Annotated in this window: 101 protein-coding genes, 3 tRNA genes and 1 riboswitch; of the genes, 56 read left to right on the forward strand and 48 right to left on the reverse strand. The window is 50.5% G+C overall.

From position 1 onward, the window contains the following. Both ACI43T_RS06910 and ACI43T_RS06915 read right to left on the reverse strand, forming a co-directional pair. Positions 1–1,148: Ig-like domain-containing protein (locus ACI43T_RS06910; protein WP_405386109.1), on the reverse strand; the 1,148-nt coding region annotated here is incomplete at its 3' end. 22 nt (positions 1,149–1,170) lie between these two features. Further along, positions 1,171–2,067 (reverse strand): OmpA family protein, encoded by an 897-nt coding sequence (locus ACI43T_RS06915; RefSeq protein WP_293275922.1) that lies wholly within the window; start codon positions 2,065–2,067, stop codon positions 1,171–1,173. A gap of 507 nt (positions 2,068–2,574) precedes the next feature. Between ACI43T_RS06915 and smc the strand changes: the two genes are divergently transcribed. After that, entirely contained in the window at positions 2,575–6,060 is a 3,486-nt protein-coding gene (smc, locus tag ACI43T_RS06920) for a chromosome segregation protein SMC (RefSeq protein ID WP_377079513.1), read from the forward strand. Positions 6,061–6,131: 71 nt separating this feature from the next. Here smc and ACI43T_RS06925 read toward each other — a convergent pair whose 3' ends face one another. Beyond that, a complete protein-coding gene (locus ACI43T_RS06925) occupies positions 6,132–7,601 on the reverse strand; it encodes a protein adenylyltransferase SelO (RefSeq protein WP_377079514.1) in 1,470 nt (489 codons plus the stop codon). A 239-nt stretch (positions 7,602–7,840) separates the two neighbouring features. Between ACI43T_RS06925 and ACI43T_RS06930 the strand changes: the two genes are divergently transcribed. From ACI43T_RS06930 to ACI43T_RS06955, 6 genes are all read left to right on the forward strand, one after another. Continuing rightward, a complete protein-coding gene (locus ACI43T_RS06930) occupies positions 7,841–8,809 on the forward strand; it encodes a siderophore ABC transporter substrate-binding protein (RefSeq protein ID WP_009174802.1) in 969 nt (322 codons plus the stop codon). A gap of 222 nt (positions 8,810–9,031) precedes the next feature. Continuing rightward, the gene (locus ACI43T_RS06935) at positions 9,032–9,229 is read left to right on the forward strand and encodes a DUF1737 domain-containing protein (protein ID WP_003767583.1); all 198 of its coding nucleotides are present in this window, start codon (positions 9,032–9,034) and stop codon (positions 9,227–9,229) included. An 87-nt stretch (positions 9,230–9,316) separates the two neighbouring features. Beyond that, positions 9,317–10,285, forward strand: a complete 969-nt coding sequence (locus ACI43T_RS06940) for an ABC transporter permease (RefSeq protein WP_405386113.1) — start codon at positions 9,317–9,319, stop codon at positions 10,283–10,285. After that, positions 10,275–11,249: an iron chelate uptake ABC transporter family permease subunit gene (locus tag ACI43T_RS06945; protein ID WP_405386115.1), complete on the forward strand. Its 975-nt coding sequence runs from the start codon at positions 10,275–10,277 to the stop codon at positions 11,247–11,249. Before ACI43T_RS06940 ends, ACI43T_RS06945 begins: the two co-directional genes overlap by 11 nt. Before the next feature lie 68 nt (positions 11,250–11,317). Beyond that, complete coding sequence (locus ACI43T_RS06950; RefSeq protein ID WP_377079518.1) at positions 11,318–11,941, forward strand: FmdE family protein; 624 nt, start codon at positions 11,318–11,320, stop codon at positions 11,939–11,941. An 80-nt stretch (positions 11,942–12,021) separates the two neighbouring features. Then, entirely contained in the window at positions 12,022–12,780 is a 759-nt protein-coding gene (locus tag ACI43T_RS06955; RefSeq protein ID WP_377079519.1) for an iron ABC transporter ATP-binding protein, read from the forward strand. 85 nt (positions 12,781–12,865) lie between these two features. Here ACI43T_RS06955 and ACI43T_RS06960 read toward each other — a convergent pair whose 3' ends face one another. The 5 genes from ACI43T_RS06960 to ACI43T_RS06980 form a co-directional block, all read right to left on the reverse strand. Continuing rightward, a complete protein-coding gene (locus ACI43T_RS06960) occupies positions 12,866–14,014 on the reverse strand; it encodes a 5-methyltetrahydropteroyltriglutamate--homocysteine S-methyltransferase (protein WP_405386117.1) in 1,149 nt (382 codons plus the stop codon). Between the two features lie 126 nt (positions 14,015–14,140). After that, the gene (locus tag ACI43T_RS06965; protein ID WP_405386119.1) at positions 14,141–14,779 is read right to left on the reverse strand and encodes a 7-carboxy-7-deazaguanine synthase QueE; all 639 of its coding nucleotides are present in this window, start codon (positions 14,777–14,779) and stop codon (positions 14,141–14,143) included. Then, positions 14,776–15,147 carry a DUF1304 domain-containing protein gene (locus ACI43T_RS06970; RefSeq protein WP_405386121.1) on the reverse strand — a complete coding sequence of 124 codons (372 nt, stop codon included), beginning with the start codon at positions 15,145–15,147 and terminating at the stop codon, positions 14,776–14,778. The genes ACI43T_RS06965 and ACI43T_RS06970 overlap by 4 nt, the downstream gene beginning before the upstream one ends. 265 nt (positions 15,148–15,412) lie before the next feature. Further along, positions 15,413–15,835 carry a 6-carboxytetrahydropterin synthase QueD gene (gene queD / locus ACI43T_RS06975; RefSeq protein ID WP_405386123.1) on the reverse strand — a complete coding sequence of 141 codons (423 nt, stop codon included), beginning with the start codon at positions 15,833–15,835 and terminating at the stop codon, positions 15,413–15,415. Positions 15,836–15,895: 60 nt separating this feature from the next. Beyond that, complete coding sequence (locus tag ACI43T_RS06980; RefSeq protein WP_377079523.1) at positions 15,896–16,648, reverse strand: DUF4336 domain-containing protein; 753 nt, start codon at positions 16,646–16,648, stop codon at positions 15,896–15,898. A 302-nt stretch (positions 16,649–16,950) separates the two neighbouring features. On the opposite strand from ACI43T_RS06980, the gene ACI43T_RS06985 reads away from it, so the two are divergent. After that, on the forward strand, positions 16,951–17,067 hold the full coding sequence (locus tag ACI43T_RS06985) for a class IIb bacteriocin, lactobin A/cerein 7B family (RefSeq protein ID WP_377079524.1): 117 nt from the start codon (positions 16,951–16,953) through the stop codon (positions 17,065–17,067). Positions 17,068–17,107: 40 nt separating this feature from the next. Here ACI43T_RS06985 and queC read toward each other — a convergent pair whose 3' ends face one another. Next, positions 17,108–17,767, reverse strand: coding sequence for a 7-cyano-7-deazaguanine synthase QueC (queC, locus tag ACI43T_RS06990; protein WP_377079525.1), 660 nt, complete (start codon positions 17,765–17,767; stop codon positions 17,108–17,110). 118 nt (positions 17,768–17,885) lie between these two features. Here queC and ACI43T_RS06995 point away from each other — a divergent pair, with 118 nt between their 5' ends. The 3 genes from ACI43T_RS06995 to ACI43T_RS07005 all read left to right on the forward strand — a co-directional run bounded on the left by ACI43T_RS06995 (position 17,886) and on the right by ACI43T_RS07005 (position 21,061). Further along, positions 17,886–18,485 (forward strand): CDP-alcohol phosphatidyltransferase family protein, encoded by a 600-nt coding sequence (locus ACI43T_RS06995; RefSeq protein ID WP_377079539.1) that lies wholly within the window; start codon positions 17,886–17,888, stop codon positions 18,483–18,485. Between the two features lie 46 nt (positions 18,486–18,531). Then, positions 18,532–19,152: a DUF2238 domain-containing protein gene (locus ACI43T_RS07000; protein WP_405386126.1), complete on the forward strand. Its 621-nt coding sequence runs from the start codon at positions 18,532–18,534 to the stop codon at positions 19,150–19,152. 166 nt (positions 19,153–19,318) lie between these two features. Further along, a complete protein-coding gene (locus tag ACI43T_RS07005) occupies positions 19,319–21,061 on the forward strand; it encodes a bifunctional alpha/beta hydrolase/class I SAM-dependent methyltransferase (protein WP_405386128.1) in 1,743 nt (580 codons plus the stop codon). A 59-nt stretch (positions 21,062–21,120) separates the two neighbouring features. Here the strand turns inward: ACI43T_RS07005 and ACI43T_RS07010 are convergent, their stop codons facing one another. After that, positions 21,121–21,483: an ACP-like domain-containing protein gene (locus ACI43T_RS07010; RefSeq protein ID WP_009174817.1), complete on the reverse strand. Its 363-nt coding sequence runs from the start codon at positions 21,481–21,483 to the stop codon at positions 21,121–21,123. Between the two features lie 239 nt (positions 21,484–21,722). On the opposite strand from ACI43T_RS07010, the gene ACI43T_RS07015 reads away from it, so the two are divergent. The 5 genes from ACI43T_RS07015 (at position 21,723) to ACI43T_RS07035 (ending at position 26,423) form a co-directional block, all read left to right on the forward strand. Continuing rightward, positions 21,723–23,333, forward strand: coding sequence for a phosphatase PAP2/dual specificity phosphatase family protein (locus ACI43T_RS07015; protein ID WP_405386131.1), 1,611 nt, complete (start codon positions 21,723–21,725; stop codon positions 23,331–23,333). Between the two features lie 125 nt (positions 23,334–23,458). Next, positions 23,459–24,280: a CPBP family intramembrane glutamic endopeptidase gene (locus ACI43T_RS07020; protein ID WP_405386133.1), complete on the forward strand. Its 822-nt coding sequence runs from the start codon at positions 23,459–23,461 to the stop codon at positions 24,278–24,280. Positions 24,281–24,347: 67 nt separating this feature from the next. Beyond that, positions 24,348–24,722 (forward strand): hypothetical protein, encoded by a 375-nt coding sequence (locus ACI43T_RS07025; RefSeq protein WP_405386135.1) that lies wholly within the window; start codon positions 24,348–24,350, stop codon positions 24,720–24,722. 4 nt (positions 24,723–24,726) lie between these two features. Beyond that, positions 24,727–25,437, forward strand: coding sequence for a lysophospholipid acyltransferase family protein (locus tag ACI43T_RS07030; RefSeq protein ID WP_377079531.1), 711 nt, complete (start codon positions 24,727–24,729; stop codon positions 25,435–25,437). Continuing rightward, entirely contained in the window at positions 25,434–26,423 is a 990-nt protein-coding gene (locus ACI43T_RS07035) for a phosphatidate cytidylyltransferase (RefSeq protein ID WP_377079532.1), read from the forward strand. The genes ACI43T_RS07030 and ACI43T_RS07035 overlap by 4 nt, the downstream gene beginning before the upstream one ends. 190 nt (positions 26,424–26,613) lie before the next feature. On the opposite strand, the gene ccoP is transcribed toward ACI43T_RS07035, so the two are convergent. Genes ccoP through ccoN form a run of 4 tightly spaced genes read right to left on the reverse strand, consistent with a single transcriptional unit; the run spans position 26,614 to position 30,251 of the window. Then, positions 26,614–27,975, reverse strand: coding sequence for a cytochrome-c oxidase, cbb3-type subunit III (gene ccoP / locus ACI43T_RS07040; protein ID WP_405386137.1), 1,362 nt, complete (start codon positions 27,973–27,975; stop codon positions 26,614–26,616). 30 nt (positions 27,976–28,005) lie between these two features. Continuing rightward, a complete protein-coding gene (locus ACI43T_RS07045; RefSeq protein WP_009174824.1) occupies positions 28,006–28,173 on the reverse strand; it encodes a cbb3-type cytochrome oxidase subunit 3 in 168 nt (55 codons plus the stop codon). Positions 28,174–28,177: 4 nt separating this feature from the next. Next, the gene (gene ccoO / locus ACI43T_RS07050; protein WP_009174825.1) at positions 28,178–28,789 is read right to left on the reverse strand and encodes a cytochrome-c oxidase, cbb3-type subunit II; all 612 of its coding nucleotides are present in this window, start codon (positions 28,787–28,789) and stop codon (positions 28,178–28,180) included. 25 nt (positions 28,790–28,814) lie between these two features. After that, positions 28,815–30,251, reverse strand: a complete 1,437-nt coding sequence (ccoN, locus tag ACI43T_RS07055; RefSeq protein ID WP_377079534.1) for a cytochrome-c oxidase, cbb3-type subunit I — start codon at positions 30,249–30,251, stop codon at positions 28,815–28,817. A gap of 324 nt (positions 30,252–30,575) precedes the next feature. On the opposite strand from ccoN, the gene ACI43T_RS07060 reads away from it, so the two are divergent. Continuing rightward, the gene (locus ACI43T_RS07060) at positions 30,576–32,333 is read left to right on the forward strand and encodes a M61 family metallopeptidase (protein WP_405386140.1); all 1,758 of its coding nucleotides are present in this window, start codon (positions 30,576–30,578) and stop codon (positions 32,331–32,333) included. Between the two features lie 46 nt (positions 32,334–32,379). Beyond that, a complete protein-coding gene (locus ACI43T_RS07065; RefSeq protein WP_405386142.1) occupies positions 32,380–32,814 on the forward strand; it encodes a TIGR01244 family sulfur transferase in 435 nt (144 codons plus the stop codon). Between the two features lie 95 nt (positions 32,815–32,909). Here the strand turns inward: ACI43T_RS07065 and ACI43T_RS07070 are convergent, their stop codons facing one another. The 5 genes from ACI43T_RS07070 to ACI43T_RS07090 all read right to left on the reverse strand — a co-directional run bounded on the left by ACI43T_RS07070 (position 32,910) and on the right by ACI43T_RS07090 (position 36,183). Then, on the reverse strand, positions 32,910–33,032 hold the full coding sequence (locus ACI43T_RS07070) for a hypothetical protein (protein WP_256359126.1): 123 nt from the start codon (positions 33,030–33,032) through the stop codon (positions 32,910–32,912). Positions 33,033–33,263: 231 nt separating this feature from the next. Further along, positions 33,264–33,704, reverse strand: coding sequence for an ExbD/TolR family protein (locus ACI43T_RS07075; RefSeq protein ID WP_308025205.1), 441 nt, complete (start codon positions 33,702–33,704; stop codon positions 33,264–33,266). 3 nt (positions 33,705–33,707) lie between these two features. Beyond that, positions 33,708–34,367, reverse strand: a complete 660-nt coding sequence (locus tag ACI43T_RS07080; protein ID WP_314106814.1) for a MotA/TolQ/ExbB proton channel family protein — start codon at positions 34,365–34,367, stop codon at positions 33,708–33,710. A gap of 83 nt (positions 34,368–34,450) precedes the next feature. Then, complete coding sequence (locus ACI43T_RS07085) at positions 34,451–35,392, reverse strand: energy transducer TonB (protein ID WP_405386145.1); 942 nt, start codon at positions 35,390–35,392, stop codon at positions 34,451–34,453. A gap of 338 nt (positions 35,393–35,730) precedes the next feature. After that, complete coding sequence (locus ACI43T_RS07090; protein WP_009174833.1) at positions 35,731–36,183, reverse strand: RrF2 family transcriptional regulator; 453 nt, start codon at positions 36,181–36,183, stop codon at positions 35,731–35,733. A gap of 179 nt (positions 36,184–36,362) precedes the next feature. Here ACI43T_RS07090 and ACI43T_RS07095 point away from each other — a divergent pair, with 179 nt between their 5' ends. Together ACI43T_RS07095 and ACI43T_RS07100 are read left to right on the forward strand one after the other, a co-directional pair. Continuing rightward, entirely contained in the window at positions 36,363–36,737 is a 375-nt protein-coding gene (locus tag ACI43T_RS07095; protein ID WP_405386148.1) for a hemerythrin domain-containing protein, read from the forward strand. 119 nt (positions 36,738–36,856) lie between these two features. After that, positions 36,857–38,014: an NnrS family protein gene (locus tag ACI43T_RS07100; protein WP_405386150.1), complete on the forward strand. Its 1,158-nt coding sequence runs from the start codon at positions 36,857–36,859 to the stop codon at positions 38,012–38,014. Positions 38,015–38,090: 76 nt separating this feature from the next. Here ACI43T_RS07100 and galE read toward each other — a convergent pair whose 3' ends face one another. Further along, a complete protein-coding gene (gene galE, locus ACI43T_RS07105) occupies positions 38,091–39,107 on the reverse strand; it encodes a UDP-glucose 4-epimerase GalE (RefSeq protein ID WP_405386152.1) in 1,017 nt (338 codons plus the stop codon). A 135-nt stretch (positions 39,108–39,242) separates the two neighbouring features. Between galE and ACI43T_RS07110 the strand changes: the two genes are divergently transcribed. From ACI43T_RS07110 to ACI43T_RS07120, 3 genes are read left to right on the forward strand one after another with little or no spacing between them, the layout of a single operon-like run. Continuing rightward, the gene (locus tag ACI43T_RS07110) at positions 39,243–39,473 is read left to right on the forward strand and encodes an acyl carrier protein (protein ID WP_009174837.1); all 231 of its coding nucleotides are present in this window, start codon (positions 39,243–39,245) and stop codon (positions 39,471–39,473) included. Between the two features lie 7 nt (positions 39,474–39,480). Continuing rightward, positions 39,481–40,920: an AMP-binding protein gene (locus ACI43T_RS07115; RefSeq protein WP_405386154.1), complete on the forward strand. Its 1,440-nt coding sequence runs from the start codon at positions 39,481–39,483 to the stop codon at positions 40,918–40,920. A gap of 2 nt (positions 40,921–40,922) precedes the next feature. Beyond that, positions 40,923–42,293 (forward strand): XcbB/CpsF family capsular polysaccharide biosynthesis protein, encoded by a 1,371-nt coding sequence (locus tag ACI43T_RS07120; protein WP_009174839.1) that lies wholly within the window; start codon positions 40,923–40,925, stop codon positions 42,291–42,293. Positions 42,294–42,470: 177 nt separating this feature from the next. On the opposite strand, the gene ACI43T_RS07125 is transcribed toward ACI43T_RS07120, so the two are convergent. Then, positions 42,471–46,100 carry a CDP-glycerol glycerophosphotransferase family protein gene (locus ACI43T_RS07125; protein WP_405386156.1) on the reverse strand — a complete coding sequence of 1,210 codons (3,630 nt, stop codon included), beginning with the start codon at positions 46,098–46,100 and terminating at the stop codon, positions 42,471–42,473. 857 nt (positions 46,101–46,957) lie between these two features. On the opposite strand from ACI43T_RS07125, the gene ACI43T_RS07130 reads away from it, so the two are divergent. From ACI43T_RS07130 to ACI43T_RS07145, 4 genes are read left to right on the forward strand one after another with little or no spacing between them, the layout of a single operon-like run. After that, the gene (locus tag ACI43T_RS07130; protein WP_405386158.1) at positions 46,958–48,136 is read left to right on the forward strand and encodes a polysaccharide biosynthesis/export family protein; all 1,179 of its coding nucleotides are present in this window, start codon (positions 46,958–46,960) and stop codon (positions 48,134–48,136) included. Positions 48,137–48,159: 23 nt separating this feature from the next. Continuing rightward, positions 48,160–49,335, forward strand: coding sequence for a capsule biosynthesis protein (locus ACI43T_RS07135; RefSeq protein ID WP_308023207.1), 1,176 nt, complete (start codon positions 48,160–48,162; stop codon positions 49,333–49,335). Further along, positions 49,335–50,132, forward strand: a complete 798-nt coding sequence (locus ACI43T_RS07140; RefSeq protein ID WP_405386161.1) for an ABC transporter permease — start codon at positions 49,335–49,337, stop codon at positions 50,130–50,132. Before ACI43T_RS07135 ends, ACI43T_RS07140 begins: the two co-directional genes overlap by 1 nt. Next, positions 50,129–50,779, forward strand: a complete 651-nt coding sequence (locus ACI43T_RS07145; protein WP_009174844.1) for an ABC transporter ATP-binding protein — start codon at positions 50,129–50,131, stop codon at positions 50,777–50,779. The genes ACI43T_RS07140 and ACI43T_RS07145 overlap by 4 nt, the downstream gene beginning before the upstream one ends. 64 nt (positions 50,780–50,843) lie before the next feature. On the opposite strand, the gene ACI43T_RS07150 is transcribed toward ACI43T_RS07145, so the two are convergent. The 7 genes from ACI43T_RS07150 to ACI43T_RS07180 all read right to left on the reverse strand — a co-directional run bounded on the left by ACI43T_RS07150 (position 50,844) and on the right by ACI43T_RS07180 (position 57,255). Beyond that, the gene (locus tag ACI43T_RS07150) at positions 50,844–51,299 is read right to left on the reverse strand and encodes a type IV pilin protein (protein ID WP_405386163.1); all 456 of its coding nucleotides are present in this window, start codon (positions 51,297–51,299) and stop codon (positions 50,844–50,846) included. Between the two features lie 127 nt (positions 51,300–51,426). Further along, positions 51,427–53,529: a peptidase domain-containing ABC transporter gene (locus tag ACI43T_RS07155; protein WP_405386165.1), complete on the reverse strand. Its 2,103-nt coding sequence runs from the start codon at positions 53,527–53,529 to the stop codon at positions 51,427–51,429. Then, on the reverse strand, positions 53,526–54,821 hold the full coding sequence (locus ACI43T_RS07160; protein ID WP_293275958.1) for an HlyD family secretion protein: 1,296 nt from the start codon (positions 54,819–54,821) through the stop codon (positions 53,526–53,528). Before ACI43T_RS07160 ends, ACI43T_RS07155 begins: the two co-directional genes overlap by 4 nt. Positions 54,822–55,400: 579 nt before the next feature. Beyond that, positions 55,401–55,547 (reverse strand): class IIb bacteriocin, lactobin A/cerein 7B family, encoded by a 147-nt coding sequence (locus ACI43T_RS07165; protein WP_405386167.1) that lies wholly within the window; start codon positions 55,545–55,547, stop codon positions 55,401–55,403. Between the two features lie 106 nt (positions 55,548–55,653). After that, complete coding sequence (locus tag ACI43T_RS07170) at positions 55,654–55,809, reverse strand: hypothetical protein (RefSeq protein WP_405386169.1); 156 nt, start codon at positions 55,807–55,809, stop codon at positions 55,654–55,656. 450 nt (positions 55,810–56,259) lie between these two features. Continuing rightward, entirely contained in the window at positions 56,260–56,451 is a 192-nt protein-coding gene (locus ACI43T_RS07175) for a hypothetical protein (RefSeq protein WP_405386171.1), read from the reverse strand. Between the two features lie 627 nt (positions 56,452–57,078). Then, the gene (locus ACI43T_RS07180) at positions 57,079–57,255 is read right to left on the reverse strand and encodes a bacteriocin (protein ID WP_293275961.1); all 177 of its coding nucleotides are present in this window, start codon (positions 57,253–57,255) and stop codon (positions 57,079–57,081) included. A 410-nt stretch (positions 57,256–57,665) separates the two neighbouring features. Between ACI43T_RS07180 and ACI43T_RS07185 the strand changes: the two genes are divergently transcribed. The 7 genes from ACI43T_RS07185 to ACI43T_RS07215 all read left to right on the forward strand — a co-directional run bounded on the left by ACI43T_RS07185 (position 57,666) and on the right by ACI43T_RS07215 (position 67,066). Further along, on the forward strand, positions 57,666–58,988 hold the full coding sequence (locus ACI43T_RS07185; RefSeq protein WP_405386173.1) for a TolC family outer membrane protein: 1,323 nt from the start codon (positions 57,666–57,668) through the stop codon (positions 58,986–58,988). A 206-nt stretch (positions 58,989–59,194) separates the two neighbouring features. Further along, the gene (gene rfbB, locus ACI43T_RS07190; RefSeq protein ID WP_405386175.1) at positions 59,195–60,262 is read left to right on the forward strand and encodes a dTDP-glucose 4,6-dehydratase; all 1,068 of its coding nucleotides are present in this window, start codon (positions 59,195–59,197) and stop codon (positions 60,260–60,262) included. 269 nt (positions 60,263–60,531) lie between these two features. Further along, the gene (rfbA, locus tag ACI43T_RS07195) at positions 60,532–61,431 is read left to right on the forward strand and encodes a glucose-1-phosphate thymidylyltransferase RfbA (protein WP_405386177.1); all 900 of its coding nucleotides are present in this window, start codon (positions 60,532–60,534) and stop codon (positions 61,429–61,431) included. Between the two features lie 209 nt (positions 61,432–61,640). Continuing rightward, entirely contained in the window at positions 61,641–62,180 is a 540-nt protein-coding gene (rfbC, locus tag ACI43T_RS07200; protein WP_308023252.1) for a dTDP-4-dehydrorhamnose 3,5-epimerase, read from the forward strand. A 121-nt stretch (positions 62,181–62,301) separates the two neighbouring features. After that, positions 62,302–63,447, forward strand: a complete 1,146-nt coding sequence (locus ACI43T_RS07205) for a stealth family protein (protein ID WP_377081675.1) — start codon at positions 62,302–62,304, stop codon at positions 63,445–63,447. Positions 63,448–63,464: 17 nt separating this feature from the next. Further along, a complete protein-coding gene (locus ACI43T_RS07210; RefSeq protein WP_405386180.1) occupies positions 63,465–65,489 on the forward strand; it encodes a capsular polysaccharide biosynthesis protein in 2,025 nt (674 codons plus the stop codon). 212 nt (positions 65,490–65,701) lie between these two features. Continuing rightward, a complete protein-coding gene (locus tag ACI43T_RS07215; RefSeq protein WP_405386182.1) occupies positions 65,702–67,066 on the forward strand; it encodes a capsule biosynthesis protein in 1,365 nt (454 codons plus the stop codon). A 113-nt stretch (positions 67,067–67,179) separates the two neighbouring features. On the opposite strand, the gene tldD is transcribed toward ACI43T_RS07215, so the two are convergent. From tldD to ACI43T_RS07250, 7 genes are all read right to left on the reverse strand, one after another. Further along, positions 67,180–68,622 (reverse strand): metalloprotease TldD, encoded by a 1,443-nt coding sequence (gene tldD, locus ACI43T_RS07220; RefSeq protein WP_405386184.1) that lies wholly within the window; start codon positions 68,620–68,622, stop codon positions 67,180–67,182. 438 nt (positions 68,623–69,060) lie between these two features. Continuing rightward, the gene (locus tag ACI43T_RS07225) at positions 69,061–69,996 is read right to left on the reverse strand and encodes a cell division protein (RefSeq protein WP_405386186.1); all 936 of its coding nucleotides are present in this window, start codon (positions 69,994–69,996) and stop codon (positions 69,061–69,063) included. After that, positions 69,993–71,744 carry a bifunctional biotin--[acetyl-CoA-carboxylase] ligase/type III pantothenate kinase gene (locus ACI43T_RS07230; RefSeq protein ID WP_405386188.1) on the reverse strand — a complete coding sequence of 584 codons (1,752 nt, stop codon included), beginning with the start codon at positions 71,742–71,744 and terminating at the stop codon, positions 69,993–69,995. Before ACI43T_RS07230 ends, ACI43T_RS07225 begins: the two co-directional genes overlap by 4 nt. Further along, positions 71,741–72,247: a D-glycero-beta-D-manno-heptose 1-phosphate adenylyltransferase gene (gene rfaE2, locus ACI43T_RS07235; protein WP_314106759.1), complete on the reverse strand. Its 507-nt coding sequence runs from the start codon at positions 72,245–72,247 to the stop codon at positions 71,741–71,743. Before rfaE2 ends, ACI43T_RS07230 begins: the two co-directional genes overlap by 4 nt. Before the next feature lie 241 nt (positions 72,248–72,488). After that, positions 72,489–72,564 (reverse strand) — tRNA-His (locus tag ACI43T_RS07240). Positions 72,565–72,575: 11 nt separating this feature from the next. Next, positions 72,576–72,652 (reverse strand) — tRNA-Arg (locus ACI43T_RS07245). A 32-nt stretch (positions 72,653–72,684) separates the two neighbouring features. Continuing rightward, a tRNA-Pro gene (locus ACI43T_RS07250) sits at positions 72,685–72,762 on the reverse strand. A 271-nt stretch (positions 72,763–73,033) separates the two neighbouring features. On the opposite strand from ACI43T_RS07250, the gene folD reads away from it, so the two are divergent. Then, the gene (gene folD, locus ACI43T_RS07255) at positions 73,034–73,885 is read left to right on the forward strand and encodes a bifunctional methylenetetrahydrofolate dehydrogenase/methenyltetrahydrofolate cyclohydrolase FolD (protein ID WP_405386190.1); all 852 of its coding nucleotides are present in this window, start codon (positions 73,034–73,036) and stop codon (positions 73,883–73,885) included. Positions 73,886–73,965: 80 nt separating this feature from the next. Here the strand turns inward: folD and pilC (ACI43T_RS07260) are convergent, their stop codons facing one another. Beyond that, on the reverse strand, positions 73,966–77,247 hold the full coding sequence (gene pilC, locus ACI43T_RS07260; RefSeq protein ID WP_405386192.1) for a PilC family type IV pilus tip adhesin: 3,282 nt from the start codon (positions 77,245–77,247) through the stop codon (positions 73,966–73,968). Between the two features lie 374 nt (positions 77,248–77,621). Then, entirely contained in the window at positions 77,622–80,660 is a 3,039-nt protein-coding gene (pilC, locus tag ACI43T_RS07265) for a PilC family type IV pilus tip adhesin (RefSeq protein ID WP_405386194.1), read from the reverse strand. A 78-nt stretch (positions 80,661–80,738) separates the two neighbouring features. Here pilC (ACI43T_RS07265) and ACI43T_RS07270 point away from each other — a divergent pair, with 78 nt between their 5' ends. The 8 genes from ACI43T_RS07270 (at position 80,739) to ACI43T_RS07305 (ending at position 90,622) form a co-directional block, all read left to right on the forward strand. After that, positions 80,739–81,185: a hypothetical protein gene (locus tag ACI43T_RS07270; RefSeq protein WP_405386196.1), complete on the forward strand. Its 447-nt coding sequence runs from the start codon at positions 80,739–80,741 to the stop codon at positions 81,183–81,185. 455 nt (positions 81,186–81,640) lie between these two features. Further along, complete coding sequence (gene carA / locus ACI43T_RS07275; protein WP_405386198.1) at positions 81,641–82,771, forward strand: glutamine-hydrolyzing carbamoyl-phosphate synthase small subunit; 1,131 nt, start codon at positions 81,641–81,643, stop codon at positions 82,769–82,771. Positions 82,772–82,926: 155 nt separating this feature from the next. After that, positions 82,927–83,184 carry a SemiSWEET family transporter gene (locus ACI43T_RS07280; RefSeq protein WP_070613328.1) on the forward strand — a complete coding sequence of 86 codons (258 nt, stop codon included), beginning with the start codon at positions 82,927–82,929 and terminating at the stop codon, positions 83,182–83,184. Between the two features lie 166 nt (positions 83,185–83,350). Next, positions 83,351–83,752 (forward strand): endonuclease domain-containing protein, encoded by a 402-nt coding sequence (locus tag ACI43T_RS07285; RefSeq protein WP_405386201.1) that lies wholly within the window; start codon positions 83,351–83,353, stop codon positions 83,750–83,752. A gap of 1,139 nt (positions 83,753–84,891) precedes the next feature. Then, positions 84,892–85,278, forward strand: a complete 387-nt coding sequence (locus ACI43T_RS07290) for a hypothetical protein (RefSeq protein WP_405386203.1) — start codon at positions 84,892–84,894, stop codon at positions 85,276–85,278. A gap of 196 nt (positions 85,279–85,474) precedes the next feature. Continuing rightward, positions 85,475–88,690, forward strand: coding sequence for a carbamoyl-phosphate synthase large subunit (carB, locus tag ACI43T_RS07295; protein WP_405386205.1), 3,216 nt, complete (start codon positions 85,475–85,477; stop codon positions 88,688–88,690). 99 nt (positions 88,691–88,789) lie between these two features. Next, positions 88,790–89,548, forward strand: coding sequence for a nucleotidyltransferase domain-containing protein (locus tag ACI43T_RS07300; protein WP_405386207.1), 759 nt, complete (start codon positions 88,790–88,792; stop codon positions 89,546–89,548). 12 nt (positions 89,549–89,560) lie between these two features. Further along, positions 89,561–90,622: a DNA polymerase beta superfamily protein gene (locus ACI43T_RS07305; RefSeq protein ID WP_405386209.1), complete on the forward strand. Its 1,062-nt coding sequence runs from the start codon at positions 89,561–89,563 to the stop codon at positions 90,620–90,622. 67 nt (positions 90,623–90,689) lie between these two features. Here the strand turns inward: ACI43T_RS07305 and ACI43T_RS07310 are convergent, their stop codons facing one another. Further along, entirely contained in the window at positions 90,690–91,313 is a 624-nt protein-coding gene (locus tag ACI43T_RS07310; protein ID WP_405386211.1) for an inner membrane CreD family protein, read from the reverse strand. 224 nt (positions 91,314–91,537) lie between these two features. Between ACI43T_RS07310 and ACI43T_RS07315 the strand changes: the two genes are divergently transcribed. Then, positions 91,538–92,212 carry a response regulator gene (locus tag ACI43T_RS07315; protein ID WP_405386213.1) on the forward strand — a complete coding sequence of 225 codons (675 nt, stop codon included), beginning with the start codon at positions 91,538–91,540 and terminating at the stop codon, positions 92,210–92,212. A 56-nt stretch (positions 92,213–92,268) separates the two neighbouring features. Beyond that, complete coding sequence (locus tag ACI43T_RS07320; protein ID WP_405386215.1) at positions 92,269–93,018, forward strand: class I SAM-dependent methyltransferase; 750 nt, start codon at positions 92,269–92,271, stop codon at positions 93,016–93,018. 149 nt (positions 93,019–93,167) lie between these two features. On the opposite strand, the gene ACI43T_RS07325 is transcribed toward ACI43T_RS07320, so the two are convergent. After that, positions 93,168–94,313 carry an alpha/beta hydrolase gene (locus tag ACI43T_RS07325; RefSeq protein ID WP_405386217.1) on the reverse strand — a complete coding sequence of 382 codons (1,146 nt, stop codon included), beginning with the start codon at positions 94,311–94,313 and terminating at the stop codon, positions 93,168–93,170. A gap of 264 nt (positions 94,314–94,577) precedes the next feature. Between ACI43T_RS07325 and ACI43T_RS07330 the strand changes: the two genes are divergently transcribed. The 7 genes from ACI43T_RS07330 to ACI43T_RS07360 all read left to right on the forward strand — a co-directional run bounded on the left by ACI43T_RS07330 (position 94,578) and on the right by ACI43T_RS07360 (position 101,576). Next, positions 94,578–95,897: an AAA family ATPase gene (locus ACI43T_RS07330; RefSeq protein WP_039851061.1), complete on the forward strand. Its 1,320-nt coding sequence runs from the start codon at positions 94,578–94,580 to the stop codon at positions 95,895–95,897. 2 nt (positions 95,898–95,899) lie between these two features. After that, entirely contained in the window at positions 95,900–96,538 is a 639-nt protein-coding gene (locus ACI43T_RS07335; protein WP_009174877.1) for an RloB family protein, read from the forward strand. Positions 96,539–96,556: 18 nt separating this feature from the next. Continuing rightward, positions 96,557–97,462 (forward strand): LysR family transcriptional regulator, encoded by a 906-nt coding sequence (locus ACI43T_RS07340; protein ID WP_405386220.1) that lies wholly within the window; start codon positions 96,557–96,559, stop codon positions 97,460–97,462. 188 nt (positions 97,463–97,650) lie between these two features. Continuing rightward, entirely contained in the window at positions 97,651–98,676 is a 1,026-nt protein-coding gene (locus ACI43T_RS07345; RefSeq protein WP_405386222.1) for a histidine kinase dimerization/phospho-acceptor domain-containing protein, read from the forward strand. A 264-nt stretch (positions 98,677–98,940) separates the two neighbouring features. After that, positions 98,941–99,921 (forward strand): SPOR domain-containing protein, encoded by a 981-nt coding sequence (locus ACI43T_RS07350; RefSeq protein ID WP_405386224.1) that lies wholly within the window; start codon positions 98,941–98,943, stop codon positions 99,919–99,921. Positions 99,922–99,930: 9 nt separating this feature from the next. Beyond that, positions 99,931–100,623, forward strand: coding sequence for a thiol:disulfide interchange protein DsbA/DsbL (locus ACI43T_RS07355; RefSeq protein ID WP_405386226.1), 693 nt, complete (start codon positions 99,931–99,933; stop codon positions 100,621–100,623). A 128-nt stretch (positions 100,624–100,751) separates the two neighbouring features. After that, positions 100,752–101,576: an undecaprenyl-diphosphate phosphatase gene (locus tag ACI43T_RS07360; RefSeq protein WP_308024386.1), complete on the forward strand. Its 825-nt coding sequence runs from the start codon at positions 100,752–100,754 to the stop codon at positions 101,574–101,576. A gap of 90 nt (positions 101,577–101,666) precedes the next feature. Here the strand turns inward: ACI43T_RS07360 and ACI43T_RS07365 are convergent, their stop codons facing one another. The 5 genes from ACI43T_RS07365 to tsaE all read right to left on the reverse strand — a co-directional run bounded on the left by ACI43T_RS07365 (position 101,667) and on the right by tsaE (position 105,330). Next, positions 101,667–102,017, reverse strand: a complete 351-nt coding sequence (locus ACI43T_RS07365; RefSeq protein ID WP_009174883.1) for a hypothetical protein — start codon at positions 102,015–102,017, stop codon at positions 101,667–101,669. A 15-nt stretch (positions 102,018–102,032) separates the two neighbouring features. Next, complete coding sequence (locus tag ACI43T_RS07370) at positions 102,033–102,227, reverse strand: zinc-finger domain-containing protein (RefSeq protein ID WP_009174884.1); 195 nt, start codon at positions 102,225–102,227, stop codon at positions 102,033–102,035. 186 nt (positions 102,228–102,413) lie between these two features. After that, entirely contained in the window at positions 102,414–103,343 is a 930-nt protein-coding gene (locus tag ACI43T_RS07375) for a branched-chain amino acid transaminase (protein WP_308024383.1), read from the reverse strand. A 272-nt stretch (positions 103,344–103,615) separates the two neighbouring features. Next, on the reverse strand, positions 103,616–104,872 hold the full coding sequence (locus tag ACI43T_RS07380; RefSeq protein ID WP_377080175.1) for an N-acetylmuramoyl-L-alanine amidase: 1,257 nt from the start codon (positions 104,870–104,872) through the stop codon (positions 103,616–103,618). Beyond that, positions 104,860–105,330 (reverse strand): tRNA (adenosine(37)-N6)-threonylcarbamoyltransferase complex ATPase subunit type 1 TsaE, encoded by a 471-nt coding sequence (gene tsaE / locus ACI43T_RS07385; protein WP_009174887.1) that lies wholly within the window; start codon positions 105,328–105,330, stop codon positions 104,860–104,862. The genes ACI43T_RS07380 and tsaE overlap by 13 nt, the downstream gene beginning before the upstream one ends. Before the next feature lie 249 nt (positions 105,331–105,579). Here tsaE and murI point away from each other — a divergent pair, with 249 nt between their 5' ends. After that, entirely contained in the window at positions 105,580–106,389 is an 810-nt protein-coding gene (gene murI, locus ACI43T_RS07390) for a glutamate racemase (protein ID WP_009174888.1), read from the forward strand. 152 nt (positions 106,390–106,541) lie between these two features. On the opposite strand, the gene dnaK is transcribed toward murI, so the two are convergent. Further along, positions 106,542–108,473 carry a molecular chaperone DnaK gene (gene dnaK / locus ACI43T_RS07395; RefSeq protein ID WP_049231333.1) on the reverse strand — a complete coding sequence of 644 codons (1,932 nt, stop codon included), beginning with the start codon at positions 108,471–108,473 and terminating at the stop codon, positions 106,542–106,544. A 303-nt stretch (positions 108,474–108,776) separates the two neighbouring features. Continuing rightward, positions 108,777–109,319, reverse strand: coding sequence for a nucleotide exchange factor GrpE (gene grpE, locus ACI43T_RS07400; RefSeq protein ID WP_377080172.1), 543 nt, complete (start codon positions 109,317–109,319; stop codon positions 108,777–108,779). Positions 109,320–109,493: 174 nt separating this feature from the next. Between grpE and cysE the strand changes: the two genes are divergently transcribed. Next, the gene (gene cysE, locus ACI43T_RS07405) at positions 109,494–110,312 is read left to right on the forward strand and encodes a serine O-acetyltransferase (RefSeq protein WP_297957104.1); all 819 of its coding nucleotides are present in this window, start codon (positions 109,494–109,496) and stop codon (positions 110,310–110,312) included. An 89-nt stretch (positions 110,313–110,401) separates the two neighbouring features. Here cysE and ACI43T_RS07410 read toward each other — a convergent pair whose 3' ends face one another. Beyond that, a complete protein-coding gene (locus ACI43T_RS07410) occupies positions 110,402–111,280 on the reverse strand; it encodes a lysophospholipid acyltransferase family protein (RefSeq protein WP_405386232.1) in 879 nt (292 codons plus the stop codon). 123 nt (positions 111,281–111,403) lie between these two features. Next, positions 111,404–111,519: riboswitch (SAM-I-IV-variant riboswitch) on the forward strand. 175 nt (positions 111,520–111,694) lie between these two features. On the opposite strand from ACI43T_RS07410, the gene metK reads away from it, so the two are divergent. Together metK and ACI43T_RS07420 are read left to right on the forward strand one after the other, a co-directional pair. After that, positions 111,695–112,864 carry a methionine adenosyltransferase gene (gene metK, locus ACI43T_RS07415; protein WP_405386234.1) on the forward strand — a complete coding sequence of 390 codons (1,170 nt, stop codon included), beginning with the start codon at positions 111,695–111,697 and terminating at the stop codon, positions 112,862–112,864. Between the two features lie 171 nt (positions 112,865–113,035). Further along, positions 113,036–113,329, forward strand: a complete 294-nt coding sequence (locus tag ACI43T_RS07420) for an accessory factor UbiK family protein (RefSeq protein ID WP_293275999.1) — start codon at positions 113,036–113,038, stop codon at positions 113,327–113,329. Between the two features lie 83 nt (positions 113,330–113,412). Here the strand turns inward: ACI43T_RS07420 and ACI43T_RS07425 are convergent, their stop codons facing one another. Next, on the reverse strand, positions 113,413–114,912 hold the full coding sequence (locus tag ACI43T_RS07425) for a YifB family Mg chelatase-like AAA ATPase (protein ID WP_314107256.1): 1,500 nt from the start codon (positions 114,910–114,912) through the stop codon (positions 113,413–113,415). Between the last annotated feature and the right edge of the window lie 431 nt (positions 114,913–115,343).

The following is a 115,343-nucleotide window of genomic DNA, read 5'->3' on the forward strand; positions in this document are numbered from 1 at the left end:
CCTTCTTCCACATCGGTAGTGGTACCGGTGAGGGTCGGCGTGTTGTCGTTGCTCAAATCCGGCGCTTCAACGGTAATAACGGCTGTTGTATCAATTTCACCCGTATCAGAAGCCGTTGCAGTTTTACCTGTAGAATTGGATACTGTTGCAGATACAGTGTATTTGCCATCGGGTAACTGCTCACTCAAATCGACAGCATAGGTTCCTTCTTCAGTGACAGGTACAGTTACGGTATGTGTTGCACCTTTGGAATCAGTAATAACCAGATTAACATTACTACCAATGGCATCAGACGTGCCACTGATATAGGGCGTATTGTCATTGGACACACCATCCGGCGCATTTACGGTAAGTGTAACCACAGCATCAATCATACCTGTATCGGTTGCAGTAGCTGAATTACCGGCTTTATCGGCAACAGTCGCAATAACGGTATATGCGCCGTCCGGCAATTCATTAGGCACTTCCACCCGATAAGTACCGTCTTCCACAACCACTGTACTGACAACCTGAGTCTTACCCTCGCTGTCTTTAACCGTTATTGTAACGATTTGTCCCGCTTCCACATCGGTAGTGGTGCCGGTAATAACCGGCGTCGTATCAACCTGATCATTTGGTGCATCAACTGTTATTGCTGCAAATTTGTCAGAACTATCATGATGGCTGTTTGCTGCAACTGCCGCCGCGGCACCCAACGGAACTAGAGCGGCCAACCACAAAGGATTAAACGCCCACATACTTCCGATAATTTCGCCGCCCAAAGCCTGCCCCGCTACGACTTCTTCAGCCAGCATAGTTACTGCTTCGGAAGGTTCGGCACTTTCGGGAACATAAGGATAAGTTGCACCGTTTTCATGTTGACCGACCAACAGGCTGCTTTTTGACGCATCTGTTGCTTCTGAGTAATAGCCTTCCAAAATCAAATCGGGATTACTGATATCCGAACCTTCGAAAGCAATTTCCAAATTATCGCCCACACGTTTGGTCATGATGTTTTCAGGACCGAATTGTGTAGCTTCATCAATGAATTGGTAGTTCACTTCGGACTGCGCGGGAATACGTAAAACCTCGCCCGAGGCCGTCTGAAATTTAACGGTTTCAACTGTTTCTTTAGCGTTATTGATTTTTAACGTAATGTTTTTAGACATTTTATGTACCTTTTATCGTTTGTTATTTTTCACCGTGCAGAATGATTTCTACACGACGGTTAGGTTGATCGCACTTTTCGCGCGCTTTGGCATTTTTCGGAAAACGTTTGCGGCAATTCGTTACCACCAATTCTCTTTCACCTTTACCTTGCGTACTGATGATATTGCCGTCTAGGCCGCTAGAGGACAGAGCCTGTTTGACGGTTTGCGCACGTTTGACAGAGAGCGCGTCGTTATATTCCGGTTTGCCTTCCGGATCGGTATGGCCGACAACGTTAACACTGGTTACAGCTGCGGGATTTTGTTTGATGTCTTGAGAAATGGTCGAAACTTCGCGCTTGCCCTGTTCCAACATGTCTTGATAGCCCGAACGGTCAAATTTAAACAGTGCCGAGGCTTGCAAATTGTATTTTTTCAATACTTGTGCACATTTATCTTTGCTGACGACGCGCGACAAGGTATGGTTTTGACGTTTTACACCTTTCATTTCCGCTTCGGCTTGTTCAGGGGAAACGCTCTGCAATATAGGGCGGCCACTGCCATCATTGATGACTTTGAAGAAAGACACCGTACCTTCGGGCAGATTGTAGTAATCGCCTGAATGGGCTTTATGCTGGTAGGCAGCATCCTGCTTGGTGAAATCAGCATGGAATTTTTGGTTCTGCGCGCAGATTAATTCCTGACGGTAGGCATTAGGCTGCAATGAACCAAGATATTGGCTGTTGACATAGATATTGACGGTAGAACCTTCAATAGCGTTGGCTTGACGGTAAAATACAACGGACGAACGACCATCCGGCACATCCGTCGTATAGGCCGCATCGGTTGTATCAATCCATGTTTCTTTTTTCTGATGGGCGCAGGCAGACAGCAACACCAGCGGCAGCAAACCCCATAATACGTTACGACACTTCAGCATTTATACGCTCCTGATTATTTGATTAAAAGAAATTTCCGGATATTAAGTTATTAATTTATGAATGACATATAACAGAACAAGGTTTTCAATATTAATTGCATTATCCGGACTGTCGTTATCCATCATTCCTAATATTATGAAAGATGATATAACTTCTATACGTCATTATCCCTTTTGTCATACAAACGGTACTTTAATGTGATAATAGGTAATTGAAAAATAACTATCTATTTATAAAGAAAATCTTTTAAAATCCCGTGTAATTATCCGAAAAATCCCATCAAAGATAGCATATTCCGCAAATTTAAATATCTGAAAGACATAATATTACTGGCGTTACTGATTAAACTGACTCTTTTATGCAACAGCCATAACAATCATATTTCATTCTCTTTTTTCAATACTGCCAATTTCTATATTTATTGAAGAAACTGCTTTCGGAAATTTCTACAAATCCTGAAAACACCGTCTGTTTCCGTTAAAATACGTCTTTTTCCCTTCTCCCCCATGCGCCTGACCCACATCAAACTCTCCGGCTTCAAATCTTTTACCGACCCGACCACGATTCATGTTCCGGGGCAGCTTGTTGCGGTTATCGGGCCGAACGGCTGCGGCAAGTCGAATGTGATTGACGCGGTGCGCTGGGTGTTGGGTGAGGCTTCAGCGAAGCAGCTTCGCGGCGAGAGTATGCAGGACGTGATTTTTAACGGTGCGGCGACGCGCCGTCCTGCGCCGAGGGCTTCGGTGGAGCTGGTGTTTGACAATAGCGACCACAGTTTGCAGGGGGCGTGGGGGCAGTATGCCGAGGTGAGCATCAAGCGGCAGCTGACGCGTCAGGGCGAATCGACTTATTTCATCAACAATCAGACCGTGCGCCGCCGCGACATTACCGATTTGTTTCTGGGGACGGGCGTGGGCGCGCGCGGTTATGCCGTTATCGAACAGGGGATGATTTCGCGCATCATCGAAGCGCGGCCGGAGGAGTTGCGCGCCTATATCGAGGAGGCGGCGGGCGTGTCCAAATATAAGGAACGCCGCAAGGAGACGGAAGGCCGTCTGAAAGACACGCGCGAGCATTTGCAGCGTTTGGGCGATTTGCAGAATGAGTTGGCGCGTCAGGTGGAAAAGCTGGAGAAACAGGCGGAAACCGCCGAACGCTACAAATCCCTGACCGCGCAGTTGAACCAACAACAGGATTTGCTCGATTACGCCCAATGGCAGCAATCGCTTGCCGCCGCCGACAAGGCGACCGCGCAGCATCAGTCTTTGCAGGCGCAGCAGGACGAAACCGCCGCGCAGGTTCAGGCGTTAAACGACGAAGTACACGCCTTGCAGACCGCCGAACAGTCGCAGCAACAGGCGGTGCACGAATTGAGCAACAAACGCGGCGTGTTGCGCGAGCAGATTGCCCGTTTGGAAGAACAAATCCGCCATCAGCAAAACCTGCACCAACGCATCGAACGCGACAAGCAGGCGGCACAGGCGCAGATGCAGCGCATCCATCAGGAGCAGCAGCAAATCCGCGTGCAGCTTGAAGAAAACGAGTTGCAGGCCGAAGAAAAGCAAACCGAATTGGCTGAATGGGCGATGCAGGTTGCCGAACACGAAGAGCGTCTGCCCGAATTGGAAGAAGCTCAAGCCACGCTCAACGCCGCCTTCCAAACCCAGCAGGACGAGGCAAACCGCATCCGCCGCGAACTGGCGTTGAAGCAGCAGCAGCTTGCCCATGCCGAACAAACCGTTGCCAAGCACGAAGAGCGCAAAGGTCTTCTGAAACAGGAAAACCAAGCCCTGAACCTGCCCGACGAGGCCGAAACCGTTGCCGCGCAGGAAGCCGCCGCCTTGTTGCAAAGCCAGCAAGAGCATTACGAAGAACAAATCATTGCCGCCGAAGAAGCCTTACACGCCGCCCGCGAGGCGTTTCAGACGGCCTCAAGCCGCTTCCAAAGCCTGAAGCAGCAACACATTACCTTGCAGGCGCAGCAACAGGCGTTGTCGCAAATCCTGTCGCAACAGCAGGAAGCCGCCGACTTCTGGCAGGCAACCGACCATGCCGCCGCGCCGCAGCTGTGGCAACACATCACCGCGCCCGCCGAGTGGCAGCACGCCTTGTCCGTTATCCTTGCCGAACGCCTGCACGCCCGCGCCGTGCCGCACGGCTTCGTGCCGCCCGCGCCTTTGCCGCAGGGGCAGGCGGCATGGCTTTCAGACGACCTCTCCGGCGGCATCAAAAAATCCCTGCCCGTACAGGCATTGCTGAATCAAATCCAAGCGCAGCCGCCGTTTCAGACGGCATTGCACCACTGGCTCGACGGCGTATTGTGCGCGCCCGATTTGAGCTACGCCCTCGCGCATCAAAACGATTTGGGCACACACCAAATCTGGCTCACGCCCGAAGGCCATCAGGTTGATAAAGTCAGCGTCCTGCTCTATGCCAAACCCGCGCAGGAAAGCCTGATTGCCCAAAAAGCGCGCCTTGACGGCATCGCGTCCGAACTGGAAAACCTCGCCCCCGAACTCTCCGCCGCCGAAGCCGCGTTCAAACAGGCGGAGGCTGCCGTGCGCTCGTCCGAAGTGCAACATAAAAACCTGATGCAGCAGCAACAGCAGCACACGCGCCAATACAGCCAGGCGCAGCAACGCGCCGCCGAACTCTTGGCGCGCACCAACCAAGGGCAAATCCGCCGCGAACACATCGCCCGCGAACTGGCGCAGTTAGCGGAAGAACAGACCGTGTTGCAACACACGTCCGACGGGCTTTCAGACGACATCGCTACTTTGCAGGAAGCCGCCGCCGAACTCGAACACCAACAGCAAACCACCGCACACAGCCGCCAAGAGCAACAAGGCCGTCTGAAACAGGCGCAGCTTGCCCTGCTGGAAGCCAACCGCCAATACGGGCTGGCCGAAGTCGCCGTCCACAAGCTTAACCAGCAAAAACAAAACTACCAGCAGCAAATCTCCCGGCTCGAACAGCAAACCCTGGACTGGCAGGAACGCCAGCAAGAGCTTGCCCTTGCCTATGAAACCGAGTTCCAAAACGACGAGCAGCACATCAAGCTCGACGAGCTGACCGAAGCCGTGCACACGCTGGATGAAGAATACATCGCCGTGCAGGAAAAACTCGCGCAGATTCAGGAGCAGGGCAGGGAGCAATACGCCCGCGTACAAGCCCTGCAAACCAGGCTGCCGCAGCTTCAGGCAGCAACGCAAACCGCCCTGTTGCAGCAGCAGGAAGCCCTGATTAACGCCAAACGCTACCATCAAAACCTGACCGAACGCGCCGCTGATTTGGATGCGCTCGAAGCGTTGGCGCAAGAATCGCCGAAAGTATTGAACAGCAGCATCGGCAGCCTCACCCAGCAAATCGAAGCCCTCGGCGCCGTCAACCTCGCCGCCCTGCAAGAACTCGAAGAAGCGCGCGAACGCGACGGCTACTACCGCAGCCAGAGCGAAGACGTGCAGGCAGCCATCACCCTTTTGGAAGAAGCCATCGCCCAAATCGACGACAAAACCAAAGCGCGCTTCAAAGAAACCTTCGACGCCGTCAACGGCAAAGTCCAAACCTTCTTCCCCACCCTGTTCGGCGGCGGCGAAGCCACCCTCAAAATGATAGGCGACGACCTCCTGACCGCCGGCGTGTCCATCATGGCGCGCCCGCCCGGCAAGAAAAACAGCACCATCCACCTCCTCTCCGGCGGCGAAAAAGCCCTTACCGCCATGAGCCTCGTGTTCGCCCTGTTCAGCCTCAACCCCGCCCCCTTCTGCCTTCTGGACGAAGTCGATGCCCCGCTGGACGATGCCAACACTTCGCGTTTCTGCAACTTGGTCAAAGAAATGTCGGCGCAAACCCAGTTCCTCTACATCTCCCACAACCGCCTGACCATGGAAATGGCAGAACAGCTGGTCGGCGTAACCATGCAGGAAAAAGGCGTATCGCGCGTCGTCGCCGTGGACATCAAACAGGCGTTGGAAATGGCGGAGCCGGCCTGACAGGGTTTTCCGGCACACAAAAGGCCGTCTGAATGTTTCAGACGGCCTTTTTTCCAATATGTCCGTTCCGTTCAACTCGAGCAGCTTACCCGGACAGGCGTACTGCCCGCAGGCGGCGGTTCGGCGAAATCGGCGAACTCCGTACGCTCTTCAAACGGGTTTTCCAAGCAGCGGCGCAGGCGTTCGATTTCGCGGTAGTCGCCGCTTTGCGCCAAAACAATGGCCTGTTCGGCAAGATGGTTACGCAAAACGTACAGCGGGTTGGTGCGGTTCATGCGTTCCGCGCGTTCGGCGGGACGGCTGTTTTCGCCGCGCAGCCGCCGTCGGTATAAACCCAGCCAGAGATTGAACACCGGCGTTACGTTGCCGCCGAACAGGTTTTCCAATTCAAGCGGCAGCGGGTCGCCGTGGACATGGCTGATTTTGGCCAGATGCCTGAAAAACAGGGTGAAATCGACGCTGCCGTCCTGCAAGGCGGCAAACAGGTCGGCAATCAAGGCATCATCGCCGCTTTCGGCGTGTTGCAAACCGAGTTTTCCGCGCATTTTGTGCAGATAGGCCGTCTGAAAAACATCGGGCCACTGTTCGAGCGTTTGATTGATAAACTCTTCGGGCACAAGGCTTTCAAAGCAGTTGGCCAGTGCGGAAAAATTCCAGTGCGCGATATAGGGCTGGGCGTTGTAGGCGTAGCGGCCCTTGCCATCGGAATGATTGCTGACATGATGGCGGTCGTAGGCGTCCATAAAACCGAACGGGCCGTAGTCTATCGTCATCCCCAGCGCGGACATATTGTCGGTATTCAGCACGCCGTGGCAGAAACCGACGCTCTGCCATGCGGCGGCAAGCGAGGCGGTGCGAAGGCCGATTTGGTGCAACAGTTCGGCGTAGGGGTTGGCGGCGGCACGGCAGTCGGGATAATGATGACGGATCAGAAAGTCGGCGAGCAGTTTCAATTCGGCTTCGCGGCCTTGGTAAAACAGGTATTCGAAGTGGCCGAAGCGGATAAAGCTCGGTGCGACGCGCGTCAAAACGGCGGCGGTTTCCTGCCGTTCGCGGTACACGGGGTCTTGGCTGCCGCACAAGGCCAACGCGCGCGTGGTCGGGATGCCCAAACCGTGCATGGCTTCGGAACAGAGGTATTCGCGTATGCTCGAACGCAGCACCGCGCGGCCGTCGGCAAAGCGGGAATACGGCGTTTTGCCCGCGCCTTTGAGCTGCCATTCCCAACGCCGGCCGTGCCTGTCTTCAGAATCGCCCAGCAACAGCGCGCGCCCGTCGCCCAGCCGCGGGGTATACGCGCCGAACTGATGGCCGCTGTACACGGTTGCCAGCGGCTGCGGCCGGTAATGTTCCGCGCTGCCGGAGAGATAGGCGAGGTTGGAGGCCGTCTGAAAATCCTCATCCAAGCCCAATGCTTCCGCCAAACGGGGATTGAAGGCCACCCAATATGGCCGGTTCAAGGGTTCGGGATTGACGCTTGAGTAGAATGTAGCGGGCAACTCGGCAAACTGCGGCGGTTGCAGGGAAAGATTGCGGGACATGGGAAATCCTGACGGGCGGTTGTTTTTGCCGGCACGATAGCACATTCAGCAGGCAATAGAAACCCAGATAATGATTTGAAAAATCTATTCCGCACGATACACCGCTCCCCACCCTTCAGGCCATCCGTTTGGCGCGCTGGCAAATATGATTGGTTTATGTCAAAATAAAAGCGAATAATTCTCATCCTTTCTTACCCGTCGTTTCAGACGGCCTCATCCTGCCTGGAGACACAATCAAAATGTTACGTTTCACCGCTCTTGCCGTATGCTGCGCTTTGGCATTAGGCGCATGTTCGCAGAAAGATTCCGCCCAGCCCGCCGGTTCCGCTTCCGGCGTGATGGCGTCCGCCAAAATCGAAGGACCGAGCGTTACGGTCAAAACCACACGGGGCGAGGCGGCCGTTCCGCAGAATCCGGAGCGCGTCGCCGTGTACGACTTCGGTATGCTTGATACTTTAAACAAGCTGGGCGTGCCGACGGGCATGTCCGTCGACAAAAACCTGCTGCCCTATCTCGACGCCTATTTCAAGCAGACCAAACCGGCGGGAACGCTGTTCGAACCTGACTATGAGGCGTTGAACGCCTACAAGCCGCAGCTTGTCATCATCGGCAGCCGCACGGCCAAAGCGTTCGACCAACTGAGCCGGATTGCCCCCACCATCGAAATGACCGCCGACACCGCGCACCTGAAAGACAGTGCGAAAGAGCGCATCGACGCGCTGGCGCAGATTTTCGGCAAACAGGCGGAAGCGGACAAATTGAAAGCGGAAATCGACGCTTCGTTTGAAGCGGCCAAGGCCGCCGCCCTGGGCAAGGGCAAGGGGCTGGTGATTCTGGTCAACGGCGGCAAGATGTCCGCCTTCGGCACCGGCTCGCGCCTGGGCGGCTGGCTTCACCAAGACATCGGCGTGCCTGCCGCCGATTCCTCCATCAAGGAAAAGGGCAACCACGGCCAGCCCGTTACGTTCGAATACATTAAAAAAACCAATCCCGACTGGTTGTTTGTACTGGACCGTTCTGCCGCCATCGGCGAGGAAGGTAAGGCGGCCAAAGACGTTTTGGACAATCCGCTGGTGGCCGAAACGACGGCTTGGAAAAAGGGACAGGTGGTCTACCTGCCGCCGGAAACCTACCTTGCCGCAGGCGGCGCCCAGGAATTGCTGAATGCGTCCAAACAGGTAACGGAAGCGTTTAACGCCGCCAAATAAACCGACAGCGCGGAATCTGGCATGGCGGCAGTGGGATTTCAGACGGCCTGTGTGCCGCAACGGCAGTCTTGTCCCTTTTCCGCCCCCTTCCCGCCGCTCGGAAAGAGTAGATTACCGAATATGGCCGTTACTGTTTTTTAGATATTTCACTATACTGTTTCAGACGGCCCCGTCCTGCTTTTGAGGCCGTCTGAAAATGTTTTCACACTGGAGAAACTGCTCATGAAACTCTACCGCTACCTCACCGGACCGGACGACGCCTCGTTCTGCCGCCGCGTTACCGAAGCACTGCAAAACGGCTGGGAGCTGTACGGCAACCCCACCCTCACGTTCGACGGCGAACACATTATCTGCGGGCAGGCCGTCGTTAAGGAAAGCGACGGCGGCTACGACCCGGAAAAACCGCTGTCGGAATACTGACCGGACGCGCCGCCGGTTTTCGTTTTTGTTTTTCAGACGGCCACGATGACGGTTTGAGGCCGTCTGAAACCCGTCCCCACCGAACCTATGTCTCCGAAACCTTCTTATTTCAACCTGTCGAACCTGCTGGCGCTGGCGGTACTCTTTATCGTCAGCCTCTCCGTCGGCGTTGCCGATTTCAGCTGGCGGCACGTCCTTTCGCTGTCGGACGACATGCGGCTCATGCTCGTCAGCCGCCTGCCGCGCACGTCGGCCCTCGTGTTGACCGGCGCGTCGATGGCGGTGGCGGGGATGATTATGCAGATTCTGATGCGCAACCGCTTTGTCGAACCTTCGATGGTCGGCGCCAGCCAGAGCGCAGCGCTGGGCCTGCTGCTGATGTCGCTGTTTTTCCCTGCCGCGGCGCTGATGGGGAAAATGGCAGTGGCCGCCGCGGCCGCGCTGACGGGGATGCTGCTGTTCATGGCCTTAATCCGCAGGCTGCCGCCGACGGCGCAGCTGATGGTGCCGCTGGTGGGGATTATCTTCGGCGGCGTGATTGAATCGGCGGCGGTGTTTATCGGTTACGAAACCGATATGCTGCAAATGCTCGGCATCTGGCAACAGGGCGATTTCTCCGGCGTGCTGCTCGGCCGCTACGAACTGCTGTGGTTCACCGGCATACTGGCGCTGGCGGCCTATCTGATTGCCGACCGGCTCACCATCGCTGGCCTGGGCGAAACGGTCAGCGTCAACCTCGGCCTGAACCGCAATACGATATTGTGGTCGGGATTGGTTATCGTCGCGCTGATTACCTCGCTGGTGGTGGTTACCGTCGGCAATATTCCGTTTATCGGGCTGGTCGTGCCCAACATCGTCAGCCGCATCATGGGCGACAGGCTGCGCCGCAGCCTGCCGGCGGTCGCCCTGCTCGGCGCGTCGTCGGTTTTGTTGTGCGACATCATCGGCCGCGTCATCGTGTTTCCGTTTGAAATCCCCGTGTCCGTCGTGTTCGGCGTAGCGGGTACGGTGCTGTTTTTGTGGTTATTGCTGAGGAAGCCCGCCCATGCCGTCTGAAAACCATATCGGATTCATGCAGGGCAGCAGCCGGCCGCTGTGGACGGCGGCCGCCCTGCTGCTGGCTTCGTGCGCCCTGTTCCTTACGCTGGACGCGGGCGGCAACTGGGATTTCGTGCTGCCGCTGCGGCTGGGCAAACTCGCCGCGCTGCTGACGGTGGCCTATGCCGTGGGCGTGTCAACCATGCTTTTCCAGACGCTGACCAACAATCCGATTCTCACTCCCTCCATCCTCGGCTTCGATTCGCTGTACATCTTTTTGCAGACGCTGCTCGTGTTTGCCCTCGGCGGCGCGGGTTATTCGCAGTTGCCGCCGGCGGGCAAGTTCGGCTTCGAACTGGTTGCGATGATGGGCGGCTCGGTGCTGCTGTTTTTCATCCTGATGAAACAGGGCGGGCGCGATTTGGCGCGGATGATACTGATAGGGGTGATTTTCGGTGTTTTGTTCCGCAGCCTTTCGTCGCTGCTGCAACGCATGATAGACCCGGAGGAATTTGCCGTCGCCCAGGCCTATACCTTCGCTTCGTTCAATACCGTCAACCAAAAGCTGCTCGGCATCGGTGCGGCGGTCATCGCCGCCAGCGTGTTCTTCGTCTGGCGCGAACGCCACCGCCTCGACGTCTATATGCTCGGCCGCGACCAAACCGTCAATCTGGGCATAAACTACACGCGCAATACTTTGTGGATATTGCTCTGGATTGCCGCGCTAACCGCCACTTCCACCGCCGTGGTCGGCCCGGTCAGCTTCTTCGGCCTGCTCGTCGCCGCGCTGACCAACCACCTCGCCTCCAGCATGAAACACGCCATGCGCCTGCCGCTGGCCTTCTGCACCGCGGGCATCCTGCTGGTCGGCGGGCAAACCCTGTTCGAACACCTGCTGGGCATGAAGGCCGTATTGAGCGTGGTGGTCGAATTTGCGGGCGGGCTGGTGTTTTTGTATTTGATTTTAAGGAAACGGAAATAAACAGGCCGTCTGAAAACGCGGCACCGCCCGCCCTTTGTGTTTTCAGACGGCCTCATAAGGAGATGGTCATGACCCAGGTAAAATACCCCGAATTTTTCAATCGGGCACCCGTATTGCGGGTGCAGGACAAGCTCGCCGAATTTCTCGGCGCGGCGGAGCACGGCATCATGGAATACCGCTATGCCGACGCCGTGCGCCTGTGCGGGCATTCCTGCCCTACCGTCGCCGGCGCTTATCTGATGGTGCTCAAAGGCTTGCAGGCGCTGTACGGTACCGAGCTGCCGCAGCGCGGCGAAATCGAAGTCGCCATGCAGGGCGCGCGCGACGAGGGAACGGTCGGCGTAACCGCGGCCGTCGCCCAGCTTCTGACCGGCGCCGCGCCGGAAACCGGTTTCGGCGGCATCGGCCCGCGCGGACGGTTTTCCCGCCGCAACCTCTTGAGTTTCGACGCCGGCACCGACGCCGTGCTGACCCTGCGCCGCAAAGACAACGGCAAAACCGTCGCCGTCAGCCTCAACGCAGGCATGTACCCCTTCGCGCCCGAAATGCGCGAACTCATGCCCAAAGCCGTCGGCGGAGCGGCCACGCCGGAAGAACTCAAACGCTTCGGCGAACTCTGGCAGGCGCGGGTGAAGGCGTTTCTGCTGGATTTGGCCGACGACCCGCAATTTGTGGACGTGCGCGAGGTTTAGTCCCGTATTGTTCAGACGGCCCCATCACCCGTTTTAAACAAACATACCGCCTTCATTCCAACACACACCGTTCAGACACCATGATCAGCATCCGCAACGTCAGCCACAAAATCGGCTCCCAACTTATCCTAGACGATGTCAGCCTTGAGATTCCGCAGGGCGGGATTACCGCGCTTATCGGGCCGAACGGCGCGGGCAAATCGACGCTGCTGTCGTTTATGGCGCGCCTGCGCCCGCTGGAACACGGCCGGATCAGTTATGCGGGCAAAGACGTTTCCTCCACGCCGACCGCCGAACTGGCCAAAACGCTGTCGATTCTGACGCAGGAAAACAGCATCATGAGCCGCATCACCGTGCGCGACCTGCTGATGTTCGGACGTTACCCCTACCATCAGGGCAGGCCGTCTGAAACGGACAAGGCGGTTGTCGGAAACGCGCTTGGCGAGTTCCGGCTCGAAAGTTTCGCCGACCGCTACCTGACCGAGCTTTCGGGCGGGCAGCGGCAGCGGGCGATGATTGCAATGGTGTTCTGCCAATGTACTGACTATGTGCTGCTGGACGAACCGCTGAACAATCTGGACATGTACCACGCCCGCGCGCTGATGCGCCTGTTGCAGCGGCTGACGCACGAACACGAGCGCACGACGGTGGTGGTGCTGCACGACATCAATCAGGCGGCGGCGTATGCGGATTTCGTGGTGGCGATGAAAAACGGCCGCGTAGCCCTGACCGGCAGGCCGGAAGAGGTGTTTACGGAAGAAAATATCAGGGATTTGTTTGATATGGATGTGGCGGTGCTGGATTATCAGGGCAAGAAGCTGATTGTGCACCATGTTTGACGGCGGCAAACCGCAAAAGGAAAGGCCGTCTGAAAAGGACGTAATCCGTTTTCAGACGGCCTGACGGCAACTACGGGGACCGGCCTTAAGCGTTGCCCCACACTTCTTCTACGATGCTGCGGATCAGCGCCAGTTTCTTCCACTGCTCTTCCTCGGTCAGCACGTTGCCCTCTTCGGTGGAGGCGAAACCGCATTGCGGGCTGAGGCATAACTGGTTGATGTCCACATACTGCGCGGCTTCCCTGATGCGCCCGATAACGGCGTCGCGGTCTTCCAGTTCGCCCGATTTGGACGTTACCAGCCCCAGCACGACCTGCTGGTTTTTAATGAAGCGCAGCGGTTTGAAGCTGCCGGCGCGGTCGCTGTCGTATTCCAGAAAAAAACCGTCGACGTTGCAGCCGCCGAACAGGATTTCGGCCACCGGTTCGTAATCGCCGCTGGAGAACCATGTCGAACGGAAATTGCCGCGGCAGACATGCATGGTAAGCACCATATCCGCCGGCGCGGCGGCGCGGATGTCGTTCAGCATCTTCACATAGCTGCGGGCGGTCGCATCCACATCCACCCCTTGCGCCTGATACAGCGCGCGTTTTTCTTCCGAACAGAACTCGCCCCACGAAGTGTCGTCAAGCTGGAGGATGCGGCAGCCCGCATCATACAGCGCGTTGACGGCTTTGACATAGGCTGCGGTAATGTCGGCCAGCAGCAGGTCGTTGCGGCCCGCATAGCGTTCGATAAGCTGCGGGTTGGGCGTGCGCACGCAGGTAATCAGGTGCAGCATACTCGGCGACGGGATGGTGAATTTCACCGGATGGCCGCCCGCCTCTTCCTGCAATGCCTTGAAATGCGCCAAAAACGGATGCGCGTTCGGAAATTCGATTTTGCCGGTGATTTTCAGGGTAACGGGGCGGTGCATGTGCGCTTGGAATTTGGTGCTGTATTCTTCCGCCTCCGCCAGCTCCACGCCCAGCAGTTCGAACAGGAAATCCAGATGCCACCATGTGCGGCGGAACTCGCCGTCGGTTACGTTGGGCAGGCCGACCGCTTTTTCTTTGGCAATCAGTGTGGCGATTTCCCTGTCTTCGACGCGGTGCATCTCTTCAAGGCTGCATTCGCCGCAGGCGCAACGGCGGCGCGCCTGCTTCAGGGAGTCGGGACGCAGGAAGCTGCCGACGATGTCGAAACGGTAAGGGGCGCGGGTGCGCATAACGGCATTGGGAAAGAGTTTGCTCATGATGTTCCTTTAATAAGAAAACAAAATCCTATCGGGTTAAGTATAGCAGAAAGCAAAACAGACAGGCCGTCTGAAAAGGGTTTTCAGACGGCCTGTCCGTTATCTTCGCATCAAACGCGGGAAGGCCTACTCTATCCCCGCCCATTTGTGCGTCTGCACGCTCAACTGCCAATGCACGGGCGCGTCGGGACGGCTGTTTAAGATACCGATTTGGCGGATGGTGTCATAGATATTCATCACGCCGTTTTGTTCGCAGGGCGAAAGGTAGTAATGGCGCGCGCGGATTTTGCGTTCCATGTTTTCGCAAAACGCAACGACATCGCCGTCCGCCACGATGCGCACTTCGTCGGCTTCGGCGATGCAGTTTGTTTCGTATTTGTCGGCATAGCAGGCTTTGGGGCTGGTGGCGACGTAGTCGATTTGCGGCGGCGCGGGTTTGAGGCCGTTGGTTTCGATACAGAGGAAATAGCCTTCGGCTTTGAGCGCATCCAGCAGCGTATTGAGATGCGGCTGAATGGTCGGCTCGCCGCCAGTAATGATGATATTGCGGGCGGTGTAGGTTTTCAGACGGCCTAAGATGTCGGACAGGCTCATCATGCCGAATTTCAAATAATCGGTATCACACCAGCCGCACGCCAGATTGCATTTGCCCAAACGGACGAAAACGGCAGGCATTCCTGTATTCCAGCCCTCACCTTGCAGGCTCTCGAAAATTTCAACGATGCGGTATTGCGGATTTTCGGGGGCGACGCTGATTTTTTTCATACCGCCAACACCGCCGCCGCTGCCAGCATCGCGGGCAGACCTTGTTTGACGAGTATGCCTTTGTTGCCGGAAGAGAACGCGCCCCATGCGGCGGCAATCAATACGAAGCCGAGAAACAGAATCGTCGCCCCGTAAACGGCGTTGTCCGGCGCGGCAAACCGCGACCAAATCAGCCCGATGCCGAGAAAGCCGTTATACAGCCCTTGGTTGCTGAACAGAGTCTGCACGCGCTTTTGTTCCATAAATTCATAAGGCAGCTTGAACATTTCCGCCGCTTTTTCGCTGGGAATCTGCGTCATTTCAAGCCAGGCGATGTAGAAATGTTCGGCGGCGACGAGGAGGACTAAGAGGGTGGAGAGGAGTTTCATGGGTGTTCCTTTTAATGGGTGTGTTGGTATGGAAGGCCGTCTGAAAAAACGGGGAATCCGTACAGAAGAAAAAACCATTTTACGGTAAGCAAATAAGGACGCCCCACACCGTCATTCCCGCGCAGGCGGGAATCCAGAGGGTTGGAATTGCTGCAATTTTTAAATATTCCTGAAAAACCAAAGTCTGGATTCCCGCCTGCGCGGGAATGACGCGGTTGGGCATGCCTTATTTGAATTTACTATATCGATACGTGCAAGATATTCCCTACTCCCCTTCATATTCCGCACACGATGTCGGCGTTTCCCACAATTTCACGCTGCACACTTTCAGCCCCGCGTTTTTCAAACGGTCATACATTTCGACCGCCATATTTTCGGCAGTGGTGCGGCAGGGCAGACACAGGGTTTTCATGTTCCAGCCCTCCAAGAGCGCGGCGATTTGGCACTCGCGGCCGTTGCCGCCGTTGTAGATAAACGCGTGGTCGAAGGGGTCGGCAATGTGTTTTTTCACAATGGCTTTGAGGTCGGTGAAATCCATCACCATGCCGTCTTTCGGCCCGCCCCTGACGGGGTCGTCTGAAACGGTGATTTCGAGTTTGTAGGTATGCCCGTGCAGGTTTTGGCATTTGCCGTCATGCCCGTCGAGCATGTGCGAGGAGTCGAAGGTGAATATCTTGGTAATTTTCATGGTTTGTTCTTTGCAAACACAGCGGATAAATTATTTTTCAACAAAACAGCCGCCGCAGGACTAATCCAGCCATCTGAACGCGCGGCGCAGTTCGTCCGTGCCGCCGGTTTCATAGCAGCGGCCGTGCGCCAGTATGATTTTTTCGGGCTGCCAGTCCAGCATCTGCTTCAGGCAGGCGCGGGCGGCGGTTTTGTTTTTGAAGGTGGCGCGCCAGTCGGCGGGGGCTTTGCCGTCGGGGTCGGCGATACCCGTCAGTTTCATCACGCCCGCCCAAAAGCGGTTGGGAAATTTGGCGGTTTCGAAGTTTTCAATCAAATCGGCCAGTATCAGGGTTCGGCTCGCGCGGTGGAAAAACACGGTTTCCTCCATCGCTGCGCTGCCCGCAAACGGCATTTGCGCCAAATCGTCCGCCCATTGCGGCGGCGCGGCGGCACCGAGGTCGGCATCGAAACAAACGGCAATATGCTGCGACGCCGCCCGTTCGCGCACGCCCGAACTTGCCCACGCAAGCGCCTGCGGGTAATGCCGTTTCCACGCGGCGATGTGGGCGTAGTGGATTTTGTTGGGCGAAACCAGATGGCGGACTTCGCCGAGCGCGTCGATTTGCCGCAGCAGTTCGGGCACGGGTTCAATCGGCGAATGGCACCACAACCCGCCGTCGTTCAGGCGCACGACGGTCATGCGGGTGCTGAACGGCACTTTGATACCCAGCGGAAAATTCATGTGTATGACTTTTCCGTCGGCAATCCAGATGCCGTCTGAAAAAGGTTTCAGGGTATGGAGCGGGTGGTAGAAATGGATTTTGTCGGTCATGACGGCCCTTACAGTTGTTCTCGGCTTATTATTCGACCGCCCTCTTGCCTCAGACGTTCCCACTACGGACGGAACACTTTTTTCAGACGGCCTTTTTGCTTCCCAAATATTCCGTCAGCCCGCGCCTTGGTCAGGCACTCCAGCAAAAGCAAAAAATTGTCAGGCTGTCCGTTTTAAAATGAACTTTCCTAACCAACAGCCCACTAAATTCAAGTAAGACAATTCAAAATACAGGTTGAGCGACTGCCAGCATGTGTTTTGAAAACATCTTACGGCGTTTTTTTAAACAAAAGGAGTTAATTATGACTGTTTTAAATTCACATGAATTGGAACAAGTTTCTGGTGGTTTCTTGCCCCTTATAGCCGCTGGTGTTATTGGTATCGGCTTAGTTATCGCAAACTCACCACCTGCATACTAAAAGTATAGCAATACCGCTCAGGCCGTCTGAAAACCGTTTTTCAGACGGCCTTTTTGCCTTCCAAATATTCCGCCAGCCCGCGCTCGCGCAACACGCAGCTTGGGCATTCGTGGCAGCCGCCGACGATGCCGTTGTAGCAGGTGTGGGTCTGCTCGCGGATGTAGTCCAGCGCGCCCAGTTCGTCCGCCAGCGCCCAAGTTTGCGCTTTGGTCAGGTACATCAGCGGGGTGTGGATTTGGAAGGCGTAGTCCATCGCCAGATTGAGGGTGACGTTCATGGATTTGACGAACACGTCGCGGCAGTCGGGATAGCCGGAGAAGTCGGTTTCGCACACGCCCGCGATGATGTGCCTGATGCCTTGTCCTTTGGCGTAGATGGCGGCGTAGAGCAGGAACAGGGCGTTGCGTCCGTCCACGAAGGTATTGGGCAGGCCGTCTGAAGCGGTTTCGATGGCGGCGGTGTCGTCCATCAGGGCGTTGTGCGTAATCTGCTGCATCAGGCTCAAGTCGAGTACGGTTTGTTTGACGCCCAAATCCTGCGCAATCCAGCGGGCGCGATCCAGCTCGACGGCGTGGCGTTGTCCGTATTGGAAGGTGATGGCTTGGACGTTTTCGCGCCCGTAGGTTTGAATCGCCTGAATCAGGCAGGTGGTGGAGTCCTGACCGCCGGAGAAGATGACCAAGGCTTGTTGGTTTTGCATGGTGAATCCTAGTTTTGGTAACGCGGGAGGTTTGCGAACCGCGTGGTGGGAAAGTTGACGGATTATAACGGATTTCGTCTATAATCGCGGCACTTTGTTTTTTTCATACGGCATAATGATGAGCATCTACGCCCTTAAACCCAAATTCCAAAACCTGCTGCGCCCGCTGGTGCGCGCGCTTTATAACCGCGGTGTAACCGCCAATCAGGTTACGCTGGCGGCTTGCGCGGTGTCGGTCGCGGTCGGGCTGCTGCTGTCGCTCGGCGCGCAGGTTCCTGCCTTGTTTTGGCTGTTGCCCGTGTGGCTGTTTGTCCGCATGGCGTTGAACGCGGTGGACGGGATGCTGGCGCGCGAGTTCGGTCAGCAGTCGGCATTGGGCGGCTATCTGAACGAAATCACCGATGTTGCCGCCGATGCCGCGCTGTATCTGCCTTTCGCCTTTATCGCCCCGTTTGACGGCGCGCAAATCGGCCTGTTTGTCTGGCTTGCGGCAATGACCGAATTTTGCGGCGTGTTGGGGCAGGTACACGGCAACGGTCGGCGTTATGACGGGCCGTTCGGCAAGAGCGACCGCGCGTTCTTTATCGGCGTACTGGCGGTGTGGTATGCGGTGGCGGGCAGCTTCCATGCGGTTTTCTACATCGTCATGTGGCTGGCTTGCGCGGCATTGGTTTACACCTGCTATAAGCGCGTCGTCAATGGTTTGAAGGCCGTCTGAAAATCGTTTCTCTCTCTTCCATTCCATTGATAACACGACAAACTTTATGCAAAAAACTTCGCACATCATCCCTTTGCTGCTCACGGTTTTCATTGCCGCACTTATCGTCTGGTCGGGCATCAACCCGTCCGACCGCGCCGTTTGGTACGCCGAAATCCTCCCCGTTTCCACCGTATTTGTCGCGCTTATCGCCACTTACCGCCTGTTCCGGTTCAGCAATCTGGCTTATGTATTCATGAGCTTCTGGCTGATTATGCACACCATCGGCGCGCACTACACCTTCGCCGATGTCCCATTCGATTGGGCAAACCGCCTGCTTGCGCCGTTCTTAGGCGAAGGGCGCAACCATTTCGACCGCGTCGGACACTATATCATCGGTTTCTACGCCTATCCGATGGCGGAATGGCTGTTGCGCCGCAAAATCTGCCGCCCTGCCCTTGCCCTGTTTTTCTCCCTGTTCTTCATCATAAGTGTCGCCGCCATTTACGAAATCATCGAATGGCAGTATGCGGTGATTGAGGGCGGCGAGGCGGGGCTGGAAGTGCTCGGTTCGCAAGGCGATATTTGGGACGCGCAAAAAGACATGCTCGCCGACACGCTGGGCGCACTGACTTCGCTGGCAGTGTTTGTGTTCGCGCGGCCGGACAAGCGGCTCGGCAGCCGTTGAATAAGGCGGAAAACAGCCCAAAATCCTTCAAAGGCCGTCTGAAAATCAGTTTTCAGACGGCCCTATCATTCATTATCCGTTTCAACCGCCTGTCCTACCGATACCCTCTGCGCATTTTTTCATGTCATAATGCGCGCCTCGCAGGATATATCAATCAGGAGCCACCATGCAGGAACAGCAAAAACACTTCGCCACCCAAGACGGCACCGAACTTTTCTACCGCTACCGCCCCGCTGCCGACGGTTCGGCCGATAAAGCCATCGTGCTGTTCCACCGCGGCCACGAGCATTCCGGCCGGATGATGTTTGTTGCCGACGAACTCGGTTTCGACGATTTTGCCTATTTCGCATGGGACGCGCGCGGTCATGGCCACAGCCCCGGCGAACGCGGCGACAGCCCCAGCATCGGGACTTCCGTTGCCGATGTGGACGATTTTATCCGCCACATCCAAAGCGAATACGGCATCAAACCCGAAAACATCTGCGTGATCGCGCAAAGCGTCGGCGCGGTATTGGTGTCCACTTGGCTGCACGACTACGCGCCGAAAATCCGCTGCGCCGTATTGGCATCGCCCGCATTCAAAGTCAAACTCTACGTCCCTTTTGCCCGCACCGGCTTGAAAATCATGCAGAAATGGCGCGGCAATTTCTTTGTCAACAGCTACGTCAAAGCCCATTACCTGACCCACAACCAAGAACGCCAAACCAGCTACGACAACGATTCGCTGATTACCCGCGCCATTTCCGTGCGCATCCTGCTCGGTTTGTACGAAGCCGCCGAACGCGTCGTCGCCGATGCGCAGGCCATTACCACGCCCTTGCAGCTTTTGATTTCCGGCAGCGACTGGGTTGTTCACCACAAACCGCAACACGATTTCTACAACCGTTTGGGCAGCCGCATCAAAGAACGCCATATCCTGCCCGGCTTCTATCACGACACATTGGGCGAACAAAACTGCGAAATCGCCTTTGTCGAAATGCGCCGCTTTATCCGCGAACGTTTCAATCAGCCTTTATATCAAGTTGATTTGACCCAAGCCCACTTGCACGGCGAAAGCCGCCGCGAAGCCGACGAACTGGCCACGCCTTTGCCTATTTGTTCGCCGCGCGGCGCATTCTGGGCGGCTTACCGCGCTTCCCTCGACCTCGGCGCGCGCTGGAGTGAGGGTTTGAAAATCGGCAAGGAAACCGGCTACGACTCCGGCAGCACGCTCGATTATGTGTACCGCAACCAGCCGCAGGGCAGCAACGCCTTTGGTGTGGCGGTGGACAAACACTATCTCAACGCCATCGGCTGGCGCGGCATCCGCCAACGCAAAACCAATATCGGCAAAGCGATTCAGACGGCCTCTGCCAAGCTGCGCGAAGCGGGCAAACCGGTACATGTTCTCGATATTGCCTCGGGACACGGCCGTTATGTGCTCGACGCGCTGACTGCCGACACGCTGCCCGATTCCGTGCGCCTGCGCGATTACAGTCCGATTAACGTTGAAGCCGGCCGCAAACTGATTGCCGAACGCGGTCTGCAAGACACGGTTACCTTCAACGAAGTCAATGCCTACGACCGCGCCAACTATCAGGATTTGCAGCCCCGTCCCACGCTGGGCATCGTTTCCGGCCTGCATGAATTGTTTGCCGACAACGATTTGATTTTGAACTCGCTCTACGGCTTCGGCGATGCGATTGAAACAGGCGGTTACCTGATTTACACCGGCCAGCCGTGGCATCCGCAGCTCGAAATGATTGCGCGCGCACTGACCAGCCACAAAGCGGGCAGCCCCAACTGGGTGATGCGCCGCCGCAGCCAGCAGGAAATGGATCAGTTGGTCGAGAAAGCCGGTTTTGAAAAAATCCATCAGTGGATAGACGAAGACGGCATTTTCACCGTGAGCCTGGCTGTGAAGAAATAAAAAAATAAAGGCCGTCTGAAAACGCAAAACGGTTTCAGACGGCCTTTGATAGAAAAATATTAGTTGCTTACAGGCGAACAGTTTTTCACGATGAAACGGCCGCCCGGAGCGGTCAAGCCCACCACGTCGGAAGTGGTGTGGGTGTTTTTGTCGATATAGCCGGCAGACAAGGAGTAGCCGCGACGGTTGGTAAAGGTGGTACCAGTGCTGTCAGACTGCTTTTTGTTCACAGTAAGATTAGCCTGCGTTCCGGCGGCATTGACCGCAACGTTTACCGCTCTGCCTTGGCGGTCGAATTCATACAGTGCGTTCAACTGTTTGCCGTTGTCGCAAGTATAGGAAACCATGCCTGCAGGCGCAGCCACAGCACTCAGGGAAACGGCAGCCAGCGCCGCCGCAGTAACAACAGATAATAATTTCATAATTGTATGACTCCATATTGAGCATCAGGAAATTTTTCAGGTAGCCTAAGCCGCCCGTGCTGCGCTAAAACAGCAGGCCGTATTGTATCCTTCCGAGAATAATATTCAACTCATGCAACGGTAAAATAATATTATGCTTCCGATATGGCAGATTAACTTAATTTCCGCGACGGTACTGGCCCATCTTGTATCAAAAGCGTGTTAATCCGCTATAAAATTGCATCAAACAACCATAACCCATGAAACCCGCCTTCAAAACCTCCCTGCTGAAACTTGCCCTAATCGGCGCGCTGTTCTACACCAGCTACGGCCTGTCCAACCATTATGCGGCATCGCTGGCCTATGTGCCGGAAGTCGCTTTTGCGTGGGAGCTCGGCATTCCGTTTTGGGCGTGGACGATTGTGCCTTATTGGTCGCTGAATCTGATGTATGCAGCGGCGTTTTTCCTTTGCCGAAATGCGTGTGAACAAAACCGCTACGTCGCACGGCTGGTATCGGCGCAAATCGTCGCTACCATTTGCTTCATGCTGTTTCCGCTGCATTTCGGCTGGCCGAAGCCGCCTACCGACGGGTTGTGGGGTTGGCTTTTTGATTCGTTGGTAGCGTTTGACTTGCCGTACAACCAAGCGCCGTCGCTGCATATCGCGCTATCGATCATTGTCGGCGCGTTTTATTGGACGCGATTTCCCAAAATCCGTTTGCCGATTTTTCTGTGGCAAAGCCTGATTGCCTTGTCGGTGCTGACGACTTACCAACACCATTTTATCGACATGCCGACCGGCGCGCTGCTGGGTTGGCTGGTGTTGTGGGCAATACCGCAACACGGCGTATCGCCTTTCAGACGGCCTTTTGGTACTCAAGGCCGTCTGAAAACGAGCGAAGCGAGTTTCTGCGAAGCTAAAACGAACGTAGTGAGTTTCGCTAGAACGAGCGAAGCAAGTTTCCACGAAGCCAAAACTTCCCCTGCAACACGTTCCCGCGAAATCAAAATCGCCATGCTGTATCTGGCGGGCGCGGTATTGTCGGCACTGCCGTCCTTGTTCGGCGGCGCGTGGTTGTGGATGTTGTGGGTCAGCGTGTCGTTATCGATAGTCGCTTTCGCCTATCTGACCGGCAACGCGGCGGTGTTCCAAAAACAGGCAGACGGCAGCTTGTCGGCGGCGGCAACGGTTTTGCTGCTGCCTTATTTGGCTGGCGTGCGGCTGAACATGGCGTACTGGCTGCGCGGCAAGGCGAAGACGGCGCGGGTTCGTGATGGTGTGTTGATTGGCAGTATCTCAGGGGTTGCGGATATTCAGCATTGTGGCGGAGTTTTTGGGAAAAAAACGGCATCTGCTGCGTTAAAAATGCTCGCAAGGTGTTCAACCTTGCTGCGCTTTTTGCCTTGCATCTACCATTTTTTGCCACAAAAATCCGCTTCACAAGCAAAATCTCCGCAACCCCTGGCAATTTCAGACGATCTCCCCGCCATATTGGACGTATGCGCCGAATATCCCCACCCCCGTTATCGCGGCGCATACCGCACTTTGCCGCTATTGGATATGGTTGCGCCGTCTGAAAACGATTTGATGCAGGCGGCTTCATTGCTGGAAGCATTGCGCCGGCAACGCGGCAAGGTTCTGACCTGTTGCGCGCTGGGCTACGGACGCAGCGCGACGGTGGTGCTTACTTGGCTGCTGGTTTACGGCGGCTGCCGGGATTTGGCGCAGGCAACGGCGGAACTGAAACAGACCCGCCCGCAGATGGTGCTGTCGCCGGAAACGGCAAGGGCGGTAGAAGCGGCGGCAGGCCGTCTGAAAACGAGCGAAGCGAGTTTTTGCGACGCTAATCGAGATAGCGAAGATAAGTAGATGAAAAAATCAAGCTGAGCAAATCATTCTCTATTGAGCTTGTACAAGGCAATGCAGTCCTAGTTTAAAGTAAATTCACGATACGACGACTCATCTGTGCCGAACCAAAGTAAGGAGGGAAACTCATGACTAAAAGCTACCGCCCCGTCGCGTTTTATACTTTATCCCTGCTGATTCCGTGGACGTTATGGTTTGCTGCCGCCTACATCAGCCACCGCCCTGATGCTGTTGAGTACCAGTGGGCACAGGCTGCATTAGGGCTGGCCGGGCTGTTCGCCCCCATGCTCGTGGCGGCATTCATGTTGTACAAACAGCCCAAATTGTGGACGGACGCGAAACACCGCCTGTTCCGCCTGACAGGTTTTCCCAAACGATACCTGCTCGCTGCCGCACTGCTCGGTCCGGTTACCTTGGTGCTGGCGCAACTCATTTCCATCACTTTCGGACACAGTTGGGCGCAGTTTCACATTTCGGGACATCCGTCATTTACGTCTGCCTTGCTGTCGCCATGGTTCATGCTCCTTATTGCGCCTGTTGCCGAAGAATTGGCATGGCATAGCTATGGCACCGACGCGCTCACGGCACGCAGAAGCCTGTTTGTCGCATCCTTGCTATTTGCCGTGTATTGGGCGTTTTGGCACATGCCGCTTGCCTTCGTCAAAGGCTATTACCACAGCCAAATCGTTTCCGAAGGCGCACTCTACACGGTTAATTTCGTGGTCAGCATGTTCGTCTTCGTCCTATTGATGAACTGGTTGTACGCCAAAAGCGGGCGCAGCATCGCCGTGGCGACGATATTCCACCTGTGCGCCAATCTGGGTAACGAGATTTTCGCCACCCACCCCGACAGCAAGGTTATTCAGACGGCCATTTTGTCGTTAGTAGCCATTTATATTTTGATTGCAGAAAAGAATTTGTTTTTAGGTAAGCCTGTGCCATCCCGATAACAAATTCAGACGACCCTTGGACATGATATGCCCCGAATGACGGTTTCCATACCAAAAAGGAAGGTGAATGGACAATTCCACTGACAGCCTGATTACCGCCCGCCTGCTTGCCACCGCCCGCTATCCCGCCGTGCCCAACGTCTTGCTATTCGCTTTGTCCGCGCAACGCGGCGGCGCGTGGTTGGCGGTGCAGCTTGTCTTGGCGGCGGCGCTGTTGTACTACCACATCCGCATCGAATTCGACCGTCGAGTGTTCCAAGATTTTGCCGACGGTCGCTATACGCCCGAAGCCTTCGACCAAACCCTGCGGCAAACCGGCTTGCGCCGCGTTTCAGACGACCCATCCATAACGCAGCGTGTGGCGGGCGCGCTTGCCTTGTGGCGTAAAAGCCTTTACCTGACCGCTGCACAATCGGCAGTTTTCCTTATTCAAATCCTCTGATGTCATGAAAAATTTTCTTAAAAAACAACTTGCATGGCTGACCGACCAAGCATTGTGCCTGTCGGTATCCTTCCTCACCGGCGTCCGTCCCAAAAGCCCGCGCGAACTGGCGTTCAATCCGCAGCAAAAAGTGTATTACGCCAATCACGGCAGCCACGGCGATTTTTTGCTGGTGTGGATTTCCCTGCCGCGCCGCTGGCGGCTTTCCACACGTCCCGTTGCCGGCTCGGATTACTGGCTGACCAACAAACTCAAACGCTTCATCATCCAAAACGTCTTCAACGCGCTCTTGATTCCGCGCCACAGCGACAATCCGCAGTCGATTACCGAACAGATGAACCACGCGCTCCAAGCGGGCGATTCGCTGATTATCTTCCCCGAAGGCACACGCAATACGGACGAAAACGAAATCCTGCTCCCTTTCAAATCGGGCATTTACCATTTGGCGAAGAGTAAGCCTGACACCGAGTTTGTGCCGATATGGATAGACAACATCAACCGCGTCCTGCCCAAAGGCAAAGTGCTGCCCGTGCCGTTGTTGTGTGAAGTCCACATCGGCGAACCGCTGACCCTGCGCGAAGATGAAGACAAAGACACTTTCCTGATACGCACCCGCAAAGCCTTGCTGGCATTGAGGTCGTCTGAAAACGAGTGCAACGAGTTTCGCCAAAACGAGCGCAACGAGTCTCAACAAAACAAAGGAGCTGCATCGTGAGCTTTGTTAACACGTCCAGCCAAATCATTACCGAACAAACCGCCGCACATCTGACCCCGCAGGCAGGCTATATCTTTACCGGCGTATTTGCCATATTGATTTTCGCCAGCGTCGTCGGGCAATGGCTGAAACGCAAAAACGGCGCAGACAATGCCACCATCTCCAACCTCAATGCCCGCATCTACGCTTGGTGGCTGATGACGCTAGTACTGTTGGTCGCATTTTGGTTCAGCAAAACGGGGACGGTGGCGCTGTTTTTCCTGATTTCGTTTGCCGCCCTGCGCGAATTCATGACCCTCGTCTATCGCCGCCGTAGCGATTATTACAGCATGGTGGTGTGTTTCTACCTGCTGCTGCCGGTGCAATATTATTTCGTCTATGACGGCTGGTACGGCATGTTCAGCATTTTCATCCCCGTGTACGGGTTTCTGGTGTTGCCGATTATCGCCAGCCTGAGCGGTCAAACCGCCCATTTCCTCGAACGCGCTGCCAAAACGCAGTGGATGTCGATGATCTGCATCTTCTGCCTTTCACACGTTCCCGCCCTGATGTTCTTGAATTTGGACGGTTTCGACAGCAGTGGCAATATCTTGCTGCTGATGTTCCTGATTTTCGTGGTGCAGGTTTCGGACGTGCTGCAATACGTTTGGGGCAAACTGGTCGGCGGTGCCAAAATCATGCCGTCGCTTTCTCCGTCTAAAACCATATCCGGCACGGTCGGCGGCATTTTGTCCGCTACCGTACTCGCCGCGCTGCTGTCGCCGATTACGCCGTTTAGCCACGGCCAGGCCGCCGCTATCGGTTTTGTCATCTGCCTGATGGGTTTCTTCGGCGGGCTGGTGATGTCCGCCATCAAACGCGACTACGGCGTCAAAGACTGGGGCAACATGATACGCGGCCACGGCGGTATGCTCGACCGCGTGGATTCCATCTGCTTCGCCGCGCCCGTGTTCTTTCACATTGTCCGGTATTACTGGCACGGTTGAATCTGTTCAGTCGGTTAACTGTCTGCTCATTTCCAAAGAGGCCGTCTGAAAATTTCAGACGGCCTCAATTCATTCCGGCTGACACAACATGGTACCCTTAAATACCTGTTTCCCCATTCCTATCCCGCAGCTACAACAAACAAAAAGGCGTATCCTTTCAGATACGCCTTTATCCTGATCCAGTCAGAGACTAAAATTTTGCACCGGATTCATTCGCCATGTAGTCCACGGCAGCCTTCACTTCATCGTCGCTCAGACCGCTGTTGCCGCCTTTGGCCGGCATGGCATTGAACCCTTCAAGGGCATGTTTGTGCAAAGTTTCTTTACCTTGCTTGATACGCAGCGCCCAATCTGCTTTCGTACCGATATGAGGGATTCCGGGAATAGCGTTGCCATGGCAGGATTTGCAGCTTGCCTCATAGACTTTTTTACCATCCGCCTTGGCTACCGGAGCTGCTTCTGCCTTATCGGCTGGCTTGGCTTCAGTAGTAGTAGCGGAACCGGCTTTATTATCGGCCGATGACGCTGCTTTATCTGCCGGAGCGACTGCCTCTTTTTCCGCAGGCGATGCTGTCGGAGCAGGTGCTGCCACCGGTACGGGTTCTGCTTTCTTGGTCGGCGCTTTACCGTCTTTGTTTGACAAACCCCAAACATACGCCGTCATGATGTGCAGCTTGTCTTTATCCAAGAAACCGCCCCATGCGGGCATTTGGCTGTGGCGGCCATTGGTAATGGTCTCAATAATGGCTTTTTGCGTTCCACCCCAAAGCCATATATTATCAGTCAGATTCGGACCCAAGCCCTGAATACCCTGCCCCTTATCTCCATGACAAGTAAAGCAGTTGGCCGGCGGACCGCTGAACAAGGCCTTACCGCGTGCGGCACGCTCTTGGTCATACTGGTCTTTCGGTTTGGACAAAGACATCACATAGTTTGCAACGTCTTTAACGCGTTCTTCACCCAAAGCAGGCCCCCATGCAGCCATAGTCGCTATGCGGCCTTTTTCAATGGTCTCATGGATTTTTTCAGGTTCGCCGCCCCACAGCCAATCATTGTCGGTCAGGTTTGGAAACCCTTTGGAACCTTTCGCATCCGAACCGTGGCATTGGATACAATAAGTATCAAACATATTCTTACCGATTTGGCGTGCTTCAGGATTTTTGGCAACCTGTTCAATCGGCATCTTGGCAAATTTCGCATACAGTTTTCCGTATTGCTCGTTCGCCTTTTGCATTTCCTCTTCGTACTGCCCGTGGCTGCTCCAGCCCCAATAGCCTTTATAGTCGCCGATACCTGGGAACATAATCAAATAACCGATACCGAACAACCAAGTGCAGACGTATAACCAAAACCACCAACGCGGCAGCGGATTATTGTACTCTTCGATACCGTCCCAGTTGTATCCTGTGGTTTTAACCTCTTCGCCTTTTTTCAGCGGCTTCACAACATTTTGCGAAAGCAGCAGCCAAGCCAAGCCGATGAAACTGAACAGGACGATGACGGCAATGTATATATTCCAGAAATTACTGGTAAATTGGGAAGTTGTGTTCATTCTTTTGCTCCGTTATCGCGGATTAACCGGTTATCGCCCGTTTTTATCGGACGTATTATCGTCGTTATTGTCGAAAATACTGTTTGCGGCATCATCATAGTTTTTCTTATTGCGCCGATTAAACACAATATAGATAACCAAAATAAAACTGACGAATACCCAAAGGGTAAAAAGCGAGCGCGCCCAGTTAGCATCCATGATGTTACCTTACGTTTTTCAATGCCAAACCCAACCCTTGCAGGTAAGCGATTACGGCGTCCAGCTCTGATTTGTTTTCCAAAGCTTCCGGAGCTTTTTCAATTTCTTCGTCGCTGTAAGGTGTACCGACAGAGCGCAGAGCCTTCATATGTCTGACAGTGGCTTCCGCATCCACTTTATTACGGGCCAGCCACGGGAATGCAGGCATATTGGATTCGGGGACGACATCGCGCGGGTTGAGCAGATGGATACGGTGCCACTCATCGGAATAACGTCCGCCGACACGGGCCAAATCAGGACCGGTACGTTTCGAACCCCATTGGAACGGACGGTCGTAAACCGACTCCCCCGCTACTGAATAATGGCCGTAACGTTCGGTCTCGGCACGGAAAGGGCGAATCATCTGCGAGTGGCAGTTATAACAACCTTCACGCACATAAATATCCCTTCCCGCCACTTGCAAAGCGTTATACGGTTTAACGCCCGGAGCCGGTTGGGTTACCGCTTTGGTAAAGAACAACGGTACTGCTTCAATAAGCAAGCCGACGCTGATAACCAGAACGGTAAACACTATCAGGAACCCGACTTTTTCTTCGACTAAGTGTTGCAATTTCATTTTGGTAGCCTATCTTTCTTATACGTTAGTGGTGCTGCACTTGGGAAACCGCAGGGATTTCCGCATCCACCGGCCTGCCGCCGACCGCCGTGCGGTAAACGTTGTATGCCATGATGCACATACCGCTCAAATACAGCATGCCGCCCACAAATCGGATTTGATAATAAGGCATAGTGTGTTTCACGGATTCTACAAACGAATAAGTCAGCGTACCGTCTTTATTTAAAGAACCCCACATCAGACCTTGGTACACACCGGCAATCCACATTGCGGCGATGTACAAGACCACGCCGATAGTGGCAATCCAAAAATGCGCTTCAATCAATTTGGTACTGTGCATCTCGTTTTTACCAAAAAGACGCGGAATCATGTAGTACACCGAACCGATTGTCACAAAGCCTACCCAACCCAACGCACCCGCGTGTACGTGTGCGATGGTCCAGTCGGTATAATGGCTCAGGGAATTAACGGTTTTGATGGACATCATCGGGCCTTCGAAAGTCGACATACCGTAGAAAGAGAGGGAAACTATCAGAAATTTCAAAACCGGATCGGTTCGCAGTTTGTCCCACGCACCGGACAAGGTCATGATGCCGTTAATCATACCGCCCCAAGACGGCGCGAACAGAATCAGAGACAGAACCATACCCAAAGACTGGGTCCAGTCGGGCAATGCGGTATAGTGAAGGTGGTGCGAACCCGCCCACATGTAAGTGAAAATCAACGCCCAGAAATGGACGACGGACAAACGATACGAATAAATCGGACGAGCGGCCTGTTTCGGAACGAAGTAATACATCATGCCCAAGAAGCCCGCAGTCAGGAAGAAGCCGACGGCGTTATGGCCGTACCACCATTGCACCATTGCGTCGATGGCACCGGAATAAACGGGGTAGGATTTCATAAAACCGGCTGGAACACTGATATTATTAACGATATGCAGCAAGGCTACAGCCAAGATGAAACCGCCGTAAAACCAGTTGGCTACATAAATATGCTTTACTTTGCGTTTGGCAATGGTACCGAAGAAAACTACGGCGTAAGCAATCCAAACCAATGCGATTAAAATATCAATCGGCCATTCCAGTTCCGCATATTCTTTGGCTTGGGTAAAACCCATAGGCAGTGAAATTGCGGCTGCCACAATAACGGCCTGCCAACCCCAGAACGTAAACGCCGGCAGCCAGTTGCCGCCGAACAAACGCACATTACAAGTACGCTGCACCACATAATAGGACGTCCCCATCAGGCCGCATCCGCCAAAAGCAAAAATCACCGCATTGGTATGCAGCGGACGCAGGCGACCGAAGTGAAACCACGGGCCGACATCGGATAAATCAAGGGAAGGGGCAAACAGTTGTGCGGCAACGATAACACCTACCAACATGCCCACGATGCCCCAAACTACGGTCATGATGGCAAATTGCCTCACCACTTTGTAGTTGTAAGTTTGCGTGTCCATAAAAGTCTCCATTAATCATGGCAATAAGAATTTTTTATTACAGCCGATTTCTGATTTTTGAGTCAAATCAAGCGAAACAATGGGCTATTTTTCTAAATTTAACATAGATACTGGTACGCGCCAAGCGATATTACATTGCTGACAATATGTCAAAAATATTTTTTTGAAAAATAAAAACAATACAAATCAAATTATTAACAAAATACTTACTAAAATTTTGTCATATCCTTCATCCTTTCTTTTCAGACGGCCTTTTTTGATGCAGCCTGTGGGCTGTATTAAAATACCGGCAAATATTAAAATTTAACAAACAGAATAATAGCTATGATTAATTACACTCTTTCGCCAAATTTACTCTCCCGCCAATGGGAAATCACTCTTTCTTTTATTAAAAACAATGAACTGCCGACAGAAATCAGTTTACCGAACTGGGTTCCGGGCAGTTATCTGATTCGTGATTTCTCACGTCATATCACTGAAATCCGGGCTTTTTGCGATGGCATTCCGGCCGAGTTGACCCAAATCGACAAAAATACATGGCATGCCGCCGCTATTGGCGGAGAGTGGCGGATTTGCTACACCGTTTACGCTTTCGATTTGTCCGTCCGCGGCGCATTCCTAACCACGGAGCGGGGCTTCTTTGACGGAGCCTGCATCTTCTTGAAAGTCAAAGGATACGAGCATGAAGCCCACCGTGTGGCCTTGTCGCAGCCCCCTGAACACTGGCGGATAGCGACCACTCTGCCGGCTGTCGGAGAGCACGTTTTTCAGGCGGCTTCTTATATGGATTTGATCGACCATCCCATCGAACTGGGGAATATCGAATTTCTTAGCTTTGAAGCGGCAGGTATTCCGCACCGCATTGCTTTGAGCGGTTTCTATCATCCGTTTGACCGCGACCGCCTGGTATCCGACATCTGCAAAATCTGCGAAACCGAACTGGCGGCTTTCCCTAGCCCTGCACCGTTCGACCAATATCTTTTCTTGCTTCATGTCGGCGACAACATCTACGGCGGCCTCGAACATATCGACAGTACCGCCCTTCTTGCCGACCGCAACAGTCTGCCCCCGTTTGAAATGGGCGCGGCGAACGACGCCTATACACAACTGCTCGGCTTGTTTTCCCACGAATACTTCCACGCATGGAACGTTAAATCCATCAAGCCCGAAGCATTCGTCCCCTACCATCTCGACCGCGAAAACTACACTGAGCAACTTTGGGCTTTCGAAGGGATTACATCCTATTACGACGACCTGTTCCTCGCCCGAAGCGGTTGCATTTCACCCGAAGCCTATCTGAACCTGCTTGCGCAAGGCATTACCCGCGTACAACAAACCAAAGGCCGTCTGAAACAAACCCTTGCCGAATCGAGCTTTACCGCATGGAACAAGTTTTACAGGCAGGATGAAAACAGCCCTAACGCCATTGTCAGCTATTATCAGAAAGGCGCCCTTGCCGCCCTCTGCCTCGACTTGCTCATCCGAAGCAAAAGTGCGGGACGGCATTCGCTCGACAGCGTAATGCGTCAACACTACCGCGACTGGTGTGCAACGCGGCAAGGCATTCCCGAAAAACAATGGCAGGTGCGTTGCCAAGAAATCACCGGCTTGAACTTGGAAGATTTTTTTCAGACGGCCTTATACAGTACCCGCGACCTACCGCTGGCCGAATGTCTCGCCACAGCCGGCGTTGTCCTGACATGGCACTCCCTGCCCCGCAGCCACGGCGGCGGATTGGTGGACGCCAAGACTGACTCTTTCCCGCCGGCACCTGACTTCGGCGCACGCTTCAAACAAAACGGCGACGGCGCCACCCTGACTCATGTCTTCAACGGCGGCAGTGCAGAAAACGCCGCCCTCTGCCCACAAGACAAAATCATCGCCCTCAACGGCTTCGCCTGTACCGACCTTACCTTACAATGGTCGCAGCAACCGGTCGGCAGCCAGGTACATGTTCACTTCTTCCGCACTGGCGTGTTGCGCGAAACCGTTATCACCGTAGAGGAGGCCGGTGCGGAAACCGCCCTGCTGGCGGTAAGCGACAGACAACTGCTGGAACAATGGCTGTTTGACCGTCCGTAACCTTCAGGCATGAAAGGCCGTCTGAAAACAACCGAAAGGAAACATCATGGCAATCTTGAAACTGAGCGAAAATCTTTATATCTCCCCGCAACTGAGCGAAGCCGACGCAGCACAAGCCGCAAAACTCGGCATCAAAAGCGTTATCTGCAACCGGCCCGACGGCGAAGAAGCAGGCCAGCCCGAGGCCGCTCAAGTACGGCAATGGCTGGAACAGGCGGGCATTGCGGCCTTCCGCCACCAGCCCGTTACCGCTCCGGCCATCACCGATGCCGACATCGACACGTTCCACAAGCTGCTGGCGGAACTGCCGCCGCCGGTACTGGCCTATTGCCGAACCGGAACGCGCTGTTCTTTGTTATGGGGTTACCGCCAGATTCAAAACGGCAGCAGCGTGGCCGAAGTAAAAACCGCATCAGCCCGGGCCGGCGTGGATTTGACCAATTTTGAAGCCCGCCTGCAAGCGGCGGCGGATAACCGTTAAACGTTCAAAGGCCGTCTGAAAAAAGATTTGCAATATCTTTTTTCAGACGGCCTCATCGTTTAAACCCGTCAGGATAAACGGCGCCCGGCAAACACCTAAAAATCTTTGTTATACGCCGACATTACGATGAATCGTAAAAATCCGACCACCGCAAATACGCCCAACACTGCCGCCAATCCCGCGGCAATCCACAATACGATACCCAACCATTCAGGCATGTTCTTCTCCAAACGACATCTTTAGGATTATGAACAGCAGATGCGCCACCATCCGCCTTGCCCGCTTTTCCGCGAATTTCTTGTATCGGTTAGACGGCCGAATCAGGTTGGTGTTTCCCCATATCTTTAAAAAAATGTAATGCTTCGGTAAACCGATAAAACGGAGAGGTCGTCTGAATTTCGTTTTTCAGACGGCCTCTCCGTTTTACAGAAGACTGCGTTACTTATTGATTACTTGGCTACCGATTTGGTCTCGGTTACAAAGCCTATCTTACTGATACCCGCCTCACGCGCCGCTTCCAGCGCTTTGTTGACGTAATCGTACTCTACCGATTTATCGGCGGCGATGGCGACAATCAAATCTTCTTTTGCCGCTTTAGCGGTTTTCAGTTTCTCAGCTACCCCCTCGATACTGACTTTGGAAGCCGATTCCGCACCGAAATAATAAGAACCGTCGGCACCGATCGTCAGCCGCAGCGGGTCGGTCGGCTGCTTCTCTTTCTTCGCCGCCTGCTCGGAAGCGGTCGGCAGCTCCAGAGGAATCGAATGCGTCAATACCGGCATGGTAATCATAAACACAATCAACAACACCAGCATCACGTCAACCAACGGCGTAACGTTGATTTCCGACATCGGGGCATCATCACCCGAATTCATCGAACCGAATGCCATAACTTAATCCTTCTGATTCAAAAGACGTACATGCAGGTCGTGAGCGTAGGCGTCCATGTCCTGCGACAGGGTTTTCGTACTGCGGTTGAGGAAATTGTAGGCCAACACCGCAGGAATCGCCACGAACAGGCCGGCGGCTGTCGATACCAAAGCCTCGCCAATCGGACCGGCCACAGCGGCAATACTCATCTGGCCGCTTTGGCTGATATTGATCAAAGCATGATAAATGCCCCATACCGTACCGAACAGGCCGATAAACGGCGCAGTCGCACCGATGGAGGCCAATGAGGTCATACCGCCTTCAAACTGACGCATAATCTGACTCATGCTGTTGCGGATTTGGGTAACGAGGTATTCGTTCAAAGGCAGGGCATTGGCCAAAAGTTTGGCATCGCTCTGACGGTAGTTCTGATGCGCCTTAACCGCCTCCTCAGTCAAACGCCCCATAGGCGAATCGACGCTTTTGGCTTTCTGCACCGCTTCGTTCAGCGTGAACGAAGCCAACACCAATTTTTTAACCGCCGCATTGCCGTTTTTAGCCTTGCGCAATCTGATGGCACGCAGAATGATGATGCTCCAAGTTACGATGCTCATAATAACCAGTATGATGAACACGCTGATCAATACGAAATCGCCCGATTGAAATACTAACGCTAAATTCATGTTTTTTTTCCAAAAATATAAAACTGAGTTTAAAAAATGAAACTTTAAATCATCAAGGTGGCTTTCCGATTTTCAGACGGCCTTTAGTTGGTTATTTTGAAAACAACGGTCCCTCTGAAATTCATCCAACCCTTAGTTTTGTAACTACCTACTCTGGCGGCATTCATCGCGGCCCTATCTAAACGCGGATAGCCGCTCCCCTTGACTTTGGTCACCGACACAATATTCCCGCCGGGAGCCACAAGCACATTCACGACTACCGTACCTTCCTCACCGTTTTCTTCAGAAAGTTGGGGATACGGAGGGGTCGGAATCATGCCGGACGACTGTATCGGATTACCGCGGCTGCTGCCCGGCCCCGTTCCGCCGCCTTCGCCGCCCGTACCGCTGCCGTGGTCGCCGGGTCGGCCGCCGCTGCCCGGGCCGTCGCCCAACCCGCGGCCGGTACCTTCGCCTTTAAAGCCTTTGCCCGAACCGCCGCCTTCGCCGCCCTGGCCTTTGCCGCCTTCCTTACCGCCGGCAGCCCCAGCCCTGCTGCTGCGGACGTAAGTATCGGTTGTCGGACTTTCCGCTGCAGGTTTGAATTCGGGAACCGGTTTTTCAACCGGTTTGGGTGGTTCGACAGGTTTTTCCTCAGGTTGGGGAATCGGTTTTTCAACAGGCTTAGGTTTTTCTTTAGGCTGCTCAATATCGGCATCCGCCTTTTTCGTTACGACAGGTTTGATAACCGGTTTAGGGCGTTCTACCGGCTTGGGTTTCGGCGGCTCTACTTTTTTAGGTTTAGGCTTGGGTTTCGGCGGCTCCGGTTGCGGCTGAGGCGGAGCGGGATTCTCCGCGGGAGCGGGCGAACCCGCTCCTTCGGCATTCCCGTCTCCGCCACCGAAATCGCCCAAATCGACAAACTCGATGTGCTCGACTTCCACGGGCGGCGGCACGTGTGCGCGCCACAACAACAACATCAGGCCGACATGCAGCAGCGCCACAGCGGCAACCACTGTGGGGTTTAAAATTCGTTCTTTATTCATAGTGCCAGCATAGTAATAGCAATTATTTCTGTTTGCAACTTATTTATACAAACGGAGGATTTTGAATACAATCAGTTACTTCATTGATAATCTTCAAAAAAATCGCACCTTCAAGCCATAAGCAAACGGTTTGTTCGATAAGGTTCCCAATATGGTTTTCAGCAGAGAAAGGCCGTCTGAAAACAAAACGGATTATTCAAACCGCATTGTGCATTCTTTAAGTGAAGTATGAAGCCCGAAACAGACGTAAGTTCCCAACTGATATACAATACGTTGCATTCCAAAGAAATTTTTTAAAAATTTTAGGCCGTATCGCTTGATTTACAGAAGTCCCGCGCTCAGTTCGTCCGTTCGACCGAAATATCGACTTTCGGCATGTAGAGTAAATCGTAAGTAGGTTTATTCAGCAAATCCGACAGGGTGAAACCGTCCAGATAATTCAGAAACGCCTTAATCCCCCCGCTCAAAATATCCGCCAGCCTGCATGACGGCGTAATCAGACAGTTGTTGTCCCGCCCCATACATTCGACCAACTGCATCGGTTCCAAATGGCGCACCACCGAACCGATATTGATTTTCTCCGGCGGTTCCGCAAGTTTCAAACCGCCACCCTTCCCCCTGACGCTGGTCAGGAATCCGCCTTTTACCAGCGCGGTAACGACCTTCATCAAGTGGCTCTTGGAAATATTATAAGTCTCGGCAATCGTACTGATATTGACCAACGCATCATCATTTATCGCCGTATAGATCAATACGCGTAAACCGTAATCCGTATGTTGGGTTAAATACATGGTATTCTTCTGGCCTGCGGGTTCATTCCCAAACACATACAGCCGCTTTGGGCAACGGCTGTATGTGTTTGACTTTATATATGTTTAAGTTTCATAATATATGAAACTTAAACATTAATCCAGCCCATCATTAAAATCATACTTTACCGTTCCAATCCGGCATACCGTCAATAAAACCTATGAAACCGCTGAAACGCCACCCCGCACTCATCGAGCTTTCGCGCGACCACCACCGTTCGCTGTCTCTCTGCGTGCGTCTTCTGCGCACTCCCGCCGAAAGCCACCGAGCCGAATTGGAACCGCACTTCCCCGAGCTATTGGAACATTTCCTTGAAGAAGAAACTTTGTTCGCACCGTACTGGCCGCGAATCGACAACGCGTTGCGCGAACGTTTTGAAACGGATCATGCCAAACTACGCGCCATGATTGCCGCGCCCGAACATGCCAGCGAAACGTGGAACAAAGATTTTGCCACCACCTTGCGCGATCATGCCCGTTTTGAAGAACGCGAACTGTTCCCTGCCGTCGAAGCTTATTTGGACACACCGAAATAAAAACCTTACCTTTCTGTTTTATAAACCGATGAGGCCGTCTGAAAAACATGGCCGGCACCTTTTCAGACGACCTGACCTATAAAAACCACCTCCCACAATAAAAAACACAAGGAACCACCATGAGCACCCTGTTCAAACATCCGATTTGGGCAATGGCTTTCCGCCCGTTTTATTCGCTGGCGGCGCTGTACGGCGCGCTGTCCATTCTGCTTTGGGGCTTCGGCTATCAAGGCACGCCCGAACTATCCGGTTTCTATTGGCACGCCCATGAAATGATTTGGGGTTACGCCGGTTTGGTCGTTATCGCTTTCTTGCTGACCGCGGTCGCCACATGGACCGGACAGCCCCCCACCCGCGGCGGCGCATTGGCCGGACTGACCGCGTTTTGGCTGGCCGCCCGTATTGCCGCATTTATTCCCGGCTGGGGGGCTGTTGCCAGCGGTATCGCCGGTACCGTCTTTTTTTGGTATGGCGCAGTCTGCATGGCCATCCCCGTATATCGCAGCCGAAACAAACGCAACTACATCGCCGTGTTCGCCCTCTTCGTATTGGGCGGAACACATGTCGCATTCCACCGCCATCTCAACCCGCTTGACGGTATGGCGCTGCTCAACGGACTCGTCGCCGGCCTGATTATGGTCGCCGCCTTTATCGGCCTCATCGGAACCCGCATCATCTCGTTCTTTACCTCCAAACGCCTGAACATCCCGCAAGTGCCCAGCCCGCAATGGCTGGCACTCTCCGCCTTGGTTCTACCCATGATTGCCGCCATGCTGACCGCACACCAGTTCCTGCTGCCGCTGGCCACCCTCTTCACATTCGCCGCCGGCATCATCAACCTCATACAGGTCTGCCGCTGGTGGAACAACGCCGTCTTGAAAGAACCCATGCTGTGGATTCTGTTTGCGGGTTATTTCTTTACCGCACTCGGCCTCACCGCCATCGGCCTCAGCCATTTCAAGCTGCAACTGCTTAATTTAGGCGTACACCTCATCGGCGTGGGCGGCATCGGCGTACTCACTCTCGGCATGATGGCACGCACCGCACTGGGCCATACCGGACACCCTATCTACCCCGCCCCAAAACCCATCCCCCTTGCCTTCTGGCTGATGATTGCCGCCACCCTCATCCGCATACTCGCCACTTTTGTTTCAGGCACGGCATACACACACAGCATCCGCTGTTCCGCCGCACTGTTCGCCGCTTCGTTGTTGCTATACGCTTGGCGCTATATTCCGTGGTTGATCAAACCGCGGGCCGATGGCAAGGCAGGATAATTCCAGATATTTGCGCACAATAAGTAATGAGGCCGTCTGAAAATACATTTTCAGACGGCCTCATCTTATCTTGCAATCAATCGCCGTATCCGTTCGGATTCCGGCTTACCCAACGCCAGGCGTCTTCCATCATTTGAGGCAAATCACGTTTGGTTTCCCAGCCGGTTTGCTGTTTAGTATAAGTCGGATCGGCATACACGCAGGCCAAGTCGCCTTCGCGGCGCGGTTTGATTTGATAAGGAATGGTTAAGCCTGAAGCAGCTTCAAATGCACGGACAATCTCCAACACCGAATACGCCCGCCCCGAACCCAAATTCAGCAGGTGTACGCCGGGAACATGGCTTTTGGCCTTCATTGCGGCAACATGGCCTTCCGCCAAATCCACCACATGAATATAGTCGCGCATACCCGTACCGTCAGGAGTCGGATAATCATCACCGAATACGGAAAGATACGGTAGTTTCCCGCCGGCCACTTGGCAGATATACGGCAGCAGGTTATTCGGAATCCCGTTTGGGTGCTCGCCGATTAAGCCGCTTTGATGCGCACCGATGGGGTTGAAATAACGCAATAAAATCACGCTCCAGCGAGGGTCGGCTTTCTGAATGTCGGTCAAAACCCGCTCCACCATAGCCTTGGATGTACCGTAGGGATTGTTGGTATCGCCTGGTTTCATGTCTTCTGCATAAGGGACTTTACCCGGATCGCCGTACACCGTGGCCGACGAACTGAACACGATATTGAACACACCCGCCCGCGCCATTTCTTCAGCCAACACCAAGCTACCCGACACATTGTTGTCGTAATACCTCATCGGCTCGGCCACACTCTCGCCTACAGCTTTCAGACCGGCAAAATGAATCACCGAATCAATATCATGTTCCGCAAAAATCCGCCGCAAAACCTCACGATCACGAATATCGCCTTCATAAAACGGCACAGATTTACCCGAAATCTGTTGTAAGCGGGGCAGAATTTTTGCGGACGAATTACATAAATTATCCAAAATTACAACATCAAATCCCGATTGGAGTAAGGAGATAACGGTGTGCGAACCGATAAAGCCGGTACCGCCGGTAACGAATATGGTCATTTTTTACGCTTCCACATTTAGTAAAATTCAAAAAATTTAAAATTAAAATTTGGACAATCCCACTAATTACAATACATTATAGTATAATTCGAAACCCTTACCTAAAATCACAACTTTTTAACAAAAGGAACGACGATGTCCATCACCAACGAAATTTTAACCCTTGTCTCAAAAGCCGCCCAAAAGCAAGTATCCGAACATGAAGAACTACTTGCATCGGGTTTAATTGATTCGATCAGTGCAATGGATTTGATGCTGTCCATCCAAGAAAAATTCAATGTTGAAATTCCATTCGAACAAGTAGTGAATATATTTGCAAATACATCCAACATCATTGAATTTGTAGAGCGAAACTACAAAGGATAAGAAAAATATGAAAAGCATAACAGATTTTTCTTCCTTGGAAGATTATTTAGCATATCTGTTCAACAACACATCAGGTATCGCCATTGCCAACTCCCAAGAAAATTGCTCATGGGAGCAACTACTCAAACGGATGGATGAGTTTCTTAACGAATATAAAAAAATTGCCAACATCAACAAAAATATCCCTTTAATTGTGCACGGCCATAAACAAATAAATTTTGTTATAGCTATATACGCCTGCTTGTTAAATAAAATTCCTTTTATTCCGGTAGACAGTATCTATCCTGAAAAGCGCTTGGAACATATCTGTAATTTATCCAAGGCACAATACGTTTACCGTGCGGAAAATGATTCGTTCGAGAAGAAAAACGACGAAGAACACGAACTGAGCGAACGAGATCTGGCTTACATCATGTTTACTTCAGGCACTACCGGGCAGCCTAAAGGTGTCCAAATCGGCAGGGAAGCAGTATTCAACCTAATGAAATGGATGACAATGCAACTTAATTTGGCAAAACCCAACATCTTTATGAATCAAGCGCCGTTTGCATTCGATTTATCTATGTATGAAGTATTTGGTAATCTTGCTTACGGTGGATGCATAGTATTAAACAGCCGTGAAGACATCGCCAATTCAAGCACTTGGACGGATTTCTTAGCAAAGCAACAGATTTCGACATGGGTTTCAACCCCATCGTTCGCCATGCAGCAATTGCTCAATCCCAAATTGAATCAGCAAAATATTCCAAGTTTGAAAGAATTTCTTTTTTGTGGAGAAAAATTAGGAAAACCGGTTGTCAAAATGATTTTCCAAAAATTCCCTCAAGCAAGAATTATTAATACCTACGGCCCTACTGAAGCAACAGTGGCAACTACTTACATCGATATTACCCGAGAAATGCTGGAGGCTGAAGAAGAATTGCCGGTCGGCTATGCCGTCTTAAATTCAGATTTGAACATTGTCGATGAGGAAATTTGGATTAGCGGTATCCATGTTATGCGCGGTTATTTGAATAATGAAGTCGAAAATACCAAACGCCTTATTATTCACGACGATGAAACCAGAACATACAAAACAGGCGATTATGGCTTTGTAAAAGACAATGTATTTTATGTATTGGGACGCAGGGACGAACAGATTAAATTAAACGGCTACCGGATTGAATTATCTGAAATAGAAGAAAAAATTTTAGATTTAAAACAATTTGGATTTGAAAACGCAGCAGTCATCGCATTAAAACGCGATACCGGCACAGTATTACGGTTGGTGTGTTTTTACACCTCAAAAGAAGCAACCGAATCCACGATTATCAAGGAAGCTTTGGCAAAAAATCTGCCGTCTTATATGATGCCGTCTGAATTTATCAAGATTGATGAAATTCCAGTCAGCACCAACCACAAAACCGACAAAAAAGCATTATTGGAAAAATATCAGCAGGGTTTATAAAAATGGATTTATATCAAATTCAGAAAAATATCTTACAAAAAGCCAAAATTGATTCTAGAAAGGTCTCTGCTTGGATTTATAACGATCAAAGCATTGTATTTGATTTTCTACTGAACGACTATTTCGTCAGCATCAGTTATACAGTATTAGGTCAAACCTTTAACTTTATCGAACGTAATAAGAGCAAGGTTTCTAAAATTTCCAGCTTCCCAAAATTCCTGAAATATATTTCAGAAATCTATGGAAGCTACCCGCAATCGGTTAATCAGGCAAATACTGTATTGTCTTTCAAATTTGCAGAGGCCGATTGGGCAAAAATTGAGGCTAAATTCAGTGAAATTTTGGAAGTTACTTCCATTTATTTTGGCAGCAAACTTTGCTACATCCTTAATGTAGAAAGAGACAACGGCATCAATCTGGCCGAATACTTGGATAAACCAGAAGTCGAATACATTGGCATTCAAGGCAATAGTAATGAGTTTTTCCTGAGCTATGCTCGGAATCATGGTTTAAATGATTATGTTTACGAGTTAAACAGCAAAGGTTTTTTGGCTGTTGAACACAAAATGGGCGTGAGTGTATTCCGTCGCGTAAACAAGCACAGCTATAAAGATCTCTTAGCTTATTTTCCAGACTCTTTCCATGAGCTAGAAAATGTGATTTATACCGTTGAAGCGCCAAAGGTGTTGAATACCAACAAGAAAAACCTGTTGGTGTTGTTCTCTTATACCAATAAGAGCAATGAAAACATGGTTGACCGTTATTACAGCCACCCGTTTCCATTTATAAGCAACAGCATTATGCCAAACACTTACATTATCCGTATGGCTGATGTGTCAGATGCGTTCGGTAGTCATGGTTTAAACACAAAATTTGATGAAAACATCGAAGCTAATATCCAGAATTTCATCAAGAGTTTGATGAATATTTATAGCGTAGATAAGGAAAACGTAGTCATTTGCGGTGCATCATCAGGCGGTACGGGGGCGGTATATCACGGTTTAATAGGCGGGTACAAAACCTTTGCGATTGACCCATTTTTAGGCAATCATAAATATTATGGCGGTAAAGATCCATTGTATCTACACTCTATTCGTACGCCGATTGGGGAAATTTTCAAAAAGCTACCGAATGAAATTGATCATAACCTAGAAAATCAAGTAGTTATTTCATCAGCTAAAGTGTCGGAATTTTATCCTGACATTAAAGAGCTGAAAAAAGCATTGCCTACGATTACATTGTGCGAATTTGACTTTGAAAAAATTCAAAAACACCTTGATTTTTCAGGAAATACCGTATTCTTATCCAATACCATCATCAATAATTTGCTGTTGGGCATCCACATTACTGATTCGGACATTAATCTCAACTAAATGCAAGGTAAAATAGACAGTAAGTTCAAATTTACTGTCTATTTTTTTTAAACATTTAAGTCATATTTGTAATATTCGGGGAATACAATGGAAGTCAAAACGACTGAAGAATTTCAACGTAAGAAGGCCGTCTGAAAACTTATGTTTTCAGACGGCCTTCTTTAAATAAAACAGAATTTACTCTAAACAAGCCAACTGTTTTTGCAGACATTCAGCCTGTAAGGCCTTGTCTTCTTTAGCTTCAGCCACTTCCGCTGCCAGCTTCCAGTAGGCCTTCGTGTTTTGCAGAGCCAGTCCGTCAAAATAACGCTGTGCTACCTTACGGTTTTTCAGACGGCACAAAGCAGTTATATAAAGATACATAGCTTCGGGTGAGGCTTGTGCGAAATCAGCCAATATTTTGACTACTGACTCCCAATCTTGGTTTTTAGAAAGTTTCTCTGCTTCATACAAGGCCAGCGACTGATTTTCAGGGTATTTTTGGCGTAGTTGAGCCAATAGATACGCTTCGCCGTCAGTATTGCCGGTATCGTACATTTTTTTTAGATAATTAACCGTTAAATCCTCAGGAATTAATAGCAGATTTTCTTCAAAAGCGCGGTTGAGCTGGGTAAACAGTTTTTCAGAATCACCACGTAATTTTGCAAGTCTTGCAATCGCAATACGGCAACTTGGGTCGTTTTGCGTGTGTTTTTCAAAAGCAACCAAATACTGATGCGCACCTTGCAGATTGCCAAGTTTCATACAGAGATAGGAAGCCAACAGTTCGGGTTTCAGACGGCTTTTTTCATGATTATCCAAACTATCAATATAAGTTCTTAGCAAAGCCAGGGCCGTAAAATAATTCTGCTCCAACAGCTTTTGTGCTACGGTCAGCAAAGGTTTGTATGAATCGGGCAGGTTTGTACCGATTCGGGCAAACAGTTTTTCAGATAGTGTTTGTTCTTGATTGAATGAGGCTGCAAGCAAGGCGGCTAAAATATCTTCTTGCGTACCAATTTGGTCGTGTACCGCAAAAAATTCTGCACCTTTCACGGCATTGCCGATACACAAATCCATTTTTGCCTGCCAGTAATCCGCAATATCGGGATAGTCAGGTAACAGATTTTGCAATACGTCAAACTGTTTGTTTGCAAATAAGGCATTCAGATAACGCTGGCGATAATCAGCGCTTTCTTCCGCATTCAGACGGCCTGTATCAAGCAGTGCCTGAATACGGCTTGCAGCCAAGCTCCATGCATGATGGTTTTCGGCTTGAGTAATCATATCCTGAAGAATAGGCAGACTATCGGCAGTTTCAGGCTGGTCAAGTGCCATAATAGCCTGATACACGCGTTCGCAGTTACCGCCTTTTTGGAATGGGAAGGTGGCATGAATACGTTCAAGATATTCCGGTTTTAAACCCGTTTTTAGAATATTTTCTAGTTCATCAAATGTTTCTTGTTCAGTCAGCGTAACTGGCCCAAATCCGGAATTTTCATAGTCAAACCACCCTCTTTGAAGTGTATGGGCACCAGAGAAAAACTCTTCTTGGTCGAATTGATAATAGATAATAGATTTATTCAGATAAGCCATATCAAAGGCTACAGAGGAATAATCAGTAATCAAAATTGATGATTGGCTAAATAAGTTTTGTATGCTTTCTGTAGCACTTGCTCCTCTCCAAACCTGAATGTAATCAGGAATATCAAATAAATCTAAATAAGGCTCAATGTTTGGGTGTGGGGCAAATGTTATTTCATAATTAAACTTTTCTGCCAATTGTTTCAAATTTTTAGAGTGTAAAAAATTAAACCAATGCTGTGCATAGGAAGTTTTCATAAAATTGGTATTTATAGCGCGTGTATTGCTACCGCTACCAATATTTTGTCCTACAATATTGTTCCGCCAAGTAGGCATAATCAGAATTTGTTTACTTTGAGCAATATTCTTTGACACCAAATTGTCATAACGCGGAAAGCCTGCTAACACTACCTCTTTTTCTGTGAGTTTATAACGGCTAGGATTAGCTATGATTGTTTGATATTCAGGAGTAGCAGTGGCAATAAAACAATGCAGATTGGTCTTAGTATTGAACCATGCGGAAAGATCGTTTTGGGTCACTCCATGTTGGAGGAAAACAAATTTTTTGCTGTGTTCGTATAAATCACCGAAATAATTATTGATATGTTTTTCCAAATGGCTGGAAATGATTTTTTCGGCTTTACGCAAGTGATGCTCGTATTCACTGCCGCCGAATTCTACCAACTTGAAACCTTCCTGTTTAAGGCGATCCCAGTCTGGCGCGGTTTTGTTCAACACGAAATAGCAGGTCTGTTCAGGGTGGTGCCGCATCATATAACGGTAGAAATGCTCGGCGTTGTCATCTGCTTTGGTTTCTCTATCCATTAATAGCCAGCTACCGTCCGAAAGATATTTTTCAGACGGCATGAATAAGCCTGTCAGCTCGTTCAAAGTGATACCGTGCATAAAGGTTTTGCCTTTAATTGAAATTCGCATCGGTTTTTGGTTGAGCAGGATATTGATTTTGGCATTCTCAGCAACTCCGCCGTAGGGAATCCAAAGGCGTTTTTCGTAAACGAATAATTGCTCGTTCAAATTATTAATGACACTTTTTGCGTAAGCGGGAATAATGTCATCCCCATTAGCCTGCACGGAATAGGGCAGATCGAAATGAGTGAAATAGCTGACAAGAAACTGTTTGCGTTCATGGTCGATGTTTTCAATATAGGCAATTTGGAATGGTGGCTCGCTCTGTTTGAACATGCCAAGCATACCAACCTTATGGAACAGCCATATACCCGCCAAGCCAAACTCCATGATGTTTTTTTCATCAATATAATTAAAAACCTGCTTCATTAAGGCATAAAAGTGTGCTTTTTGTTCAGCATTCAACAATTCCAGACGCTCAGGTCTATTGAGTAATTGTTGGATATACCATGCCATATCGTACAATGCAGTTTTTTGGATTGAAGATGGTACGCTTCCCAAGCGGTTTTTATAGTTTTGGAGCATAGGCAAAAAGCCATACTCAAAAACATTAGAAAACTTTTCCACTTTCTGCCAAGAAGTATCTAAAGTAGATGTACCGCTTTCGCGTTTGCGGTAGAAATAGACAGCATCTTTGTCAAACACTGCTTTTGCGTCCTGCAAACCTAATAGATAGTCGGCAATAAATTTGCCGTCTTCAAAATTTGGTTTAACATTGTGGTTAAACGCCAAGCCCTGTTTTTTAATATGACTGACTTTGAAAAAGGTTGAAGCGGCTGACATATTGATGAATTTGTCGAGCTTAGCAACATCAACAACCTGAGTTTTGTTGAAGCGGAATTTTAAAGGATGACTATCTTTAACAATATTCTGATTTTCAAAGAAAAATTTTATATTAGTAGCTACCGTTACTGCCGACGGATGGTGACTAATTTGGGTATCCACTGATTTGAAGTAATCGGGGTGGAGGTAATCGTCAGGGTCTGTAAATACTACCCATTCAGTTTGCGTATGTTGCAACCCCAGATTGCGTGCCGAAGCCTGACCGCCGTTTTCTTTGTAAAAATAATGAATATTTTTTGGAAATTTAGCTTGCCATTGTTTGATAATTTCTGCCGAACGGTCGGTCGAACCGTCATCCACTAAAATCAGTTGGATATGTTTTTTGAAATTCAGACTTTGCTTCGTCAGGCTAGAGAAGTAGTCGTTTAGATATTTCTCAACATTATACACAGCAGAAACAACTGTATATTGTTGCGTACCGTTGTATTTTACCGGTAAATATTTTTTGATCTGTACACTTCTTTTGTTATACATATCCCTAAAAAATAATTTAGGATCTCGAAGAAGTTTTCTAAATTTCCTGTTCATAATTTTGATAATTCAAACCTATTAAATTAAAGTGAGTAATATTTTTAAGTTATTGTTGGTTATGGGCAATAATCCGGTAATCGCTGCTTGTTGTTAAAGTTATTTGTATAGATAGAATGTGGCGCGAACTCCGTGTTTTTTTTTGTAAGAAATTATGCATTGTGGGAATTTTAGCCGAATCAATTTCCCATGAAGGAACAAATTTACCCTCCAAATACCATCCCGCATCGGCACGGAATTTATTAGGGTGGAATTTGGTAAATTTTTCCCGTATAGGTTCTAGCTATTTGTAAAGCCATTTTGTACAACGATATATAGGTATATACCAACAGCCTATCTCTAGAAATGTTACTGTAACGGCTTAACAACTTAATGCTGTTTAAAGAAGCTTTGAGTGTAGGGGTTACACCCCTTTCGCGCATACTTATTCTTTTTTGCGAAAAGATAGGTTTGATATTTTTCTTGTCACTGCGAATAGGTATTGTCCACCCAAATAAAAATGACATTGACGAACATTACGAACATCCGGCCCAATCTCAATAGTAATCATGTTGATGGGGGGGTGTCCTATCAACACACGCTCATCAAACTCTTTGATGAGTCGTTCGCTATTGATGAATAGGATATCTGAAATAATCCCTAGCAAAAATCCTAGAATTCCTTATAAACGTCTTGATTTTCTTCATGTTTTATACATTTTAAATGCATTTGTAATTTTTAACTATAAATTACATTTTTGCTGCTTGTATTGCTATAATAACAAATTCCAATAGCGAATTTACAGAAATATACAGGTATAAACAATGGCCCCCAAAGAATATTTCTTCAAAAACAGCCTGTTTCTCTTGGCTTACGGCTTGCTAACTGCTTGCAGTTCCATTCCTTCCGCAGGACCCAGCGCAAGAAAAATTGTTGCGCTTAACCAACAAAGCTCAAATGCTCAGGTTCCCGCAGTAGAGTTGATCGAAGTCAACGATGCGGTATCTAAATCTTTGTATCAGGCACAAACCAATCAGTCGTTTGCCCAACTTGGAGACGGCTATGCCTCTGTGGGAGCGATTAATGTCGGCGACATGCTGGATATTACGGTTTGGGAAGCTCCGCCAGCCGTATTGTTTGGCGGTGCCTTATCGTCTGTCGGCTCCGGTAATGCGCAACAAACGAAGTTGCCTGATCAAATGGTTACCTCGGCAGGTATGATTTCCGTTCCCTTTATAGGCGATATTTCCGTAGCCGGAAAAACACCTGTTCAAGTTCAGAATATGATTAAAGGCCGTCTGAAAAAAATGGCAAACCAGCCTCAAGTCATAGTGCGGCTGGTACAGAACAATGCGGCGACGGTATCGGTTATCCGTGCGGGAAACAGCGTGCGTATGCCGTTGACGACTGCAGGAGAACGCGTACTCGATGCTGTGGCTGCAGTGGGTGGCTCTACGGCCAATGTACAAGATACAAATGTACAGCTTACTCGCGGAAATCAGGTAAAAACGGTAGCACTCGAAGACTTGGTTTCTCATCCGCGCCAAAATATTTTATTACGTCGCGGTGATATTGTAACGATGATTACTAATCCGAACAGCTTTACTTCGATGGGTGCGGTCGGCCGAACCCAACAGATTGGTTTTTCCGTGAAAGGTTTATCGTTGGCGGAAGCGGTCGGTCGTATGGGAGGATTACAGGATTATCGAGCGGATGCACGCGGTGTGTTTGTATTCCGCTATACACCGGTGGCCGAGCTGCCGTCTGAAAAACAAGGAAAATGGACAGCCCAAGGTTATGGCAGCGAAGCAGAAATCCCCGTGGTGTACCGTTTAAATTTATCGGATGCCCATTCTTTATTCTGGATGCAGCGCTTTCCAATCAAAAATAAAGATGTGGTATATGTTTCGAACGCACCTTTGTCTGAAGTACAAAAATTCTTGTCTTTTGTGTTCTCACCTGTAGTTAACGGTGCGAACAGCATCAATAATCTTACTAATTAATTTTAACTGCGGGAGTTTTGGTTATGTCTGAGCAGTTCCCTGTTGCCGAATCTGAGATAAAAACGGAACCGGCCCTCTCTAATCCGTTACCGAACGGCAAAAAGAGTATATTACGAAAAATCAGCCCCTTATTATGGATGACAGTCATTATTCCGACTGTTTGTTCAACGGTATATTTTGGATTATTCGCTTCTGATCAATTCACGTCCCAATCCAGTTTTGTCGTGCGCTCTCCGAAAAGCCAGTCTTCCCTAAACGGTTTGGGAGCGATTTTGCAAGGTTCCGGTTTCTCGCGTTCGCAAGATGATATTTATACCGTACAAGAATACATGCAGTCGCGCTCGGCTTTGGAGGCCTTGTCGAAAAAAATGCCCGTACGCAAATTCTATGAGACTAAGGGGGATATTTTCAGCCGTTTTAACGGCTTCGGTTTTCAAGGCGAAGATGAAGCGTTTTATCAATACTATAAAGATAAGGTGGCCATTCACTTTGACTCCATATCGGGTATTTCCAATTTGAACGTTACTTCGTTTGATGCGGGAGAATCGCAAAAAATCAATAATGCGCTTTTAAAACAAGGCGAAGTGTTAATCAACCAATTGAACGAGCGGGCGCGAAAAGACACCATCCGTTACGCAGAGGAAGTGGTGGCATCTGCTGAAGAACAGGTAAAAGAGGCTTCGGCCGAATTAACCAAATTCCGTATTTCCAACGGTATTTTCGACCTGAAAGCACAATCCGACGTACAGATGAACTTGGTTTCGAAACTGCAAGATGAGTTGATTGTAATTCAAACCCAGTTGGATCAGGTCAAGGCGGTAACACCGGAAAACCCTCAAATCCCTGGTTTGATTGCCCGCGAAAAGAGCTTGCGTAGGGAGATTACCCAACAAATGAAGGCGATTTCAGGTGGCAGCGAAAGCTCTTTATCCAATCAGGCTGCCGAATACCAAAGAGTTTATTTGGAAAACGAGCTGGCAGAAAAGCAACTGGCTGCGGCCATGACTTCTTTGGAGAGTGCGAAAGCGGAGGCAGACCGTCAACAGCTATATCTTGAAGTGATTTCCCAACCGAACAAACCAGATTTGGCGCACGAACCCAAACGTATTTACAACATTGTGGCAACATTCATCATCGGCTTAATCGTTTACGGTATCGCCAGTCTGTTGTCCGCAAGCATACGTGAGCACAAAAACTGATGAAAGAGCTGCATAAAACATCGTTTTGGGAGTCGCTGATCATCCAAAAACGGGTTATCGGCGCTCTTCTAATGAGAGAAATCATTACCCGTTATGGGCGTAACAACATCGGCTTCTTATGGCTGTTTGTCGAACCCCTATTAATGACGTTGATAATGGTGTTGATGTGGAAATTTTTTAAGGTCAACAATATATCCACTTTAAATATTGTTGCCTTTACCATTACGGGTTATCCGATGATGATGATGTGGCGTAACGCGTCCAACCGTGCCATCGGATCCATCTCGGCCAATATGAGTCTGCTTTACCACCGGAATGTCCGTGTATTGGATACGATTTTTGCGCGTATGCTATTGGAAATTGCGGGAGCGACCATTGCTCAGATTGCCATTATGAGCGTTTTGATTGCCGTTCGCTGGATTGAGATGCCGGCTGATATTTTTTATATGCTGTTGGCCTGGTTGTTGATGGCAATGTTTGCTATAGGATTAGGCCTGATTATCTGCTCGGTTGCATTTCATTTTGAGCCTTTCGGCAAAGTATGGGGCACAATCAGTTTTGTCATGATGCCGTTATCAGGCGTATTTTTCTTTGTTCATAATCTGCCACAGCAGTTGCAGCATTATGTGTTAATGCTCCCTATGGTTCACGGTACAGAAATGTTCCGTGCAGGCTATTTCGGCAGCAGTGTAACAACATACGGAAATCCGTGGTTTATTTTGTTGTGCAATTTAGTTTTGCTGCTACTGGGATTGGCTATGGTTACCAAGTTCAGCAAGGGGGTCGAACCGCAATGATTTCTGTTGAACATGTGTCTAAACGATATCTGACGCGCCAAGGCTGGAGAACGGTATTGCACGATATTAATTTCACTCTGCAAAAAGGCGAAAAAATCGGTATTTTAGGGCGGAACGGTGCAGGCAAATCTACACTGATCCGTCTTATCAGCGGTGTAGAGCCGCCTTCCGAAGGTGAAATCAAACGTACGATGAGTATCTCTTGGCCCTTGGCCTTTTCCGGTGCATTCCAAGGCAGCCTGACCGGAATGGATAATCTGCGTTTTATCTGCCGTATTTATAATGTCGATATCGATTATGTGAAAAACTTTACCGAAGAATTCTCCGAATTGGGCCAATATCTATACGAACCGGTCAAACGTTACTCCTCGGGTATGAAAGCACGTCTAGCTTTCGCTCTGTCGCTGGCGGTGGAATTTGACTGCTATTTGATTGACGAGGTCATTGCCGTAGGCGATTCGCGTTTCGCCGAAAAATGCAGATACGAACTGTTTGAGAAACGCAAAGAGCGTTCGATTATTTTGGTTTCTCACAGTCATAGTGCTATGAAGCAATATTGTGACAACGCCATGGTCCTGGAAAACGGTCATATGCACACATTTGAAGACATGGATAAGGCCTATGAGTATTACAACGCACTGACTTAAAGTTTTACAATTCGAAAACCAAGGAGGCCGTCTGAAATCAATTTTCAGACGGCCTCCTTAACAACTAAGGTTGGAACACTGTGCATTTCTTATCGCTACCGGAAAAATAGTTTTTGCCTTCCTCACAGATACTGGTTGAACCTTCGCAAATAACTGTTATCAATGACTCATTAATTTTCAGGATGCGCGGCTCCTTATCTTTATCATAAGCAACCGCCTTAAGGGTAAACTTGTCATTCAACGCCCCCCGAGCATCCCCATGCGGACGAATACAAAAGATCTCATTCCCGCCATCCGGCAAGTCGGGCCATGTGGTGGAAGTCTTCTTAAAACTGCTATGTTGGTGATAAAACCGCTCCATAAACCTAGCATTAGACAATAACATCGTCTGTGCTTCCCTCAGGCGGGCACTTTTTATATAGGACTGGTAACTGACAAACGCTACTGTTACCAAAATAACCGTTATCACGATAGTAAACAATAGTTCCGCAAGTGAGAAGCCAATTTGATTTTTCTGCATAGTAACCAACTATTTATAATTAAAGTTACTATTTTACACAGATACAATAATCTTTCAATTAAATTTAATCACTTGCTTAACCATACACCTGATACATAGAGGAAAAGGCGCAATCCAGCTAGCTACCTCATCCCTTCCGATTAAGCGTCTCCATATCAATTACCCTATCGGCAGATTCTATGGTTTCCTTACGATGCGCCACCATAATTTTGGTAATGTTGAGAAATTTCAGGTTTTCATTAATCGCACGCTCGTTTTCCATATCCAAATGGCTTGTCGCTTCGTCAAGGAACAAGATTTTCGGTTCGCGGTAAAGGGCTCGCGCCAGAATAATTCGCTGCTTCTGTCCACCGGACAAGGCATTACCCATATCACCGATTAAAGTTTCATAACCCATAGCCATCTGCATAATGTCTTCATGTATCATTGCCATCGCCGCACATTGCATAATTTTCTGCTGATTGGGTGTTTCATCGAAAAAACATATATTTTCACTGATAGATCCGGCAAACAATACATCATCCTGCGTTACCGTGCCGCTTAACCCGCGGATAAAGCGCGGCGAGAGTTTATGAATATCGTGCCCGTTCACCAACACTTTCCCCGACTCAGGGGTAAGGTTGCCGATTAAAATGTTCATCAACGTCGATTTACCGCAACCTGAACTACCGGTAAATGCTAAAGATTCGCCTTGTTTAATATGCAAATTAATATTTTGCAAAATATATGGTTCGGCATCGGAATAACGGAATGACACGTCATCAATAACAATATCAATATCACCTTCGATTTCCGGAATATAAATTTCTTCGATTTTCTCCGCTTCGGTTTCTGTAAGTACAATATCGGCCAAACGTTCGGCATGAAGGCTCAACATACGAATCTTGATATATTGATCGACCAATTCGCCCACTCGGGTTTCAAACTGGTTTTTATAAGCCCAAAAAGCCGTCAACGCACCTACGGTAAAACCGCCATCCAAAATTTTATCTGCCCCCAGATATACAATCAGGATTCCTTCAATACCAAACAATAGTTTATTCGCGAAGTCAAAGATATTAGTCAGCTTTTGTTTGGTCAGATTAGTATTAATCGTATCGACAAACAAAGTCATCCAAGAACTATGTCTTTGCTCATTTTTTTCAAACAGTTTTACCGTATGGATACCGCGCACCGTTTCCATAAAATAGGTATTCTGCTTGGCATCATGTACGATATTTTCTTCGGTAGCGTTACGCAGCGGATAATAAGACACGATACGGATGATGATATACAGTGCCAAAGCAATCAGTACTGCTACCGATAGCAGCCAACTGTAATAAAACATCAATATCAGCGTAAACACCGCCATAATGCCGCTTAAAACCGTTTTAAACGCCGTGGAAGTTAAAGTTTCTTGGATATTGTCAATCGAACCGAATCGAGAAATCACGTCACCCAAATGGCGCTTGGTAAAATAATCGGCGGGGAGTTCTAGCAACCTTTTGAATATATTGGCTTTCCATTGCACATTGAGTGTAGTGGTCAGATGCATATTCACCCACGCCTGCAACAAGCTGGTAAGTTGTTCCAAAATTTTCAAAAGACCGAAGCCCAAAACCAGCGTTAACAACAGATTCCTATCGGCTGTAACGATTACATGGTCAATTACCCATTGCATCAAAAACGGACTAACCAGACCGAAAATTTCCAGCGCAAATGCCAATACCAATACCTGTACCAACGAACGCTTGATACCGGTAACACCCTTAAGTAAAGAAAGAATCTTGATTTTTTGCTTTTCTTCCTTTTCCTCGAAATGCGTGTTCGGCCACAATTCCAACGCGATACCGGTGAACTTTTGTGATACTTCATCTTGCTTGATTTTACGCAAACCTACGGCAGGATCCATGATCATGATGCCGTCTTTCCGCACTTCCTTCAGCACCACAAAATGATTTAAATCCCAATGCAAAATACAGGGGGTGCGTAAATTAGGCAAATCATCCAAATCCAGACGCAGGGCACGCGAAGTCAAATTCAAGTCATTGGCAAAGCGCACAATATCCGCCAGCGTCAAACCTTTTTGCGAAAGCGAATATTTCTGCCGCATCGTGCGCAAATCACTGTGATAGCCGTGATAACTGGCAATTGACGTCAGACACGCCAAACCGCATTCAGCAATTTCGGTCTGTAAGACAATCGGCAGTTTTTTGCTAAATCCAAAAGATAAACGTTCTAAATAATTCATTGTTTTAGTTTCCCCGTGATACTGTAAAGCGGATCAAGCACCCATTCATAAAGTTTCTTACGTTCGTGCAGAATATCCGCCTCCACCACCATACCGATTTGCAGCGGTTTATTTTTGCCATATACCTTAATTGTCTGTTTTTCCAGCTTAACCTTCACCAAATACACCGGCTCGTTAGCTTGGGCCTGTACCATTTGATTTTCACTGTCGGCAGACGCTCCACCCAAACTGGCCAATTCCTGTTTTCCTAGAGCGGTTTTCGCAATAGAAATTATTTTCCCTTGCGCATGCCCGAATTTCTGATAGGGATAAGCCTGATAACGCAATACCACCTTATCATTAGGATTGATAAAACCCGCCGCCCGACTAGGCACATACAAATTCGCCACCAACTCCGTATTTCCCGGGACAATGCTCAACAATAGTTGAGAGGGACTAACCTGCTGGCCTACTTCCACATTGGAAGTACTCACATAGCCCGACTTACTGGCATGAACCGTTTGTTCCTGCTGTAAATCCAAATTCAATTCTTCCTGCGTAATCTCAGATACCGTACGGTTAAGCTGGCTCAATTCCGTTTCCTGCTTGGCCGGCAGACTCTCCAAGGTTTGCTTTTGCGTATTCAATTCACGCAAAACACCCGCTTGTTCCCGTTTCAACGCATTCAGTTGCGACACTTGGTCCAAATGCTCGTTTTCATACCCTATCATCTGCTGCTCGGAAATAAACCCCTGCTTGAGCAAAGGCCGATATTTTTCAATGATTTGTTTTGCCAGTTGCACCCGTTTCTCTTGCCCCTGGATTTGACTGCGTATATCGGCCAGTTGGTTTTCCAATTTGGCCACCGTATCGGTTAAAGTACGTTCTTCTCCCTGCTGAACTTTTTTCTGCCGTTCAATTTCCTGCAACAGCATGTCTTTCTTCATCTCGGCTTCTTTAACCAACTTGGCCCGCACATCGCCGCCACCGCTATATCGCGGCATAGAAATCGTCAGCAGTTCGTCTCCCTGTTGCACATAATCACCGTCAGCCACTTTTTTCGAGGTTACTACACCCGTATCAGGTGCATATACCCGCACCAAACCGGATACAGGCAGAAGCTGCCCTTCCACCGTAGTCTTGCGCGTGTAACTGCCGAAAAAGGCAAAAATAATCAAAGTAAACGCCCCCGCCGCCGCGCAGCAGGTCAAAAACACAAAAGAAAACGGCCGGGACAACACCACATGCCCCGTCCACTTATTCTTCTTCGCCTCGAAAATCTCCGGGCGGAAAAAACTGTTGTTGTCGGCCATCGTCAACCCATTGGGAATTTTTTAGAAACAGGAACTACCTTAAAGAGGACAACAAATCCGGCAGACAGTTCCGATTTTTTGACAATACGTTTGATATAAAAATGAAAAATATTCAGGAACACAGATTATTTCCTGCTGTGTTTCGACAGAAAACGGTACCAAAATACATAAACAGCGTATTAAAGCACCGTCGCTGTGAGAAATAACGTTTTTTCTAGGAAGCTCTAAGGAAATTTTTTAGGAACTTTTTGCTCATAATGAAAAATTTATTTATTTTGATAGGACATATTCGAAAAAAGCCACTTGAAATCAAACTCCTAGATGACCACCCATCAATATCTAACCTAAAACCATAATCTCAGCAGCAGTACCGCCTAATTAAGAACAAAACAGCAATTACTTTCATTATCCAAAAATTTGAGTTTACACTTATTTACACTTAAATTTCCAAATTTTTATAAATCCAAAATTTATCAACAATATTATAATTTCGTAAAATCCTTAACAAATACGGTTAGCTACCATACAAGTAGCATAACCGTATACATACAACTATTTAAGATCTCAACTTAAACCCTATTAGTCAGTCATACCACGGACAAAACCTTTACCAAAACTCCATATTACGTCTGCAGCTCCAGCAATGGCAGCTATACCACCTATTACAGCCATCGGACCAATTCCGCCGCTTACTTTTTCCAATTCGTATTGATTTAATGTCTTCATGATATACTCCTAAAATTAAAAAATGCTAAACAGACTCTATAATTAAAAATCAAATATTAAGAAGCCACACTAGGCGCAAACTATTCTTAATATTTTCATTCCTGTATTACAGGACACCAGCGGAACCAGCCCCCGCCAAACCGCGAAACCACGTTTGATTCCATAGCCAACGACTACCACGCCCTAACGCCCACCCTATATCTTCGGCAATACCGTTACCACCGGCCACCTGTTTCAACTCAAACTGATTCAATTCTTTCATGACAAACCTCCTAAAATAAAATAAAAACTTCAAGCCCACAAAAACAATTCATGAACTTATTAATTCGACTAACTAATCTCATTTTTGTTCTTGGTAAAACTGTATTTTTCTGAAAGTTCTATTTAACTTTTATCTACCCTATTTTCAAATTATTTTAAATATTTCAAATGGTTATAAACTAAATCACAAAAAGGCCGTCTAAATTTTTCAGACGGCCTACTAAATAATCAATAAATAATGCATAAAACAAATCTATAATATCCCTGTTATCCCTTATAAAACATTCGCCAAAAACTTTTCCCCTTAGAAGTAGCAAAAACTCACTCCCTCTATTCAAAGTTGTTTAGCCCAACAGCAATCCCGCCCAAAATCCAAGAATCATCATTATCCTCATGAGAATTTCCTCATTGCATTGCCTGACCATCTGCCTTCTAAATTACAACCTACGGGTCAATAACGAGTATGTTTGAACGCTAAAGCCGTAACATTACTTCCGCCGGTCGGCGTGGAAAGCCTGACCCTACCTGCGGCCAAATCACGTTTATCGGGTTCACCGACCACGCTGCCGTCGTCGGCATCACGGAAAAACACCACTCCACCACCGGAGATATAGTGTTGTTCAGATGTGTTCAATTCTTTCATATTTATTTCCTTAGCATTATTTCAGATATATAAACCGTCTGTTTATCCTGCGCTCTGCGCTAAGGATTTTTTAGACAGCCTCTAAAACGGTTTGGTTTACATAACCTCCTGCCGTATCGGCGGTAGCGGATACATTCCGTCTCCGTCTTCCCAAAGGGGGATCGGCTTCACGGGGAGAGACGGACTGATTCCGTAAACTGGTTTCGATAAGATTAATCCGCCTGCAACTTTTTCCATCTCGAACAGTTTGATAACCTTCATAAATCAAATCTCCCGAGCGCTTCAAAAACAAACAATATTCAAGATATTGAGCAGTGAATCTAAAGAGTCGCGGTTTTCGCGAAATCCGCCGCCCACGCGTCCAAGTTCTTGTATATTCAATTCTTTCATTGTTTTTACTCCTTCTGTAACTTAAGTCGGCTTTTTTACTGAAAGCCACTACCAAATATAAACAAAGATAAAGCGGCAAGCGTCTTCGCCCGCCGCCCCAAAATATTACGTTGTGCAATAAATATATGAAGAAGCCTGTTGCTACGGACACACAATTCGCCTTCTGCCACACAGCCTCTATCAAATCCTCAAGGTTTTCACAACAATAAATATTTTCATCAATTAAACCGATTTGGTTTAATTGTCATGGACTGCATCCCGTGCTTTTTTCCAAGCGTCACTGATGTCGTCGCCTGCTTTAGAAAAACCTTTGCCCATTTCTTTCCAAAAATCTTTCCAGTCTTTACGGAAATCGCTCCAACGATAGCCGCCGGCAACCTGTTCCAATTCTTTTTGATTCAAAGTTTTCATCATAAGCTCCTATACACAAGTTCTAGGTTAAAGATGGTTCATCACCCTTTTCGGGTTCTGTACTTTTGTGAGTAGAAATTACCAATTTTGTTCGTTTGATTCCGTTATTTTTCCGAAAAAATAAATCAGTATTTTTATACTTCAAAAACATATATCAGTATACTTACCCTTTTAAATAAAATACTCACCTCCTATAAACACCAATATAACGGCGGCTACGACAAACGAGAAATTCTCTGAAGATGTAAATTTAAAATTACTAAAATAATTATCAGTAAAATTTTATATAGATAATTAAGATATGTATGGTTAAGTAAGGTCTATATTCTATTCGGGTTATTTTCAAAAAAATTAAACTAATCCGAAAAAGGGGACTCTAAGTTTTCATCATTATTTCATAATCATTATCCACCATGCCGAAATTGAAAAAACTGCCGTTGTTTTTTTCGCTCTTTTCCATCCTCCCTACCATTGCCAATAGTTTTACCTTATTAGATGCCTGGCAGGCGGCTTTAGGTTATTCCGCCGATTTTTCAGCTGCGAAACATGAACGTGATGCAGAATCGGAAAAAAAGAATCAAGCAAGAGCCGAGTTGCTGCCTCAAGTCAATGCCAACGCCACTTACCAAAAACAGCCTTATTCTCTTTCCTCCAACACCCAAAGCCGCGGCTGGAATGTACAGGCGACGCAGGTCTTATTCGACAGAAGCCTGTTTGCCCAATATAAGCAGGGTAAAATTAATGCGGAAATGGCAGATGCACGTCTATACGGTAGCGAAGACGAACTAAGGATAAATGTAGCAAAGGCTTACTTCGACATTTTGCTGAACAAGGACAAACTCGCCGCAATAACCGAAGAAAAAAGCGCTTATGCCCGACAGCTTCAGCGTGCCCAAGAAATGTTCAAACAAGGGGCGGCCACTATTTTGGATACCAATGAAGCCAAATCTGGCTACGATGCCGCTCTGGCAAAGGAAATCAGTACGCTCGCCCAATTACAGGTGGCGGAAAATACGCTGGCCAACCTGACCGGACTGGACCCCAGCCAAATCAGTCCGGTGAAAAGCGATAAAAATCTAGCCGATTTTCTTGGAGAGTCGCAAGAACAGGAATGGCAGGCTTTAGCCGAACAGCACAACCCCGAATGGCAGTTGCAGCGCAAAACGCTGGAAAACGCCACGCAAGCGGTAAAAGCCGCCAAAGGCAGCCGCCTGCCCACCCTCACCGTCAACGGCGGTTATCAAGACGACCACAGCACCTACCGTCAAGAATATTACGGAGGCAGCTCCGACCTGACTTACCGCAGCAAAGGCGGTATGTTTAATGTCCAGCTCAGGGTACCGCTGTTCACCGGAGGTAAAATTTCCAGCCAAATCCGCGAAGCCGTCGCCCGCGAAATGCAAAACAGAGATTTGCTGACCGCCACCGAAAGGAAAGTGCAACTCGAAGTAAGGCAGGCTTATCAAACCACCCGCAGCAGCAAAATCCAGACACTCGCCCAGCAGCGCCTGTTGGAAAGCAACCAAGCCAAACTGGAAGCCACTTTGTTGGGGCGTCAGGTAGGCGTCAGGAATAATCTGGAAGAAACTCAGGCACAGCAGGAAAAAGCCGATGCCGAACAAAAACTGGCCGAGGCGAAATACACCTACATCCAAGCCTATCTGAAGTTGCTGCAAAGTGCCGGCGTATTGGGAGACGAAGAAAGAATCCGCCGCGTTGGAATGCTGTTGTTTTAGCAGGTCTGCGCCGTACCGGATTTTCAAAATTATTTCTGACAATATCCATACGGGCGGGCACCGCATTCAGCCGACAGTACACGCAAAAACACCCCAAAGGCCGTCTGAAAACATTTTCAGACGGCCTCCTTATTATTTGCCGCGTTATCTATCTGATAGTATAGTTCCGTCTAAGCTTATTTCTTTAGGTTATATACCATACCAGCATGAAAAAAATCCTCGTTACCGGCGGCGCGGGCTTTATCGGCTCGGCAGTCGTCCGCCATATCATCAAAAATACCCAAGATTCCGTCGTCAACCTCGATAAACTGACCTACGCGGGCAATCTCGAATCTCTGACCGATGTAGCCGACAGCCCGCGCTACGCCTTTGAGCAAGTGGACATTTGTGATCGTGCCGAACTTGACCGCGTGTTTGCCCAACACCGGCCAGATGCCGTCATGCACTTGGCGGCGGAAAGTCACGTCGACCGCTCGATCGATTCCGCCGGCGAATTCATCCAAACCAACATCGTCGGCACGTTCAACCTGCTTGAAGCCGCACGTGCCTACTGGCAACGGATGCCGTCTGAAAAACGCGAAGCTTTCCGTTTCCACCATATTTCCACCGATGAAGTTTATGGCGACTTGCACGGCACGGACGATTTGTTTACCGAAACCACGCCCTACGCCCCGTCCAGCCCCTACTCCGCTTCCAAGGCGTCCAGCGATCATCTCGTGCGTGCATGGCTGCGTACTTACGGTCTGCCAACCATCGTAACCAACTGTTCGAACAACTACGGTCCGTACCACTTCCCTGAAAAACTCATTCCATTGATGATTCTGAACGCGCTCGACGGCAAACCGCTGCCCGTGTACGGCGACGGAATGCAAATCCGCGACTGGCTGTTTGTCGAAGACCACGCCCGCGCGCTGTATCAGGTTGTTACCGAAGGCGTTGTCGGAGAAACCTACAATATCGGCGGGCATAATGAAAAAGCCAATATCGAAGTGGTCAAAACCATCTGCGCCCTATTGGAAGAACTCGTTCCCGAAAAACCGGCCGGTGTGGCGCGCTACGAAGATTTGATTACCTTCGTGCAAGACCGTCCCGGCCATGACGTGCGCTACGCTATCGATGCCGCCAAAATCGGCAGGGAACTGGGCTGGAAACCGCAGGAAACGTTCGAATCCGGCATCCGCAAAACGGTGCAATGGTATTTGAACAACAAAACCTGGTGGCAAAATGTATTGAACGGCAGCTACCGTCTGGAACGTCTGGGAACGGGGAAATAGTTTTCAGACGGCCTTTAAGGAACACAGGCTTCTTGCGAAAGTTTAAATTTTCCAAGCAACAAACACTAAGGTTTGTTGCCTGCTCCTCGGCAAGAAGGGGTCAAGACCGAAACCCGACTGCTCCCAGACAGGTTTTCCGTCCCCCTCTGCTTCTTACCGGAGAGGTTCAGGGGACAATCAATAATCTTTGAAAGCAAATAATTTCACAGAAAGCTCAATAAGGCCGTCTGAAAAAATCACGCATATTCCAATATTATTAGGAGAAACTCATGAAAGGCATCATCCTTGCCGGCGGCAGCGGCACGCGCCTTTACCCCATTACGCGCGGCGTGTCCAAACAGCTTCTGCCCGTATACGACAAACCCATGATTTATTACCCCCTGTCGGTTTTGATGCTGGCGGGGATACGCGAGATTCTGGTCATCACCACCCCCGAAGACAACGCCTCTTTCAGACGCCTGCTCGGCGACGGCGGTGATTTCGGCATCTCCATCAACTATGCCGAGCAGCCCAGCCCCGACGGTTTGGCGCAGGCATTCATCATCGGCGAGGAATTTATCGGCGGCGACAATGTCTGTTTGGTATTGGGCGACAATATTTTTTACGGGCAGTCGTTTACCCAGATGTTACAAAAAGCCGCTGCCAGGAATTACGGCGCAACCGTGTTCGCCTATCAGGTCAAAGACCCCGAACGCTTCGGCGTGGTCGAATTCAATGAAAACTTTAAGGCGTTGTCTCTTGAAGAAAAACCGCAACAGCCTAAATCCGACTGGGCGGTTACCGGCCTTTATTTCTACGACAGCCGCGCCGTCAAATTTGCCAAACAGATTAAGCCGTCGGAACGCGGCGAACTAGAAATCACCAGCCTGAACCAGATGTACTTGGAAGACGGTTCGCTGTCGGTGCAGCTTTTGGGGCGCGGTTTCGCATGGCTGGACACCGGTACGCACGAAAGCCTGCTCGAGGCCGCCTCATTCGTCCAAACCGTGCAGAACATCCAAGGACTGCAAGTCGCCTGCCTCGAAGAAATCGCCTGGCGCAACGGCTGGCTTTCAGACGGCCGCTTGGAAGAACTGGCCCGGCCGATGGCGAAAAACGAATACGGCCAATATCTGTTGCGCCTGCTAAAAAACAAACAAAGGCCGTCTGAAAAAGCCGGCGTAGCCTAATCTAAAATAGTAGATTAAATTCAAATCAGAACAAGGTAACGAAGCCTCAGACAGGCACCAATTCACTTTGATGCTCCTGCACCTTAAAAAAAATCGTTCCCTTTAAGCCTAGGCAAGGCAACGCCGTACTAATTTGAATTTAATCCACCACACAATACCGAAACCGTAGAATCATACTTTCAGACGGCCTCGGTTCCCAAAGGACAAACATGAAAATCATCGACACTGCCATCCCCGAAGTCAAACTTTTAGAACCGCAAGTCTTCGGCGACGCGCGCGGCTTCTTTATGGAAACCTTCCGCGACGAATGGTTTAAAGCCAACGTCTGCGACCGCACCTTCGTGCAGGAAAACCATTCCAAATCAGGCAAAGGCGTATTGCGCGGCCTGCATTACCAAACCGAAAATACGCAAGGCAAACTCGTGCGCGTCGTCGTCGGCGAAGTGTTTGACGTTGCCGTCGATATGCGCAAAAGCTCGCCGACTTTCGGCAAATGGGCGGGCGAAATCTTGTCGGCGGAAAACAAACGCCAACTGTGGGTACCCGAAGGTTTCGCCCACGGCTTTTACGTTTTGAGCGATGAGGCCGAGTTCGTCTACAAATGCACGGATTATTACAACCCGAAAGCCGAACATTCGCTGATTTGGAACGATCCGTCAGTTGGCATAAACTGGCCGCTCCAAGGCGAACCGAACCTGTCTCCCAAAGACTTGGCAGGTAAAGTGTTAGCGGAAGCGGTAACGTTTTAAACCACCTCAAAATAAGGCGGGCCTCACCACCCGCCGCTATTTCGCAGCATATGTTTATCCATAACAAATCGGATTGCCTATTTTTATTGTAATATTATGATTTCCCATTAGAAAGTTTTAAATGAACACTAATAAAGTCAGAAAACTTTTTAGAGAACCTCATATCTTTTTTAGGGATTATCTGAATAAACGTTTCCCTCCTTATAACGTTGAACAGCCTATTCCCGAAACTGAAGAATTCATGCTTATCAATGCCGATGAAAATCTGGCATCACTTACAGAAAACATTCTTCCAAACTTTCCGATCGATGTTGTTTTTACCTGGGTGGACAATACCGATAAAGATTGGCAACAACAATATCACCAGACACTTCAGCCTATAAATCAAGAAAACATCGGCTTATATGCAACTGATCCCGCCCGTTTTTCCAACCATAATGAACTGTTCTACTCAATAAAAGCCGTACAAAAATTTATGCCATGGGTTCACAATATTTTTATCGTTACTGCGAATCAAAAGCCTCAATGGCTGAATGAAAATACGCACCCTAAAATCAAGCTGATTAATCACTCGCAAATTATTGATGATAAATACCTACCAACATTTAATTCCCATGTAATCGAGGCACATTTATATAAAATCCCTAATCTAAGTGAGCATTTTATTTATTTTAACGATGATGTTTTTGTTGCAAGAGACCTTTCATCTAGCCACTTTTTCGAAAGTAATGGATTAGCATCATTATTTGTCGCCAATAAGAGTTTTCAAAAAATGCGTCAACGAGGTCTTATTACACCTACCTTGACCGCATCAGAACATGCCCTGAAGTTATTAAAGAGTTATTATTCCTGCGTCAATATCGATACTCCATTAGTACATACTTATGTACCATTACGGAAAACAACCTTTCAGAAAGCATGGTCATTATTTGAAGACGAAATACATTCCTTCTTAAATAATAAAGTCCGCCACAATTCCGAACTTAATATGGCCAGTTTTTTAGTGCCGTGGTTGATGTATCTTGACGGACATGCCACGCTGAAACGCGAGGTTTGCTATTATTTCAATATCCGCAGCACACACGCTCAAACTCAATATAAGAAATTATTATTTAAAAAGAAATATCTCCATATGCCGCACTCTTTTTGCATCAATGATTCAAGTAGCAACAATACTGATAAAAACTATGCCTTGCATTTTCGTAATTTTATGGATGCCTACTTCGAAACCGAAGCAAATGAGATTTCAAAACCAACAGATTTATAATTAACATATCATTCCAAATGATTCTTTCAACAATCGGTTTATTCAAACAACGCCGCTTACTGGCACTATTTTTAGACGATATTCCAACCACTAAGACCATCTTATTCTGGGGAAAAAAACATCCGAATCGTAGAAAATTAGCAAAAATTTCAAACTTATCTCTTCTAAATCTTGAAGACGGTTTTTTACGTTCACCCGGGCTGGGTGTGGCCGGTTGTCCGCCGTATTCCATCGTATATGACGACATCGGTATCTACTACGACACCACCCGTCCCTCGCGTTTGGAGCAATTAATTCTGGCCGCCGACGCCATGCCGTCTGAAACCTTGGAACAAGCACAACAGGCCGTTGATTTAATCCTGAAACACCGCCTGTCCAAATATAACCACGCCCCAGAACTTTCAGACGGCCATCCTTTACGCGTTCCATCCAAATCCGAAACCGTCCTCATCATCGACCAAACGCTCGGCGATATGGCGATACAATACGGCGGCGCGGACGCAGCCACATTCGAACACATGTTTCAGACGGCCTTAAACGAAAATCCACAAGCCGACATTTGGGTCAAAACCCACCCTGACGTCTTGTGCGGCAAAAAACAAGGCTATCTGACCCAACTGGCGCAACGACACCGCGTTCGCATACTGGCAGAAGACATCAATCCTATTTCCTTGTTGCAAAACATTGATAAAGTCTATTGTGTAACCTCGCAAATGGGTTTCGAAGCCCTCCTGTGCGGCAAACCGCTGACCACCTTCGGTCTGCCTTGGTATGCCGGTTGGGGCGTGAGCGACGACCGCCATCCTGAAATCAACCGCCTCACCCAATCCCAACGCCGCGCACCGCGTACCCTGCTGCAACTCTTCGCCGCCGCCTATCTTCAATACAGCCGTTACCTCAACCCCAATACTGGCAAAGCAGGCAGCCTTTTCGACGTCATCGACCATCTCGCCACTGTCAAACGCAAAAACGACAAACTGCGCGGCGAGCTATACTGCGTAGGCATGTCGCTATGGAAACGCGCAGTAATGAAACCGTTTTTCAACGTCCCTTCATGCCGTCTGAAATTTATTCCCTCCACCGATAAACTGGCAGAAATGAAGTTGCCCGACAATGCGCGCATTCTCGCCTGGGGCAACGGCAAAGACGCCATCGTCCGTTTTGCCGAGCAACACAACATCCCGCTTTTGCGCATGGAAGACGGCTTTATCCGCTCGGTCGGACTCGGTTCCAACCTCGTGCCGCCGCTGTCGCTGGTAACCGACGACATGGGCATCTACTTCAATGCCGAAACACCGTCCCGACTCGAACACATCCTGCAAAACCAAACATTCAACGAACACGATTTTCAGACGGCCTCCGTGCTGCAAAAAGCATTGACGGAAAACCGCATCAGCAAATACAACGTCGGTAACGCAAACTTCACCGTGCCGCCGACAGATAAGACCGTCATCCTCGTTCCCGGCCAAGTCGAAGACGACGCTTCCATCCGCCACGGTTCGCCGCAAATCCGCCGCAATCTGGATTTGCTCCGAACCGTGCGCGAACGCCATCCCGAAGCCTATATCATCTACAAACCCCATCCCGACGTCGTCAGCGGCAACCGCACCGGCCACATCAGCGCCGAAGATACCGCGCGTTACGCCGACCAAACCGCCCCCGAAACCGACATCCTGACCTGTCTGCAATACGCCGACGAAGTACACACCATGACCTCACTCACCGGCTTCGAAGCCCTGTTGCGCGGCAAAAAAGTATGCTGCTACGGCCTGCCGTTTTATGCCGGATGGGGGCTGACCCAAGACCTGCTTCCCATCGAACGCCGCAGCCGCAGGCTCGAACTATGGCAGCTTATCGCCGGAACCCTGGTTTACTACCCGGACTACGTCCATCCGGAAAAGCATCACTTCGTCGACGCGGCGACAGCAGTCGAAATATTAAAAAATCAAAAAAATTTGCAAAAAAACAACACAAATTTGTATCGAAACTGGTTTGAAAAACAAATCGGAAAAATCCGTCAACTATACCGTTCTTTATTATAAATGCTAGATTTTATTGATTATTTAATTCCATATTCATAAATGACGTGCGAAACAATCCTTTACCCGCACCCTTAATTCATCGTATTCTTACCCCATTATCCATCCTTCCCAATACGGATAAACACTCAAATAAAAAGCAGGCATACATCCGAAACGATATGCCTGCACTTTACTACTATGCGGTTTGACAACTTACGACGCCTTTACAATCCATGAACCAGCCCATCAAAAGCAATCTTCACGAGCTGATTGACACCGCTGACAACATCCTGCTGCTGCAAGGGCCTGTCGGCGACTTCTTCCGCCACTTTTCCGAGTGGCTTTCCAACGAACACGGCAAAACCGTCCATAAACTCAATTTCAACGGCGGAGACGACTGGTTCTACCCGCAAACTATTCCGCATACTTCATCCTACCGCGGCAGCTACGACGATTTTTCCACCTACCTTGCCGGTTATATCGCCCGACACCGCATTCAGGCCGTCGTCTGTTTCGGCGACACCCGTCCCTATCACATCCTCGCCCGCACCGTTGCCGAGCGGGAAAACATTACCTTTTGGGCGTTTGAAGAAGGCTATCTGCGGCCCTACTTCATTACGCTGGAAAAATCGGGCGTCAACGCCTATTCCCCGCTGCCGCGCGATGCCGGTTTCTTCATGGAGGCCTACCCGCGCCTGCCGCAACAACAATACCGCGAACCGCCCGCTGTCCCCTGCGGCTTCATGCCCGTGGCAAAAACCGCCATGCGCTACTATTACCAATCCAACCTGAAACGGAAACACTATCCGAACTACATCCACCATCGTCCCGTCCAGCTCGGCCACTATATCAAATTATGGACAATGTCCGCCTGCAAACGGCTCAACTACTGGCTGGAAGACCGTTTTATGGCCAGACACGTCAAAGCCGGCAAATACGGCCGGTTCTTCATCGTACCGCTGCAAGTGTTCAACGACAGCCAAGTGCGCGTCCACTGCGACTTTTCTTCAGTACGCAGCTTCCTGCTGCATGTCCTGACTTCGTTTGCCACCCATGCCCCCAGCGACACCCACCTGATTGTCAAACACCACCCGATGGACCGCGGCTTTATCGATTATGAAAAAGACATCAGGGCTTTCGTCAAAAAGCATCCCTCTCTCAAGGGCAGGATTACCTATGTTCACGACGTACCGCTCCCCGTCTTCCTGCGCAGCGGGGCGGGTATGGTCACCCTCAACAGCACCAGCGGCCTCTCCGCCCTCATCCACAATATGCCCGTCAAAACATTGGGGCGCGCCCACTATGATATTCCCGGCCTAACCGACCAAGCCCCGCTGGCGGAATTTTGGCACAATCCCACTGCGCCCGACAAAGACATCTTCCACGCCTATCGCATGTACCACATCAACGTAACCCAAATCAACGGCAGCTTTTACAGCCAAGTAAACTTTCCGAAGATTTCGTCGAAAAAGCCTGCAATATTGATGAGGCCGTCTGAAACCGTTTATGTCAAGTGTAGCGCCGCCGCTTTACCTGCCGCGCGGGAAACATATTCCGACAAACACGATAGTTTCGGCAAAACAAAATGGCATCTGTAAAACACCCATCCCGAAAATAAAAAGCGGCTGCATTTCTAATGCAGCCGCTTTTTATTTTCAACCAAATTCTCTTCTACCCTATGTTCCGATAAAAATCAGATTTCGCTTAAAAATCAGATTTCGCTGCCGCCGACGGTCAGCCCGGCATCAATCCGCAAGGTTGGTTGTCCGACGCCGACAGGAACGCTCTGTCCGTCTTTGCCGCACACGCCGACACCGCTGTCAAGCGCAGTGTCGTTGCCTATCATGGAAACATGTTTCAACACTTCGGGGCCGTTGCCGATAATGGTTGCGCCTTTGACGGGATATTGCAGTTTGCCGTCTTCGACCCACCATGCTTCGGATGCGCTGAAAACGAATTTGCCGCTGGTGATGTCTACCTGTCCGCCGCCGAAATTGACGGCGTAAATACCTTTATCAATCGAGGCGATGATTTCGTCGGGTTCGTAGCCACCGTTTTCCATGAAGGTGTTGGTCATACGCGGCATGGGAGCTGAGGCGTAGCTTTCGCGGCGGCCGTTGCCGGTGGATTGCGTACCCATCAGGCGGGCGTTGGTTTCGTCCTGCATATAGCCGACCAAGATGCCGTCTTCAATCAATACGGTGCGGCGTGTTTCGTTGCCTTCGTCGTCGATATTGAGCGAACCGCGTCTGTCGGCGATGTCGCCCTGATCAACGACGGTAACGCCTTTGGCGGCAACGCGCTCGCCGATTCTGCCTGAAAAGACGCTGGTTTCTTTGCGGTTGAAATCGCCTTCCAAGCCGTGCCCGACGGCTTCATGAAGCAACACGCCCGGCCAGCCGTTGCCCAAGACAACGGTCATTTCACCTGCAGGTGCAGGGCGTGATTCGAGATTAATCAGGGCTTGTTTGACGGCGGCATCGACAAACTGCCGCACCAAAGTTTCATCGAAATAAGCCAAGTCGTAGCGACCGCCGCCGCCCGCGCCACCCTGTTCGCGCCTGTCGCCCTGTTTGGCGATGACGGTAACGTTCAGGCGCACCATCGGACGGATGTCGGCGGCGTGTCTGCCGTCGAGGCGGGCGATGTAAATCATGTCGTATTCGCAGGTCAGCCCCGCCATCACTTGCACAATGCGAGGGTCGGCGGCTTTGGCGAGGGTTTCGACTTTGTTTAAAAGAGCGACTTTGGCAGCGGAATCAAGGCTGGCAATGGGGTCGAAACCTGAGTGTACCTGTTTGCCGTGCCTCACAGCAGGAACGCGTATATGTTGTTCTCCGCCACCTGCTCCTATGACGCGCACGGCATGGGCCGAACGGTTAATCGAATCGATACACAGGCTGTCGGCGTAGGCAAATGCGGTTTTTTCACCCGATACGGCACGCACCCCCACCCCTTGTTCGATTTGGAAACTGCCGGATTTGACGATTCCCTCTTCCAAATGCCAGCTTTCAAATGCGGTATGTTGGCAATAAATATCGGCATAATCAACCTTGCGGCCGCCGATGATACTCAGGCTGCGTGCGAGCAGCTCCGGAGACAAGTGATTGGCTTCGAGCAGGTTGTGTCGGACAGTTGGATAGGTTTGCTGCATGGTTTCAGACGGCCCCTTGATTAAATTGCTTGGATTATACGGTATTCGGCAACCCTTGGGACGACGATTAGTCGGAATCTATCACATCTTTTGAGTTTGCCAACCCGAAGAGATAAATTTATATCCTTTTATTACAACAAGTTATCCACACTAACCTTTTAATTCTTGATTTGCTATTGATAATAATTTTTATTAGCGTATAATGACTTTCACTCGGAAGCCGTTCTGCTGCGAGTCATTAAACAAACGATTATCCCTCTTCATTCATTTACCCTTCGGAGTGCGCATATACGAGAAATACTGTTCCCTTTATATCAGATACTCAAAACCGAAAAACACAAAACCCGCTGTTTCACACTGCGGGTTTTGTGTTTTCAAGCATTGCTTTGCTGCTTTTACAGAACTCGATTCATCCGTTTCAGACGGCCTATACTTGGTTTATTTGCAGTTTTTCACATTCAGTTTGCCGTAGCGCCCGACCACGTTATTAATATCCTGCGCCATACGGCCGTCAACCGACATGAAGGTGATATGCATCCGCGCCACACTCAATGCACCGTCGGAAGTACCGCCGCCCTCCTCATCTTCAACGATACGCGCGCCGCCGATATTGGCACTGGACAGGCGCGAGATGATGATTTGTGCGGCCGAACGGCTGTGGGTAACACCCACGCTGATTTCTCCGTTATGCAGCGTACCGCTGAAACCTTTCGCATTCAGGTTTTCCAGTTGCGCTACGGCATCGCCGCCGGTGGAAATCAGCACACGGTAATTCTTCGACAGTTTCTGCGCGCTTTTTTTCGGTGTGCGTTTCTCAACACTGCGGGTTGCGGCGTGAGGCCATCTGCCGAGCAATCCTTTGATACGGTGGTAATCGTCTTCGTCTATCACAACCGTGGCGGTCGAACATTGTTGTTGTATCGGTTTGCCTGCCTCTGATGCGGTATTCTGGTTTTCCGCCGCTTTTTCTTTCCGTTCTTTTTCCCGTTCCCGTTTGAGTTTTTCTTCGTGCTCTTTTTTCTCTTTTTCTTTTGCCTTGGCCTCCTGCTCCTCCCGTACTTTTTTATCTTGTTCGTTTTCTTCAACACGCCGCTCTACGGCTTGGGACTCTTCGGTTTTTTCCGTTTTGCGTTCGGCCACTGCGGCATTGCTTTCAGACTGCGCCACCCATTCGGGTACACTGTCGGGGGCAGATGCAGGGGTTGTCGATTTCGGGGTCAGTGATTCGGGACGTGCCAATTCGTGTGTGCCGCCTTCCAACGGTGCGGAGGCCTGCGCCACAGTCTGATTTTGCTTCACCGTCATGCGGTACGCCACCATTCCGCCGAAGACGATGAGATTCAACGCCACCAGCAATGCAAATAACCATTTCATTTTTGTTCTATCCAGTTGAGTAAGCCGTAAATAACGAGATTATCTACAATTTTTACCGTATTGTCCAAAACAAAAGCCTCCGGCAGCGCCTGAACGACTTTGGCCGCACCGCCGCCCGTAATCACCACGTCCACCGGTTTATCCGAACCGATTTTGTTTTTCAGACGGCCATGCATCACCATCAATGCGCCGCATACTGCATCCATCATGCCGCTGGCCAACGCATTGGAGGTGGTGGTCGGGAACGGGTACACTTTTCCGATAGGACGGTTGAGGTTGGCCGTTTTCAAGGCCATCGCCTCTTTCATCAAGTGGAATCCGGGCATAATCGTACCGCCGAGATAATGGTCGTCATCGGTCAGCGCATCTGTGGTAACCGCCGTGCCGCAGCTTACGATGACGCAGGCGTTCCGGCTGAAACGGCGGCTGCCCAGCGCATTGAACCAGCGGTCTGAACCGTGTTCCGCCGTATTGCGGTAATGGTTTCGGATGCCCAGTCCTTGAGCCATCGACGCCAGCCATTCCACCGGCCGCATCAGTTGCGCCTCGGCCAGTGCCTTTTTCGCATCGCCGCAAACAGCGCAACCGACGATTTTGACGTCCTCGCCGCCCCGCGCCGCCCATTCTTCGCCAAGCCTGCTCAAATCGCGGTACGGCGCGCGACCGACTTCGTGGAAAGCGCCATTTTCCACCCAGGCCCATTTGAGTTGGCTGTTGCCGCCGTCCAACAGTAAATAACGGTCGTTGCAGACAGGCTGTACAGGCACAGGATTATCATTGGGTCGCAGGCTGATTTCACCGCTGACGATGGTCTTTTCCCCTTCCCGCGTGTTCAGCCGCAACGCTCCCTGACCCGTAACTCCGGCAACCGTTCCCTCGTAAATCACCCGCTCTTCTTGCAACAGAATGACCGGCCGCCCCTGATCGCGGTTGGCGGCCTGATAATCGGCCAGCATCGGTTCGAATCCATACTCGCCGAACTGCATCAGTGCAATATTCAGTTCGTTCAGCAGGCTGTCCAGCAACTGCGCCGCCGATACGCCTTTTTGTGAGGCCGTCTGAAAAAGCGCTTGTACGGAAGCCGCATTTTCCACTTCCTTCGGCAACACGAAATTGATGCCGATACCGACGACGGCAACGGTTTTTCCGTCCGTACGGACGGTTTCGATTAAAATCCCGCCCAATTTGTCGCGCCCGACCACCAAATCGTTCGGCCATTTAATCTGCGTCGCCAAGCCCAGTCTGGCCAAAGCACGGTTACATGCAAGCGCCGCTGCCAAGGCAAGCGCGCCCAACTCGTTCTGCTGCCTGTCGAAAGACCAGCCGAAACTGAACATCAGACATTCGCCCAAACGGTTATGCCAGCTTTTGCCCTGCCTCCCCCGTCCTTTGCTCTGAAAATGGGCGACGCATAAAAATTTATGCGCCTCATCAGCAGACCGACGCGCCCACTCCAGCACCACATCGTTGCTGGAAGTACATTCCTGTTTCAAGGCCGTCTGAAATCCGTGTTTCCTGCCGACGGCATCCAAACCGGCTTCATCGAATATCGCCAGCGGCCGTACCAATCGCCACTGCCCGTCGTGCTGGCGCAACAAGCCGCGGATATGCGGCGGCATCTGCTGCCAGAAACCGTTTAACTGCTGCGGCTTTATCCCTGCCAAACGCCCCAGTTGCGACACATGCTGCGGCAGGCCGTCTGAAAGGGCGGCCAGCAGTTGCCAGTGCCGCTGTTTAAACACCGTCATTTCTCCGCCGCCTCTCCGGCACGGATTTTCGCCAATGTTTTGGTAGTCGAGGTCTGATGCAGGAAAGGAATCGAATACACCTTGCCGCCGCGCGCCAGCGTTTCCTTGGCTCCAACGATTTTATCTGCCGCCCAATCACCGCCTTTAACCAAAATATCCGGTTTCACCAACTCAATCAGTTCGGCGGGCGTATCTTCGTCAAACCATGTTACCAAATCCACACTTTCCAGCGCGGCGGCAACGGCAGCACGGTTTTCCAACGGATTGACAGGGCGGTCGTCTCCTTTGCCCAACCGGCGCACGGAAGCATCGGTATTTAACGCCAATATCAAAAACGCGCCTGTCGCCTTAGCCTGCGCCAGATAGGTAACATGGCCGCGGTGCAAAATATCGAAACAGCCGTTGGTAAACACCAGCGGACGCGGCAACGCAGCCAGGCGCGCGGCTAGTTCTTCAGGCGGACAGATTTTCTGCTCGAAAGCGGGTAACGGCCATTCGGACATGATATTTTCCAATAATTTATCGATAGGCGGCATAATACAGAAACGCGGAACAAAGGAAAAGCAAAGGCCGTCTGAAAGCCTTTGTCTGAGCGAAACTTGAGTTCACCCGTATAGACGCGGCCTTTCAGCCGGCATAATCAATCCTTCCGGCACGCGACAAACCGAGCAGACAAACCGGATAACATGTTCAGCAAAAGAATAAGCCATAGAAAAAGCCCGCATAATCATGCGGGCTTTTATCTGGGGTGGCTGATGGGGCTCGAACCCACGACAACCGGAATCACAATCCGGGGCTCTACCAACTGAGCTACAGCCACCATAAAACTTTTGGCACGCCCGACAGGAATCGAACCTGTAACCCCCGACTTAGAAGGTCGGTGCTCTATCCGGTTGAGCTACGGGCGCTCTTGCCGTATCGTGCTGAATAACTTTCATGGTGGTCGGGGCGGTGGGATTCGAACTCACGACCCTCTGCTCCCAAAGCAGATGCGCTAACCGGGCTGCGCTACGCCCCGACTGAAAGTGCGAAATATACAGGCGTTTGCATACCCAGTCAACAAATTTAACCTACATCCATACCAACAAATTTTATCTTATTATTTTTATTTAATATTTACCCAAACCTTCTCCAAGCCGCTTATGATAGAGGCCGTCTGAAAAACAACAGAAAGCAGCATGACCGCCCGTTAACCGCCTCGTTGCACCATATAAAAAACAAAATTATTTGGCTATAATCTCCAGCAACCGTTTAACTTTTATTTCATCCAAGCTATAGGGAAAACCATCATGACCGCCCAACTCATCAATGGTAAAGAAGTTTCGCAACAACGTCTGGCATCTGTGGCTCAAGCCGTTCAGGAACGCACCGCTGCGGGGCTGCGTGTGCCTTGCCTGGCGGTAATCCTCGTCGGCGACGATCCTGCCAGCGCAGTTTATGTGCGCAACAAGAAAAAAGCCTGCCTACAGGCGCAAATCGAATCACTGTCTTACGAACTGCCTGCCTCCACTACGCAGGAAGAATTGCTGCAACTGGTGCAACAACTGAATGACGACCCGAAAGTGGACGGCATTCTGGTCCAACTCCCGCTCCCTGCCCATATCGACAGCCAAGATATACTGGAACACATTCTGCCGCATAAGGACGTAGACGGCTTCCATCCCTACAATGTCGGCCGGCTGGCCGTTAAAAAACCGCTGCTTCGCCCTTGCACCCCAAAAGGTGTGATGACGTTGTTGGAGTCCTACCATATTGACCCTAAAGGTAAAAAAGCCGTGATTGTCGGTGCTTCCAATATTGTCGGCCGACCGCAGGCATTGGAAATGCTGCTGGCACGCGCCACAACAACCGTCTGCCACAGTGCAACGGAAAATCTGGCCGAGGAAGTCGGTGCAGCAGATATTTTGGTTGTCGGTATCGGTATCCCGAATTTCGTCAAGGGAAGCTGGATTAAACCCGGGGCCGTCGTTATTGATGTCGGCATCAACCGGCTGGAAGACGGCAGCCTGTGCGGCGACGTTGAATTTGACATTGCAAAAGAACGGGCGTCCATGATTACTCCCGTGCCCGGCGGGGTTGGGCCGATGACCATCGCTACGTTGCTGGAAAATACGTTGGAGGCCGCAAAGCTGCATGACTAAAATAACTATACAATCAATCATTTATTGAAAACAGAGGCCGTCTGAAAAATTTCAGACGGCCTCTGTTGTAAAGTGCGACTCTAAAAAATCTCACCCCAAGAAAGCCGGCGTACCCCGCAAATCCGTCCCCTGACATTAAAACTTTCGTTTTTGTTGGTCAGCAGCACACGCAGCGTATCTTTTCCAAAACAGGTATTGTTCGGAATTTCATTATTCGCCGTTTTATAGGCTTGATCGGTACCTGCGCCGCCGCTGTCTCCATCGGCGGTAACGGGCGAATCGTTTAATTTCGCGCTATCCATATAGGTGAAACTGGTAATTCCTTCCTTTTGCAACCCGGCATAATATGTATCCGTTGCCTCACCTTCGGCCCGAAGGATGGTCAAATGCGCATCGTATTTATCCAGTTTTCCTCCCGTCAGGGCATTCAATGTCAATATCCAACTACTACTCATTGTTTCAGTCTTGTAACTGTCTATCGAACAAGGATCACCCGAACTACTGATTTTTTCTTTTTTCTGGTTATAAATTCGCGTGCTGACAATCGCCGTGCGCAGAATCATGGTCGGTTTGACGATCACACGCTCGCCATCATCCGTACCGAGTTTCACCACCCAGCCTTTGTGATTGGAACCAACTTGGTTATTCGTGGTAATCTGTCGCACTGTTTTTCCGTCGACAGTCATTTCACTCAACTCCTGTTCCAACAAATCTTTCGATTCCGCAGCAACAACCTTATCCCCCTGAAGGTTCAAATCATCGTAAATGCCGTAAATCGCCTGCCGGTTTTTATCGTCGACATCCTCTTGATAAATATCGCTGCCGGTGCCGAAAATCACGACATACTTGTTGAAACCATAGCGTGATATTGCAGGTGCGGAAGTAATCGGTTGTGCCGCCGATCCCGAAAAGATCTTCTTAACCGACCATTTGGACTTATCGGTACTCCGCAAATCAAAACGGTACATATTGCCTTTATAATCGCCTGCATATGCCACATCGACAATCCCGTCGAAATCGGCATCCACCAGTGTCGGGGCGGACAAACCTTGCGCCGAACTGTTATCAGCCACGATTTTTTGTATCAATGTGCCGGCCTTGTTGCCTTCGTCAGCACCGCTGTCCGCGTCCTGCCCCAGCATATCGTAGATATACAGGGCCGATTCGTTTTTTACCCCGCCTTTAGTAAGTGCAAAACCGTTTGATAAGAAACCTGCGTAACGGGTATTTTTATAACGGACTTTTTTCTCTTTTTTATTGTTTACCGTTATTTCCCTTTCTGCCGACTTTACTGCCCCGTCTGCTTCGCGCTCCAGCGCAATGCGGCCGATCTGCGGAGAACCTACGATATAGCCTAACTGGTTGTTTTCACCTTTTTCGGTTTCGAACAAAGGGATTTGCTTATCCCAGGTATCTTCCGGCGCATTCAGTCCGACGGCCTTGCCCGTAGTTCGACCTTTGCCGCCGATATTGAGTGCGTAAGCACCGCGCGCGCCTTGTCCCATTGTGCCGAACAGGAACGACTGCTGACCGATTATGCCTGCTTCGGCATCTTCAGCGGTACGGCGTACGACAATACCGCCGTTAATCAGATAACGGTGGGGATGAGAAGCATCTCTGCCGTATTTCTCATGAGCCACTTCTTTCAGGGTTTCGGCAATATTTTTACCGCCGTAGCTTGCGTCCCTTTCCATACCGCCCGGAATATAACTGAGTTTCAGGCTATATGGATGGGTATCGTTTTTGCTTTGGAACAAATGAACCATGCCGTCATTGGCAGCAGTAACCAAAAATTCATTCCGTCCGTCTACCAGCCCATCCGTCGTTTGCCCGCCGCCGACGGTTAATACCGAACTGTCGATAATATCGCCCAAATTGCGCTTATCTGAAGGCGATGTCTCACGCAAACGGTAATTCTGGCTGTAGCCGGTCGCTTCGGAATATGTGTTTTTGATGGTATTGTCTTGACTTGAGCGTGTTACCCACGGCATCAAAGCATTCTTCCATTCGTCTTTCTTTTTGGTCAAACCGAAATAGGCATCACTGCCATATTTGTCGGTTTCATTCGCCCAATAAACATTTTTGCCGTCCGTATTAATCAGCGTCTTACGCTCGGTAAATAACGGATATCTGATATCCGCCCCCGAGGTATTGACTTCCCCCGTTTGCTTATCAATGCGGAAAAATTGCAACTGACTGCTCCACGAACCGGAATCCAGTTGCACATTGGCCGCCATCCCGCTGATGCCGCTGCTTGTTACCGCCGGAGAGACGGTTCCTTCGGCTTCAATGATCTCATTTTTACTGTCATTGGCAATACTGTCGGTAATCGCGTCAAAAGCAGCGAATAACCCGTTTTCGTCCCTAGCATTGAAATAGTTATTACTTCCGCTTGCCCCGTTCCTCAGATAGGCTTCGCCCGTAGCACTGACTCCGGAACCGAAACCGACCGTATAGGTCTGCACCAATTGATTTTTAAAATTAGTACCCCTAGGATCGCTGTAATCACCATCCCAGCTTTTTCCGGCTTTATCCTTACCGCCCACTTTGATGTCTTTGGTCGCTAATGTTCTGCTGAAGAATGCCAAGCCGTCTTCTCTGTCCCAAAAGGTATCATAAGCACCGCCTGTTTGATTTCTACAATATCCGCCAGAATGAGGACCGAAATAATTATAGGAGCTCATTCCTACGCTGGGGATATAATCTCTATAATAATCTGAGTAATATCTCCTTCCATAATAAAACGGACTTATTCCGTATCCTGGCCGCCCCCAATAATCATAAATATCGCAACTCAAATTGGCATCACCATCCGACATCAGTACGACATAGCTTTTCTGACAGCGGTATTTGATATTCGGCATCACAATATTACTGACCACTTCATAATAACGTCGAGTGGTCGGTGTACCGTTTTTAGCTCGGATTCCATTTACATTTCTCTTTATTCTCTGCCAAGATGGCGAGAAATTCTCAGTATCGGTTCCCCCGTTATTATGTAATGTCTGCAAACTCCAGTTAAAACGGTCTTGGTATTTATCCAATACTTTGTTCAAAACATTTTTTGTTATATCTAGGCGCGATGTTCCCGTGATATACCGCCTATGATAATAATCATACTCACCAGGCCTATGATCAATTTCAGGGACATATTCCATACTGCCTGAGTCATCGATAAGCAACATGATGTTATGTTTTACCGTGAGTTGCCCCTTGGTAGAAGATTCATTTTGCAGATACGGCGGAGTGGGTGAAAACTGAGCATGTGCTTCAAGACTGATAAAAAGCAAGGCGGAGGCCACGCTGTAAATCATTGGACGCAACGGGCTGCGAAAACCCGAAGGTATTTTGATATTTTTCATGATTTCCCTTTTTATAATTATAACGAATGGTTACAAATTGATAATTTACAACCGGAATCAATATGCATTTAAATTAACGAAATATTCCCAAATTATTCGGCAGAACCGATTAAGATGACTCAATCACATCCTGCATACATACTGATTTATGTGATCTGATTTTATCATGTATGAATACCACAGGATAAGATTAACGGTATTAATTTGCACCGAGTGGTTATATAGCAACAATGACTGTACCATTTCTTCGGTAAAATCCATCAGGTTGTTCAAAATTATGAAATATCACTTTCTTTATAGATAAGGCCGTCTGAAAACTCAGTTTCAGACGGCCTTATCTAAATTAACACAAAATTAAGGATATTCAATCAACATTATTTGTCTTTGGTGGCGTCGAAAACCTCACGCCATGAAAGCCGACGTAAGCCGCAAATACGGCCGCCAATACCAAAACTCTGGTTTTTGTTGGTCAACAACACCCGTACTGTTTTTTTACTGAAGCAGGAATTGTTCGGAATTTCGCTATTGGGCGCCTTGTATTTTTGATCCGTACCCGAACCGCCGCTGTCTCCGTCACGCGTTACGGGCGAATCATCGGTTTTGGAACCATCCATGTAGGTAAAGCTGGTGATTCCTTCTTGTTTCAAACCGGCATAATACAGTGCCGGTTTGCCGGCCTTCAGGAAATTGACATAGGCATCGTTTTTACTCAACTTGCCGCCTGTTTTCGCATTCAGTGCCAAAATCCAGCTACTGCTCGAAGTTGCTGTTTTGTGGCTGTCGATAGAACATGGATCGCCTGAGCCACCGCTTGTTTCCACTTTTTGGTCGTAAATCCGCGTGCTGATAACCGCTGTGCGCAGAATCATTGTCGGTTTGACCACCACTCGTTCGCCGTCTTTCTCTCCAAGTTTGACCATCCAACCTTTTTTATCGCCTATTTGGTTGTCGCTGGTAATTTCACGCAGGGTTTTGCCGCTTGCATCTATGGTCTCGGACAATGTCTGCTCCACCAAATCCCCGGACGTTGCTGCGGTTACCTCTTTTCCTGTCAGACTCAGGTCGTCATAAATACCATAGACTGCCTGTCGGGTTTTATCGCCGACATCATCCTGATACACATCGCTACCGGTACCGAAAATCACGACATATTTATTGGCGGCATAACGTGACACTGCAGGAGCGGAAGTAACCGGTTGACCTGCCGAACCTGAAAAGATTTTTTTCACCGACCATTTGGTCGTATCTTCGCCGCGCAAATCGAAACGATACATATTGCCTGCGTAATCGCCTGCGTAAGCCACATCGACAATACCGTCAAAATCGGCATCCACCAGCGTCGGCGCAGACAAACCTTGCGTCGTGCTACCGGCTATGATTTTTTTAATCAGGGTTCCCGCAGCGGCTCCTTCCGAAATGCCGCTGTCGGCATCTTGGCCCAACATATCATAGATATATAATGCAGATTCGGTTTGACCGCCTTTGGTCATCAAATAACCGTTTGCCAAAAAACCCGCATAACGTGTATTTCGGTAACGTACCTTTTCCTCCGTTTTGTTACCGGTTTCGATTTTTCTGCTTCCGCTCTTCACAGTGCCGTCACTGTTTCGTTCCAATGCGATACGGCCGATTTGCGGCGTACCGACGGTATAGTTCAGCGTATTGTTTTCGCCTTTGGCCGTTTCAAACAGCGGCACTTTCGTATTCCAGGCTGTTGACGCTGCATTCAGGCCCACCGAATCACCGGTTGCTCGGTTTTTACCACCGATGTTGAGCGCATACGCGCCACGCCCGCCCTGCCCCATTGCACCGAACAGGAATGACTGCCGATCTTTGATTCCGGCTTCGGCATCTTCGGCAGTCCGGCGCACGACAATACCGCCGTTAACCAAGTAACGATGAGGATGGGCGGTATCACTGCCATATTTCTCATGCGCCACGTCTTTCAAGGTTTCGGCTACATTTTTACCGCCGTAATTCGCGCCGCGTTCCATACCGGCCGGAATATAGTTCAGTTTGAGACTGTAAGGATTTGTTTCGTCCCTGCTCTGGAACAGATACACCATGCCGTCATTGGCGGCAGTTACCATAAACTCGTTACGTCCGTTCAAGAGGCCGTCTGAAGATGCACCACCTATGGTTAATACCGGACTGTCGACAATGTCGCCCATATTGCGTTTGTCGGATGGACTGGTTTCCCTGATGCGGTAATTCTGGCTGTATCCCGATGCCTCTTTGTACCATCCCGCGATGGTACTGTCAGCGGTCGAACGGGCCAGCCAAGGAATCAATGCTCCTTTCCATTCATTTGCTTTTTTGGTCAAACCAAAATAGGCATCGCTGCCGTATTTATTGGTTTCATTTGCCCAATGGACATTTTTACCGTCATGAATCAGCACTTTGCGTTCGCTGAACAAAGGGGATTTGAATTGGGTTTTATCAACAACCGCGCCGGTCGACGGATTAATGCTGTAAAACTGCAAACGGCTGCTCCACGAACCGGTATCAAGCTGCACATTGGCCGCCATCCCGCTGATGCCGCTGTTGGTTACGGCAGGTGCGGTCGTACCCGTCGTCTCAATAACGACATTTTGGCTTTCATCTTTGATACTGTCGGTAATGGTGTCGAAAGCACGATATAAATCGTCTTCACTTTCCGCGCTGAAATAATAATCATCACGGCTGGCTCCATTGGTCAGATAGTTCCGCCCTGCCGACGAAATATCCCGACCGAAACCGATGGTAAACGTCTGTACCAACTGGTCTCTGAAACCATTGGGATTTTTAGCTGTTTTAGGGTCTTTAGGATCGCCTTGCCAGCTTTTTCCCGCTTTATCCAGTCCGCTGGTTTTAAAATCGATGGAGGACAATTTCCGGCTGAAAAACGACAAACCCGTATTCCTATCCCAGAAAGTATCATACGAACCGCCGTCAATATCACGGCAAGCTCCCGCATGCTGCCGGCCGAAATAGTCATCATACGCATATCCTGCCGGATAGACGAACGAACGGTTTCTGGAGGAAGAATAACGGCCGCATGCCTGACTCAGGTTCGCATCACCGTCGGACATCAGGACGACAAATGCCTTCTGGCAACGGTATTCCACGCTCGGCATAACAATACCGCTGACAATTTCGTAATAACGGCGCGTCGTCGGCGTACCGTTAGCCGCTTCGATACCGTCCACCCTGTCTTTCACGGATTTCCACGGCGTTTTAAAATCCGCCGTGTCCGTACGGCCGTTGTTGTGCAGCGTCTGCAGGCTCCAGTTGAACTGGTCTTGGTATTTGTCCAAAACCTTGTTCAATACGCTTTTGGTAATGGCAAGGCGCGATTTTTCTCCGTAATACCTAGGGGGCCTTTTCTCACCGGGAATCCATTTCATACTGCCGGAATCATCAATAAACAACATGATGTTGTGTTTAACGCCAAGCTGACCGGCACTTGAAGAATCGTTTTGAAGATACAGCGGAGTAGACGCGAATTGCGCATGAGCCTCAAGGCTGAACAGGGACAAGGCAGAGGCGATGCTGCAAATCATCGGACGCAGCGGAACGCTGAGGCGGGGCTGTTTGGTCGTAAATTTCATAATGTGTCGCTTTATATTGTCGTTACGGAAACCGAACTGGCCGGCAAACCCAAAAAGTTGGTTCGGTTTCAGATATCTGTAAATCGGATGGGGCTAAATTCAGGAAATATTTTAGGTCAAACAAGTATATCTGATGCTGTTTTTCAAATTGGGATATTGTTATTTTGCGGCATGTTTATTTTATCACAGATGAGTATTTTTCGTAAAAATTATCCAGCTTTTCATATACTTCTGCTGATAAATAAAATTTTTAACATGATTATTTTTCTTGTTACATTACCCAATGGTTTCAATTTGCCCGATAATCTGCAAAACATACCGATTAACTCTAAATTTATTCACTCCTAAAGCCTCCCATCCGACAAAAAACAGCAATGCCCCCTCTCCCTAAAAATAAAGGCATGAGGCCGTCTGAAACATACATTCAGACGGCCTCATGCCTTTTATACATATAACACCATGAATAAAAATAAAAAAATTACATCATTCACTCCGATCAGATTCCGCCCGAACCGCCGCCAAGTCCAATTCTCCCTTGAATCTGGCCCTATTTTGACTTAAAATGTGTTGCTTCTAAGGCATATTATGGTATGTCTGAAAAAGCACGTTGACGCAGATATTTTGGATGCGTTGCGTGTTTTTTTTTAACCGATATTCGGGTTTGTTGACAATCGGTCGTGCGGCAGCGTTTACAACGGCCCAAACCGGATGTCTGCCGGTCCAAAGGCCGCGCCCGCAAACAACCGTTTCTTTCAGACGGCCTCTCCAAATATTCCATCAGGAAAACCAAACAGGATTCCATCATGATCACTCCGGCTCTTCTCGTTCTCGCTGACGGCAGCGTATTTCACGGCACATCAATCGGTTACGAAGGTTTGACTTCCGGCGAAGTCGTGTTCAACACTTCCATGACCGGCTATCAGGAAATCCTGACCGACCCGTCCTACTGCAAACAAATCGTTACCCTTACCTACCCCCACATCGGCAATACCGGCACCAACGCCGAAGATGAAGAAAGCCGCAGCGTTTATGCCGCAGGCTTGATTATCCGCGACCTGCCGCTGCTGCACAGCAACTTCCGCGCCTCCGAAAGCCTGCACGACTATCTCGTGCGCAATAAAACCGTCGCCATCGCCGACATCGACACCCGCCGCCTGACCACGCTGCTGCGTGAAAAAGGCGCACAAGGCGGCGCGATTTTGACCGGCGCGGACGCTACGGTTGAAAAAGCGCAAGAACTCATCGCCGCGTTCGGTAGCATGGTCGGCAAAGATTTGGCAAAAGAAGTTTCCTGCACAGAAGCCTACGAATGGACCGAAGGCGAATGGGCGCTGGGCAAAGGTTTTGTTACCCCTGCCGAACAGCCGTTCCACGTTGTCGCCTATGATTTCGGCGTGAAAACCAACATCCTGCGTATGCTCGCCGCACGCGGCTGCCGCCTGACCGTCGTCCCCGCCCAAACCAGCGCGGAAGAGGTGTTGGCGCTCAACCCCGACGGCGTGTTCCTGTCCAACGGCCCCGGCGACCCCGAGCCTTGCACCTACGCCATCGAAGCCGTGCAAAAACTGATGGCAAGCGGCAAACCGATCTTCGGCATCTGCTTGGGACACCAGCTCATCAGCCTCGCCATCGGTGCGAAAACCCTGAAAATGCACTTCAGCCACCACGGCGCGAACCACCCCGTGCAAGATTTGGACAGCGGCAAAGTCGTCATCACCAGCCAAAACCACGGTTTCGCCGTCGATGCCGACACCCTGCCCGCCAACGCAAGGATTACCCACAAATCCTTGTTCGACAACACCTTGCAAGGCATCGAGCTGACCGACAAACCCGTGTTCTGCTTCCAAGGCCACCCCGAAGCCAGCCCCGGCCCGCAGGATGTCGGCTATCTATTTGACAAATTCATTGACAATATGAAAGCGGCAAAACAATAAACCGCCTTTTCAGACGACCTCTCAACTCAACAAGGCCGTCTGAAACTCGATAAAACCCAAATCCAAATATACATAACAAAAATTCAGACGGCCACTCAACACAAAACGTCGTCTGAAAAATCAACCTCCCGACCCTCAAATCAGAAAGGAAAATCATGACTGAAAAACAAATGCGCGTACTCTCCGTCGTCGCCACCCTGACCGCCGTAGGCATGTACGTTTCTTATATCCCGCAAATCCAAAACAACCTCGCGGGCAACCCCGGCTCGCCGCTGCAACCCCTCGTCGCCGCCATCAACTGCACATTATGGGTTGCCTACGGCTTTTTGAAAGAAAAACGCGACTACCCCGTCATGCTGGCAAACGCCCCCGGCATCATTTTGGGCTTGATTACATTCTTCACCAGCTTTTAAGGAAGTTTTCAGACGGCATGTGCAAAATAAAAACGTAAAAGGTCGTCTGAAAAAAGATTGTCTTGCCGCAACATTTAATTCAATCAGCAACCCCATCCCCTCTCCCGTGGGAGAGGGCTAGGGAGAGGGCAGCAAGGCTTGCACAAACAGCAACCCGATAACAAAAATGAACCCGCCCGAAAAACTATTGACCGCCGACAACCCCGCCCTGCGCCAACGCGCCAAAGCCATGCGTCAAGAAATGAGCGAGGCGGAAGCAAAATTGTGGCAGCACCTGCGAGCAGGCCGTCTGAACGGCTATAAATTCCGCCGCCAGCAGCCGATGGGAAATTATATTGTTGATTTTATGTGCGTAACGCCCAAGCTGATTATCGAAGCAGACGGCGGGCAGCACACAGAACAAGCCGCATACGACCACGCGCGGACGGCATATCTCAATAGCTTGGGCTTTACCGTGCTGCGTTTTTGGAATCACGAGATTTTGCAGCAGACAAACGATGTGCTGGCGGAAATCCTGCGCGTGTTGCAGGAATTGGAAAAGCAGCCTGCACGGTATGAAGATGGCTGATTTTGATTGGATTATTGAAAATTATAGGATAAAGCCGACTGAACTGAGCATTTATAAAGGTCGTCTGAAAAGTAAAAAACAGCCTGCAAGCAGCCTACACAACCTGCTTTCCTTGCAGAACCCTTAATTCCAACTACCTCCCTGTCCTCTCTCCCGTGGGAGAGAGTTAGAGAGAGGGCAACAAGCCGCAAGGCTTGTATTTTAGAAGATTAAGGGATTTGGGAAAGGTTGCCAAAATTCGGGGAATGCCCTCTCCCCAGCCCTCCCCCACAGGGGAGGGAGCGGGTTGCAGCAGGTTTTGCGGTTGCAGGCGGTTTGAAAAGCAACTTGGGTTTGCAACCGTTGATTTCAGGCCGTCTGAAAAGGAAAAAAGCAGCCAATACAACCTGTTTTCTCGCAGAACCCTTAACCCCAACAGCCACCCCGTCCTCTCTCCCCGTGGGAGAGAGTTCGAGAGAGGGCAACAAGCCACAAGGCTTGTATTGGGGCAGTTAGGGAATTTAGGAAAAGTTGCCGCAATTTGGAGAATGCCCTCCCCCACGGGGGAGGGAGCAGGTTGCAGCGATTTTTGCGGTTGCAGGCAATTTGAAAAGCAACTTGGATTTGCAGCCGTTGATTGCAGGTCGTCTGAAAAGTAAAAAGCAGCCTGCACAATTTGTTTTCCTTACAGAACCCTTAATTCCAACAGTCGCCCCGTCCTCTCTCCCGCGGGAGAGAGTTAGAGAGAGGGCAACAAGCCGCAAGGCTTGTATTTGGGAGATTTAGGTGTTGAGAAAGGTTGCCGCAATTTTGGGAGATGCCCTCTCCCCAACCCTCCCCCACGGGGGAGGGAGCGGATTGCAGCGAATTCAAGCGTTGCAGGCCGTCTGAAAAAGAATGCCCGAAACATCAACAGCGGGAATTTTTCAGGTAGCCTTTATCGCCAAGCAGATGGAACAAACGCCGCGAGCGTTTTTTCAGACGGCCTTTGAACCCATCGGTAGGATGTGTGCCGCAAGGCACGCACGCGGTGGGTTGGAGTTGCAGAGAAAATAAAGAACGCGTGCGTGCGTATCGCACACACCCTACCATGCAGGCTACGGCTTGCTACGCAACTACAGACGAGCTTTGGTTCGCTTTAAACTTGAAAGGGAATTAATATGACTGAGCAAAAAATCAGAGATTGGGTGCATAATACTCAATGGATAAATTTATTTGCATTATTTATTTTGTGTTTATCCATCTATGGCTTTGGCTTTTTTTGGAGAGATATAACAAGAGAATTTAACCCGCATTCCAGTCTAATAATGGGTGCAATAAATTCATTTAGTATTGGTTGTGCAGGTTCGTTTATTTTCCTTCTAATAACCTTAATTAAGAAAAGCGGAATTAGCATTATTAAAGACTCTCAGTCAATTTTAGAATGCTTTTTAAATTTTATTATAGTTATTGCAATTATTTTGCTATGTTTTATTACACTCATTTACTTCAAAGGTTCGTGGATTAATTTAGCTTTAGATTTTTTTTGGTTGCACGTATCAATTTAACATTCAAAATTCTTTGATAAATACAACTACAAATAAAATTCTACTAATAGTTGGTGGAATTTTCGGATTAGTTACAAATGAGTATTACCACATCTTGTTTGGCTCAGAAGGCCTTTGGGCTAAGATATTATTTAAATTCTTACCAAAACCTTCAAACCACAATGAAAAACAGATTAATCAATAGAAAGACCCACCCATGTCCAAACGTACCGACCTAAAATCCATCCTTATCATCGGCGCCGGCCCTATCGTTATCGGTCAGGCTTGCGAATTTGACTATTCGGGCGCACAGGCCTGCAAGGCTTTGCGTGAAGAAGGCTACAAAGTCATTCTGGTGAATTCCAACCCCGCCACAATTATGACCGACCCTGAAATGGCGGATGTTACCTACATCGAGCCGATTATGTGGCAGACGGTGGAGAAGATTATCGCCAAGGAGCGGCCCGATGCGATTCTGCCCACAATGGGCGGCCAGACCGCGCTGAACTGTGCGCTGGATTTGGCGCGCAACGGCGTGCTGGCGAAATACAATGTCGAGCTGATAGGCGCGACGGAAGACGCGATTGACAAGGCGGAAGACCGCGGCCGCTTTAAGGAGGCGATGGAGAAAATCGGCCTTTCCTGCCCGAAATCCTTTGTCTGCCACACGATGAACGAAGCCTTGGCAGCGCAAGAACAGGTCGGCTTCCCGACGCTGATTCGTCCGTCTTTCACGATGGGCGGTTCGGGCGGCGGCATTGCCTACAATAAAGACGAGTTTTTGGCGATTTGCGAACGCGGTTTTGACGCGTCGCCCACGCATGAGCTGCTGATTGAGCAGTCCGTCCTCGGCTGGAAAGAGTACGAGATGGAGGTGGTGCGCGATAAGAACGACAACTGCATCATCATTTGTTCGATTGAAAACTTCGACCCGATGGGCGTGCATACGGGCGACTCGATTACGGTTGCGCCGGCGCAAACGCTGACGGACAAAGAATACCAAATCATGCGTAACGCTTCGTTGGCGGTATTGCGCGAAATAGGCGTGGATACGGGCGGCTCGAACGTGCAGTTTGCGGTGAACCCTGAAAACGGCGAGATGATTGTGATTGAGATGAACCCGCGCGTGAGCCGTTCGTCTGCGCTGGCTTCCAAGGCGACGGGCTTCCCGATTGCGAAGGTGGCGGCAAAACTGGCGGTCGGCTTTACGCTGGACGAATTGCGCAACGACATCACCGGCGGTCGTACGCCCGCGTCGTTTGAGCCTTCCATCGACTATGTGGTAACCAAAATCCCGCGTTTTGCGTTTGAAAAATTCCCCGCTGCAGACGACCGCCTGACCACGCAGATGAAATCTGTGGGCGAAGTGATGGCGATGGGCCGCACCATTCAGGAAAGTTTCCAAAAAGCCCTGCGCGGCTTGGAAACAGGCTTGTGCGGCTTCAATCCGAGAAGCTCCGACAAAGCGGAAATCCGCCGCGAACTGGCCAACCCCGGCCCTGAGCGTATGCTGTTTGTGGCAGACGCATTCCGCACAGGCTTCACGCTGGAAGAAATCCACGAAATCTGCGCCATCGATCCTTGGTTCTTGGCGCAAATCGAAGACTTGGTGAAAGAAGAGCAGCAGGTAAGTGCAGGCTGCCTGCAAGATTTGGATTTTGCCGCCTTACGTCGTCTGAAACGCAAAGGCTTCTCCGACAAACGCATCGCGCAGCTTTTGGGCGTAAAAGAAAAAGAAGTGCGCGAACACCGCTACGCGCTGAACCTGCATCCCGTCTACAAACGCGTCGATACCTGCGCCGCCGAGTTTGCCACCGAAACCGCCTACCTCTATTCCACTTACGAAGAAGAATGCGAAGCGCGTCCTTCCGACCGTAAAAAAGTGATGATTCTCGGCGGCGGCCCAAACCGCATCGGTCAGGGCATCGAGTTTGACTACTGCTGCGTTCACGCCGCGCTCGCCCTGCGCGAATCCGGTTTTGAAACCATCATGGTCAACTGCAACCCTGAAACCGTATCCACCGACTTCGACACCAGCGACCGTCTGTATTTCGAGCCGCTGACGCTGGAAGACGTGTTGGAAATCGTCCGCACCGAAAACCCGTGGGGCGTGATTGTGCATTACGGCGGCCAAACCCCGCTCAAACTCGCCAACGCGCTGGTTGAAAACGGCGTGAACATCATCGGTACATCTGCCGACAGCATCGACGCCGCCGAAGACCGCGAACGCTTCCAAAAAGTGTTGAACGACTTAGGCCTGCGCCAACCGCCCAACCGCATCGCCCACAACGAAGAAGAAGCACTCGTCAAAGCCGAAGAAATCGGCTATCCGCTGGTCGTGCGCCCGTCTTACGTCCTCGGCGGCCGCGCCATGCAGGTCGTCCACTCCGCCGAAGAGCTGCAAAAATACATGCGCGAAGCCGTGCAAGTATCCGAAGACAGCCCCGTGTTGCTCGATTTCTTCCTAAACAACGCGATTGAAGTCGATGTGGACTGCGTTTCAGACGGCAAAGACGTGGTTATCGGCGGCATCATGCAGCACGTCGAACAGGCAGGCATCCACTCCGGCGACTCCGGCTGTTCGCTGCCGCCTTACTCGCTCAGCGAAGAAATCCAAGACGAAATCCGCCGCCAAACCAAAGCCATGGCGTACGCGCTGGGCGTGGTCGGCCTGATGAACGTGCAGTTTGCCGTGCAGGACGGCGTGGTGTTCGTGTTGGAAGTGAACCCGCGCGCCAGCCGTACCGTCCCCTTCGTCTCCAAAGCCACCGGCGTGCCGCTCGCCAAAGTCGGCGCACGCTGCATGGCAGGCATTTCCCTGCAAGAGCAAGGCGTGGAAAAAGAAGTCGTCCCCGATTTCTATGCCGTTAAAGAAGCCGTGTTCCCCTTCATCAAATTCCCCGGCGTGGACACCATCCTCGGCCCAGAAATGCGCTCCACCGGCGAAGTGATGGGCGTGGGCGAAACCTTCGGCGAAGCCTACCTCAAAGCCCAGCTCGGCGCAGGCGAACGCATGCCCGCCACCGGCAAAATCTTCCTTTCCGTGCGAGAGGAAGACAAGCCGCTTATCGTGAAAACCGCACAAAACTTCCAAGCCCTCGGCTACGGCGTCTGCGCCACACGCGGCACCGCCGAATATCTGAAAGAGCACGGCATCATCGTGCAAGCGGTGAATAAAGTGCAGGAAGGCCGCCCGCACATCGTGGACGCGATTAAAAACGGCGAAATCGCGCTGGTGGTCAATACCGTCAGCAGCTCGGCACAATCCATCGCCGACAGCCACAGCATCCGCCGCACCTCCCTCACCCAGCGCGTGCCGCAATACACCACCGTGGCCGGCGGCGAAGCCATGAGCGAAGGTGTGAAGAACCTGAATTCAACCAATGTGTACAGTGTGCAGGAGTTGCATGCACGGTTGAACGCGTGGAAATAGGGCGTTTCAGGCTGCCTGAAAAATAAAAAGCAGCCTGCACAAAGGCCGTCTGAAAACTTTGATTTAAGGTTTTCAGACGGCTTTCTTTAAGGAAGAATCATGAAACAAGCCATTCAAGAAAAACTCACCCACATCGCCCATACCGAGCCGCTGCATTTCCTGCTGGCGGTAGAGAGCGGCAGCCGCGCATGGGGCTTTGCCTCGCCCGACAGCGATTACGACGTGCGCGCCATTTATATCCGCCCGCAGCCATATTATCTGCAAATCGACGAAGCGAAAGACACCTTTGAATTTATCGAAAACCAATGGTTTGACGTCGGCGACTGGGACATCCGCAAAGCGTTGCGTTTGCTGCGGAAAAGCAATGCCACGCTGCTCGAATGGCTGCGTTCGCCGATGGTTTATACGCAGGACGATGATTTCACAGGCCGTCTGAACGCGCTTGCACCGCAATACGTCCAAGCCGCCGCTCTGCTGCACCATTATCGCGGCATCGCAGGCAACGCTTTAAGAAACATGGATTTGGCGCACCCCGTCAAACTGAAAAAATGGTTTTACGTCCTGCGTCCGCTGCTCGCGGCACGGTGGGCAGTCAAACAAGGCGGCATCCCGCCGATGACGTTGGCCGAGCTGATGAGCGAATGGCAAACGGACTGCGCCGCCCAAATCGCCGATTTAGTGGCCACCAAGGCGGAACAGGACGAAAGTTACCTGCATACACTGTCGCCCGAATTGCAACGATTGCCCATTGATTTATATAACGAAGTTTCCGAATTATCCGCCCCTGCCGCCCAAACTGCCGACAGCGGACCGCTGAATGAATTGTTCTGCGAAACTTTGGCGGCGGTTTATCCTTAAGGTCGTCTGAAAATGCTCACCATCGAAGATTTGCACACACAAAACCTGCTTCTGCTCGAAGCCGTTTCCGGCAGCCGCGCCTACGGTTTGGCGACGCCCGAATCCGATACCGACATCAAAGGCGTGTTTTACCTGCCCAAATCCATGTTTTACGGCATGGAATACATCCCGCAAATCAGCAACGAAACCAACGATATCGTTTATTACGAGCTGGGGCGGTTTATCGAGCTTTTGCTGCAAAGCAACCCGAACACGCTGGAGCTGCTCGCCTCTCCGCCTGACTGTGTGCGCTACCGTTCGCCGCTGATGGACGCGTTCAAAACCGAATGGTTTGTGTCCAAAGCCTGCCGCCAGAGTTTCGCCGGATACGCCTACGGACAAATCAAAAAAGCACGCGGGCTGAACAAGAAAATCAGCAATCCGATGTCGTCTGAAAAGAAAAGCGTGCTCGATTTCTGCCACATCGTAGAAGGCGCGCAAACCGTGCCGCTGCGGCACTGGCTTTCGCAACGCGGAATGGAGCAGCGGCGCGTCGGTTTGGTCAAAATCGCCCACGCCCGCGAACTCTACGCCCTGTTTTACGACCCCGACGGCACGCGCGGCTACCACGGCGTCGCGCTCAAACCCGAAGCCACCAACCTCTCCCTCAGCTCCGTTCCCGAAGGTGAAACCCCGCTCGCCTACCTTTCCTTCAACCAAGACGGATACAGCAGCTACTGCCGCGAATACGCCTCCTATCAGCAATGGCTGGCGGAACGCAACGAAACGCGCTACCAAGGCACACAGGCACACGGACAGGGCTACGACGCCAAAAACATGATGCACACCTTCCGCCTGCTCGAAACCGCCCGCGACATCGCCCGCCACGGCGAAATCCGCCCGCGCCGCCCCAACCGCGACGAACTGCTCGCCATCAAACGCGGCGAATCCTCCTACGAAGAACTGCTGGAAAAAGCGGAACGGCTGATGGCGGAAGTGGACGAATTGTTTACGCAGTCCCACTTGCCGGACCTCGTCGACAGCCATTCGGCATTAACAGCCCTGATAAAAACGAGAGAACAGATTTACGGATAACCCTCGGTTGCATATTGGCAAAATGTTTCAGACGGCCTGAAAAGCCGCCGTCCCAATCAAGCAGCGCTCAACGGCGAACAATGCGGCGGCGCGGTGCGGCTGGCTGCTCTTCAATCGCCTTCGTGCCTCCGTCCGTTTCCCTCAGCGCATACCAATCAATCTCCCGTGTGTAATACATCACCGCGAACAGCGCTGCAAACAGCAGACAAGAGCCGGCCAGCAGGTTGTATTGCTGCATTTTTATCAGCACAAACATCGTACCGTAGGCCGCAACGAGCAGCGCCGTCATCATATGCACCCCGCGCGTGGTGGCCAGCACGAAGCGCAGATACCAAAACAGCAAGCCGATACACGCCGCCGCACCGATGGCATAAGCGGCAGTAAAGCCGATATGTTCCGCCAGCGAGAGCAACAGCAGGTAGAAAATCGACAACGCCGCGCCTACCAGCAGATACTGCACCGGATGGATACGCCATTCCTGCAGGATTTCGCTTAAAAAGAACGAAGAAAACACCAACACCACCAGCACCATGCCGTATTTCACGCTGCGGACGACCATGTGGTAGCCCTCCGCCCCCAGCAGTATGCTGGACTGGTATTCGCTCCGCTGTTCGGCCAGTCCGTAAATCCACAGCAATACCACGGCAAAGGCGATACACAGGCCGATTACGCTCCATAATTTTTTCGTCATTTTCTGCTCCATAGAAAGGTTTTGGGCAACGGACTTCCGTTTGCCGACAGCGTCCAGTATGCCGAAACGCCGTCAATTTCCTGTGGGGCAGTTGTGAAGATTTTATGAAGATTGCAGCCTGAAAATGATGTGCAGCCTGCCACTCTTGCGTACAATGAGCGGATGGACTTTATTTTCGCTACGGCTTGCCGCCTTGTATTGACGGCTTGTTAATTCCCTATCCCATGAACCCGCATATCCTCATCATCGAAGACGAGCGCGAAATCGCCGAACTGGTCGAACTCTCCCTCGCCCGCGCCCATTTCACCGCACGCATCGCCCCCACCGCAGAGCAGGCACGGCAACTGCTCGCGCGCGAACACTTCGACCTGCTCCTGCTCGACGTCGGCCTGCCCGACACCGACGGCTTCGAACTGCTCAAAACCCTGCGCCCGCAACATCCCCAGCCCGTCATCATGCTCACCGCCCAAGACGAAGAAACCGACCGCATCCTCGGCCTCGAACTCGGCGCAGACGACTACATCGGCAAACCCTTCAGCCCGCGCGAACTCGTCGCCCGCGTAAAAGCCGTGCTGCGGCGCACACAAACACAGCCAGCCGCCGAAGCCGCCCCCATCTGGCACGACGACGCGCCCGCCTGCTGCATCCGCCACCAAGGGCGCGAACTGCCGCTCACGCAGGGCGAATACCGCCTGCTGCGCACCCTGCTGCACCGCCCCGGCCGCGTGTTCAGCCGCGAAGAACTGCTCACCGCCATGTTCGGCGGCAACCGCCCCTCCGACCCGCACACCATCAACACCCACATCCGCGCCCTGCGCCACAAACTGCGCGAAGCCGGCATCACCGACGAATACATCCGCACCCATCACGGGCTGGGGTATAGTTTTAACGAAACCTGAAGCACGGTTTTCAGACGGCCTTTCAAGCTGTTGCAACTATCCACAGGAGTAACACCATGTCTTCCGCCAAGCTCATCCAAAAGCTCAAACCCGCCTTACAAAACTCGCTTCCGCCCGAACAAAACGGCATCTTGTTGTGCCTCGATTCCGACAACGTAACGGGCGACAACGCCAAATACATGAACATGTACAACCGCCTCGCCCGTTGGTACGACTTCGGCGAACGCTGGATAGCCCGCCTCAAATACGGCAACAGCATCAACGAAATGCGGCGCAGCCTGATGGGCGAACTGGAATGGCGGCAGGATTGCACCGCGCTCTACGTCTCCATCGGCACAGGTACCGATTTGAACCACCTGCCCGCCGACATCGACCCCGCCAAGCTGGATTTGACCGGCGCAGACCTGTCGCTCGGCATGTTGGCACGCTGCCGCGACGTATGGCGGAAAAAAGCGGCGGGCTTGGACTTGGTACACTGCAACGCCGAAGATTTACCCTTTGCCGACAATATGTTCGACGTCGTATTCCATGTGGGCGGCATTAATTTTTTCAGCGACAAACAAAAAGCCATCAACGAAATGCTGCGCGTCGCCAAACCCGGCACCAAAATCATGATCGCAGACGAAACTACCGACTTTATCCAGAGACAATACAAAAAAAGCCTATTCACGCGGAGCTACTTCCAAGACACCGATTTCGACCTGACACAAATCGAAAACTGCATCCCCGAAACCGTACAGGAAAAGAAAACGCGGCTGCTGTGGAGCAACCGCTTTTACTGCATTACCTTCCGCAAACCTGTTTGAACCAGCCGCTGCATTTGCTTTTTCAGACGACCTCGAAATCTGAAAAGGCCGTCTGAAAAATAAAAAGCAGCCGGCACTCGTTACAAAAAAGTGCAGGCTGTCAATTTACAGGATTCCCTACATTTTCAGGTAGCCCTCTTCAGACGACCTTAATGCAGATTTGCTTTAAAGAATTGCTCAAACTTATCAAACGGAATCTTGCCTCGGGTGTTGTCATACAAATCCGTGTGGTTCGCACCCGGCACGATGTACAGCTCTTTGTTTTGGCTGCCCAGAGATTTGAATGCGTCTTCGCTGAAATAGCGTGAGTGTGCTTTTTCGCCGTGAACGATTAAGGCGGGGGCTTTCAACTCGCCTGCGCGTTGCAGAATCGGCATGTTGATGAACGCCAGCGGGGTGGTTTGCGACCATGCGCCGTTGGAATTGACGGAGCGTGGGTGGTAGCCGCGTTGGGTTTTGTAGAAGCCCGAATATTCGCGTACAAACTGCGGGGTGTCGGCGGTCAATTTGTCTTGCGAAGGCAGGTGGTTGTCGGGGCTGCCTTGCGACGGCGTGCCGCTTTCCGCGTCTGCCCAGCGTTGGGTGTTCATGCCCTGTTTGGCTTGGTAACGCGCTTCGGCAGTTTGCGCGGGGGCGCGGTCGTAGCCGCCTTGGGCGTTCTGCTTCATGTTGATTTCGTAGCCGTTGGCCATCACGCGGGTCATGTCGTACATGGTGCTGGTGGCGACGGCTTTGATGCGGGTATCGCCCACAGCGGCGTTCAACGCCATGCCGCCCCAGCCGCAAATGCCCAAGATGCCTATTTGTTCGCGGTTCACGAAGTTTTGCAGGCCAAGAAAATCAACGGCGGCGGAAAAGTCTTCAGTGTTGATGTCGGGCGACGCCATATTACGCGGTTCACCGCCGGATTCACCGAGGTAGGACGGGTCAAATGCCAAGGTTACAAAACCGCGTTCTGCCATCGCTTGGGCATATAGACCGCTGGATTGCTCCTTCACCGCACCGAACGCGCCGGCCACTGCAATTGCGGGCAGTTTCTGGCCTGAACGGATGTTTTTCGGCACATACAAATCGCCAACCAAGGTGATGCCGTAGCGGTTTTTAAATGTTACTTTGTGGTGTTCCACTTTATTGGACTGAGGGAAAATTTTGTCCCATTCTTGGGTAAGCTGCATGGTTTGAACTCCTTTCATCGGGGTAATGGACACGTCTGCCAGCGCAGGGGCGGATAAAGTCAATGCAACGGCGGCTGCGGCAGCAGTTTTCAGGAATGATTTTTTAGCTTGATTTTTCATGGGGTTGTTCCGCGATTTGCTTATCGAAATGAGTGCATTATAGGGATGGACTGTTTGGCAAACAATGAATAAAATCTGAATTATTAATTCTAGAATATGGAACAATCAGATGAAAGGTCGTCTGAAGTCGGTTCAGGTGACGTTGTTGTCTTCAGAAAAATAATGTCTTACCTAAAAATTTAGTTCTAATTGTTTTAGTGTGATAGAATTATCCAAATTTTAGGTAAAATTTACTGAAAATAGCTTTGTCTTGAGGTTTAGCCCATGTTAATTCAATTTATCTCAGAAAATTTTCGCTCCCTTAAAAAGGAGCAAACCCTGTCCTTAGTACGCAGCTCAGGAAATGAAATGCCTGACAATTTTTTCCAGACTACCGCTGCGGCAACCCCAGAATTATTAAAATCTGCGGTCATTTATGGTGCTAATGCTTCTGGTAAATCCAATGTTATTAAGGCATTGGGATCTATGCTTCATATTATTCAAAATTCGTTTAGTAAAAAGATAAATAGACCCATTGAAACGGAAAGTTTTTTATTTGATGCGCTTTCCCGTAATGAACCGACACTTTATGATATTTCTATTATTGTTCCACTGACAAATGAAGAAGGTAGTTTGCAAGAAACTCGGGTAGATTACGGATTCGTTGCCGATAAAAATATGGTTTATGAAGAATGGTTGAGCGTTTACCCCAAAGGAAAAGAGCAGAACTGGTTTCATCGTGAATACAAGCAAGAAAAATCTGACTACGATTGGAAAATGTCCACCTACTTCAAAGGAGAAAGAGAAAGCTGGAAAAATCAAACCCGTCCGGACCAGTTGTTTTTTTCTAGCGCAGTTCATTTGAATAGTGAACAATTAAAACCGATTTATGAATCACTTTCAGAAGAAATATTAATAGTTCGTACTGATAGAATTAGCAATGAACTATCTAAATCATTATGCAAAAATTCAGATAAAGAAAAAACTATTTTAATTTCTCTGCTTAAATCTGCAGGTATTGAAGTTGATGATATTACTTTTAGAAAACCTAAAATTCGACATGAAGATTTTCCAAAGGAACTCCCTGAGATTGTAAAAGATAAAATTCTTAAAGAAATAGAAGAGGCAATTGTTGCCAAAACCGAAACATTCTTTGTATATTTTGATGGTACTGACAATCCACCAGAAATTCCTTTACATGAAGAATCAGACGGGACTCAAAAATTATTTGAATTTGCCGGACTGATTTTAGCTGTTTTACATAATGGAAATGTTTTAATAATTGATGAATTAAATAAAAGTCTACATCCTGATTTAGTACGTTTCTTGGTTAAGTTATTCAACTCTCCACTCAATAAGAAAAATGCTCAGTTAATTTTTACAACGCATGAAACTTCTGTATTAAGAAAAGATTTGCTGCGTCGTGATCAAATTTGGTTTTGTGAAAAAGAGGAGGATAGAGGAACTCATTTATATCCATTAACCGACTTTAAGCCCCATATTAACCGCGAAGATATTGAAGAATATTACCTTCATGGTCGTTATGGTGCAAAACCTATGATTAGTAATTTTGAATTTCCCAAGGATTTTTGGGAGAGTGAGTAATCATGTCAAGACGTAAAAACCGTAGTTTGGAGCGTGAAGAACCAAAAAAGGAAGCCTATGACTTGGTTTTAATTGTTTGCGAAGGAGAAAAGACAGAAAAGTTTTATTTTCGCAGCCTGATTAAGTTTGAAAAGTTATCATCAGTAAACATTAAGATTATTTCAGGAACGGGGTCAGACCCAGTTTCAGTAATAAAAACTGCCCTAAAGGAAGTAGAGGATCAAAAGGAATATCTGCCTTTTAATAAGGTTTATTGTGTAGTAGATAGGGATGAACATAAGAATTTCTCTAATGCTGTGAACATGATTAAAGATAAGAATCTGGAACTTATTATTTCTTATCCCAGTTTCGAATATTGGTATTTGTGCCATTTCAAATATTCTCGGGCTCCAATAACACGAAGTGGTACAAGAAGTTCGGGGGATAACTGTGTTGCTACTTTGAACGCTGAATGGAAAAAGGTATTTGGCAATGAGTATGAAAAAAACACAGAAAATCTATATGAAATTTTACATGATAAGCTAGAAATAGCGTTAAGCAATGCCGCAAAATCGTTGAAGGCTGCTGAAAGTGAGGAGGAATCAAATCCTTCTACAAAAGTCCACATATTGGTAGATTATTTAAGAAAACTTAAGATTTGAGATTCTGCAAAATCCAAAATGGACAAACTCAACGCCCTAAAACACTTCTGCTCCGCCGCCGAGACCCTGCAATTCCGCGAGACCGCGCTGCGCCTGTCCGTTTCGCCGCAGGTGGTAACGCGTGTGATTGCCGAATTGGAACAACACCTCGGCGAACAGCTTTTTACCCGCAACACACGCAATATCCACCTGACCGAGTTTGGCGCAGCCTTCCTGCCGCGCGCCCAGCAGCTCCTTGCCGACAGCGAAAACCTGTTTTCTGCCGCCAAAGAAAAAGACGAGATACGCGGCATCGTCCGCATTACCGTACCGCAGTGGAGCGATAACAACCGCATACTCGCCCGCCTGCTGGAAAAATGCGCCGACTATCCCGAACTTTATATCGATTGGCGCAGCAACGACGCCAAACTTAACGCGGTGGAAAACCAACTCGACATCGGCATCCGCATCGGCACACAGGCGGAAGATTTGATGATTGTCCGCAAAATCTGCGACACCACCGACAAAATCGTCGCCTCCCCCGCCTATCTCGCCCGCTACGGCACGCCGCAAAGCCTAGACGAATTAACCGGCCGTTTCCCCGCATCGTCGCTCATTAACGCCAACACCAACCGCCCGTGGGGCTGGCCGCTCAACGCAGAAATGCACGTTTTTCCAAAAAACATCCGTTTCATCACAGACGACCCTGCCAACGAACTCGCCGCCGCACTGGCAGGCAGCGTTGCCGCCTATATCCCGGAACATCTGTGCCGAATCCACCTGCAAAACGGCGAACTGGTGGAACTCTTCCCCGACATCCCGCGCCGCCCGTGGCAACTCTATATCTACCGCCCGCAACGCACAGTAACTTCCGGGCGCGTATTAAAGGTGTTCGACTGGCTGACGGAGGTGTTGCGGGAAATGTATGATAAAGAGGCTACCTGAAAATCCGGCAAGCTCAATGATAGTCATCAGTTATCGCTAACCTCCTTTTCAGACGGCCTCCAAGCGCGAAAACCAGCCCGACTTAATCACACACACTTTTCAGGCTACCTGAAAGCGAAACCGCAACGAAATTGAAACACCGCCCAGCTCAATATCAGGCCGCGCAACCATATCCATTCAGCCAACCCATGCTTAAATATTTCAAACACCTCAGCATCCGCCTTTTCTTCGTTTTGCTCGGCATCCTGCTCCTGCTCACCTCCTGGTCGCTGGTCTATGCCAAGCAGCATGTCTTACCCCTGCTCACTGCCAGCCTGCTCGTGCTCGGTACGCTCGCCTGGTGGCTGGCGCGCAGTATCAACCGCATCCGCCGCTATGCCGAAGCGATGGCGGCCAACCGTACCGCGGTCAAACCGCAGTTCGGCGACAGTTATTTATACCGTTTGGTAGACGCCGTCGCCCACCTGCGCGAGGAACTCGACCACCGGCAGCTCATCGAAAATTACGTCTTAGGGCTGACTCACGAACTCAAAACGCCGCTCACCGCGCAACAAGCCGCGCTGGAACTGCTGCAAGACGGCGGGCTTTCGTCGGAGCAGCAACAACTGGTTGCCCGCATTGTCCGCAACACGCAAAAACAAAAGCAACTGATTGCCCGTCTGCTGGAACTGGCGCGGCTGGAAAACCGCGACAGCCTGCAAACGGTACAAACAGTCGATTTAGCCGTATTATCCGCCAAGGCCGCCGACGAATGCCGCGCCGCGCTCCATGCCAAAAATCTGCAAATCACATTGGATTGCCGTCAAAAACACCCCGTACAGGGCGATCCCCTGCTCATCCGCCAAGCTGTCGACAATCTGCTGTACAACGCCATAGACTTCGCCGCCGGACACAGCGAAATCAAAATCAGCCTCGCCGAAAACAGCAAACAGATTGAATTATGCGTTTACAACCGAGGCGAACCCGTCCCCGAATTTGCCCTAGACAAAATTCCGCAGCGCTTCTATTCGCTTCCACGCGCCGACGGCGCGCGCAGCAGCGGGCTGGGTTTGAATTTCGTATCGGAAATCATGCGGCTGCATCACGGGGGCTTTATCCTCCGAAACCACGGAAACGGCGTACTTGCGAGTCTGATTTTCACCGTCGGGAACGACGGCATCTTGCCGAAGGTCGAGACCGTCACACACGGCCATTCATATACGAAGCACTGCTGAAAAAGTGGAACGGCTGAACAAGGATTCGCACCGAAAGCGTTTGAGGCGGAAAGAGAAAAGATTTACAGACGGTTCAGCATTATTTTAAAGGCCGTCTGAAAAACATTTCAGACAGCCTTAAGGTAGCGTAAAAAGAATGTAAACAGACTGTGGGGTTTTGCCCAAAATCGGACTTGTTGATAAAATGATTCATCTGAATTGCAGGCGGCGGTTGGTGCGGTATTTGCCGTACAAAAGGCCGTCTGAACCACAATAAGGTATGTTATGAAAAAGCAAACGCAACACGGTAAAGGCCTTTCGGGCTTTTTCTCTGGTTTACTGCTGGCAACGGCGGTCATCATTGGCATCCTGTTTTTCCTCAACAAGGAAAACCGCGGCGGATTCAAGGAAGTAAAACCGGCCAAAGAGGTTTCGGAAACCGAAGTTCTGCAACCTAAGGGCAACCGGACGAAACCCCAGCAGGAGGAAGAGCCTGAGACCGTACCGGATCAAGGCGGCGTAGCCGGCGGCGAAAGCAAACCGGAAACAGACAAAGAAACCCCGCCGCAAGCCGTAACCAAACAGGCCGAGCCGGAAACCGTGCCCGAAGTCGGCGGTGAAACATCCAAACCGGTCGTTGCAGAACCGAAAACCGAGGCCAAACCGCAGCATCAGGCCGGGGAGGCAGCAGGTTCGGAAGCCGTTGCACAAGAAGCTTCGTCGGCCAAACCGGAAACCGGCAAAACGGTCGAACCGAAAACCGAAACAGAGAAGAAAACGGCCGGACTGACCGACAAACAGAAAGCCCGTATCGAACGCAAGCTGGCCGAGAAAAAAGCCGCGGAGAAAAAAGCAGCCGAACATAAGGCCGCAGCTAAAAAAGACGGCGGCCAAAAAGAAAGCAAGCCTACACCCGAGCAGATTCTGAACAGCGGCAGCATCGAAAAAGCACGCGCCGAACATAAGGCGGCACAAGCGAAAGAAGAAGCGAAGAAAGCTGTTTCCGGCGACAATTCGGCCAAGGCGTCTTCCGGCGGCCGTAAAGTCGTATTGCAAATGGGTTCGTATGTCGACCGCAAGAGTGCGGAAACCCAGCGTGCCAAGTTGGCGATGATGGGCATCTCTTCCAGCGTGGTGGAAAGCACTGCCAACGGTAAAGATGTTTACCGCGTGCAAAGTGCTGCGATGGCTCAGGATGATGCCAAAAATGTTCAGCAGACTCTGCAAAAACACGGCGTAAACAGCTTTGCCCGTTCGGTGAAATAAGGATTTCCGATGAAATTGAAAACCGCATTGGCCGGTATCGCCCTTTCCGCCCTGCTGCCCGTCTCCGCACAGGCCGCAGTGGAAGGAAAGGATTATACGGTTCTGCCTAAACCGATTCCTCAGCAGCAGGCGGATAAAATCGAAGTGTTGGAATTTTTCGGTTATTTCTGTGTTCACTGCTACCACTTGGATCCCGTTCTGCTCAATCACAGCAAAACCTTTGCAAAAGACACCTACCTGCGCACGGAGCATGTGGTGTGGCAGCCGGAAATGCTGGGCTTGGCCCGCGTAGCCGCGGCGGTGGACGATTCCAGTTTGAAACTCCAAGCCAATTCCGCCATATTCCAAGCGGTGTACGAGCAGAAAATCAATCTGGCCGATTCTGCCACATTCAAGCAATGGGCGCAGGCGCAGAAAAGTTTTGACGGCAAGAAACTGATTGCGGCCTACGATTCACCTGCCAGCCTGAATCGGGCGAAAAAAATGGAAGAATTGACCGTCGCCTACCGCATCGGCAGTACGCCGACCGTTATCGTCGGCGGCAAATATCAGGTGAAATTCGGCAATGACTGGAACGCAGGTATGAAAACCATTGATGAGTTGGTGGAAAAAGTACGCGGTGAGGGCAAAACCCGTGCCGAGGACGGCAAATCCGCACCGAAAAGCAAAGGGGCTTCTTTCGCCCGCTCCGCCAACCATTGATATTATCGGATAGCTTGAGGCAGCCTTTCGGCTGCCTTTATCGCTGATGGCGGATAAACGATCTGCCCTGCACCCTTCACTATATTCTCCCTCCCCCAACAAGGCCGATAGGCCGTCTGAAAGAAATTATGGATATTTTGTTATTGTTGAAAGCCCTGATTCTGGGCATCGTAGAAGGTCTGACCGAATTTCTGCCGATTTCGAGCACGGGCCATCTGATTGTATTGGGCGACCTGCTGAATTTCCACAGCAACGGCAAAGTGTTTGAAATCGCTATCCAACTCGGTGCCGTGCTGGCGGTGATTTTCGAATACCGCCAACGTTTCGCCGATATTATTTCCGGCTTGGGACGCGACCGCAAGGCAAACCGTTTCGTGCTGAATCTGGCGGTGGCATTCGTACCGGCGGCGGTAGTCGGGCTGTTGTTCAGCAAACAGATTAAATTGTACCTGTTCAACCCGATTACCGTGGCGGCGATGCTGGTGCTGGGCGGCTTCTTTATCCTGTGGGTGGAAAAACGCCAAAGTAAGAAAAAACCGAAGGTGATGAATGTGGACGATATGCGGCCGATTGATGCGTTTGTGGTCGGTTGTGCGCAAATCTGCGCCCTCGTACCGGGAACTTCGCGTTCGGGCAGCACGATTATGGGCGGCATGTTGTGGGGGCTGGAGCGCAAAACGGCCACCGAATTTTCGTTTTTTCTGGCGGTGCCGATGATGATTGCCGCTACGGGTTACGATGTGCTGAAACACTACAAGCTTTTTACCATGCAGGACATCGGCCTGATTGCGGCGGGGTTTGTCGCAGCATTTCTGGCCGGCCTGTTGGCGGTAAAGGCTTTGCTGAAATTCGTGGCCAGTAAAAACTATGTGCCGTTTGCCTATTACCGCATCGTGTTCGGCGGCCTGATTCTGTTTACTTGGGCGATGGGCTGGGTGAACTGGGCCGAATAGCGGCGCGGCAAACTAAAGAGAGGCCGTCTGAAACGGGATGCTTAGAAATCTAAAATCCCGTTTCAGACGGCCTCGGTACATTCTGCCGCTTTATTCGATGATTTCGGTAAATACGGTCTGTTTGTTTTTACGCTTGAGCGTGGCAAAGCCTTCCTGCACATGCCAGCGGGTGGAAAGATTACTGTATTCCACCCCTTTCGCCCAAGAGCGGACTTGTTTGAGTTTTTCGACCGTATTACCTTGGCGCAGCTCAACCGTCATCGGGCTGCTGCCATTGATGTAGACGGCCGTGATGCGCTGGCCCTTGGCCGCTTTGTAATTGACCGAGTAAGTTTGTGATTCCGCCACGACCGGAGTCTGTACGGACGGGCGCACGGCTTTGTATGAACCGCAGGCGGCAAGAAATAAAAGCGGCAGCAGGACGGCGGCGTGTTTGTTCATGATGGCTCCGGGGAATTAATAGTGGTGCGGATGAATTTTGCCTTCCAAGTGGTAATACGTACCGCAATACGGGCACTCGATGTCGCCATCCGACTGAATCGGCAGGAAAACACGCGGATGCCCGTTCCACGAATCGGCGTGTTCGGGGCCGGAACAATGCAGCGGCAGGTCGCGCGGGGTAATGATGACGGGATTGTTTTGGTTGTTCATGGCACGTTCCTTTGCAACGGATTAACTGTTTTGCTTATTTTAAGGGATAAGCCGCATACTGTGTATCCTTTCGGGATGTACGGACGGAATATGGAATAAGGCCGTCTGAAACGGCATTCCGACAGCGGTTATCTGCTGTGAAGCCCGTTTCAGACGGCCTGTTTGCCTAACAATTCCGGCGCGTATTTATTTGACGTAAGTCAGCCAGTCGCGGTATTTGGGATTTTTGCCCTGTACGATGTCGAAGTAACGCTGCTGAATCTCGGCGGTAATCGGGCCGCGCTCGCCGATGCCGATTTGGCGGCCGTCGATTTCACGAATCGGCGTAACCTCGGCGGCAGTGCCGGTGAAGAACACCTCGTCGGCTACATACAGCTCATCGCGCGTCAGGCGTTTTTCAACGACTTTCAAACCCATTTCCGAAGCGATGGCAATCACGCTCCTGCGGGTAATGCCGTCCAGCGCCACATCCAAGGCGGGGGTGTACAACACGCCGTCGCGCACGGTAAAGATGTTTTCGCCCGAACCTTCGGCCACATAGCCTTGGGCGTCCAGCAGGATGGCTTCGTCGTAGCCGTCGCGGGTGGCTTCGGTATTGGCCATGATGGAATTCATGTAGTTGCCGTTGGCTTTGGCTTTAATCATGGTTACGTTGGGGTGGTGGCGGGTAAACGAGCTGACGCGCACGCGGATGCCTTTGCGCATGCCCTCTTCGCCCAGATACGCGCCCCATGCCCACGCGGCAAGGATGACTTGGACGTCGTCCTGTTTCGGCGCGACGCCCAGTTTGCCGGAACCGTAATAAGCCATCGGACGGAAATAGCAGGAAGCCAGATTATTGGCTTTAACGACATCAATATGCGCCCGATTAATCTGTTCTTCAGTAAACGGCAGCTGCATACCGACGATTTTCGCCGAGTTAAACAAGCGTTTGGTGTGGTCTTGTAGGCGGAAAATTGCCGGGCCGTCCGGAGTTTCATAGGCGCGCACACCTTCGAAGACGCCCATGCCGTAGTGCAGGGTGTGCGTCAGAACATGTGTGGTCGCACTGCGCCACTCGACCAGCTCGCCGTTGAACCAGATTTTGCCGTCGCGGTCGTCCATTGATAATGCCATGATTGTTCTTTCTTTAAGAATGCGGTTGTGATGAAAATATTTCTGCCGGAAACTGCGGCGTTGTGCGCGGCATTGATTAAGATGTGAAACAGCGGAAGGGGTAGCGGCTGCTTTTGTTTGACGGCAGAAAATAGGAATTAACGGCGGTCATTATACATTTTTTGTACGGGCTTGGGGCGGCGGGCCGGCTTTCTTGTCCGTATGCCCGCCCAATCGATGACAGAGGCCGTCTGAAACATTTTCAGACGGCCTCTCGGTAAACTATAACCCTTTTACCGGTGCAAAGCTGCGGTGTTCAGATAACGCTGAATGCCCGTGGTAATCGCCTGCGCGCATTGCTGGCGGAACGACGCGCTGGCCAGCAGCCGCTCTTCGTCGGGATTGGACAAGAATGCGGTTTCGACCAGAATAGACGGAATGTCGGGGGCTTTCAATACGGCGAAATTGGCTTCGTCCACACGCCCTTTGTGCAGCTTGTTGAGCTGCCCCAACTGGCTTAACACCGATTGGCCGAGCCTGCGGCTGTCTTTCATGGTGGCGGTCTGCGTCATATCGAGAATGGCATTGTCTACATGACGGTTGCCGCTGCTCTGCACGCCGCCGACGGCATCGGCGTTGTTCTGCGTCTGGGCGAGGAATTTCGCTGCGGCACTCGACGCACCGCGTGGATTCAGGATATAGACCCCCGTTCCGCGCGCGGTCGGATTGGTGAACGAATCGGCGTGGATGGAAACGAACACATCCGCCCTGCGCGCCCTTGCCTTGGCAACCCGCACATTGAGCGGGATGAACACGTCTTCGTTGCGCGTCATATAAACCGTGTAACCCAGCGATTCGAGGCGCCTTTTGGCTTCACGCGCAATCGACAACACCACATGTTTTTCGCGCAAACCGCCCGCACTGATTGCACCGGGGTCTTCACCGCCGTGTCCGGGGTCCAGCATCACAATCGGACGGCGGCTGCCGCGGCGGGGCGCCGTTTCTGACGGGACATAAGGTTCCCGTTCCGGCTGTTGCGACGGACGCGGAGTTTGCGGCGGAGGCGCATTGCCGTTAAGCAGCGCCATCATCGGGTCGTCCGAATTAGCGGTATGCTGGGGGTAAAGGTCGATGACCAGACGATATTTGAATCCGCCGACAGGCGTCAGGGTGAACACCTGCGCATTCACGCTCTGCTTGAGATCGATGACCACGCGCACGGTGGTCGGCGTGTTTTGTCCGGCACGCACGCTGCGGATATAGGGGTCGGAGGGTTGGACTTTGCTCGAAATGCCTTGCAACACGCTGTTGATGCTGGCGCCGCCGATGTCCACCACCAAACGGCTGGGATTGTCCAGCGTGAAATGCTGGTAACTCAGGGCGCGGGTCGCTTCGATGGTGATACGGGTATAGGCCTGCGCCGGCCAGATACGCACAGCGGCAAATTGCGGCGGCGGAGATGCTTTGGCGAGCGCGGCGGAAATCGGGGTCAGGACAAATAGGAAACCGGCCGCTTGGCGGACGATTTGTCTTCGGGTCAGTTTAACCATGCTTCTAAACTTTTTCGGCCGTTGGCAGTATGGGCGGTCAGCGTACAGGCTCTGCCGCCGTCGGTGTGGTTGAGTGAAACGGTAATATCCGCCGGCGGGGTAAATCCGCCGCCCTGCTGCGGCCATTCGATTAAACAGACGCAGTCGGAAGCGAACAACTCGTCCAAACCCGCATCTTCCCATTCTTCGGGCGAAGCGAAACGGTACAAATCGAAATGATGCAGTGCAAATTGCGGCAGAATATAGGATTCGACTATAGTATAAGTCGGGCTTTTGACTGCGCCCGCATACCCCAAGCCGCGTAACAGGCCGCGGGTAAACGTCGTTTTGCCCGCCCCCAGGCTGCCTTGCAGATAAACCGTCAATGGTGCCGCCAGCGTTCCCGCCCAATCCGCCCCCAGTTGCAGGGTGGCTTCTTCGTCGGGCAGAAAACGGGAAACGGGTGCACCAAAATCCATGAAACCGGCCTTGTCGGAATTATAAAGTGGTAATTATGCTGGATTGACGCGTGTTTGCAAACCTTCAAAAAGATAAATTTAGATTAAGACCGCGCGCAAGAGGCCGTCTGAAAACGGAAAACGCGTGCGTATGCAAAATCCTGCCGCATTCCATTTTCAGACGGCCTGAAGAACCGCCGGCCCGATACGGATGAAAAGGCCGTCTGAAAACGTGTACAATACCCCCGAACCCATCACACCGCATACAATATGAGCACCAGCAAACAGCGCCCCATCGGGGTATTTGATTCCGGCGTCGGCGGGCTGACCAACGTCCGCGCACTGATGGAACGCCTGCCGATGGAAAACATCGTTTATTTCGGCGATACCGCCCGCGTTCCTTACGGCACCAAATCCCGCGCCACCATCGAAACCTTCGCTTTGCAAATCGTCGACTTCCTGCTGGAACAGGACGTCAAGGCGCTTATCATCGCCTGCAACACCATCGCCGCAGTCGCAGGCCAGAAAATCCGTCAAAAGGCAGGCAATATGCCCGTGCTCGACGTTATTTCGGCGGGAGCCGAAGCCGCACTGTCCACCACGCGCAATAACCGAATCGGCATCATCGCCACCAACACCACCGTCAACAGCAACGCTTACGCCCGCGCCATCCACAGCCGCAACCCCGACACATTGGTACGCACCCAAGCCGCCGCCCTGCTCGTCCCGCTGGTAGAAGAAGGCTGGCTCGACCACGAAGTAACCCGCCTGACCGCCCGCGAATACCTGAAACCGCTGCTGGTGGACAACATCGACACCTTGGTGCTCGGCTGTACCCACTTCCCGCTGCTCAAACCGCTCATCCGTCAGGAAGCCCCCGACGTAACATTGGTCGATTCCGCCATCACTACCGCCGAGGCCGCCGCCAAAGCACTGGCCCAAGCCGGACTGCTTAATACGGACAATCCCGAACCGGATTACCGTTTCTACGTCAGCGACATCCCGCTGCGCTTCCGCACCATCGGCGAGCGCTTCTTAGGCCGCAGTATGGAGCAGATTGAAATGGTAACGCTGGGCTGACGCTTTTCAGATACAGAGGCCGTCTGAAAGATTTTTCAGACGGCCTCTTGTTCATTGTAAAGAAATTTTCCGTGCAGCAGCCGGCATACGCCTTCAAATAGCCGTAAAAAAGCGCGAACCTTACGATTCGCGCTTTTTTCAGACGACCTCAATTATTTCTTGTCGTCTTTTACTTCTTCAAAGTCGGCATCTACCACGTCGTCGTCTTTCTTGGCGGAAGACGGTTCGGCTTGTGCGCTTTCGCCTGCTTGGGCTTCGGCTTGTGCTTGTGCGTAAACCATTTCGCCCAGTTTTTGGCTGGCTGCACCCAGTGCTTCGGCTTTGGCATCGATGGCGGCTTTGTCGTCGCCTTTCACAGCTTCTTCGGCTTCTTTCAACGCGGCTTCGATTTTTTCTTTCTCGGCTGCGTCGAGTTTGTCGCCGTAGTCGGCCAAAGATTTTTTCACAGAGTGAATCAGGGCTTCGGCTTGGTTGCGGGAAGCGACCAATTCAGTCAGTTTTTTATCTTCCTCAGCATTGGCTTCGGCATCTTTCACCATGCGTTCGATTTCTTCTTCGCTCAAGCCTGAAGAACCTTGGATGGTGATGTTGGCGGCTTTGCCTGTGCCTTTGTCTTTGGCGGAAACGTGCAGGATACCGTTGGCGTCAATGTCGAAGGTGACTTCGATTTGCGGCATGCCGCGCGGTGCGGGTGCGATGTCGCCCAAGTTGAACTGCCCCAAAGATTTGTTGGCGGAGGCGCGTTCGCGTTCGCCTTGCAGCACATGGATAGTTACTGCGCTTTGGTTGTCTTCGGCGGTAGAGAACACTTGCGACGCTTTAGTCGGGATGGTGGTGTTCTTCTGAATCAGCTTGGTCATCACGCCGCCCATGGTTTCGATACCCAAAGACAGGGGCGTTACGTCCAGCAGCAATACATCGCTGCGGCCGCCGCTTAACACTTCGCCTTGAATCGCTGCGCCTACGGCAACGGCTTCGTCAGGGTTCACGTCTTTGCGCGGTTCTTTGCCGAAGAAGTCTCTAACGGCTTCTTGTACTTTCGGCATACGGGACTGACCGCCGACCAAAATTACGTCGTCGATGTCGCTGGTGCTCAAGCCGGCATCTTTCAATGCAATTTTGCAAGGTTCGATAGAGCGGGCAATCAGGTCTTCAACCAGGCTCTCGAATTTGGCGCGGGTGATTTTCATTGCCAAGTGTTTCGGGCCGGTTGCGTCCATAGTGATGTACGGCAGGTTGATTTCGGTTTGCTGGCCGCTGGACAATTCGATTTTGGCTTTTTCAGCAGCTTCTTTCAGACGTTGCAATGCCATCACGTCTTGTTTCAAATCAATGCCTTGTTCTTTTTTGAACTCGGCGATGATGTAGTCGATAAGGCGTTGGTCGAAGTCTTCGCCGCCCAAGAAAGTGTCGCCGTTGGTTGCCAATACTTCGAATTGTTTGTCGCCGTCGAGGTTGGCGATTTCGATGATGGAAATATCGAAGGTACCGCCGCCCAAGTCATATACGGCTACTTTGCGGTCTTTGTTGTCGCCTTTGTCCATACCGAATGCCAACGCGGCTGCGGTCGGCTCGTTAATGATGCGTTTTACGTCCAAACCGGCGATGCGGCCTGCGTCTTTGGTGGCTTGACGTTGGCTGTCGTTGAAGTAGGCCGGAACGGTAATCACGGCTTCGGTTACTTTTTCGCCCAAATAAGATTCGGCGGCTTCTTTCATTTTACGCAGGACTTCTGCGGAAACTTGCGGCGGAGACAGCTCTTTGCCTTGCGCTTTCACCCATGCGTCGCCGTTGTTGGCTTTAATAATTTCGAAAGGCATGGATTCGATGTCGCGTTGGACTTCTTTGTCTTCAAATTTATGACCGATCAAACGTTTGACAGCGTAGATGGTGTTTTTAGCGTTGGTTACGGCTTGGCGTTTTGCCGGTGCGCCGACGAGGACTTCGCCACCGTCCAGATAAGCGACGACAGACGGCGTAGTGCGTGCGCCTTCTGCGTTTTCAATAACTTTGGTTTGACCGTTTTCAGAGATGGATACACAAGAGTTGGTTGTACCTAAGTCGATACCGATTACTTTTGCCATATTGATGTTGCTCCTAAAAAGATTTTTCTAAATTAATAATTGTGTGGAACATTTTGTTCCGTTGACCTGTAAATAGGGTTGCCCGATATTTTTTCAAGAGCTTTGTTGAAATTTTTTAAATATAAAATTCAACAGATTAAACTATTTATCCACAGGTCGGTATTTTATTTTTCAGACGGCCTTGTCTTTGTTTTCCGATTGGGCATCATCGGAATGATTTTCCAAAAGCGGGATTGAGGCTTGAGGGGCGGGGAAGGGTAGTCTGAAAATTTTATGCTTGATAAACTTCATCAAGCGGCGCCTTCAGGCTTCTTTTTTCGCCACGACAACCATCGCGGGGCGCAGTACGCGGTCGGACAGGGTGTAGCCTTTTTTCATGACGCTGACGATGGTGTTCGGCTCTTGCTCGCTGACGACTGTCTGCATCGCCTGATGTTGGTGCGGGTCGAGTTTGTCGCCGGGCTGCGGGTTGATTTCTTTGATGTGCGTGGTGTCGAACGCTTTTTGCAATTCGTTCAGCGTCATTTGCACACCCATTTTCAGCGCGTCGAAATTACCGCTTTGGTCAAGCAGCGCCATTTCGAGATAGTCTTTGACCGGCAACATTTCGGCGGCGAATTTTTGTCCGGCAAACTTGTGCGTATCAGCGATTTCCTGCTGATGGCGGCGGCGCAGGTTTTGCTCGTTCGCCAGACCGCGCAGCTCGCTGTCTTTCAACTGTCCTTCCAGCTCGGCGATACGCGCCTGCAATTCTTCGTAAGTCGGCGGTTCCTGAGGTTCCGGCTGCACCGTATCGGCTTCCGGGATAACGGTTTCTTCTTCAACAGGTTGGTTTTGTTCGGTCATGATTCATGTCCTTAAAATTTGGCGATTTTCAATGCTGTCCCATATATGGCCGTCTGAAATTTTTTCAAGCGTGGTTAGAATTACCTGCTATAAATTTATGCGTTAATCTGCTTTGCCGTCATGTGGATAAACGGTAAGATACTGCCATTACTTAATTTTCAGACGGCCTCTAACATGAAAAAAGACCATCTCAATACGACAGATTTCGATTTGTGGCACACCATCCGCGAAGAAACCGAAACTGCCGCAGCCGCCGAACCGATGTTGGCGAGCTTTTTGCACCAAACCGTGTTGCGCCACGACTCGCTCGATTCCGTCCTCGCCTACCACCTTTCCAGCAAACTCGGCAGCCCGATTATGGACGTGCGCGCCCTGTTTGAAATCTACCAGCAGGCATTGGGCAGCGACGCGCGCATCAGCAACTGCGTCGAAGCCGATTTGAAAGCCATTTACGAACGCGACCCCGCCTGCGACGAATATTCGCTGCCGCTCTTGTATTTCAAAGGTTTCCACGCCATTCAGGCGCACCGCATCAACCATTGGCTCTACCAAAACGGCCGCAAAACGCTGGCGTATTTCCTGCAAAACCGTATGTCGGAAGTGTTCGGCGTCGATATTCACCCCGCCGCCCGTTTCGGTCATGGGCTGATGCTCGACCACGCCACCGGTTTCGTCGCCGGCGAAACCGCCGTGTTGGGCAACAATATTTCCATCCTGCACGGCGTAACGCTCGGTGGCTCGGGCAAGGAAAGCGGCGACCGCCATCCGAAAATCGGCGACGGCGTGATGATAGGCGCGAACGCTTCGATATTGGGCAACATCCGCATCGGTACCAACGCCAAAATCGGTGCGGGCAGCGTGGTCGTTGCCGACGTGCCGTCTTCGATTACCGTGGTCGGCGTTCCCGCCAAACCTGTCGGCAGGTCGGTTAAGGCGCCGTCGGCAGATATGGATCAGAACATTGATTTGTCGGGAGTCGAGTTCATTATTTGAACTGTCCCGCCCGACAAATAAAAACCGAAAGGCCGTCTGAAAAATCATTTAAAGAATTTCAGACGGCCTTTCGGTTTGTCCTTCCACACTCAGCGCTGCGGCGGCAGCGGCGCACCCGCGGGGTGTTTGTAGCGGTTGTACATAAACAGATACTGCGTCGGGAAACGGCGTATCCAGTATTCGGTATTTTCGTTGACAATCCGCGCATCGTGTTCCTTATCACCGTTCAGTTCTCCGCGTAACGGTTCGATGTGCAACGCGAAACCCTGACCGTCAGGCAGACGCTCGCCGCAAAAAAACAGGGCTTTCACGCCTTTGACTTGGGCAAGTTTGCCCGCCAGCGTCATCGTGTAGGCCGGTTTGCCGAAAAATTCCGTCCATACGCCGTCTCCGCCTTCTTCCGGCGAAGGGACATGGTCCGGCAGGACAATAGTGGCCTCGCCGGCACGCAAGGCTTTGATCACCTGCTTTACTCCCTGCATATTGGTAGGTGCGGTTTTACCCTTGCCGCGCACGCGCCCCGCCTGCATCACCGCATCCATCGCTTTGAATTTGGGCGGTTTGTACATGGCGGTCAGCGGAAACGGAAGCTGCTGGCTGATGTAGCGTCCGGCAAGGTCGTAGCTGCCGATGTGCGGCGTGATAAACAGCAATCCCTCGCCCGCATCCAAGGCCGTCTGAACATGCTCCCAGCCGTAAACTGCCTTAAACAGTGTCTCGATGCGTTCAGGCTGTCTGAAAAAGGCCACGGGGAGTTCCAGCCCGCCTTTAGCTGTTTCCTGAAAGACGGCTTTGACGGTTCGGTCGTCGGCCGGAAGTTGCGCGGCGGTAAGGTTGTCGATAACGCGGCGGCGGTCCTCACTCATGATGCGGCAGGCAATGCCGCCCCAGAAATCGCCAAGGGCGTGGAGGAATTTCAGCGGCAACAGGGAAAAGAGTTTAAAAAGAATGATAATCAGGGTTTGCATGATATTGTCTTCGTGCGGGTTTCGGCTGATTGTAATGGAAAACGAAAACAGGCAAAAGCTCGGATGACAAGGCCGTCTGAAAATCCGTCCGGTTGCCGCCCGCCGCCGAATCTGCTACCATCCGCCTTGCATTAAGAGTTGGGAATTCCATGCCAACCTGCTTGTCGGCGGCAGCCGCAAGTAAGGTGGACGACTGTAAAGGTCGATGTGGCTCGCAAGAGCAATCCAAACCCGCCTGATGCGGGATTTTTTTTGCCTGCGTAAAACGAATACCCGAAGCCGATTGAGAATATTTTTTATTTGAGTCGGCTGGTCAAGATAGAACCCTGCTATAATTTTCACTATCTCTATTTATCAAAACAACAGGCCGTCTGAAAAGATAACAGCTTGTTCCATCAAGAAAGAATTTAAACAATGAGCGAATATCTCTTTACTTCCGAATCCGTTTCCGAAGGCCACCCCGACAAAGTTGCCGACCAGATTTCCGATGCCGTTTTAGATGCCGTCCTGGCGCAAGACCCGAAGGCTCGCGTAGCGGCGGAAACTCTGGTTGCCACCGATTTATGCGTACTGGCAGGCGAAATCACCACCACCGCCAAAGTGGATTATGAAAGAATAGCACGCGAAACCATCGCCCGCATCGGCTACCGGTCGTCCGATTTGGGCTTTTCCTCCGATTCCTGCAAAGTGTTGCTCAACTACGGACAGCAGTCGCCCGACATCGCACAAGGCGTCAACGAAGGCGAAGGGCTTGATTTGGAACAAGGTGCCGGCGACCAAGGATTGATGTTCGGCTATGCCTGCGACGAAACTCCGGTGCTGATGCCGTTTGCCATCTATTACAGCCACCGCCTGATGCAGCGCCAAAGCGAACTGCGCCGCAACGGAAGCCTGCCGTGGCTGCGTCCCGATGCCAAAGCCCAGATTACCGCCGTTTACGACAGCAAAACCGGCAAAGTGAAACGCATCGACACCGTCGTCCTCTCTACCCAGCACGACGAAGGCATCAGCTACGACGAGCTGCGCGAAGCCGTTATCGAACAAATCATCAAACCGGTTCTGCCGTCTGAAATGCTGACCGAAGAGACCAAATATTTGGTCAACCCCACCGGCAAATTCATCATCGGCGGCCCGCACGGAGACTGCGGTCTGACCGGACGCAAAATCATCGTCGATACCTACGGCGGCGCGGCCCCGCACGGCGGCGGCGCGTTCTCCGGCAAAGACCCGTCCAAAGTTGACCGCTCCGCCGCATACGCCTGCCGCTATGTCGCCAAAAATATTGTCGCCGCAGGCTTGGCCACCCAATGCCAGATTCAGATTTCCTACGCCATCGGTATCGCCGAGCCTACTTCCATTTCCATCGACACCTTCGGCACCGGCAAACTGAACGAAACCGAACTGATTAAACTTGTCCGCGAACATTTCGACCTGCGTCCAAAAGGTATCGTACAAATGCTCGACCTGCTCCGCCCGATTTACGGCAAAACCGCGGCCTACGGACACTTTGGCCGGGAAGAGCCCGAATTCACATGGGAACGCACCGATAAAGCCCTCACCCTGAAAGCAGCGGCAGGATTGTAAGAATTGCGGAATGAAACAGTAAAGGCCGTCTGAAATTTTCAGACGGCCTCGTTTTGTAATGCAGCCGAAAACAGAAAGCAGCAAAGCTGCCCAATACCTCATCTTATTTTCAGACGGCCTGATTCGCTATACAATGCAGGCAGACCCGTTTTCAGTAAAAGGAATCACACCATGTTTGGCAAACATATCTTTGAAGAAGTTACTTCCAAACTCGGCGAAACCATCGCCAACAGCCCCGCCAAAGACGTTGAGAAAAACGTCAAGGCCATGCTGTCCAGTGCATTCAACCGCATGGATTTGGTTACCCGCGAGGAGTTCGACATCCAGCAGCAGGTGTTGATTAAAACCCGCACCAAACTGGTCGAACTGGAAGAGCGTCTGGCGAAACTGGAAAGCGCCCGCACATCAGAAGAAACCGTTTTAGAAACGGCCGAAACCACCGGGCAGACGAAACCGATTGAATAAGGCCGTCTGAAAAGCGGAAATAAAAATAAAACCGGTTGCTGAATAGCAATCGGTTTTATTTCTTCATCCTGAGAAATACAGCCTCACATCGTCCGTCGGAAACCCACTGCCTTTAAAACATGTGCCCGCAAGACCTCGCCGCTGCCTTCCAAGTCGGCTATCGTCCGGGCGGCACGTAAAATACGGTGGAAACTGCGCGCCGACAACGACAATTTTTCCAGCATAGCCGCCAGCGTCTCTCTCGCTTCTTTCGGGATGGCAGCAATGTTGTCCAATTCTGTGGGCGAAAGGCCGGAATTGAGTTTCCCTTGCCGTACATATTGCCTTTCCCGTGCCCTGACAACACGCTTCAATACTTCCGCACTGCTCTCCCCCGCCTGAGCCTGAACCAAATCGGCTGCAGGCAGAGCGGGAACTTCAATGATTAAATCCAGCCTGTCCAACAAAGGGCCGGAAATTTTGTTGCGGTAACGTTGGATACTATCGGGCGTACAGCGGCAGGGCTTGACGGGATGGCCGTAAAATCCGCACGGACAGGGATTCATCGCAGCAACAAGTTGAAATTCCGCCGGAAATACCGCCTGCCTTGCCGCCCGCGAAATATGGATTTCCCCGCTTTCCATCGGTTCGCGTAACGCCTCCAACACCTTGCGGTCAAATTCGGGGAGTTCGTCCAAAAACAAAATTCCTTTGTGGGCTAAGGAAATTTCTCCCGGCCGCGGATCCGAACCTCCGCCAACCAAGGCGACTGCACTGGCAGAGTGGTGCGGCGCTTTGTAAGGACGGGAATTGTCTGTTTTCTGACTATGCTGAGGCAAAAGTGAATGCAGCGCCCAAACCGAAATTAATTCTTCATCAGTCAAAGGCGGCAAAATAGACGGCAGCCGCTGTGCCAACATAGATTTACCCGTACCGGGAGGCCCCATCATTAATAAGCTGTGGCCTCCTGCAGCAGCGATTTCCAAGGCCAATCTTGCCGTATGCTGACCTTTTACGTCTTTTAAATCCGGTAGCGGCAGAGTAGTTTCATCCGTTTGAGGCTGTGCAACGGCCACAGTCTGCGGCAGCCGTATAACATTGTTCAAATGTGCAGCCACTTCCCCTAAACTGCCGGCTCCATATACTTCGATATTTTTCATTATGGCAGCTTGTACGGCATTTTCGGAGGGCAAAACAAAACGGCGGCACGCCTGCTGCGCCTGCCAAGCCATAGCCAGCCCCCCGCGTATAGGCCTTAAAACACCCGACAATGCAAGTTCACCTGCAAATTCATATTTTGCCAAATCAGCCGCATCAATCTGACCAGATGCTGCTAAAACACCGATGGCAATAGGTAAGTCGAATCGTCCCGATTCTTTAGGTAAATCAGCAGGCGCAAGATTAACCGTAATTTTTTTGGCAGGAAAATCGAATCCGGATTGGATAATGGCAGCACGGACTCTATCCCTGCTTTCCTTTACCTCTGTATCTGGTAAACCCACGATATTAAATTGCGGCAAACCGTTAGCAAGGTGAACTTCCACTTCTACCAACGGCGCACTCATGCCACAGAGGGCCCTGCTATTGACTACAGCAAAACTCATTTCAGACGTTCCTTAAAACATGAAATTTTCATTGATAATACTTAAAATCAAGATGTTATATTTCAAAAGAATACCATAAATGTTTCATACTATTATTCATAATGACCCCAACAAACTTCCTGCAATATTTTGGGAAAGACTTCAAGCAATTTGATTTAATTAAGCCAAGTCGTTCATTTAAGGTCTTTTATGTATAACATTTAGAAAAAGGCCGTCGAAAAATTTTCAGACGGCCTTTTTAAATTATAACTGACACAACTTTCACATCAAATCCCTTCTTGTTCAGCAAACTCCTGTTTAGATCGCTTTTTCTGTTGCTCTTCCTGCTTACATCACTCGTGTCCCGTCGCGCTTAACGATTTAAGTGTTATACGCTTCCAAAACTATCAAAAATCCTCTGATTAATGGGACAATACTGTTCCACAACTACA

It is taken from the genome of Neisseria oralis, assembly GCF_045062685.1.
Classification (GTDB): domain Bacteria; phylum Pseudomonadota; class Gammaproteobacteria; order Burkholderiales; family Neisseriaceae; genus Neisseria; species Neisseria oralis.

Excerpts from the sequence above, each read along its gene's own strand:
- ACI43T_RS07230 (WP_405386188.1), bottom strand. The coding sequence starts at position 71,744 with ATGACGGTGTTTAAACAGCGGCACTGGCAACTGCTGGCCGCCCTTTCA.
- ACI43T_RS07340 (WP_405386220.1), top strand. The coding sequence starts at position 96,557 with ATGGACAAACTCAACGCCCTAAAACACTTCTGCTCCGCCGCCGAGACC.
- ACI43T_RS07410 (WP_405386232.1), bottom strand. The coding sequence starts at position 111,280 with ATGCAAACCCTGATTATCATTCTTTTTAAACTCTTTTCCCTGTTGCCG.
- ACI43T_RS06980 (WP_377079523.1), bottom strand. The coding sequence starts at position 16,648 with ATGACCGACAAAATCCATTTCTACCACCCGCTCCATACCCTGAAACCT.
- galE (WP_405386152.1), bottom strand. The coding sequence starts at position 39,107 with ATGACCATATTCGTTACCGGCGGTACCGGCTTTATCGGTTCGCACACC.
- ACI43T_RS07225 (WP_405386186.1), bottom strand. The coding sequence starts at position 69,996 with ATGAAATGGTTATTTGCATTGCTGGTGGCGTTGAATCTCATCGTCTTC.
- ACI43T_RS07380 (WP_377080175.1), bottom strand. The coding sequence starts at position 104,872 with ATGGTTAAACTGACCCGAAGACAAATCGTCCGCCAAGCGGCCGGTTTC.
- ACI43T_RS06985 (WP_377079524.1), top strand. The coding sequence starts at position 16,951 with ATGACTGTTTTAAATTCACATGAATTGGAACAAGTTTCTGGTGGTTTC.
- ACI43T_RS07115 (WP_405386154.1), top strand. The coding sequence starts at position 39,481 with ATGAAAAGCATAACAGATTTTTCTTCCTTGGAAGATTATTTAGCATAT.
- ACI43T_RS07175 (WP_405386171.1), bottom strand. The coding sequence starts at position 56,451 with ATGAAAGAATTGAACACATCTGAACAACACTATATCTCCGGTGGTGGA.
- tldD (WP_405386184.1), bottom strand. The coding sequence starts at position 68,622 with ATGCAGCAAACCTATCCAACTGTCCGACACAACCTGCTCGAAGCCAAT.
- ACI43T_RS06915 (WP_293275922.1), bottom strand. The coding sequence starts at position 2,067 with ATGCTGAAGTGTCGTAACGTATTATGGGGTTTGCTGCCGCTGGTGTTG.
- ACI43T_RS07030 (WP_377079531.1), top strand. The coding sequence starts at position 24,727 with ATGAAAAATTTTCTTAAAAAACAACTTGCATGGCTGACCGACCAAGCA.
- ACI43T_RS07130 (WP_405386158.1), top strand. The coding sequence starts at position 46,958 with ATGGCCCCCAAAGAATATTTCTTCAAAAACAGCCTGTTTCTCTTGGCT.
- ACI43T_RS07045 (WP_009174824.1), bottom strand. The coding sequence starts at position 28,173 with ATGGATGCTAACTGGGCGCGCTCGCTTTTTACCCTTTGGGTATTCGTC.
- ACI43T_RS06995 (WP_377079539.1), top strand. The coding sequence starts at position 17,886 with ATGAGCATCTACGCCCTTAAACCCAAATTCCAAAACCTGCTGCGCCCG.
- ACI43T_RS07080 (WP_314106814.1), bottom strand. The coding sequence starts at position 34,367 with ATGAATTTAGCGTTAGTATTTCAATCGGGCGATTTCGTATTGATCAGC.
- ACI43T_RS07325 (WP_405386217.1), bottom strand. The coding sequence starts at position 94,313 with ATGAAAAATCAAGCTAAAAAATCATTCCTGAAAACTGCTGCCGCAGCC.
- ACI43T_RS07160 (WP_293275958.1), bottom strand. The coding sequence starts at position 54,821 with ATGGCCGACAACAACAGTTTTTTCCGCCCGGAGATTTTCGAGGCGAAG.
- ACI43T_RS07370 (WP_009174884.1), bottom strand. The coding sequence starts at position 102,227 with ATGAACAACCAAAACAATCCCGTCATCATTACCCCGCGCGACCTGCCG.
- ACI43T_RS07330 (WP_039851061.1), top strand. The coding sequence starts at position 94,578 with ATGTTAATTCAATTTATCTCAGAAAATTTTCGCTCCCTTAAAAAGGAG.
- ACI43T_RS07355 (WP_405386226.1), top strand. The coding sequence starts at position 99,931 with ATGAAATTGAAAACCGCATTGGCCGGTATCGCCCTTTCCGCCCTGCTG.
- ACI43T_RS07100 (WP_405386150.1), top strand. The coding sequence starts at position 36,857 with ATGAGCACCCTGTTCAAACATCCGATTTGGGCAATGGCTTTCCGCCCG.
- ACI43T_RS06935 (WP_003767583.1), top strand. The coding sequence starts at position 9,032 with ATGAAACTCTACCGCTACCTCACCGGACCGGACGACGCCTCGTTCTGC.
- smc (WP_377079513.1), top strand. The coding sequence starts at position 2,575 with ATGCGCCTGACCCACATCAAACTCTCCGGCTTCAAATCTTTTACCGAC.
- ACI43T_RS07345 (WP_405386222.1), top strand. The coding sequence starts at position 97,651 with ATGCTTAAATATTTCAAACACCTCAGCATCCGCCTTTTCTTCGTTTTG.
- ACI43T_RS07000 (WP_405386126.1), top strand. The coding sequence starts at position 18,532 with ATGCAAAAAACTTCGCACATCATCCCTTTGCTGCTCACGGTTTTCATT.
- ACI43T_RS07155 (WP_405386165.1), bottom strand. The coding sequence starts at position 53,529 with ATGAATTATTTAGAACGTTTATCTTTTGGATTTAGCAAAAAACTGCCG.
- tsaE (WP_009174887.1), bottom strand. The coding sequence starts at position 105,330 with ATGGATTTTGGTGCACCCGTTTCCCGTTTTCTGCCCGACGAAGAAGCC.
- ACI43T_RS07010 (WP_009174817.1), bottom strand. The coding sequence starts at position 21,483 with ATGAAATTATTATCTGTTGTTACTGCGGCGGCGCTGGCTGCCGTTTCC.
- ACI43T_RS07140 (WP_405386161.1), top strand. The coding sequence starts at position 49,335 with ATGAAAGAGCTGCATAAAACATCGTTTTGGGAGTCGCTGATCATCCAA.
- ACI43T_RS07085 (WP_405386145.1), bottom strand. The coding sequence starts at position 35,392 with ATGAATAAAGAACGAATTTTAAACCCCACAGTGGTTGCCGCTGTGGCG.
- murI (WP_009174888.1), top strand. The coding sequence starts at position 105,580 with ATGAGCACCAGCAAACAGCGCCCCATCGGGGTATTTGATTCCGGCGTC.
- carA (WP_405386198.1), top strand. The coding sequence starts at position 81,641 with ATGATCACTCCGGCTCTTCTCGTTCTCGCTGACGGCAGCGTATTTCAC.
- ACI43T_RS07285 (WP_405386201.1), top strand. The coding sequence starts at position 83,351 with ATGAACCCGCCCGAAAAACTATTGACCGCCGACAACCCCGCCCTGCGC.
- ACI43T_RS07425 (WP_314107256.1), bottom strand. The coding sequence starts at position 114,912 with ATGAGTTTTGCTGTAGTCAATAGCAGGGCCCTCTGTGGCATGAGTGCG.
- ACI43T_RS07065 (WP_405386142.1), top strand. The coding sequence starts at position 32,380 with ATGGCAATCTTGAAACTGAGCGAAAATCTTTATATCTCCCCGCAACTG.
- ACI43T_RS07280 (WP_070613328.1), top strand. The coding sequence starts at position 82,927 with ATGACTGAAAAACAAATGCGCGTACTCTCCGTCGTCGCCACCCTGACC.
- rfaE2 (WP_314106759.1), bottom strand. The coding sequence starts at position 72,247 with ATGTCCGAATGGCCGTTACCCGCTTTCGAGCAGAAAATCTGTCCGCCT.
- ccoN (WP_377079534.1), bottom strand. The coding sequence starts at position 30,251 with ATGGACACGCAAACTTACAACTACAAAGTGGTGAGGCAATTTGCCATC.
- ACI43T_RS07365 (WP_009174883.1), bottom strand. The coding sequence starts at position 102,017 with ATGAACAAACACGCCGCCGTCCTGCTGCCGCTTTTATTTCTTGCCGCC.
- ccoO (WP_009174825.1), bottom strand. The coding sequence starts at position 28,789 with ATGAAATTGCAACACTTAGTCGAAGAAAAAGTCGGGTTCCTGATAGTG.
- ACI43T_RS06940 (WP_405386113.1), top strand. The coding sequence starts at position 9,317 with ATGTCTCCGAAACCTTCTTATTTCAACCTGTCGAACCTGCTGGCGCTG.
- ACI43T_RS06970 (WP_405386121.1), bottom strand. The coding sequence starts at position 15,147 with ATGAAACTCCTCTCCACCCTCTTAGTCCTCCTCGTCGCCGCCGAACAT.
- ACI43T_RS06965 (WP_405386119.1), bottom strand. The coding sequence starts at position 14,779 with ATGAAAAAAATCAGCGTCGCCCCCGAAAATCCGCAATACCGCATCGTT.
- ACI43T_RS07110 (WP_009174837.1), top strand. The coding sequence starts at position 39,243 with ATGTCCATCACCAACGAAATTTTAACCCTTGTCTCAAAAGCCGCCCAA.
- ACI43T_RS07300 (WP_405386207.1), top strand. The coding sequence starts at position 88,790 with ATGAAACAAGCCATTCAAGAAAAACTCACCCACATCGCCCATACCGAG.
- dnaK (WP_049231333.1), bottom strand. The coding sequence starts at position 108,473 with ATGGCAAAAGTAATCGGTATCGACTTAGGTACAACCAACTCTTGTGTA.
- ACI43T_RS07215 (WP_405386182.1), top strand. The coding sequence starts at position 65,702 with ATGAACCAGCCCATCAAAAGCAATCTTCACGAGCTGATTGACACCGCT.
- ACI43T_RS06945 (WP_405386115.1), top strand. The coding sequence starts at position 10,275 with ATGCCGTCTGAAAACCATATCGGATTCATGCAGGGCAGCAGCCGGCCG.
- ACI43T_RS07375 (WP_308024383.1), bottom strand. The coding sequence starts at position 103,343 with ATGGCATTATCAATGGACGACCGCGACGGCAAAATCTGGTTCAACGGC.
- ACI43T_RS07185 (WP_405386173.1), top strand. The coding sequence starts at position 57,666 with ATGCCGAAATTGAAAAAACTGCCGTTGTTTTTTTCGCTCTTTTCCATC.
- ACI43T_RS07305 (WP_405386209.1), top strand. The coding sequence starts at position 89,561 with ATGCTCACCATCGAAGATTTGCACACACAAAACCTGCTTCTGCTCGAA.
- carB (WP_405386205.1), top strand. The coding sequence starts at position 85,475 with ATGTCCAAACGTACCGACCTAAAATCCATCCTTATCATCGGCGCCGGC.
- ACI43T_RS07180 (WP_293275961.1), bottom strand. The coding sequence starts at position 57,255 with ATGATGAAAACTTTGAATCAAAAAGAATTGGAACAGGTTGCCGGCGGC.
- ACI43T_RS07170 (WP_405386169.1), bottom strand. The coding sequence starts at position 55,809 with ATGAAAGAATTGAATCAGTTTGAGTTGAAACAGGTGGCCGGTGGTAAC.
- ACI43T_RS07315 (WP_405386213.1), top strand. The coding sequence starts at position 91,538 with ATGAACCCGCATATCCTCATCATCGAAGACGAGCGCGAAATCGCCGAA.
- ACI43T_RS06925 (WP_377079514.1), bottom strand. The coding sequence starts at position 7,601 with ATGTCCCGCAATCTTTCCCTGCAACCGCCGCAGTTTGCCGAGTTGCCC.
- cysE (WP_297957104.1), top strand. The coding sequence starts at position 109,494 with ATGAAAAAAGACCATCTCAATACGACAGATTTCGATTTGTGGCACACC.
- ACI43T_RS07135 (WP_308023207.1), top strand. The coding sequence starts at position 48,160 with ATGTCTGAGCAGTTCCCTGTTGCCGAATCTGAGATAAAAACGGAACCG.
- ACI43T_RS07210 (WP_405386180.1), top strand. The coding sequence starts at position 63,465 with ATGATTCTTTCAACAATCGGTTTATTCAAACAACGCCGCTTACTGGCA.
- ACI43T_RS07320 (WP_405386215.1), top strand. The coding sequence starts at position 92,269 with ATGTCTTCCGCCAAGCTCATCCAAAAGCTCAAACCCGCCTTACAAAAC.
- ACI43T_RS06955 (WP_377079519.1), top strand. The coding sequence starts at position 12,022 with ATGATCAGCATCCGCAACGTCAGCCACAAAATCGGCTCCCAACTTATC.
- ACI43T_RS07335 (WP_009174877.1), top strand. The coding sequence starts at position 95,900 with ATGTCAAGACGTAAAAACCGTAGTTTGGAGCGTGAAGAACCAAAAAAG.
- ACI43T_RS07095 (WP_405386148.1), top strand. The coding sequence starts at position 36,363 with ATGAAACCGCTGAAACGCCACCCCGCACTCATCGAGCTTTCGCGCGAC.
- ACI43T_RS06950 (WP_377079518.1), top strand. The coding sequence starts at position 11,318 with ATGACCCAGGTAAAATACCCCGAATTTTTCAATCGGGCACCCGTATTG.
- rfbC (WP_308023252.1), top strand. The coding sequence starts at position 61,641 with ATGAAAATCATCGACACTGCCATCCCCGAAGTCAAACTTTTAGAACCG.
- ACI43T_RS07270 (WP_405386196.1), top strand. The coding sequence starts at position 80,739 with ATGAGCCTCAAGGCTGAACAGGGACAAGGCAGAGGCGATGCTGCAAAT.
- ACI43T_RS07060 (WP_405386140.1), top strand. The coding sequence starts at position 30,576 with ATGATTAATTACACTCTTTCGCCAAATTTACTCTCCCGCCAATGGGAA.
- ACI43T_RS07090 (WP_009174833.1), bottom strand. The coding sequence starts at position 36,183 with ATGTATTTAACCCAACATACGGATTACGGTTTACGCGTATTGATCTAT.
- ACI43T_RS07015 (WP_405386131.1), top strand. The coding sequence starts at position 21,723 with ATGAAACCCGCCTTCAAAACCTCCCTGCTGAAACTTGCCCTAATCGGC.
- ACI43T_RS07290 (WP_405386203.1), top strand. The coding sequence starts at position 84,892 with ATGACTGAGCAAAAAATCAGAGATTGGGTGCATAATACTCAATGGATA.
- ACI43T_RS07165 (WP_405386167.1), bottom strand. The coding sequence starts at position 55,547 with ATGAAGACATTAAATCAATACGAATTGGAAAAAGTAAGCGGCGGAATT.
- ACI43T_RS06930 (WP_009174802.1), top strand. The coding sequence starts at position 7,841 with ATGTTACGTTTCACCGCTCTTGCCGTATGCTGCGCTTTGGCATTAGGC.
- ACI43T_RS07075 (WP_308025205.1), bottom strand. The coding sequence starts at position 33,704 with ATGGCATTCGGTTCGATGAATTCGGGTGATGATGCCCCGATGTCGGAA.
- ACI43T_RS07025 (WP_405386135.1), top strand. The coding sequence starts at position 24,348 with ATGGACAATTCCACTGACAGCCTGATTACCGCCCGCCTGCTTGCCACC.
- ACI43T_RS07125 (WP_405386156.1), bottom strand. The coding sequence starts at position 46,100 with ATGTATAACAAAAGAAGTGTACAGATCAAAAAATATTTACCGGTAAAA.
- pilC (WP_405386194.1), bottom strand. The coding sequence starts at position 80,660 with ATGTTGTTTATTGATGATTCCGGCAGTATGAAATGGATTCCCGGTGAG.
- ACI43T_RS07120 (WP_009174839.1), top strand. The coding sequence starts at position 40,923 with ATGGATTTATATCAAATTCAGAAAAATATCTTACAAAAAGCCAAAATT.
- ACI43T_RS07020 (WP_405386133.1), top strand. The coding sequence starts at position 23,459 with ATGACTAAAAGCTACCGCCCCGTCGCGTTTTATACTTTATCCCTGCTG.
- grpE (WP_377080172.1), bottom strand. The coding sequence starts at position 109,319 with ATGACCGAACAAAACCAACCTGTTGAAGAAGAAACCGTTATCCCGGAA.
- ACI43T_RS07070 (WP_256359126.1), bottom strand. The coding sequence starts at position 33,032 with ATGCCTGAATGGTTGGGTATCGTATTGTGGATTGCCGCGGGATTGGCG.
- folD (WP_405386190.1), top strand. The coding sequence starts at position 73,034 with ATGACCGCCCAACTCATCAATGGTAAAGAAGTTTCGCAACAACGTCTG.
- ACI43T_RS06960 (WP_405386117.1), bottom strand. The coding sequence starts at position 14,014 with ATGAGCAAACTCTTTCCCAATGCCGTTATGCGCACCCGCGCCCCTTAC.
- ACI43T_RS07150 (WP_405386163.1), bottom strand. The coding sequence starts at position 51,299 with ATGCAGAAAAATCAAATTGGCTTCTCACTTGCGGAACTATTGTTTACT.
- ACI43T_RS07310 (WP_405386211.1), bottom strand. The coding sequence starts at position 91,313 with ATGACGAAAAAATTATGGAGCGTAATCGGCCTGTGTATCGCCTTTGCC.
- queC (WP_377079525.1), bottom strand. The coding sequence starts at position 17,767 with ATGCAAAACCAACAAGCCTTGGTCATCTTCTCCGGCGGTCAGGACTCC.
- ACI43T_RS07350 (WP_405386224.1), top strand. The coding sequence starts at position 98,941 with ATGAAAAAGCAAACGCAACACGGTAAAGGCCTTTCGGGCTTTTTCTCT.
- queD (WP_405386123.1), bottom strand. The coding sequence starts at position 15,835 with ATGAAAATTACCAAGATATTCACCTTCGACTCCTCGCACATGCTCGAC.
- ccoP (WP_405386137.1), bottom strand. The coding sequence starts at position 27,975 with ATGAACACAACTTCCCAATTTACCAGTAATTTCTGGAATATATACATT.
- rfbB (WP_405386175.1), top strand. The coding sequence starts at position 59,195 with ATGAAAAAAATCCTCGTTACCGGCGGCGCGGGCTTTATCGGCTCGGCA.
- metK (WP_405386234.1), top strand. The coding sequence starts at position 111,695 with ATGAGCGAATATCTCTTTACTTCCGAATCCGTTTCCGAAGGCCACCCC.
- ACI43T_RS07005 (WP_405386128.1), top strand. The coding sequence starts at position 19,319 with ATGCAGGAACAGCAAAAACACTTCGCCACCCAAGACGGCACCGAACTT.
- ACI43T_RS07145 (WP_009174844.1), top strand. The coding sequence starts at position 50,129 with ATGATTTCTGTTGAACATGTGTCTAAACGATATCTGACGCGCCAAGGC.
- ACI43T_RS07420 (WP_293275999.1), top strand. The coding sequence starts at position 113,036 with ATGTTTGGCAAACATATCTTTGAAGAAGTTACTTCCAAACTCGGCGAA.
- rfbA (WP_405386177.1), top strand. The coding sequence starts at position 60,532 with ATGAAAGGCATCATCCTTGCCGGCGGCAGCGGCACGCGCCTTTACCCC.
- ACI43T_RS07360 (WP_308024386.1), top strand. The coding sequence starts at position 100,752 with ATGGATATTTTGTTATTGTTGAAAGCCCTGATTCTGGGCATCGTAGAA.
- ACI43T_RS07205 (WP_377081675.1), top strand. The coding sequence starts at position 62,302 with ATGAACACTAATAAAGTCAGAAAACTTTTTAGAGAACCTCATATCTTT.
- pilC (WP_405386192.1), bottom strand. The coding sequence starts at position 77,247 with ATGAAAAATATCAAAATACCTTCGGGTTTTCGCAGCCCGTTGCGTCCA.